This is a genomic window from Pseudomonas sp. LBUM1645 (assembly GCF_059716185.1).
On sequence record NZ_CP166811.1, the window covers coordinates 2204833 to 2317117 of the forward strand.

Annotated in this window: 112 protein-coding genes and 1 pseudogene (2 of these 113 running past the window's edge); 46 read left to right on the forward strand and 67 right to left on the reverse strand. The window is 59.3% G+C overall.

The genetic code is table 11. From position 1 onward, the window contains the following. From ACA079_RS09740 to ACA079_RS09760, 5 genes are all read right to left on the reverse strand, one after another. Window positions 1-118 carry the 5' portion of an FAD/NAD(P)-dependent oxidoreductase gene (locus ACA079_RS09740; protein ID WP_497703312.1) on the reverse strand. 1238 nt of this gene lie to the left of the window's left edge, so only the first 118 of its 1356 coding nucleotides appear in the window; its start codon is at window positions 116-118; its stop codon lies beyond the left edge, outside the window. 829 nt (window positions 119-947) lie between these two features. Further along, window positions 948-1238, reverse strand: coding sequence for a (2Fe-2S)-binding protein (locus ACA079_RS09745; protein WP_008148449.1), 291 nt, complete (start codon window positions 1236-1238; stop codon window positions 948-950). A gap of 7 nt (window positions 1239-1245) precedes the next feature. Continuing rightward, a complete protein-coding gene (locus tag ACA079_RS09750) occupies window positions 1246-2040 on the reverse strand; it encodes an ABC transporter permease (protein WP_056740278.1) in 795 nt (264 codons plus the stop codon). Window positions 2041-2046: 6 nt separating this feature from the next. After that, entirely contained in the window at window positions 2047-2916 is an 870-nt protein-coding gene (locus ACA079_RS09755) for an ABC transporter permease (protein WP_497703313.1), read from the reverse strand. Continuing rightward, complete coding sequence (locus ACA079_RS09760; protein WP_497703314.1) at window positions 2913-3932, reverse strand: ABC transporter ATP-binding protein; 1020 nt, start codon at window positions 3930-3932, stop codon at window positions 2913-2915. Before ACA079_RS09760 ends, ACA079_RS09755 begins: the two co-directional genes overlap by 4 nt. Before the next feature lie 244 nt (window positions 3933-4176). Between ACA079_RS09760 and ACA079_RS09765 the strand changes: the two genes are divergently transcribed. Continuing rightward, on the forward strand, window positions 4177-5013 hold the full coding sequence (locus ACA079_RS09765) for an IclR family transcriptional regulator (protein WP_008148459.1): 837 nt from the start codon (window positions 4177-4179) through the stop codon (window positions 5011-5013). Window positions 5014-5142: 129 nt separating this feature from the next. On the opposite strand, the gene ACA079_RS09770 is transcribed toward ACA079_RS09765, so the two are convergent. After that, window positions 5143-5895, reverse strand: coding sequence for an anti-sigma factor family protein (locus ACA079_RS09770; protein ID WP_497703315.1), 753 nt, complete (start codon window positions 5893-5895; stop codon window positions 5143-5145). Beyond that, a complete protein-coding gene (locus ACA079_RS09775; RefSeq protein ID WP_309674797.1) occupies window positions 5892-6398 on the reverse strand; it encodes an RNA polymerase sigma factor in 507 nt (168 codons plus the stop codon). The genes ACA079_RS09770 and ACA079_RS09775 overlap by 4 nt, the downstream gene beginning before the upstream one ends. A gap of 158 nt (window positions 6399-6556) precedes the next feature. Between ACA079_RS09775 and ACA079_RS09780 the strand changes: the two genes are divergently transcribed. Both ACA079_RS09780 and ACA079_RS09785 read left to right on the forward strand, forming a co-directional pair. Next, window positions 6557-7645 (forward strand): catalase family peroxidase, encoded by a 1089-nt coding sequence (locus tag ACA079_RS09780; protein WP_497703316.1) that lies wholly within the window; start codon window positions 6557-6559, stop codon window positions 7643-7645. Then, window positions 7642-8187, forward strand: coding sequence for a cytochrome b (locus ACA079_RS09785; protein WP_056740290.1), 546 nt, complete (start codon window positions 7642-7644; stop codon window positions 8185-8187). Before ACA079_RS09780 ends, ACA079_RS09785 begins: the two co-directional genes overlap by 4 nt. Window positions 8188-8305: 118 nt before the next feature. On the opposite strand, the gene ACA079_RS09790 is transcribed toward ACA079_RS09785, so the two are convergent. Further along, a complete protein-coding gene (locus ACA079_RS09790; protein WP_497703317.1) occupies window positions 8306-9523 on the reverse strand; it encodes an MFS transporter in 1218 nt (405 codons plus the stop codon). A 96-nt stretch (window positions 9524-9619) separates the two neighbouring features. Here ACA079_RS09790 and ACA079_RS09795 point away from each other — a divergent pair, with 96 nt between their 5' ends. Further along, window positions 9620-10066, forward strand: a complete 447-nt coding sequence (locus tag ACA079_RS09795; protein WP_497703318.1) for a winged helix-turn-helix transcriptional regulator — start codon at window positions 9620-9622, stop codon at window positions 10064-10066. 39 nt (window positions 10067-10105) lie between these two features. Here the strand turns inward: ACA079_RS09795 and ACA079_RS09800 are convergent, their stop codons facing one another. Both ACA079_RS09800 and ACA079_RS09805 read right to left on the reverse strand, forming a co-directional pair. Then, window positions 10106-11257 carry a M14 family metallopeptidase gene (locus tag ACA079_RS09800; protein WP_497703319.1) on the reverse strand — a complete coding sequence of 384 codons (1152 nt, stop codon included), beginning with the start codon at window positions 11255-11257 and terminating at the stop codon, window positions 10106-10108. 502 nt (window positions 11258-11759) lie between these two features. Continuing rightward, window positions 11760-12083, reverse strand: a complete 324-nt coding sequence (locus ACA079_RS09805; RefSeq protein WP_497703320.1) for a DUF6124 family protein — start codon at window positions 12081-12083, stop codon at window positions 11760-11762. A 129-nt stretch (window positions 12084-12212) separates the two neighbouring features. Here ACA079_RS09805 and ACA079_RS09810 point away from each other — a divergent pair, with 129 nt between their 5' ends. After that, a complete protein-coding gene (locus ACA079_RS09810) occupies window positions 12213-12863 on the forward strand; it encodes a LexA family protein (RefSeq protein WP_497703321.1) in 651 nt (216 codons plus the stop codon). Between the two features lie 39 nt (window positions 12864-12902). On the opposite strand, the gene ACA079_RS09815 is transcribed toward ACA079_RS09810, so the two are convergent. From ACA079_RS09815 to ACA079_RS09830, 4 genes are read right to left on the reverse strand one after another with little or no spacing between them, the layout of a single operon-like run. Continuing rightward, window positions 12903-14858: an acetyl/propionyl/methylcrotonyl-CoA carboxylase subunit alpha gene (locus ACA079_RS09815; protein ID WP_497703322.1), complete on the reverse strand. Its 1956-nt coding sequence runs from the start codon at window positions 14856-14858 to the stop codon at window positions 12903-12905. After that, window positions 14858-15673 carry a gamma-carboxygeranoyl-CoA hydratase gene (locus ACA079_RS09820; protein ID WP_134099249.1) on the reverse strand — a complete coding sequence of 272 codons (816 nt, stop codon included), beginning with the start codon at window positions 15671-15673 and terminating at the stop codon, window positions 14858-14860. Before ACA079_RS09820 ends, ACA079_RS09815 begins: the two co-directional genes overlap by 1 nt. A gap of 13 nt (window positions 15674-15686) precedes the next feature. After that, entirely contained in the window at window positions 15687-17294 is a 1608-nt protein-coding gene (locus tag ACA079_RS09825; RefSeq protein ID WP_497703323.1) for a carboxyl transferase domain-containing protein, read from the reverse strand. A gap of 12 nt (window positions 17295-17306) precedes the next feature. Beyond that, window positions 17307-18470, reverse strand: a complete 1164-nt coding sequence (locus ACA079_RS09830; protein WP_497703324.1) for an isovaleryl-CoA dehydrogenase — start codon at window positions 18468-18470, stop codon at window positions 17307-17309. 237 nt (window positions 18471-18707) lie between these two features. Between ACA079_RS09830 and ACA079_RS09835 the strand changes: the two genes are divergently transcribed. Then, window positions 18708-20405, forward strand: a complete 1698-nt coding sequence (locus ACA079_RS09835) for an AMP-binding protein (RefSeq protein WP_497703325.1) — start codon at window positions 18708-18710, stop codon at window positions 20403-20405. Window positions 20406-21023: 618 nt separating this feature from the next. Here ACA079_RS09835 and ACA079_RS09840 read toward each other — a convergent pair. The 3 genes from ACA079_RS09840 to ACA079_RS09850 form a co-directional block, all read right to left on the reverse strand. Next, the gene (locus tag ACA079_RS09840) at window positions 21024-21923 is read right to left on the reverse strand and encodes a hydroxymethylglutaryl-CoA lyase (protein ID WP_134421418.1); all 900 of its coding nucleotides are present in this window, start codon (window positions 21921-21923) and stop codon (window positions 21024-21026) included. Window positions 21924-22069: 146 nt separating this feature from the next. After that, window positions 22070-22471 (reverse strand): MerR family transcriptional regulator, encoded by a 402-nt coding sequence (locus tag ACA079_RS09845; RefSeq protein ID WP_497703326.1) that lies wholly within the window; start codon window positions 22469-22471, stop codon window positions 22070-22072. 205 nt (window positions 22472-22676) lie between these two features. Then, window positions 22677-23606, reverse strand: a complete 930-nt coding sequence (locus ACA079_RS09850) for a LysR family transcriptional regulator (protein WP_497703327.1) — start codon at window positions 23604-23606, stop codon at window positions 22677-22679. A 165-nt stretch (window positions 23607-23771) separates the two neighbouring features. Between ACA079_RS09850 and ACA079_RS09855 the strand changes: the two genes are divergently transcribed. After that, window positions 23772-25001, forward strand: a complete 1230-nt coding sequence (locus ACA079_RS09855; protein WP_415768159.1) for an acyl-CoA dehydrogenase — start codon at window positions 23772-23774, stop codon at window positions 24999-25001. Window positions 25002-25105: 104 nt separating this feature from the next. Here the strand turns inward: ACA079_RS09855 and ACA079_RS09860 are convergent, their stop codons facing one another. Next, window positions 25106-25912 carry a TatD family hydrolase gene (locus ACA079_RS09860; RefSeq protein ID WP_497703328.1) on the reverse strand — a complete coding sequence of 269 codons (807 nt, stop codon included), beginning with the start codon at window positions 25910-25912 and terminating at the stop codon, window positions 25106-25108. A gap of 236 nt (window positions 25913-26148) precedes the next feature. On the opposite strand from ACA079_RS09860, the gene ACA079_RS09865 reads away from it, so the two are divergent. From ACA079_RS09865 to ACA079_RS09875, 3 genes are all read left to right on the forward strand, one after another. Further along, a complete protein-coding gene (locus tag ACA079_RS09865; protein ID WP_497703329.1) occupies window positions 26149-27570 on the forward strand; it encodes an MltF family protein in 1422 nt (473 codons plus the stop codon). Window positions 27571-27673: 103 nt separating this feature from the next. Beyond that, the gene (locus tag ACA079_RS09870) at window positions 27674-28108 is read left to right on the forward strand and encodes a DoxX family protein (protein WP_095128917.1); all 435 of its coding nucleotides are present in this window, start codon (window positions 27674-27676) and stop codon (window positions 28106-28108) included. A 247-nt stretch (window positions 28109-28355) separates the two neighbouring features. Then, window positions 28356-28664 carry a hypothetical protein gene (locus ACA079_RS09875; protein ID WP_046056997.1) on the forward strand — a complete coding sequence of 103 codons (309 nt, stop codon included), beginning with the start codon at window positions 28356-28358 and terminating at the stop codon, window positions 28662-28664. Between the two features lie 18 nt (window positions 28665-28682). Here the strand turns inward: ACA079_RS09875 and greB are convergent, their stop codons facing one another. From greB to ACA079_RS09890, 3 genes are read right to left on the reverse strand one after another with little or no spacing between them, the layout of a single operon-like run. After that, on the reverse strand, window positions 28683-29180 hold the full coding sequence (greB, locus tag ACA079_RS09880) for a transcription elongation factor GreB (protein ID WP_033057207.1): 498 nt from the start codon (window positions 29178-29180) through the stop codon (window positions 28683-28685). 34 nt (window positions 29181-29214) lie between these two features. Then, window positions 29215-31719 carry an ABC transporter permease gene (locus ACA079_RS09885; protein ID WP_497703330.1) on the reverse strand — a complete coding sequence of 835 codons (2505 nt, stop codon included), beginning with the start codon at window positions 31717-31719 and terminating at the stop codon, window positions 29215-29217. Next, the gene (locus tag ACA079_RS09890) at window positions 31719-32402 is read right to left on the reverse strand and encodes an ABC transporter ATP-binding protein (protein ID WP_033057202.1); all 684 of its coding nucleotides are present in this window, start codon (window positions 32400-32402) and stop codon (window positions 31719-31721) included. The genes ACA079_RS09885 and ACA079_RS09890 overlap by 1 nt, the downstream gene beginning before the upstream one ends. Before the next feature lie 10 nt (window positions 32403-32412). On the opposite strand from ACA079_RS09890, the gene ACA079_RS09895 reads away from it, so the two are divergent. From ACA079_RS09895 to ACA079_RS09905, 3 genes are all read left to right on the forward strand, one after another. Beyond that, the gene (locus ACA079_RS09895; protein ID WP_309674568.1) at window positions 32413-33018 is read left to right on the forward strand and encodes an arylesterase; all 606 of its coding nucleotides are present in this window, start codon (window positions 32413-32415) and stop codon (window positions 33016-33018) included. A gap of 56 nt (window positions 33019-33074) precedes the next feature. Next, on the forward strand, window positions 33075-33368 hold the full coding sequence (locus ACA079_RS09900; RefSeq protein WP_003226812.1) for a hypothetical protein: 294 nt from the start codon (window positions 33075-33077) through the stop codon (window positions 33366-33368). Window positions 33369-33470: 102 nt separating this feature from the next. Next, on the forward strand, window positions 33471-34442 hold the full coding sequence (locus tag ACA079_RS09905) for a L,D-transpeptidase family protein (RefSeq protein WP_497703331.1): 972 nt from the start codon (window positions 33471-33473) through the stop codon (window positions 34440-34442). Between the two features lie 124 nt (window positions 34443-34566). On the opposite strand, the gene oprI is transcribed toward ACA079_RS09905, so the two are convergent. Continuing rightward, window positions 34567-34818, reverse strand: a complete 252-nt coding sequence (oprI, locus tag ACA079_RS09910; protein ID WP_002553018.1) for an outer membrane lipoprotei OprI — start codon at window positions 34816-34818, stop codon at window positions 34567-34569. A gap of 641 nt (window positions 34819-35459) precedes the next feature. Here oprI and ACA079_RS09915 point away from each other — a divergent pair. Continuing rightward, complete coding sequence (locus tag ACA079_RS09915) at window positions 35460-35747, forward strand: GNAT family N-acetyltransferase (RefSeq protein WP_008057026.1); 288 nt, start codon at window positions 35460-35462, stop codon at window positions 35745-35747. A 70-nt stretch (window positions 35748-35817) separates the two neighbouring features. On the opposite strand, the gene ACA079_RS09920 is transcribed toward ACA079_RS09915, so the two are convergent. Further along, window positions 35818-36894 (reverse strand): 3-deoxy-7-phosphoheptulonate synthase, encoded by a 1077-nt coding sequence (locus tag ACA079_RS09920; protein WP_497703332.1) that lies wholly within the window; start codon window positions 36892-36894, stop codon window positions 35818-35820. Between the two features lie 182 nt (window positions 36895-37076). Beyond that, window positions 37077-37520: a PilZ domain-containing protein gene (locus ACA079_RS09925; RefSeq protein WP_497703333.1), complete on the reverse strand. Its 444-nt coding sequence runs from the start codon at window positions 37518-37520 to the stop codon at window positions 37077-37079. Here ACA079_RS09925 and ACA079_RS09930 point away from each other — a divergent pair. The 5 genes from ACA079_RS09930 to cysB all read left to right on the forward strand — a co-directional run bounded on the left by ACA079_RS09930 (window position 37519) and on the right by cysB (window position 41474). After that, window positions 37519-37905: a thioredoxin family protein gene (locus ACA079_RS09930; RefSeq protein ID WP_497703334.1), complete on the forward strand. Its 387-nt coding sequence runs from the start codon at window positions 37519-37521 to the stop codon at window positions 37903-37905. The genes ACA079_RS09925 and ACA079_RS09930 overlap by 2 nt on opposite strands. Beyond that, entirely contained in the window at window positions 37902-38858 is a 957-nt protein-coding gene (locus ACA079_RS09935; protein ID WP_497703335.1) for a putative 2-dehydropantoate 2-reductase, read from the forward strand. The genes ACA079_RS09930 and ACA079_RS09935 overlap by 4 nt, the downstream gene beginning before the upstream one ends. 25 nt (window positions 38859-38883) lie before the next feature. Continuing rightward, window positions 38884-39789 carry a 5'-nucleotidase gene (locus ACA079_RS09940; RefSeq protein WP_008148545.1) on the forward strand — a complete coding sequence of 302 codons (906 nt, stop codon included), beginning with the start codon at window positions 38884-38886 and terminating at the stop codon, window positions 39787-39789. A gap of 94 nt (window positions 39790-39883) precedes the next feature. Then, a complete protein-coding gene (locus ACA079_RS09945; RefSeq protein ID WP_462042068.1) occupies window positions 39884-40387 on the forward strand; it encodes a universal stress protein in 504 nt (167 codons plus the stop codon). A gap of 112 nt (window positions 40388-40499) precedes the next feature. Further along, entirely contained in the window at window positions 40500-41474 is a 975-nt protein-coding gene (cysB, locus tag ACA079_RS09950; protein ID WP_008148549.1) for an HTH-type transcriptional regulator CysB, read from the forward strand. Between the two features lie 9 nt (window positions 41475-41483). Here cysB and ACA079_RS09955 read toward each other — a convergent pair whose 3' ends face one another. Together ACA079_RS09955 and ACA079_RS09960 are read right to left on the reverse strand one after the other, a co-directional pair. Beyond that, window positions 41484-41966, reverse strand: coding sequence for a GreA/GreB family elongation factor (locus ACA079_RS09955; protein ID WP_056740335.1), 483 nt, complete (start codon window positions 41964-41966; stop codon window positions 41484-41486). 14 nt (window positions 41967-41980) lie between these two features. Next, window positions 41981-42388, reverse strand: coding sequence for a hypothetical protein (locus ACA079_RS09960; RefSeq protein WP_497703336.1), 408 nt, complete (start codon window positions 42386-42388; stop codon window positions 41981-41983). 125 nt (window positions 42389-42513) lie between these two features. On the opposite strand from ACA079_RS09960, the gene earP reads away from it, so the two are divergent. Both earP and ACA079_RS09970 read left to right on the forward strand, forming a co-directional pair. Further along, window positions 42514-43671: an elongation factor P maturation arginine rhamnosyltransferase EarP gene (earP, locus tag ACA079_RS09965; RefSeq protein WP_497703337.1), complete on the forward strand. Its 1158-nt coding sequence runs from the start codon at window positions 42514-42516 to the stop codon at window positions 43669-43671. A gap of 48 nt (window positions 43672-43719) precedes the next feature. After that, the gene (locus tag ACA079_RS09970; RefSeq protein ID WP_007943632.1) at window positions 43720-44289 is read left to right on the forward strand and encodes an elongation factor P; all 570 of its coding nucleotides are present in this window, start codon (window positions 43720-43722) and stop codon (window positions 44287-44289) included. 162 nt (window positions 44290-44451) lie between these two features. Here the strand turns inward: ACA079_RS09970 and ACA079_RS09975 are convergent, their stop codons facing one another. From ACA079_RS09975 to ACA079_RS09990, 4 genes are all read right to left on the reverse strand, one after another. Beyond that, window positions 44452-45465: an alpha/beta hydrolase gene (locus ACA079_RS09975; RefSeq protein ID WP_497703338.1), complete on the reverse strand. Its 1014-nt coding sequence runs from the start codon at window positions 45463-45465 to the stop codon at window positions 44452-44454. A 33-nt stretch (window positions 45466-45498) separates the two neighbouring features. Then, entirely contained in the window at window positions 45499-45918 is a 420-nt protein-coding gene (locus tag ACA079_RS09980; protein ID WP_497703339.1) for an organic hydroperoxide resistance protein, read from the reverse strand. Window positions 45919-46262: 344 nt separating this feature from the next. Next, window positions 46263-46724, reverse strand: a complete 462-nt coding sequence (locus ACA079_RS09985; RefSeq protein ID WP_497704302.1) for a MarR family winged helix-turn-helix transcriptional regulator — start codon at window positions 46722-46724, stop codon at window positions 46263-46265. 69 nt (window positions 46725-46793) lie between these two features. Beyond that, on the reverse strand, window positions 46794-47750 hold the full coding sequence (locus tag ACA079_RS09990; RefSeq protein ID WP_497703340.1) for a LysR family transcriptional regulator: 957 nt from the start codon (window positions 47748-47750) through the stop codon (window positions 46794-46796). A 112-nt stretch (window positions 47751-47862) separates the two neighbouring features. On the opposite strand from ACA079_RS09990, the gene ACA079_RS09995 reads away from it, so the two are divergent. After that, a complete protein-coding gene (locus ACA079_RS09995) occupies window positions 47863-48612 on the forward strand; it encodes a sulfite exporter TauE/SafE family protein (protein WP_497703341.1) in 750 nt (249 codons plus the stop codon). Here the strand turns inward: ACA079_RS09995 and ACA079_RS10000 are convergent. Beyond that, a complete protein-coding gene (locus ACA079_RS10000; protein WP_497703342.1) occupies window positions 48602-49456 on the reverse strand; it encodes a LysR substrate-binding domain-containing protein in 855 nt (284 codons plus the stop codon). The two genes, ACA079_RS09995 and ACA079_RS10000, sit on opposite strands and share 11 nt — an antisense overlap. Window positions 49457-49551: 95 nt before the next feature. Between ACA079_RS10000 and ACA079_RS10005 the strand changes: the two genes are divergently transcribed. Both ACA079_RS10005 and ACA079_RS10010 read left to right on the forward strand, forming a co-directional pair. Continuing rightward, the gene (locus ACA079_RS10005) at window positions 49552-49767 is read left to right on the forward strand and encodes a DUF1127 domain-containing protein (RefSeq protein WP_008146193.1); all 216 of its coding nucleotides are present in this window, start codon (window positions 49552-49554) and stop codon (window positions 49765-49767) included. Window positions 49768-49831: 64 nt separating this feature from the next. Next, window positions 49832-51061: a winged helix-turn-helix domain-containing protein gene (locus tag ACA079_RS10010; protein WP_497703343.1), complete on the forward strand. Its 1230-nt coding sequence runs from the start codon at window positions 49832-49834 to the stop codon at window positions 51059-51061. Window positions 51062-51192: 131 nt separating this feature from the next. Here ACA079_RS10010 and ACA079_RS10015 read toward each other — a convergent pair whose 3' ends face one another. Further along, window positions 51193-52539, reverse strand: coding sequence for a class II 3-deoxy-7-phosphoheptulonate synthase (locus ACA079_RS10015; protein WP_056740344.1), 1347 nt, complete (start codon window positions 52537-52539; stop codon window positions 51193-51195). Between the two features lie 148 nt (window positions 52540-52687). Here ACA079_RS10015 and ACA079_RS10020 point away from each other — a divergent pair, with 148 nt between their 5' ends. Beyond that, window positions 52688-53443, forward strand: a complete 756-nt coding sequence (locus ACA079_RS10020; RefSeq protein ID WP_046047519.1) for a spermidine synthase — start codon at window positions 52688-52690, stop codon at window positions 53441-53443. A gap of 117 nt (window positions 53444-53560) precedes the next feature. Here ACA079_RS10020 and ACA079_RS10025 read toward each other — a convergent pair whose 3' ends face one another. Continuing rightward, a complete protein-coding gene (locus ACA079_RS10025; protein ID WP_497703344.1) occupies window positions 53561-54352 on the reverse strand; it encodes a crotonase/enoyl-CoA hydratase family protein in 792 nt (263 codons plus the stop codon). Window positions 54353-54774: 422 nt separating this feature from the next. Here ACA079_RS10025 and ACA079_RS10030 point away from each other — a divergent pair, with 422 nt between their 5' ends. Then, window positions 54775-56448: a DEAD/DEAH box helicase gene (locus ACA079_RS10030; RefSeq protein ID WP_008146183.1), complete on the forward strand. Its 1674-nt coding sequence runs from the start codon at window positions 54775-54777 to the stop codon at window positions 56446-56448. 91 nt (window positions 56449-56539) lie between these two features. Here the strand turns inward: ACA079_RS10030 and ACA079_RS10035 are convergent, their stop codons facing one another. The 9 genes from ACA079_RS10035 to minC all read right to left on the reverse strand — a co-directional run bounded on the left by ACA079_RS10035 (window position 56540) and on the right by minC (window position 65706). Then, window positions 56540-57877 carry an amidohydrolase gene (locus ACA079_RS10035; protein WP_497703345.1) on the reverse strand — a complete coding sequence of 446 codons (1338 nt, stop codon included), beginning with the start codon at window positions 57875-57877 and terminating at the stop codon, window positions 56540-56542. A gap of 65 nt (window positions 57878-57942) precedes the next feature. After that, window positions 57943-60096: a mechanosensitive ion channel domain-containing protein gene (locus ACA079_RS10040; protein WP_497703346.1), complete on the reverse strand. Its 2154-nt coding sequence runs from the start codon at window positions 60094-60096 to the stop codon at window positions 57943-57945. 77 nt (window positions 60097-60173) lie between these two features. Next, window positions 60174-60350, reverse strand: coding sequence for a hypothetical protein (locus ACA079_RS10045; RefSeq protein WP_415768188.1), 177 nt, complete (start codon window positions 60348-60350; stop codon window positions 60174-60176). 148 nt (window positions 60351-60498) lie between these two features. Then, window positions 60499-61788: a M18 family aminopeptidase gene (locus ACA079_RS10050; protein ID WP_046047516.1), complete on the reverse strand. Its 1290-nt coding sequence runs from the start codon at window positions 61786-61788 to the stop codon at window positions 60499-60501. Window positions 61789-61894: 106 nt separating this feature from the next. After that, the gene (locus ACA079_RS10055; protein WP_497703347.1) at window positions 61895-62737 is read right to left on the reverse strand and encodes a protein kinase family protein; all 843 of its coding nucleotides are present in this window, start codon (window positions 62735-62737) and stop codon (window positions 61895-61897) included. 148 nt (window positions 62738-62885) lie between these two features. Then, window positions 62886-63521 carry an RluA family pseudouridine synthase gene (locus ACA079_RS10060; RefSeq protein WP_008146175.1) on the reverse strand — a complete coding sequence of 212 codons (636 nt, stop codon included), beginning with the start codon at window positions 63519-63521 and terminating at the stop codon, window positions 62886-62888. A 179-nt stretch (window positions 63522-63700) separates the two neighbouring features. Next, window positions 63701-63955: a cell division topological specificity factor MinE gene (gene minE, locus ACA079_RS10065; protein ID WP_007898843.1), complete on the reverse strand. Its 255-nt coding sequence runs from the start codon at window positions 63953-63955 to the stop codon at window positions 63701-63703. After that, window positions 63955-64767 carry a septum site-determining protein MinD gene (gene minD / locus ACA079_RS10070; RefSeq protein ID WP_033057165.1) on the reverse strand — a complete coding sequence of 271 codons (813 nt, stop codon included), beginning with the start codon at window positions 64765-64767 and terminating at the stop codon, window positions 63955-63957. Before minD ends, minE begins: the two co-directional genes overlap by 1 nt. Before the next feature lie 201 nt (window positions 64768-64968). Beyond that, window positions 64969-65706 carry a septum site-determining protein MinC gene (minC, locus tag ACA079_RS10075; RefSeq protein ID WP_095129096.1) on the reverse strand — a complete coding sequence of 246 codons (738 nt, stop codon included), beginning with the start codon at window positions 65704-65706 and terminating at the stop codon, window positions 64969-64971. Window positions 65707-65824: 118 nt separating this feature from the next. On the opposite strand from minC, the gene ACA079_RS10080 reads away from it, so the two are divergent. Then, a complete protein-coding gene (locus ACA079_RS10080) occupies window positions 65825-66757 on the forward strand; it encodes a lipid A biosynthesis lauroyl acyltransferase (RefSeq protein ID WP_497703348.1) in 933 nt (310 codons plus the stop codon). 35 nt (window positions 66758-66792) lie between these two features. Further along, on the forward strand, window positions 66793-67965 hold the full coding sequence (locus tag ACA079_RS10085; RefSeq protein WP_497703349.1) for a patatin-like phospholipase family protein: 1173 nt from the start codon (window positions 66793-66795) through the stop codon (window positions 67963-67965). A 133-nt stretch (window positions 67966-68098) separates the two neighbouring features. Here ACA079_RS10085 and ACA079_RS10090 read toward each other — a convergent pair whose 3' ends face one another. The 8 genes from ACA079_RS10090 to puuE all read right to left on the reverse strand — a co-directional run bounded on the left by ACA079_RS10090 (window position 68099) and on the right by puuE (window position 76214). Further along, window positions 68099-68884 carry an outer membrane protein OmpK gene (locus tag ACA079_RS10090; protein WP_497455880.1) on the reverse strand — a complete coding sequence of 262 codons (786 nt, stop codon included), beginning with the start codon at window positions 68882-68884 and terminating at the stop codon, window positions 68099-68101. Between the two features lie 375 nt (window positions 68885-69259). After that, window positions 69260-70045 carry an outer membrane protein OmpK gene (locus ACA079_RS10095; protein WP_497703350.1) on the reverse strand — a complete coding sequence of 262 codons (786 nt, stop codon included), beginning with the start codon at window positions 70043-70045 and terminating at the stop codon, window positions 69260-69262. Between the two features lie 156 nt (window positions 70046-70201). Further along, complete coding sequence (locus ACA079_RS10100; protein ID WP_497703351.1) at window positions 70202-71560, reverse strand: nucleobase:cation symporter-2 family protein; 1359 nt, start codon at window positions 71558-71560, stop codon at window positions 70202-70204. A gap of 139 nt (window positions 71561-71699) precedes the next feature. Next, window positions 71700-73001, reverse strand: coding sequence for a urate hydroxylase PuuD (locus ACA079_RS10105; protein WP_497633729.1), 1302 nt, complete (start codon window positions 72999-73001; stop codon window positions 71700-71702). Window positions 73002-73051: 50 nt separating this feature from the next. Beyond that, window positions 73052-73555, reverse strand: coding sequence for an ureidoglycolate lyase (locus ACA079_RS10110; protein WP_007960046.1), 504 nt, complete (start codon window positions 73553-73555; stop codon window positions 73052-73054). 138 nt (window positions 73556-73693) lie between these two features. Next, complete coding sequence (gene alc / locus ACA079_RS10115) at window positions 73694-74689, reverse strand: allantoicase (protein ID WP_461960548.1); 996 nt, start codon at window positions 74687-74689, stop codon at window positions 73694-73696. A gap of 86 nt (window positions 74690-74775) precedes the next feature. Next, a complete protein-coding gene (gene uraD / locus ACA079_RS10120) occupies window positions 74776-75291 on the reverse strand; it encodes a 2-oxo-4-hydroxy-4-carboxy-5-ureidoimidazoline decarboxylase (RefSeq protein WP_415767075.1) in 516 nt (171 codons plus the stop codon). Next, window positions 75288-76214, reverse strand: coding sequence for an allantoinase PuuE (puuE, locus tag ACA079_RS10125; RefSeq protein ID WP_059404690.1), 927 nt, complete (start codon window positions 76212-76214; stop codon window positions 75288-75290). Before puuE ends, uraD begins: the two co-directional genes overlap by 4 nt. Before the next feature lie 433 nt (window positions 76215-76647). Between puuE and uraH the strand changes: the two genes are divergently transcribed. Beyond that, window positions 76648-77001 carry a hydroxyisourate hydrolase gene (gene uraH, locus ACA079_RS10130; protein WP_008146146.1) on the forward strand — a complete coding sequence of 118 codons (354 nt, stop codon included), beginning with the start codon at window positions 76648-76650 and terminating at the stop codon, window positions 76999-77001. A 177-nt stretch (window positions 77002-77178) separates the two neighbouring features. On the opposite strand, the gene ACA079_RS10135 is transcribed toward uraH, so the two are convergent. The 10 genes and pseudogenes from ACA079_RS10135 to ACA079_RS10180 form a co-directional block, all read right to left on the reverse strand. Further along, window positions 77179-77805: a LysE family translocator gene (locus ACA079_RS10135; RefSeq protein WP_008146144.1), complete on the reverse strand. Its 627-nt coding sequence runs from the start codon at window positions 77803-77805 to the stop codon at window positions 77179-77181. A 79-nt stretch (window positions 77806-77884) separates the two neighbouring features. Next, window positions 77885-79234, reverse strand: a complete 1350-nt coding sequence (locus ACA079_RS10140) for an NCS2 family permease (protein ID WP_059404688.1) — start codon at window positions 79232-79234, stop codon at window positions 77885-77887. A 482-nt stretch (window positions 79235-79716) separates the two neighbouring features. Next, the gene (locus ACA079_RS10145) at window positions 79717-80088 is read right to left on the reverse strand and encodes a glutathione S-transferase N-terminal domain-containing protein (protein ID WP_192410515.1); all 372 of its coding nucleotides are present in this window, start codon (window positions 80086-80088) and stop codon (window positions 79717-79719) included. Window positions 80089-80188: 100 nt separating this feature from the next. Beyond that, a complete protein-coding gene (gene folE / locus ACA079_RS10150) occupies window positions 80189-80734 on the reverse strand; it encodes a GTP cyclohydrolase I FolE (RefSeq protein ID WP_010456659.1) in 546 nt (181 codons plus the stop codon). 22 nt (window positions 80735-80756) lie between these two features. Beyond that, window positions 80757-81005, reverse strand: a pseudogene (locus ACA079_RS10155) (site-specific integrase); the annotation flags it as partial. Between the two features lie 88 nt (window positions 81006-81093). Continuing rightward, complete coding sequence (locus ACA079_RS10160) at window positions 81094-81768, reverse strand: polysaccharide lyase family 7 protein (protein ID WP_497703352.1); 675 nt, start codon at window positions 81766-81768, stop codon at window positions 81094-81096. A gap of 277 nt (window positions 81769-82045) precedes the next feature. Beyond that, complete coding sequence (locus ACA079_RS10165; protein WP_497703353.1) at window positions 82046-82780, reverse strand: XRE family transcriptional regulator; 735 nt, start codon at window positions 82778-82780, stop codon at window positions 82046-82048. Between the two features lie 69 nt (window positions 82781-82849). After that, window positions 82850-83407: a Smr/MutS family protein gene (locus ACA079_RS10170; RefSeq protein ID WP_056740389.1), complete on the reverse strand. Its 558-nt coding sequence runs from the start codon at window positions 83405-83407 to the stop codon at window positions 82850-82852. Window positions 83408-83482: 75 nt separating this feature from the next. After that, window positions 83483-83803, reverse strand: coding sequence for a hypothetical protein (locus ACA079_RS10175; protein ID WP_497272332.1), 321 nt, complete (start codon window positions 83801-83803; stop codon window positions 83483-83485). Window positions 83804-83934: 131 nt separating this feature from the next. Continuing rightward, a complete protein-coding gene (locus tag ACA079_RS10180; protein WP_497703354.1) occupies window positions 83935-84525 on the reverse strand; it encodes a cysteine hydrolase family protein in 591 nt (196 codons plus the stop codon). 237 nt (window positions 84526-84762) lie between these two features. On the opposite strand from ACA079_RS10180, the gene prmB reads away from it, so the two are divergent. Beyond that, window positions 84763-85671 carry a 50S ribosomal protein L3 N(5)-glutamine methyltransferase gene (prmB, locus tag ACA079_RS10185; RefSeq protein ID WP_129436943.1) on the forward strand — a complete coding sequence of 303 codons (909 nt, stop codon included), beginning with the start codon at window positions 84763-84765 and terminating at the stop codon, window positions 85669-85671. 104 nt (window positions 85672-85775) lie between these two features. Here prmB and ACA079_RS10190 read toward each other — a convergent pair whose 3' ends face one another. Next, complete coding sequence (locus tag ACA079_RS10190; RefSeq protein WP_497703355.1) at window positions 85776-86567, reverse strand: hypothetical protein; 792 nt, start codon at window positions 86565-86567, stop codon at window positions 85776-85778. A gap of 366 nt (window positions 86568-86933) precedes the next feature. Continuing rightward, window positions 86934-87932, reverse strand: coding sequence for an alpha/beta hydrolase (locus ACA079_RS10195; protein WP_415768208.1), 999 nt, complete (start codon window positions 87930-87932; stop codon window positions 86934-86936). 83 nt (window positions 87933-88015) lie between these two features. Here ACA079_RS10195 and aroC point away from each other — a divergent pair, with 83 nt between their 5' ends. The 5 genes from aroC to mtnC are packed head-to-tail and all read left to right on the forward strand — an operon-like array spanning window position 88016 to window position 92164. Continuing rightward, window positions 88016-89107: a chorismate synthase gene (gene aroC / locus ACA079_RS10200; protein ID WP_223528431.1), complete on the forward strand. Its 1092-nt coding sequence runs from the start codon at window positions 88016-88018 to the stop codon at window positions 89105-89107. A gap of 34 nt (window positions 89108-89141) precedes the next feature. After that, window positions 89142-90287 (forward strand): MFS transporter, encoded by a 1146-nt coding sequence (locus tag ACA079_RS10205; RefSeq protein WP_415768210.1) that lies wholly within the window; start codon window positions 89142-89144, stop codon window positions 90285-90287. After that, on the forward strand, window positions 90284-90910 hold the full coding sequence (locus tag ACA079_RS10210; RefSeq protein WP_223433590.1) for a methylthioribulose 1-phosphate dehydratase: 627 nt from the start codon (window positions 90284-90286) through the stop codon (window positions 90908-90910). The genes ACA079_RS10205 and ACA079_RS10210 overlap by 4 nt, the downstream gene beginning before the upstream one ends. Before the next feature lie 20 nt (window positions 90911-90930). Continuing rightward, the gene (locus ACA079_RS10215) at window positions 90931-91476 is read left to right on the forward strand and encodes a 1,2-dihydroxy-3-keto-5-methylthiopentene dioxygenase (RefSeq protein ID WP_497703356.1); all 546 of its coding nucleotides are present in this window, start codon (window positions 90931-90933) and stop codon (window positions 91474-91476) included. A gap of 4 nt (window positions 91477-91480) precedes the next feature. Beyond that, entirely contained in the window at window positions 91481-92164 is a 684-nt protein-coding gene (mtnC, locus tag ACA079_RS10220; protein WP_497703357.1) for an acireductone synthase, read from the forward strand. A gap of 267 nt (window positions 92165-92431) precedes the next feature. On the opposite strand, the gene ACA079_RS10225 is transcribed toward mtnC, so the two are convergent. Further along, window positions 92432-92710 carry a DUF3509 domain-containing protein gene (locus ACA079_RS10225; RefSeq protein ID WP_497272347.1) on the reverse strand — a complete coding sequence of 93 codons (279 nt, stop codon included), beginning with the start codon at window positions 92708-92710 and terminating at the stop codon, window positions 92432-92434. A 142-nt stretch (window positions 92711-92852) separates the two neighbouring features. On the opposite strand from ACA079_RS10225, the gene ACA079_RS10230 reads away from it, so the two are divergent. The 3 genes from ACA079_RS10230 (at window position 92853) to ACA079_RS10240 (ending at window position 95524) form a co-directional block, all read left to right on the forward strand. Then, a complete protein-coding gene (locus tag ACA079_RS10230) occupies window positions 92853-93059 on the forward strand; it encodes a hypothetical protein (RefSeq protein WP_497703358.1) in 207 nt (68 codons plus the stop codon). After that, window positions 93056-94894: a long-chain-acyl-CoA synthetase gene (locus tag ACA079_RS10235; RefSeq protein WP_497703359.1), complete on the forward strand. Its 1839-nt coding sequence runs from the start codon at window positions 93056-93058 to the stop codon at window positions 94892-94894. The genes ACA079_RS10230 and ACA079_RS10235 overlap by 4 nt, the downstream gene beginning before the upstream one ends. 111 nt (window positions 94895-95005) lie before the next feature. Next, on the forward strand, window positions 95006-95524 hold the full coding sequence (locus ACA079_RS10240) for an ankyrin repeat domain-containing protein (protein WP_497703360.1): 519 nt from the start codon (window positions 95006-95008) through the stop codon (window positions 95522-95524). A gap of 160 nt (window positions 95525-95684) precedes the next feature. Here ACA079_RS10240 and ACA079_RS10245 read toward each other — a convergent pair whose 3' ends face one another. Further along, window positions 95685-97025 (reverse strand): substrate-binding domain-containing protein, encoded by a 1341-nt coding sequence (locus tag ACA079_RS10245; RefSeq protein ID WP_497703361.1) that lies wholly within the window; start codon window positions 97023-97025, stop codon window positions 95685-95687. 152 nt (window positions 97026-97177) lie between these two features. Next, window positions 97178-97990 (reverse strand): exodeoxyribonuclease III, encoded by an 813-nt coding sequence (gene xthA / locus ACA079_RS10250; protein ID WP_095128964.1) that lies wholly within the window; start codon window positions 97988-97990, stop codon window positions 97178-97180. A gap of 297 nt (window positions 97991-98287) precedes the next feature. Here xthA and ACA079_RS10255 point away from each other — a divergent pair, with 297 nt between their 5' ends. The 7 genes from ACA079_RS10255 (at window position 98288) to ACA079_RS10285 (ending at window position 109560) form a co-directional block, all read left to right on the forward strand. Beyond that, window positions 98288-98938 (forward strand): GNAT family N-acetyltransferase, encoded by a 651-nt coding sequence (locus ACA079_RS10255; protein WP_046047485.1) that lies wholly within the window; start codon window positions 98288-98290, stop codon window positions 98936-98938. A gap of 65 nt (window positions 98939-99003) precedes the next feature. Beyond that, window positions 99004-100731 carry an autotransporter assembly complex protein TamA gene (locus tag ACA079_RS10260; protein ID WP_497703362.1) on the forward strand — a complete coding sequence of 576 codons (1728 nt, stop codon included), beginning with the start codon at window positions 99004-99006 and terminating at the stop codon, window positions 100729-100731. After that, entirely contained in the window at window positions 100728-104402 is a 3675-nt protein-coding gene (locus tag ACA079_RS10265) for a translocation/assembly module TamB domain-containing protein (protein WP_497703363.1), read from the forward strand. The genes ACA079_RS10260 and ACA079_RS10265 overlap by 4 nt, the downstream gene beginning before the upstream one ends. 213 nt (window positions 104403-104615) lie before the next feature. Beyond that, window positions 104616-105089, forward strand: coding sequence for a MarR family winged helix-turn-helix transcriptional regulator (locus tag ACA079_RS10270; protein WP_033057114.1), 474 nt, complete (start codon window positions 104616-104618; stop codon window positions 105087-105089). After that, window positions 105086-106555 (forward strand): efflux transporter outer membrane subunit, encoded by a 1470-nt coding sequence (locus ACA079_RS10275; RefSeq protein ID WP_497703364.1) that lies wholly within the window; start codon window positions 105086-105088, stop codon window positions 106553-106555. The genes ACA079_RS10270 and ACA079_RS10275 overlap by 4 nt, the downstream gene beginning before the upstream one ends. A 15-nt stretch (window positions 106556-106570) precedes the next feature. After that, a complete protein-coding gene (locus ACA079_RS10280; protein WP_497703365.1) occupies window positions 106571-107773 on the forward strand; it encodes an HlyD family secretion protein in 1203 nt (400 codons plus the stop codon). 257 nt (window positions 107774-108030) lie between these two features. Continuing rightward, on the forward strand, window positions 108031-109560 hold the full coding sequence (locus ACA079_RS10285; protein WP_497703366.1) for a DHA2 family efflux MFS transporter permease subunit: 1530 nt from the start codon (window positions 108031-108033) through the stop codon (window positions 109558-109560). A gap of 129 nt (window positions 109561-109689) precedes the next feature. On the opposite strand, the gene lpxH is transcribed toward ACA079_RS10285, so the two are convergent. After that, window positions 109690-110442 (reverse strand): UDP-2,3-diacylglucosamine diphosphatase, encoded by a 753-nt coding sequence (lpxH, locus tag ACA079_RS10290; protein WP_497703367.1) that lies wholly within the window; start codon window positions 110440-110442, stop codon window positions 109690-109692. Next, complete coding sequence (locus ACA079_RS10295; RefSeq protein WP_033057103.1) at window positions 110439-110942, reverse strand: peptidylprolyl isomerase; 504 nt, start codon at window positions 110940-110942, stop codon at window positions 110439-110441. The genes lpxH and ACA079_RS10295 overlap by 4 nt, the downstream gene beginning before the upstream one ends. A 260-nt stretch (window positions 110943-111202) precedes the next feature. On the opposite strand from ACA079_RS10295, the gene ACA079_RS10300 reads away from it, so the two are divergent. Continuing rightward, a protein-coding gene (locus ACA079_RS10300; protein WP_497703368.1) for a glutamine--tRNA ligase/YqeY domain fusion protein crosses the window boundary here: on the forward strand, window positions 111203-112285 show its 5' portion. The gene runs 615 nt beyond the window's last position; only the first 1083 of its 1698 coding nucleotides appear in the window; its start codon is at window positions 111203-111205; its stop codon lies beyond the right edge, outside the window.

Below are 112285 nucleotides of genomic sequence, written 5' to 3' on the forward strand. Positions count from 1 at the left end.
TCTGCCCGCCACCGCGTGCGGCTTCGTCCAGCAGGACCGGGCGAACGCCATGGGCGACCAATGTTTGCGCTGCACGAATCCCGGCGGGCCCCGCACCGATGATGACTACAGGATTCATACCCACCTCATGTGTGAACGCCGCTGAACCCCTGTGGGAGCGAGCTTGCTCGCGATGACGACGACACAGTCAACAGTTGTGGTAGCCGACAGACCGCTATCGCGAGCAAGCTCGCTCCCACAGTTGATGAGGGTTGTGCCCGGGTTTCGTGAACGCCTCTGACCCCCTGTGGGAGCGAGCTTGCTGGCGATGACGGCGGCACAGTCAACAGATGTGGTAGCCGACAGACCGCTATCGCGAGCAAGCTCACTCCCACAGTTGATGAGGGTTGCGACCGGGTTTCGTGACCGCCGCTGAACCCTTGTGGGAGCGAGCTGGCTCGCGATGACGGCGGCACAGTCAACAGATGTGGTGGCCGACAGACCGCTATCGCGAGCAAGCTCGCTCCCACAGTTGATGAGGGTTGCGCCCGGGTTTCGTGACCGCCGCTGAACCCTTATGGGAGCGAGCTTGCTCGCGATGACGGCGGCACAGTCAACAGATGTGGTGGCCGACAGACCGCTATCGCGAGCAAGCTCGCTCCCACAGTTGATGGGGGTTGCCCCCGGGTTTCGTGAACGCCGCTGAACCCCTGTGGGAGCGAGCTTGCTCGCGATGACGGCGGCACATTCAACAGATGTGGTGGCCGACAGACCGCTATCGCGAGCAAGCTCGCTCCCACAGTTGATGAGGGTTGCGCCCGGGTTTCGTGACCGCCGCTGAACCCCTGTGGGAGCGAGCTTGCTCGCGATGACGGCGGCACAGTCAACAGATGTGTTGGCCGACAGACCGCTATCGCGAGCAAGCTCGCTCCCACAGGGGATACGGTTTCTGCTGGTAGGAAAGGTGTTCATAGGGACCGTCCCGGTTCGCGGCTGATCTGCTGGCCGGCTTCGAGCAACGTCGAGCAGGCACGCACGCGCCGACCATCGCCCAGTCGTACCCAGCAGTCCTGACAGGCACCCATCATGCAAAACCCGGCGCGGGGTTCGGCGCTGAAGTCGCTGCCGCGCAAGTGTTCGCTGCAGGTCAGCACCGCCGTCAGCAAGGTGTCGCCGAGCAGGCCGGTGGCAGGTGTGCCGTCGAGGGTAAAGTCCAGGGCCGGGCGGTCGCCTTCGGCCAGTCGTTTCAGCAGAGCCATGGCGCCCTCATTGTTTGCCCACCAGAACCCGATCGAGGCCGTAGACCCGGTCGAGCAAAATCATCGTCAGCGCGGTCAGCGCAATCACCAGTGCCGACACCGCCGCCATCATCGGATCGATGGATTCGGTGGCGTACACGTACATCCGCACCGGCAAGGTTTGCGTGGCCGGCGAGGTGACGAAAATCGACAGCGTGACCTCATCAAAACTGTTGATGAACGCCAGCAGCCAGCCACCGGCGACCCCCGGCAGAATCATCGGCAAGGTGATTTCCCTGAACAGCGTGAAGCGCCCGGCACCAAGTGATTGCGCGGCGTGTTCAGCGCTGCGATCCAGGCCGATGGCCGACGCCAGCACCAGTCGCAACACGTACGGTGTGATCACCAGCACATGAGCGAAGATCAGCCAGGCGAAGCTGCCATTCACGCCCATCAGGGCAAACAAACGCAGCAACGCCACACCCAGTACCAAGTGCGGAATGATGATCGGCGACAGGAACAGACCGTTGAAAAAGTCGCGTCCGGGGAACTCGAAGCGCGTGATCGCCAGCGCCGCCGGCACCGCAATCAACGTCGCCAGACTGGCCGCGCAGAACGCGAGAATCAGGCTGTTGTAGAACGCATCGACAAAGTCAGCGCGCTCGAACACCGCGCGGAACCAGCGCAGGGAAAACTCTGTGGTCGGCAGGCTCAGGGTGTTTTCCGGGGTGAAGGCCACAAGGCAGACCACCACCAGCGGCGCCAGCATGAACAGCACCACCAGGGTATGGAACAGCAGCGCGAAAGGACCGTTCTTGGACATGACGAGTTATCCCAATGACTTCTTGTAGCGGCCTTCGATCATCCGGTTCCACGACAGCATGATCAGCAGGTTGAGCAACAGCAGGGCCACGGCGATGGCCGCGCCCATCGGCCAGTTGAGTTCCGACAGGTATTGGTCGTAGATCAGCGTGGCGACCATTTTTATCCGGCGTCCGCCGAGCAGGCCGGGGATGGCAAACGAACTGGCGGCCAGACCGAACACGATCAAGGTGCCGGAGAGCACACCGGGCATGATCTGCGGCAATACCACTTGGCGCATCACCGTGAAGTGGCTGGCACCGAGGGACATCGCGGCCTGCTCGGCGGCCGGGTCGAGTTTTTGCAGCGAGGTCCAGACCGGAATGATCATGAACGGCAGCATCACGTGGACCAGCGCAATCACCACCGCAAACGGCGTGTACAGCAGCTTCATCGGCGAGCCGCCGAAGGCTTGCAGGGTCTGGTTGACCAGGCCGTCGGCACCGAGCAACAGGCTCCAGCCGAAGGCGCGCACCACCACCGAAATCAGCAGCGGAGTGAGGATCAGAATCAGGAAAATCGAGCGCCACGGCGTGCCCATGCGGCTGAGGATGTAGGCCTCGGGCACGCCGATCACCACGCAGAGCAGGGTGGTCAGGGCGCTGATCCACATCGTGCGCAGAAAGATTTCGTAGAAGTACGGATCGCCCAGCAGGCTGCTGTAGTGATCGAGGGTGAAGGCGTCGCCGTTGATCCCCGAGCTGTAGTCGAAGACATTGAATGACAACACCAAGGTCAGCAGCAGCGGGATCACCAGCAGGCTGAGGTACAAGGCCAGGGCCGGTGCCGACAGCCAATAACCCTGGCGTCCCTGGCGAATGGCGACAAGCGTACTCATGCCGGCACCTCGTCGACACTCAGCACCCGCAGCAACGTCGCGTCCCAATCGAGGCCGACTGCCGTGCCTTCGGTCAGCGGTGCCGAACCGTCGTTGCGGCGCACCACACTGAGTTCGCCCAGGGTCGTCGACACGCTGTACAGCCATTGGCTGCCGAGAAAGAAGCGGCTGACGATGTTGCCCTGCAGACGGCCCTGCCCTTTGTCCCGAAGATCAATTTTTTCCGGACGCAAGCTGAGGGTCATATCGCCGCCACTGCTCACCTGGACGACGCCGGCACTGTCCCTTTCGCCGGGCAGCAGATTGGCCTTGCCGACGAACCCGGAAATGAACTCGGTGCGCGGGTGTTCGTAGAGGGTGTAGGGCGCGTCGATCTGGGTGATGCGTCCGGCCTGCATCACCACCACGCGGTCACTGATGGACAGCGCTTCGGACTGGTCATGGGTGACCATCAGCGTGGTGATCCCGACTTCGCGCTGGATGCGGCGGATCTCGAATTGCATCTCTTCGCGCAGGTTGGCGTCGAGGTTGGACAGCGGCTCATCAAGCAACAGCACTGGTGGTTCGATCACCAGGGCCCGAGCGAGGGCAACGCGTTGACGCTGGCCGCCGGAGAGTTCCCGTGGGTAACGCTCGGCGTGCTGGTTGAGGCGCACCAGTTTCAGTACCCGATCCACCCGCTGCTGCAACTCGGCACCGGGCACTTTGCGCATGCGCAGGCCGAAGGCGACGTTGTCTTTCACGGTCATGTGCGGGAACAGCGCGTAACTCTGGAACACCACGCCCAGACCACGGCTGGCGGGTTTGGCGTGGGTGATGTCGCGACCGTCCAGCACAATGCGTCCGCTGCTGACTTCAACGAAGCCGGCGATCATTTGCAGGGTGGTGGTTTTGCCGCATCCGGAGGGGCCGAGCAGCGAGACGAACTCGCCTTTCTCGACCGAGAGGTTGGTGGCAACGACGGCGTCGATCTCGCCGTAACGTTTGCCGAGTCCTTCAAGTTGCACAAAAGCCATAACTGCGCTCCACCTGAGATTGTTATGCGTCGCCCGAAGGCGCGCTTTTTTGTATGGGCAGATACGAAAAGGTCTTGCTGGGTGCGTTGGCGCTCGACTTCAGTCGGCTGCCGCTGTTGTTCGAATCGCCCCTGTCTGGACGCAGAGTAGGACGAAGAATAGGATGGGCTCAATGGCCTATTTCACTGAAGCGATGACTATTTTCAGTTTCATTCGGTGAGTAAATTAATAGTTGAGAAAACCCATGACAGATTCCATTGAGCGGAATGAAAGCAAAAGTGATGTCGGTGTTGGCGCGGTCTCCAGACTGTTTGCCGTGCTGCGCAGTCTGGGTGACACCGTCGAGGGCGGGGAGCGCGTGACGCAACTGGCCCAGCGCATCGGTTTGTCACAACCGACCACGCACCGATTGCTGCGCAGCCTGATGGATGAGGGCATGGTCGAGCAGGATGCGCGCAGCAAACGCTATCGCTTGAGTCTTGAGTTTTTTGCCCTGGCGGCCCGCGCCGGGAATACCGGAAACCTGCGTGAACTGGTGCGTCCGGCGTTGCTGCGGCTGTCGGCATCGTTGGGGGATTCGTTGTTTTTGTTGGCGCGCAGTGGTTTTGATGCGATCTGCCTCGATCGCAGTGAAGGGCCGTTTCCGATCCGCACGTTTACCGGTGACATCGGCGGGCGGGTGGCGCTGGGCGTGGGGCAGGGCAGCCTGGCGATTCTGGCGTTCCTGCCGGAAGAAGAGCGCGACACGGTGATTCACTACAACTTGCCGCGGCTCAAGGATTTCCACCTGTACGACGAGGTGTTCCTGCGCTCGGAAGTCGAGAACGTGCGCAAGCTTGGTTATGCCGGGCGCAACACCGGCGTGTTGCAGGGCATGGCCGGGGTGGCGGTGCCGATTCTGGATCGTGAAGGGCGGGCCGTGGCGGCGTTGAGTGTGGCCACCGTGAGTGATCGGCTGGGACCGGATCGCTTGCCGACGGTGGTCGAAATGCTCAAGCGCGAAGCGGCACTGATCGGGCCGCGGATCAATCCGTTCGACCCGTTGCTGCGTAGGCCTTCGCAGGTATTTGGGCAGGGCTGACCCCTATGTCGATCGTTCCCACGCTCCGCGTGGGAATGCAGCCCGGGACGCTCTGCGTCCCCCGCATTGGACGCGGAGCGTCCGGTGAGGCATTCCCACGCGGAGCGTGGGAACGATCAGTATCAGAGGTCAGAACTGGACGGTTTTCTTGAGCAACTGCGCCGCCGGCGTATCACTCGGGCTGACCATCGCATAGTTGTACCCGCCCCCCGACCAGTACTCGGCCTGCAACTCGCCATCGCTGCGACTGCCCCTCGGTAACAGGTAGTTTTTCGGACCCGGTGGGCGGACGTAGAAGCTGATCTTGTGCCCGCCCTGATCCTCGTAAACCACCATCGCCGCCGGCCCTTGCTCGGTGCTGAGCAAGCGTCCGCTGACCGGTTTGAAACCTGCGCCCGAGAGGTCAGGCAAGCGATTGGCCTGAGTGAAATAACGGTCGAGCCAACCCTGCATATCACCGTCGTCGCTGACTTTGTAGTCGGCCGGCAAGATGCCTTGCTGGGCAATCAGGCGATAGGCCTGCAGGGCATCGGTCATCGGCAGTTGAGCACTGATGAGCGTCATCTCCCGGGCTTGCCAACCGCTGAACCCGCCGACGCTGACCGCGATCAGCAACACGGCGGCGCTGGCCAGGTGACGGCGAGATTGTCGTTTCAGGCGTTGGCGAATCAGTGCCGGGTCGAGGTTCGGGTTGGCCGGTTGCTGCAGGGCGCCGCTCAATGCCGCGCGCAATTGCTGGGCGTCCTGCTGCCAGGCACGCACTTGGGCAGCCACTTCCGCGTTGCTGGCCAGAAAAGTCTCCACCAGACGTCGGTCGGCATCGCTGAGTTGCTGGTCGACGTAGGCGTGCAGGTCACGCTCGCTTGGGGGCAGGCTGATCATTTAAGTCTCCGCAGGGAAGGGCGGGTGATTTCGCCGTCGCTCAACTGGCGCAAGGCTTGGCGGGCACGGGACAGGCGGGACATCACGGTGCCGGTGGGGACGTCGAGAATCTCGGCGACCTCTTTATAACTCAAGCCTTCGACCGAGACCCAGAGCAGCAGGGCGCGCTGTTCAGTGGTGAGTTGATCGAAGGCTTTCAGGGTCGATTGGGCGATCACGGTGCGCTCCACCGACGGCTGTGTATCGTCACGCCCGGTAAAGAATTCGAGCATCCGCGCATAACGCCGGGAGCGCCGGTGAGCATCGAGAAACTGTCGATACAGAATCGAAAACAACCAGGCGCGCAAGTCGCCCTCGGGGCGTTTGTCGCCCCAACTCGACAGCGCGCGCTCAAGACAAGACTGCACCAGGTCGTCGGCGCTGCTGGGGTTGCGCGTCAACGACACGGCAAACCGGCGCAATCTGGGAATGATTTCTCGCAGTTGTTCGTCGATATCGTTCATGAAGTTCTGGCTAGTCACTACGCTGTGGACTAGAGAGACGCCCGGCATTGGAGGTTATTCCACGCCTGAAAAAATAAATATGGCGCAATGGAATAAACCACCACGGGGTTCGTCTGCTTGATCCTTCTCACTTGTGGCCGATGGCCCTGGAGTCATTCATGGTAGATCGCTCATCACCGCCCACCCGGCCACCCTTGAGTGCCGCGAGCCTGACATTACGTCTGGCCGGTATCGCTGTGGTGGTTGCCGCTCTGGCCGGGGCTTTTGCCTACGTCAACGGCACCTTTGACCCACAGCGCCTGACGCCGAAAAAGCTGATCAATGTGCTGGAGACCAACAACGGCGTGCACCCGGGTTTCCGGCGTAACCACTCCAAAGGCGTGTGCGTGATCGGGCATTTCGAGAGCAGCGGTGAGGCGCGCAGCTATTCCAGCGCTCAGGTGTTCAATGTAGCGCGGACCCCGGTGGTCGGGCGTTTCGCATTGCCGGCTGGCAATCCTTATGCGCCGGACAACAGCGTGCCGATCCGCAGCCTGGCCTTGCGATTCACCCAGGCCAACGGCCAGCAATGGCGCACCGGGATGAACAGCATGCCGGTGTTCCCGGTGGGCACGCCCGAGGCGTTCTACCAATTGCAACAAGCTCAGTCACCGGACCCAGCCACCGGCAAGCCGAACCCGGCTGCCGTGCCAGCGTTCTTCGGTTCGCATCCGGAAGCTGCACCGTTCCTGGCCTGGATCAAAACTGCCAAGCCGTCGGCCAGTTACGTGACGGAAACCTACAACAGCGTCAATGCGTTTTACCTGGTGAACGCGGCCGGGCAACGGCAAGCGGTGCGCTGGAGCATGGTGCCCGTCGCTCAGGATGCCGCGGGTGCTACGGCGCCTGAAGGGGGTGAATTCCTGGAGAAAGACCTGGTTCAGCGCATTTCCGCAGGGCCGCTGCGTTGGCAGCTGAACATCACACTGGCCAATCCCGGTGATCCGGTCAACGACGCCAGCAAGGCCTGGCCCGAGGGTCGCAAAGTGTTGAACGCCGGCACCCTGGTGCTCGAAAGCACCCAGCCGCAACTCAATGGCGAATGCCGGGACATCAACTACGACCCGCTGGTACTGCCCGCCGGTATAGAAGGTTCCGACGACCCATTGCTCGCCGCTCGTTCAGCGGGGTACGCCACTTCCTACTTGCGTCGTACCAGCGAAGTCAGCCAGTTGCCCGCCGCTAATAAACAGGAGTCTCGTCAATGAGCGCTCAACCGAACCACTTCGCGCCTTTAGCGCGATTGCTGCACTGGCTGATGGCGTTGATGATCATTGCCATGCTGTTTATCGGCGCGGGCATGGCCGCTTCGGTGTCCGAGCGTCATGAGTGGCTGATTCATCTGCACAAACCTTTGGGCGTCGCGATTCTGCTGTTGGTGATCGTGCGCCTGGCCGTGCGCTTTTCCACTCAACAGCCACCGCTGCCAGCGGATCTGCCGGGTTGGCAAGCACTGGCGGCGAAGGCTTCGCATGTCTTGTTGTATGCCTTGATGTTGATCCTGCCGCTGCTGGGCTGGGCGATGATTTCGGCGGCGGGGGATCCGGTGATGCTCAGCAGCTCATTGCAGTTACCGTCGATCGTACCGGCGAATGCGCAGGTGTTTGCGTTCCTGCGCAAGGCTCACGGGTATTTGGCGTATTTGCTGTTCCTGACGGTACTGCTGCATTTGGCGGCGGCGTTGTTTCACGGCTGGGTGCGCCGCGATGACGTGCTGGACAGCATGTTGCGGGGCAAGGATCGCGGCTGATTTAAAGGTTGGCACAACATTGTGGCGAGGGAGCTTGCTCCCGCTGGGCTGCGAAGCAGCCCCCATCAATTGCAACACAGTAGTGTCGGAAACCATGCGAATGCAGGTTTTGCGCCTGCTACGCAGCCGAGCGGGAGCAAGCTCCCTCGCCACAGGATTCAAGTGTCCGGGGGGCGAGTGTCTGCCACCAATAGATCAACGCCACAGCATTGATGCCTGCGCCCAGCAGGCATACGCCGAGCCACCCGGCCCACGCGTACATCGCCGTCGAACCGATCGACCCCAAGGCGCTGCCAATTGAATAGAACAGCATGTAGCCGGCGGTGAGTCGGCTTTGGGCTTCGGGGCGCACGCTGTAGATCATGCTCTGGCTGGTGACGTGCACGGCCTGCAAACCCAGATCCAGGGTAATCACGCCAAGCAGCAATGCCCACAATGAGGACTGGGTGAAGGCGATCGGCAGCCAGGAAACCAGCATCAACAAGAGTGACAAACCGCTGGTCCATTGTCCCAGGCCACGATCAGCCAGATGCCCGGCGCGAGCGGCGGCCAGTGCACCAGCGGCACCTGCCAGTCCGAATAATCCGATTTGTGTGTGGGACAACGACAGCGGCGGGGCGCTCAGCGGTAGCACCATGGGCGTCCACAACACCATGGCGCTGGCGAAGGTCAGTAGAGCGAGCACCGCCCGCTGGCGTAGCACCGGTTCTTCCTTGAACAGCGTGAATACCGAGCCCAGTAAGGCGCCGTAGGATCTGGCGGGTTGCGCATCTTCATGTTTGGGCAACACACGAAACAGCAGCAACGCCATCACCAGCGTCAAACCCGCGGACAACAGATAAATCGAACGCCAACCGGCGAGGTCAGCCATGCCGCCGGCCACTGTCCGGGCGAGCAGAATGCCGACGACGATGCCGCTGGTGACCACTCCGACCACACGCCCTCGCTGTTCCGGGATGGCCAATGTCGCGGCGTAGGCGACCAACACTTGGGTCACGACAGCCAATAACCCGGTCAATGTCATGCCGATCAGCAGCCAGATGTTGTCAGGCGCCAGTGCGATCGTGAGCAAGGCCAGCGCCGACAGCACAGTTTGCGTAACGATCAGGCGCCGGCGATTGAGCAGGTCACCTAGCGGCACCAGCAACACCAGGCCTGCGCCGTAACCGACTTGCGTCAGCGTGATGACGATGCCGATGGTTGCGGGGTCCATGGCGAAGGCCTCGGCCATGGCATCGAGCAGCGGTTGTGCGTAGTAAACATTGCCGACGGCCAGGCCGCAGGCGATGGCAAACAGCAGCACCACGGCGCCGCTCAATGGATGTTCAGGTTTCATGACGGGCTTCCTTTTGTGGTTTCAAAGTGAAACCAGTTGTACGGTAAGGAAGCTGGTTTTATATTGCAACTACATTTGATGGATGTGAGCGCGCTCATGGCTAAACGTACAAGCATGGAAAACGCCGAATGCCCGGTTGCCCGTTCCCTGGATGCCATTGGTGATTGGTGGTCGTTGCTGATCGTGCGCGATGCATTTGACGGCATACGCCGGTTCGGGGAGTTTCAGCGCAGTTTGAGCATGGCCAAGAATATTTTGTCTGCGCGGCTGCGCACCCTCGTGGCCCACGGCATTTTCGACCTGGTGCCGGCATCGGACGGCAGTGCGTATCAGGAATATGTGCTGACCGAAAAGGGCAAAGGCCTGTTCCCGTTGATCATCGGATTGCGCCAATGGGGCGAGGCGTTTTTCTATGAGGCAGGGGAGGCGCGCTCGCGGGTTGTCGACCGAGAGAACGGCCGACCGGTGCAGACGCTGGAATTACGTGCAGAGGATGGCCGCTTGCTGGGACCTGAGGATTGCGTGCGGATCGCTGCCGAGTGAGGCATGGCTGCATGCCGGGCATGCAGCCATCGAGCGTGATCAGCGCAAGGTATCGACCATGTCAGCCACGGTGGTCAGCACATCCTTGCCCAATTGCTTCGAGCGCTTGCCAGACCAGCCGGTCAGCGCATTCGGCGCATCGTTGTTGTCCTTGAAGGGCATTTCGAGGGTCAGCGACAGGCAGTCGAATTTCTCGCCGACGCTGTTGCACGCCAGGGTCATGTTGGCTTTACCCGGTTCGTCGCGGGTGTAGCCATGCTTGGTCTGGAAGTCCTTGGTCAGATGCTTCAGATGACTGCGGAAATGCTCTTCGAGTTTTTCGATCCGTGGCGTGTAACCCGGGTTGCCTTCGCAGCCGGCGGTGAACACGTAGGGGATTTCTTCATCGCCATGGATGTCGAGGAACAGGTCCACACCGTACTTTTCCATCTGCTGCTGAACGAACAGCACTTCCGGGCTGATTTCCTGGCTGGCGCTCTGCCAGGCGCGGTTCAGGTCCTGGCCCATGGCGTTGGTGCGCAGGTGACCGTGGAAAGCGCCGTCCGGGTTCATGTTCGGCACCAGGTACAGATCGGCGCTGGTCAGCAGTTTGTTCAATACCGGATCGTCGTGTTTTTCCAGGCGTTCGATCACACCTTCCATGAACCATTCGGCCATGTGTTCGCCGGGGTGTTGCTGGGCGATCATCCAGACCTTGCGTTGACCTTCGGCACCCGTGCCTTTACGCAGTAGCTGGATGTCTCGACCTTCGACGCTCTTGCCGGTGGCCAGCAGTTCGGTGCCGGCCTTGGTCAGCGCTTGCTCGATCAACCAGTCATGGCGACCGCGGCTGTAGGGTTCGAAGTAAGCAAACCAGGCGTGGGTGGCGGTGGCTTCAAGGCTGAAGCGCAGGCAGTCACCTTCGAAAATGGTCGGCACCCGGAACCAGTTCACGTGGTCGTAGGACGCCACCGCCTGATAACCATCCCAGGCTTTGTTATAGGAGGACTTGCTGGCATTGTTCAGACGAAACCAGTGTTCCTGACCGACATGCAGACCGCTGGCCTTGAAGTGGAACCATTGAAAGTGCTGGCTGCGGGTGTCTGGCTTGATGGCCAGCAGGGCTTGCAACGGATTGCTGATGTCCAGCACTTCAATGTTGCCACTGTCGAAGTTGGCACTGATGTCGAAAGAGGATTTAGCCACGGTCATAGTCGATTCCTGAATATGATTTTTATGGCTGCTACTTTACACGCTGGGAAGGGAAAAACCGGGGGAAATTCTGGGGTGAAGCGGGGGGCGTCCTCCTTGACGCCGACGAAGCTTAGAGACTGTGCGATTGATTCTCAAGCGCTATTTTTGATTAGTTTGGGCCAATGATGCCGGGCTTCTCTTGCCAACGGATATTCTTTTGATATCATCCGCGCCATTCGAATTTGCAACACCTAAAGACTTCATTAGCCTGAAGGTAAAGCCAGAATAACTGGCAAAAAAAAGACCCGGCAAAAAGCCGGGTCAAAAACCGTGATTAGCCTGATGAGGAGATAGTCCAGGAGACCGACCTAAGGTCACTTGGACAATCGACTGATCTCGCGACCAGCTGCATGCAATAATAATCATTCTCGTTTGCAAGTCAAATGTTTTTGTCTGCGCGATTGGAAAATTCTTTCCCGTCCTCCTCGCAAGCACCCGTGTCTCACCCGTTCTGATCACCCTACAGGGATCGATCCACCATCACCCTGGCCATGTCGATCATGTGCACCGCCGAAAGCGCCAGGTCCCGACTTGCGCCCTGCAAATTGCTGGCTGACTCGTACGCGATGGCGGCGGCACAACGTAGCAAATCCGTGGCATGGACCAGCGCCTCTTCGCAGCTGATGTTGCGGTTTACGTCAAAGAAACGTTCTTCGACCACTTCCTCTGAAACAGCTGGTTTCAAGTAATAGTCCAGCGCTCGTTGCGCGGCGGCAGAGCCTTTGGGCGAGGTGAGGGAAGTGTCGATTTGCATGTCATGCAGGTCGTTGCAGGGGATGGACATGGCGATGGCAAGCTCCGTGATAGATTCAGATCCGTGAACCAATCCTAGTACGTACTGTATTTATGACGAGAGATTAAATACTACAATTTGTGTTTTGACGGCCGGAGGCGCCCACGTATCGTGCCGCACATGGATAAATGGATTGAATTGGTCAAGGCCAAGATGAGTGAACTCAAAGTCACTCAAGACGAACTCGCAGATCGCCTCGGGATGTCCCAGGGCGGCGTCGGCCACTGGCTGAACAAACGCCGCGACCCTGGCGTCGTCAACATGAACCGTGTGTTGAAGGCGCTGGGCATGGACTTTCTTGAAGTGGTGCTGGTGATCCGCGAACCACTCATCCTGGAAGAGGAGGAGATGCCTCTGGCGCTGAAGTACAACCCGTACTTCCGCTACCCGGTCAGTGACTGGAAGGAGCCGGCGCAGCTGCGTGATGGTGAGGTGACGGTGTATCGCAAGGAGGAACGCTTCGAGCTGACCGACTACCACGCCCAGGGCCCGGCCTTCTGGCTGAGTGTGGTGGGCGATGCGATGACTGCGCCCACGGGTATCAGCGTTGCCGAGGGCATGATGATCCTGGTGGACCCGGCCATTGTGCCGGAACCCGGAAAGTTGGTGATTGCCCACTGGCCGGACAGTACCGAGGCGGTTTTCCGCAAACTGATAGAAGAGGGCGGGCAGCGTTACCTGGTCCCGCTCAATCCGACGTATCCGAAAGCCCTTTACACCGAAGAGTGCCGAATTATCGGCGTGGTGGTTCAGGCGACAGCCAGGTTCTAATCAGATCGGTCCTCGCAAGACGTAGGACCGATCTTCATTTCATGCTTCTTCAAACTCGACCAACGCACTGCCTTCACTGACCATCTCGCCTTCCTGGCAATACAGCGCCTTGATCACCCCAGCGTGTGGCGCACGAATGCTGTGCTCCATCTTCATCGCCTCCAGCACCACCAACTGCGCCCCGGCTTCGACCGTTTGCCCGGCTTCCACCAGTACCCGAACGATGCTGCCATTCATGGGGGCGGTCAGCCCGCCGTGATGGCTGTGGCTGGCTTCGACGGCACTGATCGGGTCGTAGGACTCGATGCGGCGCAATTCACCTTCCCATTGCAGATACACAACGTCGCCCCGGCGGATTGCCCGATGCTGGCGGCGCAGGCCGTTATGCTCGGTCAGCAGTTGCTCGCCCTTGAGCTGAGCGGTGTGGGTATCAGCATCGCCCAATGTCAGCGCGCGATCCTGGCCTTCACAACTCAAATGCAGGGTGATTTCTGTCGGCAGTCCGGCACGGAAACCATTGCTGTTGGCCCAAGGTGAAACCGGGTCATCGGCACGGGTCGTATTCGGCTGACTTTGGGCAAACGCCTGGGCGGCGGCTTGCCAGAATTCGTCACTGAGGTCCGAAGCGACTGGCAGCAGTTCTTCCTGATAACGCGGAATGAACCCGGTATCCAGTTCGGCCGCAGCAAACGCCGGATGGCCGACGATCCGGCGCAGGAAGTTGATGTTGGTCTTGAGCCCGCCAATGGCAAACTCATCGAGCATGCTCAGCAGCCGCAGTCGCGCCTGTTCACGATCCTCGCCCCAGGCAATCAGTTTGCCGAGCATCGGGTCGTAGAACGGTGAAATTTCATCGCCTTCTTCGACGCCACTGTCCACCCGCCGTCCCGGACCTTGCGCGGATTCACGATACAGCTCCAGTCGACCGGTCGCCGGCAGGAAATCATTGCCCGGGTCTTCGGCATACAATCGCACTTCGATGGCATGGCCGATCAGCGGAACCTCGGCCTGAGTCATCGGCAGCGCTTCGCCACGGGCGACACGAATCTGCCAGGCCACCAGGTCGAGGCCGGTGATGGCTTCGGTGACCGGGTGTTCGACCTGCAGGCGCGTGTTCATCTCCATAAAGAAGAACTCACCGCGAGAATCCAGCAGAAACTCCACGGTGCCGGCGCCGACGTAACCGATGGCCTGTGCCGAACGCACGGCGGCCTCACCCATGGCGCGACGCAGTTCCGGGCTCAAGCCTGGAGCGGGTGCTTCTTCAACAACTTTTTGGTGCCGACGCTGAATCGAGCAATCACGTTCGTTGAGGTACAGGCAGTTGCCATGTTGGTCGGCGAAAACCTGGATTTCCACATGGCGCGGTTTGAGCAGGTACTTCTCCACCAGCATCCGCGAATCGCCAAACGAGGATTTCGCTTCACGCTGGGCCGACGCCAAGGCTTCGGCCAACTGGCTGATATCCTCGACCACTTTCATGCCTTTGCCGCCACCGCCCGCGGTGGCCTTGAGCAGCACCGGATAACCGATGCGTTCGCAGGCGTCGCGGAAGGTGTCGAGGTCCTGAGCTTCTCCGTGATAGCCAGGCACCAGCGGCACGCCGGCCGTCTCCATCAACGCTTTGGCGGCGGATTTGCTGCCCATCGCATCGATGGCCGAGGCGGGCGGGCCGAGGAAAATCAGGCCAGCTTCTTCGATGGCGCGGGCGAACCCGGCGTTCTCGGAAAGGAAGCCATAACCCGGATGGATCGCCTGAGCGCCGCTGGCCTTGGCGGCGGCGATCAGTTTGTCGATTTGCAGGTAACTGTCAGCGGCTTTGCTGCCACCGAGGTCGACGCGGATATCCGCTTCGCGGCTGTGGCGGGCTTCACGGTCAGTGGCGCTATGAACGGCCACGGTGGTCAGGCCCAAAGCTTTGGCGGTGCGCATCACCCGGCAAGCGATTTCGCCGCGGTTGGCCACCAGCAGGGTGGTGAGAACAGGTGCGCTCATCAACGCGGCTCCTTGGTGGTGGTTTCGGCTTGCCAGCTCGGCGGACGTTTTTGCAGAAAGGCCCGCAGGCCTTCCTGACCTTCGGGGCTGACGCGGATGCGGGCGATGGCGTTTTCGGTGTAGCGGCGTAGTGCCGGGGTCAGCGCGCCGTGGCCGACTTCGCGCAGCAAGTCCTTGCTGGCGCGCATGGCGGCCGGGCTGTTGAGCAGCAGATTGTCGATCCACTGTTCGACTTTTTGCTCCAGCTCAGCGATCGGATAACTCTCCGACAACAAGCCGATTTCCCGCGCTCGTTGTCCGCCGAAACGCTCGGCAGTCAGCGCGTAGCGACGTGCCGCGCGTTCGCCGATGGCTTGCACCACAAACGGGCTGATCACCGCCGGGGCCAGGCCGATGCGCACTTCCGACAGGCAGAACTGCGCGTCATCGGCGCCAATCGCCATGTCGCAGCAACTGATCAGGCCCAGCGCACCACCGAATGCAGCGCCTTGCACCACCGCCAGCGTCGGGACTTTCAGCTTGGCGAGGTTGTACATCAACTCCGCCAGTTCCCGGGCGTCGTCGAGGTTGGTGTGGTAGTCGAGTTCGGCCGATTGCTGCATCCAGGCCAGATCCGCGCCGGCGCTGAAATGCTTGCCGCGTCCGCGCACCAGCAGAAACCGCAGGCTGGTGTCGCTCGACACTTTGTCCAGCGCGAGGATCAGTTCACGGATCATTTCGGCGTTGAACGCGTTGTTCTTTTCTTCACGGCTGAGCCACAGGGTGGCAAAACCACGCGGGTCGGTCAGCAGTTCGAGGGTGTTGAAGTCGCTCATGATTTTCTCCCGATCACATCCGGAACACGCCGAAGCGGCTCTGTTCGACAGGCGCATTCAGCGACGCCGACAAGGCCAGGGCCAATACATCGCGGGTTTGCGCCGGGTCAATGACACCGTCGTCCCACAACCGGGCGCTGGAGTAGTAGGGATGCCCCTGTTCTTCATACTGGTCGAGGATCGGTTGCTTGATCTCGGCTTCTTGCTCGGCACTGAAACCGTGGCCACTGCGTTCGGCCTGCTCGCGTTTCACCTGCACCAAAACACCCGCGGCCTGCTCGGCGCCCATCACGCCGATGCGTGCGTTCGGCCACATCCACAGGAAACGTGGATCGTAAGCCCGCCCACACATGCCGTAGTTACCGGCACCGAAACTGCCGCCGATGATCACAGTGAATTTCGGCACCTTGGCGCACGCCACGGCGGTCACCAGTTTGGCGCCGTGCTTGGCGATGCCGCCGGCCTCGTATTTCTGGCCGACCATGAAACCGGTGATGTTTTGCAGGAACAACAATGGAATGCCGCGCTGACAGGCCAGTTCGATGAAGTGCGCACCTTTCTGCGCGGCTTCGGCGAACAGAATGCCGTTGTTGGCGAGGATCGCGATCGGGTAACCGTGCAAGTGGGCAAAGCCGCACACCAGGGTCGTCCCGAACAGCGCTTTGAATTCGTCGAACACCGAACCGTCCACCAACCGCGCGATCACTTCGCGCACGTCGAACGGCTGCTTGGCATCCGCCGACACCACGCCATACAACTCGTCGCTGTTGTAGAGCGGGGCGATTGGCGTGCGCTGTTGCAGTTCACCGAGTTTGCGCCAGTTGAGGTTGGCGATGCTGCGTCGCGCAATGGCCAAGGCGTGTTCGTCGCTCTCGGCGTAGTGGTCGGCCACCCCGGAAATCTTGCAGTGCACATCGGCCCCGCCAAGGTCTTCGGCGCTGACCACTTCACCGGTCGCGGCTTTCACCAGTGGTGGGCCGGCGAGGAAAATCGTCGCTTGTTCACGCACCATGATTGCTTCGTCGGCCATGGCCGGCACGTACGCACCACCGGCGGTGCAGGAACCCATGACCACCGCAATTTGCGGGATGCCCATGGCGCTCATGTTGGCCTGGTTGAAGAAGATCCGTCCGAAGTGCTCACGGTCCGGGAACACTTCATCCTGACGTGGCAGGTTGGCGCCGCCCGAGTCCACCAGGTAGATGCACGGCAATCGGTTCTGCTGAGCGATGGTCTGCGCGCGCAGGTGTTTTTTCACGGTCAGCGGGTAATACGAACCACCTTTCACGGTGGCATCGTTGGCGACGATCATGCATTCGACGCCTTCCACACGGCCGATCCCGGCAATCACGCCAGCGGCCGGAACGTCTTCGCCATAAACCTCGTAGGCCGCCAATTGGCTGATCTCGAGAAACGGCGAACCCGGATCGAGCAGACGATTAATCCGTTCACGAGGCAGCAGTTTGCCCCGCGAGGTGTGGCGCTCTTGCGCCTTCGGGCCGCCACCTTGCTGCACTTTAGCGAGCAGGGTGTGCAGCGCGTCGACCTGTTTGAGCATCGCCGCGCTGTTGGCCGCGAACTCCGCCGAACGGGGGTTGAGCTGGGTATGCAGGATAGCCATGGACAGCTCCGTTTAGCGGGTTTCGTTGAACAGTTCGCGACCGATCAGCATGCGACGGATCTCACTGGTGCCGGCGCCGATTTCGTACAGCTTGGCGTCACGCAGCAGACGACCGGCCGGGAATTCGTTGATGTAGCCATTGCCACCGAGAATCTGGATCGCGTCGAGAGCCATTCGGGTCGCGCATTCGGCGCTGTAAAGGATCACACCGGCGGCATCCTTGCGGGCGGTTTCGCCGCGCTCGCACGCTTGCGCTACCGCATAAAGGTAGGCACGGCTGGCGTTGAGTTGGGTGTACATGTCGGCGACTTTGCCCTGGATCAGCTGGAATTCGCCGATGCTTTGGCCGAACTGCTTGCGGTCGTGGATGTACGGCACGATCAAGTCCATGCAGGCCTGCATAATCCCGGTAGGGCCGCCGGACAGGACAACGCGCTCGTAATCGAGGCCGCTCATCAGCACTTTCACGCCGCCGTTGAGCACGCCGAGGATGTTTTCTTCCGGCACTTCGACGTCGTCGAAAAACAGCTCGCAAGTGTTGGAACCGCGCATGCCGAGCTTGTCGAACTTGTTGCTGCGGGTGAAACCTTTGGAATCACGTTCTACGATGAACGCGGTGATGCCGTGGGGGCCTTTTTCCAGGTCGGTCTTGGCGTAGATCACATAGGTGTTGGCGTCCGGACCGTTGGTGATCCAGGTCTTGCTGCCGTTCAGGACGTAGTGATCGCCGCGTTTATCGGCGCGCAGTTTCATCGACACCACGTCAGAACCGGCATTCGGTTCGCTCATGGCCAGGGCGCCGATGTGTTCGCCGCTGATCAGCTTCGGCAGGTATTTGGTTTTCTGTTCGTGATTGCCGTTGCGGTTGATCTGGTTGACGCAGAGGTTGGAGTGCGCGCCGTAGGACAGGGCGACCGACGCCGAGCCACGGCTGATTTCTTCCATGATCACCACGTGCGCCAGGTAACCCAGGCCAGCGCCGCCGTACTCTTCCGGGACGGTCACGCCCAGCAGGCCCATGTCGCCGAATTTACGCCACAGGTCGGCGGGGAACAGGTTGTCGATGTCGATCTGAGCAGCGCGTGGGGCGATCTCTTTGGCGACGAAGGACTGAACCTGATCGCGCAGCATGTCGATGGTTTCACCGAGGGCAAAGTTCAGGGATGGGTAGCTCATGGGTCACCTTTTGGCTTTTTTGTAGGGTAGGGAGGGCCGTGATTTGGTTCTCACCTTTACGTTAACGTAAGCCTGTGACGAATGGCTGTCAATCACCCTTTACGTTAACGTCAACTTGAGCGACTCTGTAGGAGCAAAGCTTGCTCGCGATGAACGATAACGCGGTCCTACAGTTACACTTCAGTGTTCCTATCGCAGGCAAGCCTAGCTCCTACAATAAAGACAATAGGGGTCGTCATGGATCAACCCAGTGCAAGCCCGCAGCGCAGCTATACCCGTGGTTCCCAGGACAAAGCCTTGCTGGCGATGACCATCGGCCAGGCGTTCGATAACACCGTCGCGAAGTATCCGACCGGGGAGGCGCTGGTCGTGCGCCATCAACAGTTGCGCTACACCTGGCAGCAACTGGCCGAAGCCGTGGATTTACATGCCAAAGCCCTGTTGGCGCTGGGCTTGCAGACCGGTGACCGTCTCGGTATCTGGGCACCGAACTGCGCCCAATGGTGTATCAGCCAGTTCGCCAGCGCGAAAATCGGCGTGATTCTGGTCAACATCAACCCGGCCTACCGCAGTTCCGAACTTGAATACGTGTTGAAGCAGTCTGGTTGCCAATGGCTGGTCTGCGCCGGCGCCTTCAAGACCTCCGACTATCACGGGATGCTGCAAGGCCTCGTTCCCGAGCTGGCTGAGCACTCCATCGGAAAGTTGCAGAGCGAACGACTGCCGGAGCTGCGCGGTGTCATCAGCCTTGATGCTCAGCCGCCATCGGGTTTCCTGCCGTGGTCGCAATTGGCCGATCTCGCGGCGAGCGTGTCGGCAAAGCAGTTGAGCGAGCGTCAGGACAGTCTGCATTTCGACCAGGCGGTGAACATCCAGTACACCTCCGGCACCACCGGTTTCCCGAAGGGCGCGACCCTTAGTCACTACAACATTCTGAACAACGGTTACATGGTTGGCGAAAGCCTCGGTCTGACCGCGAGTGATCGTCTGGTCATCCCGGTGCCGCTGTATCACTGCTTCGGCATGGTCATGGGCAACCTCGGTTGCATGACCCACGGCAGCACCATGATTTACCCCAGCGATGCGTTCGATCCACTGCTTACCCTGACCACCGTCGCCGAAGAAAAGGCCACCGCGCTCTACGGCGTGCCAACCATGTTCATCGCCATGCTCGATCAGCCCAAGCGCGCTGAATTCGATCTGTCGAGCCTGCGCACCGGGATCATGGCCGGGGCGACCTGTCCGATCGAGGTCATGCGTCGGGTCATCAGTGAGATGCACATGAGCGAAGTGCAGATCGCCTACGGCATGACGGAAACAAGTCCGGTGTCGTTGCAGACCGGTCCGTCAGACGAACTGGAACTGCGCGTCACCACCGTCGGCCGAACTCAGCCGCAACTGGAAAGCAAGATCATCGACGAGGCGGGCAACCTGGTGCCGCGCGGCACTATCGGCGAGCTGTGCACCCGCGGCTACAGCGTGATGCTTGGTTATTGGAACAACCCGCAAGGCACCGCCGAAGCTATCGATCAGGCTGGCTGGATGCACACCGGTGATCTGGCGAGCATGAACGACGAAGGCTACGTATGCATTGCCGGACGTAACAAGGACATGATCATCCGCGGCGGTGAGAATGTTTACCCGCGGGAGTTGGAAGAGTTCTTCTTCACCCATCCGGCAGTCGCGGATGTGCAAGTAATCGGGATTCCGTGTTCGCGGTATGGCGAAGAAATTGTCGCCTGGATCAAATTCCATCCGGGCCACAGCGCTACCGAGCAGGAGCTGCAAGCCTGGTGCAAGGAGCGCATCGCGCACTTCAAGACACCGCGTTACTTTAAGTTCGTCGATGAGTTTCCGATGACCGTAACCGGGAAGATCCAGAAGTTTCGGATGCGCGAGATCAGTATCGAGGAGTTGAAGACCAATAACATCTGACGAAAATCCCATGTGGGAGCGAATTCGCTCCCACATGGGATGGCGCTGCAAATTACAAACGCCAGAAAGCACAAAGGGGAGCCGAAGCTCCCCTTTAATTTTGTCGTTGCGCGTGCTCTTTTTTTATTATTGAGGGGCGGTCTGTTGTTGTTTTTAGAAACCGTGACCCTTTACCGCTGTTTTTGTCGATCCCCATCCGGGATCAAGAGCAAACGTATTTTTTTGAGCGCTGATCTACTTTTTCGCTAAGCGATCCAACCAGTTCGGGAGCTACCTGAAGGTAGTTTTATTGTTCTCTGCCCGGTTGCGGGTTACTCCGAAAAGCACCCTGAAAAGCACATCCTCTCCAAAAAAATCTGTTAGCTGCGTCTCTGCCGTGTTGTTTTTGTTATGTCAGAGTCGTTACGTCTTATTTTTATTAGGTTTGCCGCTTTTTTTGTTCTTGTTATGCAGTAGAGATAGCAGAAGCCGTGCCAACTTTTAAAAAGCCTTTAAAATCAACATATTAAGTTTTTGTCGGGTTTTTCGTTCAGTCAAAACCCGACAATTTGTTTCCGTGTTACTCGCTTGTGCCCCACGTTTCAGACGCAGCGGTAACACCCGGACACATCCGCGCACTCACTGTGCGCTACGAGCCTTGGCCACGCGCGAACCGGTCGGTCGCCCCAGCACCGTGCAAATCTGCTGACCGGCCAGAATCAAGGCGTCCAGGTCGATACCGGTCTCGATACCCAGGCCATTGAGCAGGTAAACCACGTCTTCGGTAGCGACGTTACCGCTGGCGCCCTTGGCGTACGGGCAGCCGCCGAGGCCGGCGATGGAGCTGTCGAACACCGAGATGCCTTCCAGCAGACTGGCGTAGATGTTGGCCATGGCCTGGCCATAAGTGTCGTGGAAGTGCCCGGCCAGTTTTTCACGGGGTACGTCGGCCGACACCACCTCGAACATCTTGCGGGTCGCGCCAGCGGTGCCGGTGCCGATGGTGTCGCCCAGGGAAACTTCATAGCAGCCCATCGCGTAGAGCTCGCGAGCGACTCGAGCGACTTGTTCCGGCGCGACGTTACCTTCGTAAGGGCAGCCCAGCACACAGGACACGTAACCGCGCACGCTGACCCCGTGTTGCCTGGCGGCGTCCATGATCGGCACGAAACGTTCGAGGCTTTCGCTGATCGAGCAATTGATGTTGCGTTGGGAAAACGATTCCGACGCGGCGGCGAACACCGCGACTTCCTTGACCCCGGCCGCAATGGCGTCTTCAAACCCGCGCAGGTTGGGGGCGAGTGCACCATAAGTCACGCCAGGCTTACGCTGGATCTGCGCGAAGACGTCGGCGGAACCCGCCATTTGCGGTACCCATTTGGGTGAAACGAAACTGCCGACTTCTATATAGCCGAGACCGGCGGCGGTCAGCGCGTCGACCAGTTGCACCTTGTCCGCAACGCTGATGGGTTGGGCTTCGTTTTGCAGACCGTCGCGTGGGCCGACTTCGACCAGGCGTACGTGAGTGGGTAGGGACATGGGAGTTGACCTGTGCTGACTGTCTGAATGTTCAGAAAACCCTGTGGGAGCGAGCTTGCTCGCGATGAGGGCGTGACATTCAAATTGATGTTGGCTGACAGTCCGCCATCGCGAGCAAGCTCGCTCCCACAGGGGACTGCGTGTACCTACTGAACCACTTGCTGACTTTTGATTGTTTGTTCCAGCGCCTGGGTGCAACGCTCCTGCGCGGTGTCCAGTTCCAGCTTCATCTGTTCGATGTCGAGCATTTGCTGCTCGAGCTGTTCACGACGCTCAGCGATTTTGGTCAGCATGGTTTGCAGCTGTTTCTGATTGCCGCCGGTGGGGTCGTAGAGTTCGATCAGCTCGCGGCATTCGGCCAGGGAGAAACCAATGCGCTTGCCCCGCAGGATCAGCTTCAGGCTGACCTTGTCACGGGGCGAGTAGATGCGTTCCTGGCCGCGTCGCTCGGGGCTGAGCAGGCCTTGCTCTTCATAAAAACGAATGGCCCGGGTGGTGATGTCGAGCTCGCGGGCGAGGTCGGAAATGCTATAGGTCTGGCTGCTCATGGAAGCGCTCGAAAAAGGTCATGGCGCTAAGCTAATGGCAGGTTGACGTTTACGTCAAGGGGCATGGATCTTCGGTGTTCTTGCGGACCTCATCGCGAGCAAGCTCGCTCCCACAGGGATCCCTGCAATGCAAGGATATTGTGTTCACTGAATATCTACTGTGGGAGCGAGCTTGCTCGCGATGGGGGCACCTCGGTGCCCAGTCCTACACTTTATCGAGCTTCTTCTCATGTGCCGTCACTTGCTGGCACAACTCGATCATCTGCTCGCGCATCCAGCGGTTGGCCGGGTCCTGATCAGTGCTTTCGTGCCAGTAGAGGTGGGTTTCCACCGGCGGCACATCGTTGACCGGCAGGTTCACCGAGTACAGGTCATGGCGACGGGCGAAGCGTTCCGGCACGGTCATGACCATGTCGGTCTGCTGCAGCACTTGCGACGCCATCAAGTAGTGCTGGGAACGCAGGGCAATTTTGCGCTGGATGCCCATTTTGCCCAGGGCCAGGTCGACATGGCCCAGACCGCTGCGGCGGCTGGAGATATGGATGTGGGTCAGCGACAGGTAATCATCGAGGGTGAATTTCTCTTTGCCCGCCATCGGATGGCCTTTGCGCATGGCGCACACGTAACGGTCTTCCATCAACTTGACGTGGCGCACTTGCGGGTCGGTGTTGAGCGGCGCATCCACTGCAAAATCAAGCCGCCCGGCCGCCAGTTCCTTGGTGGTTTCGCGGCGCTTGGACAGAAAGCTTTCGATGATCACTGTCGGCGCCAGGCGACGCAGGCGCTGGAACAGTGCCGGCAGGATCACCGCTTCGGTGAGGTCGGTCATGCTGATGCGGTAGGTCTTGACTGCCTGCAACGGGTTGAAAATCCGGCTTTCCTGCACCGACACCCGCAGCAAGGAGAGGGCGTTACGCACCGGCCCGATAATGTTCTGCGCCATCGGCGTCGGGACCATGCCCTGAGCGGTACGCACGAACAACGGGTCGTTGAAGGTCTCGCGCAGACGGGCCAGAGCGTTCGAGACCGCCGGTTGAGTAATGCCGACAATCTGCCCGGCGCGGGTCAGGTTGGCTTCGGTGTAGATCGCGTCGAAGACGATGAAAAGGTTGAGGTCGACCTTGCTCAGATTCATTGCGCTGCACTCTTATTGTTGGGCTCTCGATCAGCCGATCATATATCGGTGATGAATGTTAATACACGCCGAGAATAGGCTAGGTAAATTTTCGTAGCTGTTCTAGCATCGATTGCATGACCTGAACAACTCCTCTGAACCCTCAGTTAAAAGGTAGAGCTGCCCATGGATTTCGCTTATTCGCCCAAGGTGCAAGAACTGCGTGAGCGCGTGACCGCGTTCATGGACACCTACGTTTATCCCGCCGAAGCGGTGTTCGAGCGCCAGGTCGCCGAGGGCGATCGCTGGCAGCCGACCGCAATCATGGAGGAGCTCAAACTCAAGGCCAAGGCTGAAGGTTTGTGGAATTTGTTTCTGCCAGAGTCCGAACTCGGCGCCGGCCTGACCAACCTCGAATACGCGCCGTTGGCCGAAATCATGGGTCGCTCGCTGCTGGGTCCCGAGCCGTTCAACTGCTCGGCGCCAGACACCGGCAACATGGAAGTGCTGGTGCGCTACGCCAATGAAGAACAGAAACAGCGCTGGCTCGAACCGCTGCTGCGCGGCGAGATCCGCTCGGCGTTCGCCATGACCGAACCGGACGTGGCCTCGTCCGACGCCACCAACATGGCCGCCCGCGCCGTGCGTGATGGCGACGAGTGGGTGATCAACGGCAAAAAATGGTGGACCTCAGGCGCTTGCGATCCACGCTGCAAGATTCTGATCTTCATGGGGCTGAGCGATCCCGACGCGCCGCGTCATGCGCAGCACTCGATGATTCTGGTGCCGGTGGATACCCCAGGCGTGAAAATCGTTCGTCCGCTGCCAGTGTTCGGTTACGACGACGCACCTCACGGCCACGCTGAAGTGCTGTTCGAAAACGTCCGTGTGCCGTACGAAAACGTCCTGTTGGGCGAAGGACGCGGCTTTGAAATCGCTCAGGGTCGCCTTGGCCCGGGTCGGATTCACCACTGCATGCGTTCAATCGGCATGGCCGAACGCGCATTGGAGCTGATGTGCAAACGGGCGGTAACCCGTACTGCGTTCGGTAAACCTTTGGCACGTCTGGGCGGCAACATCGACAAGATTGCCGATTCGCGGATGGAAATCGACATGGCGCGTCTGCTGACATTGAAAGCGGCGTACATGATGGACACCGTTGGCAACAAGATTGCGAAAAGCGAAATCGCTCAGATCAAGGTTGTCGCACCGAATGTGGCCTTGCGGGTGATCGACCGGGCGATCCAGATCCATGGCGGGGCAGGGGTGTCCAACGATTTCCCACTGGCCTACATGTATGCGATGCAGCGCACCCTGCGCCTGGCCGATGGCCCGGACGAAGTGCACCGCGCGGCGATCGGCAAGTTCGAGATCGGCAAGTACGTGCCTAAAGAAATGATGCGCAACAGTCACTAATAATGTGGGAGCGAGCTTGCTCGCGATAGCGGACGGACATTCAAAATTAATTTTGACTGTTAAACCGCTTTCGCGAGCAAGCTCGCTCCCACAGGTTCGGTTCGTCAGTCGACCATTGGCAACCCGTAGAATGCTCGCGCACACGCCGTGCTGTGAGCCGCCAGATCTTCCTCGCTCTCCCCACGATGCAACGCCACTTCCCGCAACACTTCGGTCAGATACGCCGGTTCGTTGCGACCATTCTTTGGCTTGGGTCGCAGACTGCGCGGTAACAGATACGGCGCATCGCTTTCCAGCATTAACCGTCCCCGCTTGATCTCTTTCACCAGCGGATGCAGGTGCGTGCCCCGGCGCTCGTCACAAATCCAGCCGGTGATGCCAATGTGCAAATCCAGATCGAGGTAGCTGAACAGCGCCTTCTTTTCGCCCGTGAAGCAATGCACCACGGCGGCCGGCAACTGATCACGGTAATCGCGAAGGATTTCCAGCAAGCGCTGACTGGCATCGCGCTCGTGGAGGAACACCGGCAATTGCAGCTCGACCGCCAACTCCAAGTGCTTTTCCAGGACTTTTTCCTGCTGCGGGCGCGGGGAGAAATCACGATTGAAATCCAGCCCGCATTCACCCACCGCCACGACGTTCGGCTCCTTGAGCAAACTGCGCAGCCGCTGGGCGCTGTCGGCGTTCCAGTCGCTGGCGCAGTGGGGATGAAGGCCAGCGGTGGCGAACAGCCGTTGAGCCGTTTCGTCCAGTTGCCGGCACAGTTCCAGCGCCTGTTCGCTGCCCTCGACGCTGGTGCCGGTGAGCACCAATTGGCAGACACCGGCAGCGTAGGCGCGGTCGAGTACAGCCTGGTGTTTGTCGGCAAAACTGGGGTTGGTCAGGTTGACGCCGATATCGATGAGTTGCATGGTGCTACCTCGGACCAAAGGCCGGAAAGCATATCAGAGCTGTAGATTTATAAGAAAAGCCAAGAACTACAACGAGTTATAGCTGTCTCTTGATGCCGCGAGACAGGTCAGGGTGGCTAAAGGTGCCATCACTGTGCCAGTCTTTCGCACTTTGCCAGCGCTCAAGGCGCTCTGTTTCTGTCGTTCGATTTCATGAAAATTCTTGAAATCGGCCCAGTATTCTTTCTGGAGAGTGGATGATACGTCCCTCGGTTTTGCTACTGCTGTGTTGTTCGTTGCTGCTGCCGATGCCGGCGGTTGCGCGTCTGGCCGGGCCGCTGCAAGCCGTGCCTTCGACCAAAGCGCGCGACTTGGCGGAAATCCGCAGCAGTCGCGTGCTGCGCGTGTTGGTCAACCAGAGCCGCAACAGCTCCGGCGAAGTCCAGGGCCAGGCCATCGGTGTTGAATACCACCGCTTGCGTGCCTTCGAGCAATACCTCAACGGTCACGCCCGTGACGGTCAGGAAATTACCCTCAAGATCATTCCCAAGGGCAAGGATCAACTGATCGGCGCTTTGCAGCGCGGCGAGGGTGATCTGGTCGCGCCGGGGGAACTGCTCGACCTGCAACCGGGCCACGCGGTCAGCACCACTGAACCGATTGCCAGCAACATCCCGTTGATATTGGTCGGGATCAAAGGCGAGCGACGTTACACCCGTCTCGAACAACTCTCCGGCAAAACCCTGGCGTTGCCCACCGGCAGTGCCGCCGGGGACGCGGTCAGTCAGATCAATCAAAAGCTCGCGTTGCTCAAGCTGCCACCGGTGATCATCGAGTGGGTTGATCCCAGTCTGGCGGTCGAGGATGTGCTGGAGATGGTCCAGGGCGGAATCTTTCACCTGACGATCGTCGAACAACCCATTGCCGAGCGCTGGGGCAAGATTCTGCCCAAATTGCGTTTCGATCGGCAGGTGCTCATCAGTGAACCGGGCGAAGAATTCTGGTTCGTGCGCCGCGACGCCTCAATGTTGCGGGCGAGCATTGATCGCTTCTTGACCGGTTACAAAAAACCATCGGATCAGGATGCGGCGTTCCTGCGGATCTATCGACGCCTGTATCAAGTGCACTATCCATTGGCCAAGGCTGATCGGCAGCGCCTCGAGAAACTTCGACCGGTGCTGCAGAAACACGCCGAAGCCCAAGGCATGGACTGGTTGAACCTTGCGGCCCTGGCGTTCAAGGAGTCGGCCTTGCAACCCAATGCCCGCAGTGGCAGCGGCCCTACCGGTCTGATGCAGATCACCCCGTCTGCCGCCCAGCGGGTGGGGGTCAACAACATTCAGAATCTCGACGCCAATGTGCAGGCCGGGGCCAAATACCTGGCGATGATTCGTCGCAAGTTCTTTGCCAGCCCCAAACTCAACGAGCGCGAGCGCATGGCGTTCGTGCTGGCGGCCTACAACATGGGGCCGGAGCGGGTTCAGGGCATGCGCGCCGAGGCTCGTCGGCGCGGTTTGAATCCCAATCAGTGGTTCTTCCAGGTCGAACGCATCGCCATGGAGCAGGTGGGAATGGGTGCCGTCAGCTATGTTAATAGCGTGAACAAGTATTACCTGGCGTTCGATCGGGAGCGGGAGTCGTTGGAGCCCCAGGGGCAGAAAGTTGCCTCACGCAAATAATCGAATAAACTGATTGTTATGGCGCATTAATTGCGCTTTTAACATGATATTTACTGATTAATATAGCGGCCAACCAACACACACTGACTACGGATGACACAGCATGAGCACACTGATCAACAAGGTACTGTTTACCCGCGCTGGCTACGGCCTGACTGTCTTGCGGATCTTCGTCGGCATCATCTTCGCTGCCCACGGCTCGCAGAAGCTTTTCGGGGCGTTCGGTGGTTACGGCCTGGCGGGCACCGCGCAGTACATGGAAAGCATCGGCCTGGCGCCGGGTTACCTGATGGCGACGCTGGCCGGTGGTACTGAGTTCTTTGCCGGTCTGGCCTTGATCATCGGCCTGCTGGTTCGCCCGGCAGCCCTGGGCCTGACCTTCCTTTCGCTGGTGGCAATCTTCTCGGTGCACCTCCCTAACGGTCTGTTCATGGCCAACAACGGTTATGAATTCGCCCTGGCACTGCTCGGTGGCAGCATCGCGGTGCTGATCGAAGGCGCCGGCAAGCTCTCGGCGGACCGCGCTATCGCTGGCTGACCGCTCTGGCTCAATGAAAAGGCCCGCATTGCGCGGGCCTTTTTTGTACTCGTCATTCTTGACACTGTCCGGTCAGCTTCTCTAGGATGCTGCCCATGCGCCGATTTAAACAGCTACTTGCGGGGCGCCAGGTGACTCATTCAGTTGCCGATAGAAGCTTGAAACAGGCTTCGAAATACCGCTAAAGCGCTGGTTCGGTGTTGCCTCTCACCTGCCATGCAGACTTTTGAGGCCGAGACACGACACAATGAATGCACTAAGCCCCGTTATACGCCCCGCGCCGATCACGGCACACCTGACCCAGCGCAATCCAAAAATCCTGCTTGGCGGCAAACATCAGCCGACACTCTTGCGTTATCTCGATGGCTGGCCACGTCGCACCGGTGGGCCTGCGGCCTTCCTGATCCAGTTTGTCGAAGAGGGTGAATCGCTGGCTCGATTTGCCAGCGACAGTTTCGATCTGGCGGTGATTCAATCGCCCAGCCTCGAGGACGCCCCCGAAGTGATCAAGCAATTGACTCGCGTTGCCCGACAGGGGCTGATTACTCGCCGTTGAGGCTTCGAACGCTGCGGTTCAAAGATATTCGATCGCGACGATATACACGCACTGCTCACCGGTTGGTGTCTGGACCCGAACCTCGGCGTCCAGCGCCTTGCCGATCAGGGCGCGCGCCAACGGCGAATCGATGCTGATCAGGCCCAGTTTCAAATCCAGTTCATCCGGCCCGACGATACGGTAGCGCGACTCTTTGCCGTCCTCGTCTTCAATCGTGACCCAGGCGCCAAAATAGACTTTGTTCGGATCGCTCGGTTTTTCGCTGACGACTTTGAGCGCTTCCAGCCGCTTGGTGAGAAAGCGCACGCGACTGTCGATCTCGCGCAGCATCTTTTTGCCGTAGGTGTATTCGGCGTTTTCCGAGCGATCGCCCTGTGCCGCGGCCTCGCTGACTGACTGTGTCACCTGCGGCCGCCGAACATGCCAGAGCTCATGAAACTCGGCCCGCATCCGCGCTTCACCTTCGGGGGTGATCAGCGCGGTGCCAGCGGTGCGGGGAGGGCGATAACGGCTCATGGCAACTTCTTGTGGTAGAGAGAGCTTGAGTCTATCAACCCTCGCGCAAGACTGTCAGGGGGCTGGCGTTCAACGCGCGACGTGTGCCGAACACGCCAGCACCCCCGATCAGCACCGCGCCGATCAGTGGCAATACCAGCAACCACGGATGCGGGTGCCACGGGAGGTCGAAGGCGTAGCGGTAGAGCACCAGACTCACCAGTTCCGAACCCAGCGCTGCCAACAATCCGCTGACCGCCCCCAGCAAACCGAACTCGATCCGCCGGGCCTTGACCAACAATTGCCGCTCGGCCCCCAGCGCTCGCAACAAGGCGCCTTGGCGAATGCGTTCATCGAGCGTCGCCTGCAAGCCTGAAAACAACACCGCCATCCCCGCCGCCAACACGAACAACAGCACGTATTCCACCGCCAGGGTGACTTGGGCGAGGATGCTGCGCAGCTGTTCGAGCAAGGCTTCGACTTGCAAGATGGTCACCGCCGGAAACGCCCGGGACAGATCCACGATCTGCTGATCATGACCGGCCCCCAGATAAAAACTGGTCAGGTAGGTCGCAGGCAGATCCTTCAGTGTGCCGGGCTGGAAGATCATGAAGAAGTTAGGCTGGAAGTTGTCCCAGTTGATCTCCCGCAGGCTGGTGACTTTTGCTTCGCGATTGACGCCGCCCACGGTAAACACCATGTGATCGCCGAGCTTGAGCTTCAGGCTTTCGGCGACTTTGCCTTCTACCGATACGCCGGGAATTTCGTCCGGCGTCTGTTCGGCCCACCAGTTGCCCGCCGTGAGTTTGTTGCCCGCCGGCAAATCCGCCGCCCAGGTCAGGCTCAGGTCACGCTGGATCGCTCGATCACCGGCCGAATCCTTGCTGACGATTTCCTGTACCGGCTCGCCGTTGACGCTGATCAGCCGTCCAGGTACCACCGGGTACAGCGGCGCCGATTGCGCCGACAGTTTGATCAGGCGATCGATGAACGCCTGTTTGTCCGCCGGCAGAATGTTCAGTGCGAAATAGTTGGGCGCGTTTTTCGGAAGCTGGTTCTGCCAGGTGTCCAGCAACTCGCCGCGCAGCAATGCGATCAGCGCCATGGACAGCAGAATCAAACCGAACGCCAGGGATTGTCCGGCTGCCGCCAGCGGATGACGCAGCAATTGGCCCAGTCCGAGGCGCCATGGCAAAGAGGCGCGCGCCAGCATTCGGCGCAGACTCTTCAGAAGCAGCAACAGCAAGCCTCCAAGCACCAATGCCGCGATCACACCGCCACCGAGCAGGGCGAAGGTCAATACCAGGTCCAGGCTCAGACGCCACATGATCAGCCCGAGAGCGCCCAATGCCGCGCCGTAGACCATCCAGGTGCTGGAGGGAATCGGCAGCATGTCCCGACGCAGTACCCGCAATGGCGGAACCCGGCCCAGTGCCGCCAGTGGCGGCAAGGCAAAACCGGCCAGCGCGACCAACCCGGTGCCGATCCCGGCGATGGCAGGAAAAAGACCGCCCGGTGGAACGTCGGTCGGTAATAAATCATGCAGCAGCGCGAACAGTCCCAGTTGTGCGAACCAGCCGATGAGGGCACCGCTGATACTGGCGAGCAGACCGAGCACCGTCAGCTGCAAACTGAACAGCACCATGGTTTCCCGCCGGGACAGCCCCAGGCAACGCAGCAATGCACTGGCATCGAATCGGCGGGTGGCGAAGCGCGTCGCCGACAGCGCCACCGCTACACCCGACAACAGAACCGCCACCAGACTGGCCATGTTCAAGTAACGCTCGGCCTTGCCCAAGGCACCGCCGATCTGTCGGTTGCCATCGCGGGCATCCTGCAAACGCTGGTTGGCGGCCAGGCCGGGTTTGATCAATTGACGATAGGTTTCCAGCGCCTCGGCTTTACCACGCCAGAGTTCGCGGTAACTGACCCGGCTACCGGGTTGCACCACGCCGGTCGCGGCGAGGTCGCTGAGGTTGATCAGCACACGCGGCGTCAGGCTGTAGAAATTGCCGGCGCGGTCCGGTTCGTAGGTCAGCACTCGCGCCAGTTTGAGGGTTCGCATGCCAACGTCGATGCTGTCGCCGATCTTCAGGTCCAGCGCAGTCAACAGTCGCGCTTCGACCCAGGCTTCACCGGGTTTCGGTCCGCCACCGGGTTCTTCCGGAGCGAAGGGCGCTGGGGCACTTTTCAGTTCACCGCGCAGTGGGTAGACGTCGTCGGCAGCCTTGATGCTGGACAACTGAATGCCATTGTCAGTGGCGATGACGCTGGAAAACTCCACCACTTGAGCGTGTTCGAGGCCCAGCTCCATGCCGCTTCTGATCTGTTCGGGCCGTGCCGGAGAGCTGCCTTCCAGCAACAGGTCGGCACCGAGAAACTCGGTGGCGCGCAGCATCATGGCGCCGTTCAGGCGGGCGCCAAAGTAACCAATGGCGGTACTCGCCGCCACGGCCACCAGCAAGGCAAAGAACAACACGCGCAACTCACCGGCGCGGGCGTCGCGCAGCAGTTGGCGGATGGCAAGACTGAACAGGCGCAACAGCGGCAGGCGTGCCATCAAGGCTCCAGAGGGGCGACCAGCAGGCCGGCTTCAAGGCGGATCAGGCGTCGGCAGCGATGTGCCAGGCGTTCGTCGTGGGTTACCAGCACCAGGGTTGTGCCGCGTTCCTGGTTGAGTTCGAACAGCAAATCGCTGATGCGCTCGCCGGTGTGGCTGTCGAGGTTGCCGGTGGGTTCGTCGGCGAACAGCACATCGGGTTCGGCGGCAAACGCACGGGCAATCGCCACGCGTTGCTGCTCGCCACCCGAAAGCTGGCGTGGCGAATGGGTCAGCCGCTGGCCCAGGCCAACCCGTTGCAGCAGCTCGGTGGCGCGTTCACGGGCGTCTTTGCGGCCATCGAGCTCCAGCGGCAACATGACGTTCTCCAAGGCATTGAGACTGTCGAGCAGCTGAAAGGACTGAAACACAAAACCGACGTGCTCGGCGCGGATGCGGGCGCGCTGGTCTTCATCGAGATTGCTCAGGGCTTGCCCGGCGAGGGTGACATCGCCGCTGCTCGGCAGGTCGAGGCCCGCGAGCAAGCCGAGGAGGGTGGACTTGCCGGAACCGGAGGCGCCAACGATGGCCAGGCTGTCGCCCTTGTTCAGTTCCAGGCTGAGTTCGTGCAGGATAGTCAGTTCACCTTCCGCGCTGGGAACCACTTTGCTGAGGTTCTTCGCGGTGAGAATGCTTGCGCCCATGGAGAATCCGATGCGTGTGTGGTTTTTGAGTGCTGGCCTGGCCTTGATGTGCATGGCCCAGAACGCAGCGGCGGGTACAGTCCTGATCGTTGGCGATAGTATCAGCGCGGGTTTCGGGCTGGATACCCGGTTGGGGTGGGTGTCATTGCTCGAGCAACGGCTCAAGCGCGAAGGTTTCGACGATAAGGTGGTCAATGCGTCCATCAGTGGTGACACCAGCGCCGGAGGCCAGGCGCGCCTGCCTGCGCTGCTTGCAGAGCATAAGCCTGAGTTGGTAATCCTCGAGTTGGGCGGCAACGATGGCCTGCGCGGATTGCTGCCAACGCAATTGCAACAAAACCTTGCAGCAATGATCGACAGCTCCCGCGCGAGTGGCGCCAAGGTGCTGCTGCTCGGCATGCAATTGCCACCCAACTACGGTGTTCGTTATACCGAGGCCTTCGCGAAGGTCTACAGCACGCTGGCCGAAGAGAAAAAGATCCCGCTGGTGCCGTTTTTTCTCGACGGCGTGGGCGGTCATCCCGACTTGATGCAAGCTGACGGCTTGCACCCGGCTGCCGGGGCTCAGGACAAGTTGCTGGAAAATGTCTGGCCTACACTGAAACCGCTGCTTTGACGCTTTTCTAGCGGCGGTGTTTCGGCTAAGGTGGCGCCCCCGATTTGGAGCCCCCGATGCCGCGTCCTGCCTGGTCACTTTTTGCCTACCAACTGATCGAGCCTGACGAACAGCTGGATCTGTTCGCCTGCCAGGAAGTGCGGGTACATCTGGTGACCCGTCAACTGGAGTTGGGCGGCTCGGCGGACCGGACCTTGTGCGGCAGCCTGTTGCCAGCACAACCGCGCTGGTCGAGCGTCGATCGCCGTGTGTTCCAGGACCAGCGCCTGTGTTCTCTATGCCGGGCCATTCTGGAATCGCAAAAACGCGGCACATCGCCGATCTGGCCGGAACTGCGTTTCGAGCTTTAGAACCCGATAGATTGCTTGCTATCGGTCAACTCCCCGATTTTCCAGATGCCGGTGTACAATCCCGTTTTTATACCCTTGTCGATCATGCGAAGGATTTTCCGGATGTTGCCGCGCTTTCCTGCCGTCACCCGCTACCTGTCTCTCGCCGCCCTCTGTGTGGCGGGTCCCGTAGCAGCATTGGAGCTGCCCCTGCCACCGCCCGGTGAAGACATCATCGGTCAGGTCCAGGTGATCAAGGCCAAGTACGAAGATACCTTCGCCGACCTTGGCACCACCTACGATCTGGGCTATTCGGAAATGGTCGCGGCCAACCCTGGCGTCGATCCATGGCTGCCGGGCGCTGGCACCGAAGTGGTGCTGCCGACGCGTTTCATCCTGCCGCCGGGCCCGCGTGAAGGTATCGTCATCAACCTGGCCGAGTACCGCCTCTATTACTTCCCGAAAGGCCGGAACGTGGTGTACACCTTCCCGCTGGGTATCGGCCGTGAAGGCTGGGGCTCGCCGATTGCCCATACCAGCATCACCGCCAAGACGCCGAACCCGACCTGGACCCCTCCAGCGTCGATCAAGGCCGAGCACGCCGCCGATGGCGATCCATTGCCGAACGTGGTGCCGGCCGGCCCGGACAACCCGCTGGGGCCGTTCAAGTTCACGCTGGGCACGCCGGGCTACCTGATCCACGGTTCGAACAAGAAGTTCGGCATCGGCATGCGCACCAGCCACGGTTGCTTCCGCATGTTCAACAACAACGTGCTGGAAATGGCGAGCATGGTGCCGGTAGGCACGTCGGTGCGCATTATCAGCGACCCGTACAAGTTCGGTGTCAGTGGCGGCAAGGTGTATCTGGAAGCGCACACGCCGCTGGACGACAAGGGCAACCCTTCTGTGGTCGACAAACACACCGCGGTGATCAACGCGATGCTCAAGCGTGAGGACATCACCAACAACCTGCGCATGAACTGGGATGTGGTCCGCGACGTGGTTGCCGCCGAAGATGGTCTGCCGGTGGAAATCGGAGTGCCGAATTCCGCTGCGGCGATGGTGACGAATGCGCCGATCGACCCGTTGCAGTAATGCTTGAAAGGAACCCGCCGATGCTGACCGCATCGGCGGGTTTTTTATTGCCTGTACGAAATAGCGGGCAATAAAAAAGCCGACCCAAAAAATGGGTCGGCTTGATAACAATCCCGAAGGATTATTACTTGCGGCTAGCTTTGTCCAGCATGCGCAGAGCACGCTCGTTAGCTTCGTCAGCAGTCTGTTGTGCTTTTTGAGCAGCAGCCAGAGCTTCATCAGCTTTACGGTAAGCTTCGTCTGCACGAGCCTGGGAGCGAGCTGCTGCGTCTTCAGTAGCGGTCAGACGTGCTTCGGTTTCTTTCGATACGCTGCTGCAACCGGTAGCCAGAACTGCGGCCAGAGCCAGAGCAGAGAATTTCAGAACGTTGTTCATCGTGTTCCCCTTCAAGGACTTTCTATTAAGTTAGCTGTCTCCTCAGATTGAGGAAATAGCCGGCGTACATACTACCCATTACTTGTCGTAAGTAAACTGACGTAAAGCAAGAAGCCAAAAAAATTGTAGGCGTTGATTCTTTTTCGAGCAACTTTTAACTGCATTGTTTAAAAAATATCCAGCTGGGAGGCCCGCGCTGAGCGAGCCGCCGAAGAAAAGTTCCGAGCGCTCACAGCTCTTTTCCGAGTCTTGGCTAAAGTCTGTCTAGATGGATTCGTCCACACTTTTGTTCGGATTTTGCGTGGCGCCTCTCATATCTTTCTCCATGTTCAGGTGACTTTAACAAAGGGCGCTCGTCTTAAGTCTCAACATCCGGCAATGTTCAGGCTGTCGACCTTCAGATATCTTGGTCGAGCCGTCTCTGCGTAACCCGGAGCAGCACCCCCGCCCCCAGCGTGATGACGAGCGTACCTTGAGCATTTCTGCCTAAAGGTGCCTACTATTTGATACGTGCTCGGTTGCGCGAGATGGGTGCAGTTCTTCTCGGTGTCCATTCAGGCACGGGGTGGCGTAGATGTTCCTTCGCCGGAAAAACATCGGTAAGGTAGGGGTCAGAAATTTCAGACCCGCGAGGAGTAGTGATGAGCGAGGCGTTGTCCATCCACCATGACCAGGCTGGTCATCAGTTCGAGACCAATGTGGACGGTCATCGTGCCTACCTGACCTATATGGATCTGGGGAAACAGACCCTGGATATCTATCGCACCTTTGTGCCCAACGCACTGCGTGGTCGCGGCATTGCGGCAGCCTTGACCGAGAAGGCGTTGGAGTACGCTGAAGAAATGGGTTACACCGTCATTCCATCGTGTTCCTACGTGGAACGCTACATGGAGCGCCACCAGCGGCATGCAGCCAAGCTGAGCCAGTAACCTTTCAAAGAATCGAACACAAAAAAAACGCCGGGTTAAGCCCGGCGTTTTTTTGTGCGGCGAAAAGTGATCAGCTGCGATCGCGTTTCGGCAGCACGTCCTTGAGCTTGGCATGCATGCTGCGCAAGGTGTTTTCGGTGGCGGTCCAGTCGATGCAGGCATCGGTGATCGACACGCCGTATTGCAGGTCGGCGAGGTCTTTCGGGATCGACTGGCAGCCCCAGTTCAAGTGACTTTCGACCATCAGGCCGATGATCGACTGGTTGCCTTCGAGGATCTGGTTGGCGACGTTCTCCATCACCAGCGGTTGCAGGGCCGGGTCCTTGTTGGAGTTGGCGTGGCTGCAATCGACCATGATGTTCGGCTTGATCTTCGCTTTGTTCAGCGCTTGCTCGCAGAGCGCGACGCTGACCGAATCGTAGTTCGGCTTGCCGTTGCCACCGCGCAGTACCACGTGACCGTAGGCATTGCCCTTGGTGGTGACGATCGACACGCCACCTTCCTGGTTGATACCCAGGAAACGGTGAGGGCTGGAAACCGATTGCAAGGCGTTGATAGCGACCGTCAGGCCGCCGTCGGTGCCGTTCTTGAAGCCGACTGCCGAGGACAGGCCGGAGGCCATTTCACGGTGAGTCTGGGATTCGGTCGTGCGCGCACCGATGGCCGACCAGCTGATCAGGTCCTGCAGGTACTGCGGGGAGATCGGGTCGAGGGCTTCAGTTGCGGTCGGCAGGCCCATTTCGGCCAGGTCCAGCAGCAATTTGCGACCGATGTGCAGACCGTCCTGAATCTTGAAGGAGTCGTCCAGGTACGGATCGTTGATCAAACCTTTCCAGCCGACGGTGGTGCGTGGCTTCTCGAAATACACGCGCATGACCAGATACAGGGTATCGGACACTTCGGCCGCAAGCGCCTTCAGGCGCTCGGCGTATTCGTGGGCAGCCTTGATGTCGTGGATCGAGCAAGGCCCGATGACAACAAACAGGCGGTGGTCGGTGCCATCAAGAATGTTGCGAATGACTTCGCGACCCTTGGTGACGGTGCGCAGGGCAGCGTCGCTCAGAGGGATATCACGCTTGAGCTGATCGGGAGTGATCAGCGTCTCGTTGGAGGCGACGTTTAGGTCGTTGATCGGTAAATCAGCCATCGTTTACTCGTCAGGTCACGGGTGCCGGCCGCCAGCGAACCCGCGCGGCGGAGCACAGCAAATTAAGCGCGTCGGGGAGCAGAACCTTAGCGCGTTACACCGTGGCTCGACAATGGGCAGACACCGGTTTAAGGGGCATTCTCAATTAGTTTCCGCGGGGAAACCCATTGAAGATGCCCCTCCTAATCCAGCACAACCTGTGCAAATGCCCTGCGAACCGTCTCGTGGGAGAACTCGTCGGCATGCTCCTGGACCCATTCGAGGGCCAGGGCCTGAGTTTCCTGCAGGCCGTCATGCGCGTCATGCAGGCGGCAGTAACGTTCGATCTGGCACACCTGCTCACCCATCCGGGCACTGAACATCATCTGTTCGTCAACAAAGGCAATGCCTACCAGATAGCCGCGCTTTCGTCGCAGGCACCAGGCTACATAGCCCAGAAAACGAAGGTCGGGGTTCAAGGTCGGCATGCGTATTTCCAGCGCCGTACCGTGGCGCCACGCCCGGTGATAATTGCAAGCCATGCCCCCGAGGCTGATAGTGTGCAGCTGTTGCCGTGAAATACACTCAGGTTTGAGCAACGTTAATTCGACGGGCACATCGTCAGGGTGAGGAATAAAACGTCCCATGAACACGGACTCCATGTGTCGGCCATCTGACATTGTTCCACCCAGTATAGTGGTCGAATTGGAACTGACTGATTTCGACGCCGACCAACGGCTGCTGGCGATGAGCGGTGTGTCGCTGGTCATTTTTACCAGCGTCGGCTGCGCCAGTTGCCGTTTTGCCCGCGAACAGTTGCCACGACTCGATCTGGAAGTCGATCGACTGTGCTGGATCGATGCCGGGAACAATGGCGGGGTGGTCGAGCGTTATCAGGTTTTTTATTTGCCGGCGCTGTTTCTGGTGCGCGACGGTGAATTTTTCGGGGCACTAAAATCGCGCCTGACCGGCACCGAGCTCAATGCAGCCGTGGGTCAGGCGTTGAGTCGAATTGCAGAGGAGTTGCCATGATGGGGGCAGTGATCAAACCGACAATCGGTATTATCGGAACCGGCGCGATCGGCGGTTTCTACGGGTTGATGCTGGCGCGTGCCGGTTTCGATGTGCATTTTCTGTTGCGCAGTGAGTTCTCAGCGGTGGCCGAGCGCGGGTTGCAGCTCGACAGTGCGGCGCACGGCGCGCTGACGTTGAATCCGGTTCAGGCGTATTCGAGTGCCGAAGATATGCCGCCCTGTGACTGGTTGCTGGTGGGCGCGAAAACCACCAGTAACGCGCAGCTGGCACCGACGATCATTCAAGCCGCCGCCCCCGATGCGAAAGTGCTGCTGATGCAAAATGGCCTGGACGTTGAAGACAGTCTGCGAGCGTTGCTCCCCGATTCGCTGCACGTGCTCGGTGGGCTCTGCTATATCTGCGTCCATCGCGACGGACCGGGCGTCATCACCCATCAGGCGCTCGGTGCGGTGAATGTTGGCTATCACAGCGGCCCTGCAGTCGATGAGCAGGCGCGCATGGCGATTGTCGAGAAGGGCGCCGCTCTGTTCCGCGCCGCCGGCATCGACTCTCAGGCCATGCCGAACCTGCATCAGGCGCGCTGGCAAAAACTGGTCTGGAATATCCCTTACAACGGTTTGTCGGTTTTGCTCGGGGCAAGCACCACGCCGTTGATGGCCGATGCCGACAGTCGGGAACTGATCAAGGCTCTGATGGCGGAAGTGGTTCAGGGAGCAATCGCCTGTGGTCACGACGTACCGGCGGGCTATGCCGATCATCTGTTCATGGTGACCGAGAAAATGCCGGACTACTGGCCGAGCATGTACCACGATTTTCTGCACAAACGACCGCTTGAGCTGGATGCGATTTACGCCCGGCCACTGGCGGCAGCCAAGGCCGCAGGGTGCGAGTTGCCGCGAATCGAAGCCTTGTATCGCAGTTTGAGTTTTATCGATCGACGAAACACTTGAGTCGATCATCCTGAGGGGGAAGGGCATGGCAAAGACTATCGACGACAAACTGGTGCTGGCGATTTCTTCGCGTGCGCTGTTCGACCTGAGCGAAAGCCACAAGGTCTATCTGTCGAGCGGCGTCGAAGCCTATCGGCAATATCAGATCGAACACGAAGACGAAATCCTCGAGCCCGGTGATGCATTTCCGTTGGTACAAAAACTCCTCAACTTGAACACCAGCCTTGGCCGCGCCCGGGTCGAGGTGATCCTGGTGTCGCGCAACAGTGCCGACACCGGCCTGCGGGTTTTCAATTCGATCCACCACTATGGCCTGGCGATTTCCCGCGCGGCGTTTGTCGGCGGGCGCAGTCCTTATCCTTACCTCAAGGCGTTTGGCTGCGATCTGTTTCTCTCGACGCATGCCGAGGACGTGCGCAGTGCACTGGATGCCGGGTTCGCCGCAGCGACCATTCTGTCGGGTGGCGCCAGCCGTGCGGCCAGTGATGAATTGCGCATTGCCTTCGATGGTGACGCGGTGCTGTTTTCCGACGAATCGGAGCGCGTCTATCAGTCCGGTGGTCTGGAAGCGTTTCAGGCCAGCGAGCGTGAAGCTGCCCGCGAGCCTTTGCGCGGTGGGCCGTTCAAAGGCTTCCTCGCCGCCCTCAATCTGTTGCAGCGCGAGTTTCCGGAAGACGCCTGTCCGATCCGCACCGCGCTGGTGACCGCGCGATCGGCGCCCGCCCATGAGCGGGTGATCCGTACCTTGCGCGAATGGGACATTCGTCTGGACGAGTCGCTGTTTCTCGGCGGCCTGACCAAGTCGGCGTTTCTTGAAGCCTTTGCCGCCGACGTGTTTTTCGACGATCAGGCCGGTCATTGCGAGTTGGCCCGCGAGGTCGTCGCCACCGGCCACGTGCCGCACGGCATAAGCAACGAGCAAAAGGTTTAAGCCCACCGTTCAACGCGTTACGCGAAACGTCGTACTCGCCAAGGCACTGCTAAGCTGAATCAATCTCCGCCATGTTGGCACTCAAGGAGGTCATATGATTCATTCGATGCTGTATGCCACTGACCTCGGCCTGTACGCACCTTTGGTGATGCAGCATGCCTTGGCGCTGGCGCGCACATTCAATGCCGATCTCTACGTGGTGCACGCCGTTGAACCGATGGGGCTGTTCGCCGAATCGGTGCTTCAGAGTTACCTCGATGAGCAAGCATTGAACGAGTTTCACAGTCAGGGCCTGAATACGGTGATTGCCAATATCGAGCAGCGGGTACTCGACAGCTTTCGTGAAGAACTGGGGGGCGAAGGGGAGCAGGACCTGGAACGAATTAAAGCGGTGCGGGTGCTTCAGGGCGACCCGTCGCAGGTGATTCTCGACCAGGCGCAGAAACTCTCCGTGGATTTGTTGATCGTAGGTAGTCATAGCCATGGTGCTGGCGCGGAAACACCTTTGGGCCGGACTGCGGCGCGGGTGCTGCAACTGTCTCGGGTACCGGTGTATCTGGTGCCGCTGGTGGAACGTCGTCGCCAAGGTGATCGCTAGAACACGAATAGTGGCAATCTGATAAAAAGTTCTAGATTTATTCTTCAAACCATTAATATAGTTATATACCGTCGCTGATGCCCGTGGCGTCTACCTGCTTTGAGGGATTCATATGAAGCTTCAACAATTGCGCTACATCTGGGAAGTGGCGCACCACGACCTCAACGTTTCCGCTACAGCCCAAAGCCTTTACACGTCGCAACCGGGCATCAGTAAGCAGATCCGTCTGCTGGAAGACGAATTGGGGGTTGAGGTTTTCGCTCGCAGCGGCAAGCACCTGACCCGCGTCACCCCGGCCGGCGAGCGAATTATCACCACCGCCGGCGAGATCCTGCGCAAGGTTGAAAGCATCAAGCAGATTGCCCAGGAATTCTCCAACGAGAAGAAAGGCACCCTGTCGATCGCCACGACGCACACCCAGGCGCGTTATGCGTTGCCACCGGTGATCAGCAATTTCATCAAGCAATACCCGGACGTTGCCCTGCACATGCACCAGGGTTCGCCGATGCAGATCGCCGAAATGGCCGCTGACGGCACCGTCGATTTCGCCATTGCCACCGAAGCGCTGGAGCTGTTCGGTGATCTGGTGATGATGCCGTGCTATCGCTGGAACCGCTGCGTGGTCGTGCCTCAGGGCCACCCGCTGACCAAGCTGTCGAAGCTGACCCTGGAAGCCCTGGCCGAATACCCAATCGTGACGTACGTGTTCGGTTTCACCGGCCGTTCGAAACTCGACGAAGCGTTCAGCCATCGCGGCCTGACACCGAAAGTGGTGTTCACCGCTGCCGACGCCGACGTGATCAAGACTTACGTTCGTCTGGGTCTGGGCGTGGGCATCGTGGCGAAAATGGCGGTCGATGCCAAACTCGATAGCGACCTGGTCATGCTTGATGCCAGCGACTTGTTCGAATCCAGCATTACTAAAATCGGTTTCCGTCGCGGCACGTTCCTGCGTGGCTTCATGTGCGACTTCATCGAGAAGTTCGCCCCGCACCTGACCCGCGAAGTCATGGCCAAGGCCATTCAGTGCCACAACAAGCAGGAACTGGAAGAGCTGTTCGACGGCGTCGAACTGCCGGTGCATTAATCTCCCTTTCTATACCACCTCGGTGACAGAAAACTGTTGCCGAGCACCCGCCACCAGAATCTCCACCTCGTCCCCTTCGAACTTGCCCAGCAGACTCTTGCCCAGCGGTGAGCGAGGGGTGATGACGGTAATCCATTGCCCCACCAGGTCGACCTTCAAGCCCGCCGCGTCGGGGGCCAGAAACAACCATTGCTCACGACCCTTTTCATCTTCCAGACCGAGCAGGGCGCCGACTTCGATGCCTCGCTGATCGTCATAAGGGCGCAGTGTCAGGTTCTGGCAAAGCGTCAGTGACTGCCTGATTTCCTCCACCCGTTTGGCCTGCCCGGCTGCCAGATAAGACGCCTCCAGACCGAGCGTGTCGTACTTGTTCTCGGCGATGTTTTCTTCGTGGGTCGCGGTTTCATAAGCGGTTTGTGCGGCACGCTCGGCGATGTCGAGGTCGATCCGCAGCTTGTCGAGAATCAGTTGGTGGACGGTCGGCTTGTGCATAGAGAGCTTCTTGATCAATCGCAGAATTGCTGGACGTTGGCGCGGCTTTTTTCGCTCGGTGCAGTCTGGTCCTGTTGCAACCAGAACTGGCATTTGGGGTTCGATAAATTGCGGTTGTTGCTGCGCGCCTGATCAAGTCTTTGCTGCTGCTCGTTCTTGCGCAGGTTCTCTTCGTACTGTTCGAACAACGGGCTCTGCGGCGGAATGTCCGGCACCGGTTGCACCATCGGTGGTTTGGCCAGTTGCTCGACCGCTGCTGCTACGGGCGCCAGCTGCTCACTGAACAACAGTCGGGAGGCAAGCCAGCACGTCAGCGCGATCGCGATAAACCCCAGCCACATACCCAAGGCAATGCTGCCGGTCAGTTGCAAGGCGTTGAGCTGGATCGGCAACGGGCGGCGCGGGTTGGGACGGTAGGGCATGGCTGCCTCCTGGCGGGTGGTCGCGGGCAAGTGGGGGATTGTCGCATGAAGATTAATCGCCGTCGGCTCTTCTGCACGGGGTAATTTATGAGGACAATCGGCGCCTTTGCCAACGGGAGCCTGGAATGCCTGAAATGCCTCAAGTAAAAAACTGCTGGCGCTGGGATATTTTCTGCACGGTAGTCGACAACTTTGGCGACATCGGCGTGACCTGGCGTCTGGCCCGACAACTGGTGGCCGAACATTCGGTGACGGTGCGTCTGTGGGTCGATGATCTGCGGGCCTTCGAGCGCTTGTGCCCGGACATTGACATCAACGCCTCACAGCAATGGCAGCAGGGCGTCGAAGTGCGTCAGTGGACGGCCGACTGGCAGCCGACTGAAGCCGCTGATGTAGTGATCGCCGCGTTCGCCTGCCAATTGCCGAGTGCTTACATGGAGGCCATGGCCGAGCGGGAAAAACCGCCGCTGTGGATGAATCTCGACTATCTGAGTGCCGAGGACTGGATCGTCGGCTGCCACGGCTTGCCGTCGGTGAAATACAAGAGCGTACAAAAATTCTTCTTCTTTCCGGGGTTTCAGAAGGGCACCGGTGGCTTGCTGCGTGAAAGCGGATTGCTTGAGCGTCGTCAGCAGTTTCAGCAAAACCCCGAGGCTCAGAAAGAATTCCTGCAAGGTTTAGGGATTGATCGCGCGCAAGGTGCGCAGTTGATCTCGCTGTTTGCCTACGAAAATAACGGGCTGGCCAGCTGGCTCGATGCGATGGCTGCCGACTCGACGCCCACTCATCTGCTTGTGCCCGAAGGTCGGATTCTTGGGGATGTCGAACGTTGGCTCGGTGTCGACGGTCTGGTGGCCGGCGCGGTGCATGTGCGCGGTGAATTGACCGTGCAAGTGCTGCCGTTCGTCCGACAGGATCAATACGATCACCTGCTCTGGTGCTGTGATTTCAATGCCGTGCGCGGTGAAGATTCCTTTGTCCGCGCCCAATGGGCGGGCCGGCCGCTGCTCTGGCACATCTATCGGCAGGACGAAGATATCCACCTGGACAAGCTCGACGCCTTCCTCGCTCTGTACACCAAAGGCCTGTCGGAGCCTGCCCGCGAGGCGATCAGCGGTCTTTGGCGGGCGTGGAATGCAGGTGACAATATGACCGGGCACTGGCAATCGACCCGAAAACACTGGCCAGAACTGCAAAAACACGCCGAAGCGTGGTGTCTGGAACAGGCTTTGCAGGCAGATCTTGCCGCGGCGCTGGTACAGTTTTATGTAAATTGGATATGATACGCGGCCTAGATTTTTGTAAATCCCATCCAAATTCGGATATTCGCAATGAAAACTGGTAAAGAACTGAAACCCGGTACCGTGATCCGTCTCGAAAACGATCCTTGGCTGGTTCAGAAAGCTGAATTCACCAAGTCTGGTCGTAACAGCGCGATCATGAAGACCAAGCTGAAAAACCTGCTGACCGGTTACAAGACCGAGATCGTTTACAGCGCCGACGACAAGCTGGACGACGTAATCCTCGACCGCAAAGAAGCGACCCTGTCCTTCATCAGCGGCGACACCTACACGTTCATGGACACCACCGACTACACCATGTACGAGCTCAACGCTGAAGACATCGAAGCCGTTCTGCCTTTCGTTGAAGAAGGCATGACCGATGTTTGCGAAGCGATCTTCTTCGAAGAGCGTCTGGTTTCCGTAGAACTGCCGACCACCATCGTGCGTCAGGTTGACTACACCGAAGGTTCCGCTCGCGGCGACACTTCCGGCAAGGTGATGAAGCCTGCCAAACTGAAGAACGGTACCGAGCTGTCGGTTGCTGACTTCATCGAAATCGGCGACATGATCGAGATCGATACCCGCGAAGGCGGTTCCTACAAAGGCCGTGCTAAATAAGCACTGCTTCAGGAATTAAAAAGCCCGACCATTGAGTCGGGCTTTTTTGTGGCCGAGATCAAGATCAAAAGATCGCAGCCTCGTTTCACTCGACAGCTCCTACAGGGGAATACAAAACCCATGTAGGAGCTGTCGAGTGAAACGAGGCTGCGATCTCTTGCTTTATTTCAGGTGTTGCTTGAGTTCTTCGGACGCCTGCAACATTGCCGAGCGCACCGCTGGCACCTGGCTCACCACGTTGAGTAACCCGTAGTCGTGGATCAAGCCGTTGTAGCGCACGGAGGTGACCGGCACCCCAGCCTCGTCGAGTTTGCGGGCGTAGGCTTCGCCCTCGTCGCGCAACACGTCGGCGCCGGCGGTCTGCACCAGGGCAGGTGGCAGGCCTTTGAGTTGTGCAGTGGTCGCCCGCAGCGGCGAGGCGTAGATCTCGTTACGCTGTTTGGCGTCGGTGGTGTAGTTGTCCCAGAACCACTTCATCATGTTTTTGGTGAGGAAGTGCCCCTCGGCAAACTGGTTGTAGGACGCCGTTTCGAAGCTGGCGTCAGTCACCGGCCACAGCAGCACCTGGAACTTGATCGCCGGCGTGCCCTTGTCTTTGGCCATCAGCGCAACCACTGCCGCCATGTTGCCGCCGACGCTGTTACCGGCCACGGCCAGACGTTTGCCATCAACGTTGATCTCTTTACCGTGCTCGGCCACCCATTTGGTTGCGGCGTAAGCCTGGTTGATCGCCACCGGGTAATGCGCTTCCGGCGAAGGCGTGTAATTGACGAACACCGCCACCGCCCCCGAACCGCTAACCAAGTCCCGAACCAGGCGTTCGTGGGTCGGGAAATCCCCCAGCACCCAGCCACCGCCGTGGAAGAACATGAACACTGGCAACTCACCTTTGACCCCGGCCGGCCGGACGATGGTCAGCTTGAGCGGTTGGTCGTCGACTTGAATGGTCTTCTCGCTGACATCGGCTTTTGGCAGCGTCAGTTTCACCCCGGCCTGCGCGCCGACCAGCACGGCACGGGCATCTTTAGGGGTGAGTTGTTCCATCGGTTTGCCGGTGCCGGCGTTCAGAACGTCGAGGAACGCCTGGGTATTGTGTTCAACACCATCACCTGCGAACGCGCTGTGGATGGACAGGGCGAGAAGGGTACCGGTCAAGACTTTGCTGAAGGTGTTCATGTTCGTTTCCTGTTCGGGCCTTGGAATTAGCGGTTAGACGTTAACGTGCAGGCGCACATCGACGTTGCCACGGGTTGCATTGGAGTACGGGCAGACCTGGTGTGCAGCATCGACCAGGCTTTGTGCATCGGCTTGTTCAAGACCTGGCAAGCTGATGTGCAGGTCGATGTCCAGGCCGAAACCGCCAGGGATCTGGCCGATGCCGACATGGGCGGTGATCGAAGCGTCGTCCGGGATTTTGCGTTTGGTCTGGCTGGCAACGAATTTCAGCGCGCCGATGAAGCAGGCGGAGTAACCGGCTGCGAACAGTTGCTCAGGGTTGGTCGCTGCACCGCCGGCACCACCGAGTTCTTTGGGTGTGGCGAGTTTGACGTCGAGGATGTTGTCGCTGGAAACCGCACGACCGTCACGGCCACCGGTGGAAGTTGCGATAGCGGTGTAGAGAGTTTGCATGGTGTGAGCCTCGTTCGGGTTTGGGTGTTTTGCGCTAAATATTTGCACGCTAAGTAAGTGCGAGCAAAATGTAGCGCTCTGATATTTAGTGCGCAAGATAAATTTTGAAAAAAGTTTTGGCTTGGGAGAGGGCGCTGATTAGATGTGTTGAGCTAGAGCTGTTGAGGCAGGATTTTCAGCGAGGATTTTTTTACGGAGGAAACGAGACAGGAAGGCACACCACAAAACAAATGTGGGAGCGAGCTTGCTCGCGATAGCGATCTGACATTCAACATTGATGTTGACTGATTCACCGCTATCGCGAGCAAACTCGCTCCCACAGGGGATTTGTGATGGTTTGGAGATCAGAGGCTGTCTTGCAGATTGCTGCGCAGCTCTTGAAGTTCGTTTTGCAGCTTCTGCAGATGCTCCAGCGTCTGCCCACTGGCGGCGAGGATGCACTGCGGAATGTCACGGGCCTTGTCCCGCAGCGCACGACCTTTTTCGGTCAGCTCGACAATCACCACCCGTTCGTCTTCGCGACTACGGGTGCGACTGAGCAGGCCTTCGACTTCCAGGCGTTTCAGCAGCGGTGTCATTGAGCCAGGATCGGTCAGAAGTTGCGTGCTGATTTCGCCCACGGTCAAGCCATCCTTTTGCCACAACACCATCATCGCCAGGTATTGCGGATAGGTCAGGCCCAGCGCTTGCAAAAGCGGCTTATAGACCTTGGTCATCAGCAGCGAAGTGGAATGCAGGGCGAAGCAGATCTGGTTGTCCAGCAGCAGCTCTTGGCAGTTATCCGGGGTGTTGCGCTCGGTGGTCATTTCGAAGCCTTGATCAGTGATCGTCATAAATCTAGCGGGCGAATCTTTAATGCACCAGACAATTCTAGCCTAGTGCCGGTCGAGGGTACTTTGCAGCGCCAGATCCCACGGCGGGATCGGGCTGAAGCGGGTTTTCAGGTATTCCAGCAACAAGCGACTGCGGGGATTGGGTTGTTGCTCAAGGCGCAAGGCATAAATGCCGGTCGTTTCCGGTGGTGGCAGGCCGTGTTCGCAGAACAGCGGAAGCAGTTCACCGCGTAACAGGTATTCGCTGGTCAACCAGGTGGGCAAGTGCGCAATACCCAACCCGGCCAACGCGCCGCAGACCAGCGCTTCGGCATTGTTGGCACTCATGCGGATGCGCGTCGGGCGGTGCAAGTGCATCTGCCCGTCCCGCTCGAAACGCCAGGCAAACGGCGGGGCCAGGCCATCCCAGTCGAGGCCGTCGTGTTCAATCAGTTGCGTCGGATCGGTCGGCACACCACGCCGTTGCAAATAGTCGGGGCTAGCGCAGGCAATGCGCACCATGCTCGCCAGCGGTGTGGCCACCAGCCGGGTATCGGCCATTTGCCCGGCGCGCAGCACCAGATCGACCTTGCCCAGATTCAAACCCTGCATGTCGACGAAACTGTCGATCAGGTGCAACTGCACATCTAGGCCGGGGTAGAGCATCAGAAAGTCGGCAATCACCGGCGCCAGATGCCGCCGTCCGAACGCTGCCGGTGCATCGATCCGAATCAAGCCTTCCGGTGCGCTGCTCAAGGATACCGCCTCAGCCCTGGCCAGCCGCAGTTCAGCCACGATCCGCCGCGCACGCTCGGCAAACGCCAAACCCGCCGGGGTAGCGCGCACGGCGTGGGTGCTGCGAATGAACAACTGGCTGCCGACGGCGTTTTCCAGACTGTCGATGCGCCTCGCCACCGCCGAAGGGGTCAGCGGGTGGCGGCGGGACGCGGCAGAAAAACTGCCGGTTTCCAGCACGTCGAGGAACAGACCCAGTTGTTCGGTCAATTGATTGGGGTTCATGGTGTTGTCAGCGCTTGTGCGAAGTTGGCACAGCCATTGTGCGTTGCTGTGCGTTTCCCCGCCAGCGCTGACTGCGTAGGATGAAGAGCCTGACGTGAAGGGAAAATCGCCTGTGATTGAGTTTTTGATGTACCTGGTGTTTGGCGTCGCCCTGGGAACCCTCGGTGGGTTGTTCGGCATTGGCGGTGGTTTGATTGCGATCCCGCTGCTGGGCGTGTTGTTCGGCCTCGATCAGCAGATTGCCCAGGGCACGGCGCTGGTCATGGTGGTGCCCAACGTGATGCTGGCGCTGTGGCGTTATCACCAGCGTAATCGCATTGAATTGCGCCACGCGTTGCCATTGGCTTCCATGGGCTTCTGTTTTGCCTGGATCGGTTCGATCTGGGCGGTGGGCATCGATGCGCAAACCATGCGCGTCGGATTTGTCGCGTTCCTGATTGCCCTGTCGGCCTACAACCTGGTGCGAATGTTCTGCGCCAACGCGCCAGCATCTGCGCAGATGAATTATTCATGGCCATGGCTGGGCGTACTTGGCGCCGCCTCCGGCACCATGGGCGGGTTGTTTGGCGTGGGCGGGGCGGTGGTGGCAACGCCGGTGCTGACCAGTCTGTTCGGCACCAGTCAGGTGGTTGCGCAGGGTTTGTCGCTGGCGCTGGCGTTGCCGAGTACGGGTGTCACGCTGGTGACTTACGCGGTGCACCATCAGGTGGACTGGATGATCGGCTTGCCCTTGGCGGTCGGCGGTCTGATGAGCATCAGCTGGGGCGTGAGAATCGCCCACGCACTGCCGGAGCGACTGCTGCGCGGGTTGTTCTGTGGTTTCCTGGTGCTCTGCGCGGTGATGCTCGCCCTTAAAGTTTGAAGCCTTCGACGATGTGTTCGGCCAGGCACTCGGTGATCGGCGACGGGTTGTGCAGATTGCGCACCAGCATGATGCTGGCCTCGGGCAGAATCGGCAGGTCTTCGGCTTCACCGAGAATGCGCATGTCGGGCGTGATCAGGCTTTCGAGTTGCGCGGTGACGGCCAGTCCGGCGCTGACCACCGCCATGATCGCCGACAGGCTGTCGCTGTTGTACGCCACGCGGTAATCGCGCCCCATGGCGTCCAGCGCATTGCAGGCCCACAAGCGGCAGAAACAATCACTGTTGAACATCGCCAGTGGCAGCGGTGTTTGCTCATGGGCGCTGAAACATTGCGCCTCGGCCCAGACAAAATGCTCCTTGCGCAATAATTGGCCGATCTCGTTTCCTGGCTCGCGCGTGACGATGGACAAGTCCAGGTCCTGGCGCATCAGCAATTGTTTTGATGATTCGCAGTGCACTTCGATCTGGATCAGCGGATACGTCTGGGCAAATCGCCGCAGAATCCCCGGCAAAAAACGCATCACGTAATCGTCCGGCGTGCCGATGCGCACCATGCCGACCATGTGCGGCTCGCGCAACGTGTTGAACACCTCGCTGTGCAGTTTCAGAATTCGCCGGGCATAACCCAGCAGCACCTGGCCCTCAGCCGTCAGCCGCACCTGCCGTCCGTCGCGCTGGAACAATTGACGCTGCAACACATCCTCTTCCAGCCGCTTCATCTGCATGCTCACGGCAGACTGAGTGCGATTGACCAACTCGCCAGCCCGGGTAAAACCGCCCTGGTCGGCGATGGCGACAAAGGTGCGCAGCACTTCGGTGTCGATACTTGGGAAGGCGGACATTGATCAATCTCCGAGATGTGTTACATCAGAAACATTCGTTGGATTGATCTTAGTCCCGGCGCGACACTTGAGCCATCCAAACGGAGGGCAACAAGATGAAAGGTCAAAAAGGTTATGTCGACGTAGAAAAACACTCGGTGCACCTGATCTCTGATTTGCTGCACAAATTCAATCGCTGGTACGAACTGCACCGTGAACGTGAAATGTTGGCGGGCATGAGTGATGAAGCGTTAAAGGACATCGGGCTCAGTCGTGCGGATGTCGAGCACGAAACCATCCGCCCATTCTGGGATGACCCGATGCACAAATGAGTCATACACAACTACACAAACCGTCTCCCGGTGAGGTAGGTTGCGAGCAGACAAGGAGATGCTCATGCGCGCAACACTGTCCTTTTCCATCAAACAGGCTCGGCGTCTGGCGCTGGCCGCCCAAGGATTCAACGGGCGCCAGCCGCCAGCGGCGATCAAACCGGTTCAGCTCAATCGCCTGATTGAACGGCTGGGCATTCTGCAGATCGATTCGGTCAATGCGTTGGTGCGTTCGCACTACCTTCCCTTGTTTTCCCGCCTCGGCAATTACTCATCCGACTTGCTCGACCAGGCTGCCTGGAGTTCGGGCCGGCGACGTACGCTCTTCGAATATTGGGGGCATGAAGCCTCGTTGCTGCCCTTATCGATGTACCCGTTGATGCGCTGGCGCATGCTGCGCGCGACTCGTGGTGAAGATATCTACCAGCAACTGGCACGCTTCGGTCGGGAGCAGCAGGACACGATTCGCCGGGTGCTGGCCTCGGTTCAGGAGTTGGGCGCGCTGGGGGCCGGAAGCCTGTCGACCCGTCAGGAAAGGGCAGGGCCCTGGTGGGACTGGAGCGCGGAAAAGCATGCGCTGGAATGGTTGTTCGCCGCCGGTGAAGTGACCGTGGCCGGGCGGCGCGGGTTCGAGCGGCTTTATGATCTGCCGGAGCGGGTGATTCCTTCGGCGATTCTTGCGCAGCCGCTGCTGAGTGAGGCCGAGGCCCAGCGCGGCCTGTTACTGCATGCCGTGACAGCGTTGGGCGTCGGAACAGAAAAAGACCTGCGAGATTACTTTCGCCTGAGTCCCGGTGATGCCCGTCCGCGCTTGGCGGAATTGGTAGAGGCGGGTGAATTGCTGAGCTGTGAAGTCCAGGGCTGGCGGCAACCGGCCTATTGTCTGCCGGAGCCGAAAGTGCCGCGCAAGGTCGAGGCCAGCGCCTTGCTTTCACCCTTCGACTCACTGATCTGGGAGCGCAGCCGCACCGAGCGCCTGTTCGATTTTCGCTACCGGCTGGAGATTTATACGCCGCAGGACAAGCGGGTCTACGGCTATTACGTGTTGCCGTTTTTACACAATGAACGTATTGCCGCGCGCGTGGACCTGCGCGCCGAGCGGGCGTCGGGCAGGCTGGCGGTGCACGCTGTGCATGAGGAAGAGCCGGGGCTGGATGACGAGGGGATGCTGGCGTTGGCGGTCAATCTGCGGCGAATGGCGGATTGGTTGGGGCTTGAGCGGGTTCAATTGAATTGCCCACGGGCGAGTGCGGCGCGGTTGAGGGTTGCATTGGCGCAGTTCAGTGGTGATTGAGCTGACGCCATCGTCGGAACGCCGCCCGGAGCAAGCTCGCTCCCCTGTAGGAGCTGCCGAAGGCTGCGATCTTTTGGCGGTCTGGAATCAAAACAAGATCAAAAGATCGCAGCCTTCGGCAGCTCCTACACTCAGCGCCGAACCTGCTTCAACGTCTCGGCAATAAGAAACGCCAACTCCAGCGACTGATCGGCATTCATCCGAGGGTCGCAATGGGTGTGGTACCGATCCGACAACCCGTCTTCGGTAATCGGTCGCGCACCGCCAATGCACTCGGTGACATTCTGCCCGGTCATCTCGATGTGGATGCCGCCGGCATACGTGCCTTCCGCTTCATGAACCTGGAAGAACTGCTTCACTTCGCCGAGGATCTGCGCAAAGTCGCGGGTCTTGTAGCCGCTACTGGCCTTGATGGTGTTGCCGTGCATCGGGTCGGAACTCCACAGCACTTGCTTGCCTTCACGCTGCACGGCACGGATCAGCTGCGGCAAATGATCGCCGACCTTGTTTGCACCCATCCGCGCAATCAGGTTCAGACGACCCGGATCGTTGTCCGGGTTGAGCACGTCGATCAGGCGAATCAGGTCTTCGGGGTTCATGCTCGGGCCGACTTTGACCCCGATCGGGTTGTTCACACCACGCAGGAATTCGACGTGAGCGCCGTCGAGCTGACGGGTGCGGTCGCCGATCCACAGCATGTGCGCCGAGCAATCGTAGTAATCGTTGGTCAGGCTGTCGCGACGCACGAAGGCTTCTTCGTAGTTCAGCAGCAGGGCTTCGTGGGCGGTGAAGAAACTGGTTTCGCGCAGTTGCGGCGAGCTGTCCATGCCGCAGGCGCGCATGAAGGCCAGGGTTTCGTCGATGCGATCGGCCAAGTGGCTGTATTTTTCCGCCAGCGCCGAGTTGGCGATAAAGTCCAGGTTCCACTTGTGCACCTGATGCAGGTCGGCAAAACCGCCCTGGGCGAAGGCGCGTAGCAGGTTCAGGGTGGCGGTGGACTGGTGATAGGACTGGAGCAAGCGCTCCGGGTCTGGCACGCGGCTTTTTTCGTCGAAACCGATGCCGTTGACGATGTCGCCACGGTAGGCCGGCAGGGTCACGCCGTCGATGGTTTCGTCGTTGGCCGAACGCGGTTTGGCGAACTGCCCGGCCATACGCCCGACCTTGACCACCGGGCAGCCGGCGGCGAAGGTCATGACGATCGCCATTTGCAGCAGGACTTTAAAGGTGTCGCGGATTTTCGCGGCGGAGAACTCGGCGAAGCTTTCGGCGCAGTCGCCGCCCTGCAGCAGAAACGCGCGGCCCTGGGTCACCTCGGCAAACTGACGGCGCAACTCCCGGGCTTCACCGGCAAACACCAGCGGCGGATAACTGGCCAGCGTTTGCTCGACGTGCAGCAAATGCGCTGCGTCGGGGTATTGGGGTTGTTGCTGGATCGGCAGGGCGCGCCAGCTGTCAGGGCTCCAGGGTTGGCTCATCACGGTCTCTAGTGTTTTCGCTCGGACTGTCATGTTATCAGCAATTAGTGCGTGACCTGTTCCCGTCGCTTCGCGGACAATCGCGCCTTTGCCGCTTCAACCCTGCGGTTTATTACGTTGCCGGGCCCGGTAACGATCAGGAGACGAAATGACTGAGGAGCGCGTCGAGCATCTGCTCGCCGAGGTACAGGATGAGTTCGGCGTGATTCGCGTGCTGGAAGTGGCCGATTACCGTTTTCTCGAGTTCGGTGATGCCATCGAGCAGAGCTGCGTGTTCACGGCTGACCCGAGCTGGCTCGAATACGATTACACCCGGGCGATGCTGATTGGCGCGTTGTGCCACGAGCAGCCGGAAAGCGCGCTGTTCCTCGGCCTCGGTGCTGGCACCCTGACCCAGGCCTGCCTCAAGTTCCTGCCGCTGGAAGACGTCGAAGCCATTGAACTGCGCCCCGACGTACCGCGTCTGGCCATTGAATACCTTGGGCTGGATGACGATCCGCGGCTGTATATCCGGGTGGGCGATGCGCTGGAACTGCTCGATACCGCCGAGCCGGCGGATCTGATTTTCGTCGACCTCTATACCGATGTCGGGCCGGGTGTCGGGCATCTGGCGTGGAATTTCCTGGAAAACTGTCAGAAACGCCTGAATCCGGGTGGCTGGCTGGTGATCAATCAGTGGGCCACCGATGATGGCAAACCGTTGGGCGCCGCCTTGTTTCGCGGGCTCTATCACCGACATTACTGGGAACTGCCGGTGAAGGAGGGCAACGTGATTTTGCTCGTGCCTTCGGAACTGGATCAGGAACTGGACATGGACGGCTTGATCGCCCGCGCCGAAGGGCTGGCGCCGCGTTTGGGGTATTCGTTGCAGTCGTTGATCAAGGCAATCCGCCCCGCGACCTAAGTTGTCGTCTGCAATGGCCCCATCGCGAGCAAGCTCGCTCCCACAGTGATTTGCGTCGTACACGAAACCTGTGGGAGCGAGCTTGCTCGCGATGAGGCCCTCAAAGTCAACACAAAACTAAAGCCCTTTAAAGACCCCCGGCCGCTTCTCGATCATCGACCGCACGCCTTCCTTGGCATCCTCACTCGCCAGCAACTTCTTCACCATCGGCGGCAACGCCTGCGCCGCCACTGTTTCCCCTTCATAACGTGCCTGCCTCGCAGACATCAACGTCGCCTGAACCCCAAGCGGCGCCTGCCGGGCAATCCGCTCAGCCAACTCAATCGCCCGTGGCAGCAGATCCTCGCTGGCCATGACTTCCTGGACCAATCCCAGGTGCAACGCCTCATGGGCATCGAATTCATCACCGGTCAGCAGCCAGCGCATGGCATTGCCCCAGCCAGCGACCTGATGCAGGCGCAACGTGGCGCCGCCGAACGGGAAGATCCCGCGTTGCACTTCTTTCTGGGCGAAACGGGTGTTGCTGGCGCACAGGTTGATATCGGCGGCCAGCATCAATTCGATCCCGATGGTCAGGCAGTAGCCTTGCGCGGCGACAATCACCGGTTTGCTGACTCTGGGGCCGGCGAATACACCCCACGGATCGCAGCCGCCGGGCGGTGCCTGCCAGCCTTCGGCCAGGGCCGCACTGGCACTGACCAGATCCAGCCCAGCGGTGAAATGCTCTCCATGGCCAAACACCACCGCCACCCGCGCCTCGCTGTCGGCCTCGAACTCGCCATAGGCCAGGCTCAGTTCGTTGAGCAGGTCGAGATCGAAGGCATTGCGTTTGGCCACCCGATCCAGGCCGATCATCAGGACATGACCGTGCCGTTCACGGCTCACACGACTGGAGCAGGGCTGATTCATGGTGCATTTCCTCGGGCGGGGAAGGGGGTGTCAGACAAGAGGTCTGCGTCACAAGGGTGAACCGTTTTAGCGCGATCGTCAGCAGGGCTGGGCCTTGGAAAAATAGACCGTTGCCCGATTATCCGCAAAGCGTGTGACAGAACGCTGTACACGGCAGTTTTCCGACAAATAAAGCTCCCTTTTTGAGCGAATTCCGGTATAGTGCGCGCCGGCCTTTAACCGGGCCGCGTTTAGGTAGCGCAATTCCCCGAAGTCAGCTTCGGCTGCACGTCCGCACAGCGGACTCTCCCTTGACGAATCTTTTTCATTCATTCGTTTTCGCAAATCCCCGCCGACAAAGCAGCCAGGGCGACTCTTGAGTCTTACACGGCATGCGCAGCTTTGGAGCATGGGTCTTTGCGGATGCACTTAGAGGCAGACCCATGACCCAGGAAACCGGCGGCTTCGCCGCTTTTAATCTTAATCCGAATATTCTTGCAGCCGTCATCGCGACTGGCTACGAAGAACCTTCGGCTATTCAGCAGCAATCGATCCCGATCATCATGGCCGGTCACGACATGATTGGTCAGGCGCAAACCGGTACGGGTAAAACCGCTGCGTTCGCCCTGCCGATCCTGCATCGCATCGATCCTGCTAAGCGCGAGCCGCAAGCCCTGATCCTGGCGCCAACCCGTGAGTTGGCGCTGCAAGTAGCAACCGCTTTCGAAACCTACGCCAAGCAAATGCCGGGCGTTACCGTTGTGGCCGTTTACGGCGGCGCCCCTATGGGTCCACAACTGAAAGCAATCCGTAATGGCGCACAGATCGTTGTCGCCACTCCGGGCCGTCTGTGCGACCACCTGCGTCGCGACGAAAAAGTTCTGTCGACCGTGAACCACCTGGTTCTCGACGAAGCTGACGAAATGCTCAAACTGGGTTTCATGGACGACCTCGAAGTTATCTTCAAGGCCTTGCCTCCAACCCGTCAGACCGTATTGTTCTCGGCCACCTTGCCGCAGTCGATCCGTGCCATTGCCGAACGCCATCTGCGCGATCCGCAACACGTGAAGATCCAGACCAAGACTCAGACCGTTACCGCGATCGAACAGGCTCACCTGTTGGTTCACGCTGACCAGAAGACCTCGGCTGTATTGAGCCTGCTGGAAGTTGAAGACTTCGATGCCCTGATCATGTTCGTGCGCACCAAGCAAGCGACCCTGGACCTGGCCAGTGCCCTGGAAGCCAAAGGCTACAAAGCCGCTGCGCTGAACGGTGACATTGCTCAGAACCAACGTGAGCGCGTGATCGAATCCCTCAAGGATGGCCGTCTGGACATCGTTGTGGCGACCGACGTTGCTGCTCGTGGCCTGGACGTTCCGCGTATCACTCACGTGTTCAACGTTGATATGCCGTACGACCCGGAATCCTACGTTCACCGTATCGGCCGTACTGGCCGTGCCGGTCGCGAAGGTCGTGCACTGCTGCTGGTGACTCCACGTGAGCGCCGCATGCTGCAAGTGATCGAGCGTGTAACCGGTCAGAAAGTTGCCGAAGTTCGCCTGCCGGACGCTCAGGCTGTTCTCGATGCTCGCATCAAGAAACTGACCAACAGCCTGTCGCCGCTGGTGGCTGATGCCGAATCGACCCACGGTGATCTGCTGGATCGCCTGACTGCCGACATCGGTTGCACCCCTCGTGCACTGGCCGCTGCTCTGCTGCGCAAGGCAACCAACGCTCAAGCGTTGACCCTGGCTGCCATCGAGAAAGAACGTCCACTGGTGCCGAACAACGCACCGCGTGGCGATCGTCCAGAGCGTACCGGTGATCGTCCGGACCGTGGTGATCGTGAGCGTCGTGCTCCGGTTCCATTGGCCGAAGGTCGTGCTCGTTGCCGTACCGCGCTGGGTGCGCGTGATGGTATCGCTGCCAAGAACCTGCTGGGCGCTATCCTCAATGAGGGTGGTCTGGCTCGCGAAGCAATCGGTCGCATCCAGGTGCGTGACAGCTTCAGCCTCGTTGAGCTGCCGGAAGATGGTCTGGAGCGTCTGCTGACCAAGCTGAAGGACACTCGCGTTGCTGGTAAGCAGTTGAAGCTGCGTCGCTATCGCGAAGATTGATCCGCTCTCGGGCTGATTGATCGAACATAAAAAATCCCCGACTGGTTCGGGGATTTTTTTTGTCTGCGTTTTAGTAGGCCAGGTTTCTGACTCAGGGTTTGGCGTTGGCGTAGAGATAGTCCGTGGCCAATGACGCCAACGTTCGTACGCCCACGACTAACGCCGCCTCATCGACGAAGAACCCCGGATTATGGTTCGGTGCAGCCTTGCTCATGTCCTGATCTTTGGGTGTGACGCCCAAAAATACAAACAGCCCTGGCGCCTCTTTGGCGTAGAAGGAAAAATCTTCCGCCCCACCCACCAATGGCCCTTGCACCACGTCGTCTTTGGCCGCCCAGCGCAAGGTCGGCAGCATTTTCTCGGTCAGCGCCGGGTTGTTGATCGTCGGGTCATACTTCTCGATGATCGTCACTTCAGCTTTGGCACCGCCGCTTTCGGCGATTTTCTCGACGGTCTGGCGTACATCTGCGTGCAGCTTCTGGCGGATGGCGTAGTCGTAGGAACGGATGGTGCCACTCATGTCCACGGACTCGGGAATGATGTTGTAACGGGTGCCGCCATTGATCGTGCCGATGCTGACCACCGACGGATAAGACGAGATGTCTGTCCGGCGGCTGACTACGGTTTGCAGTCCGACGATGGTTTGCGCGCCGACGGTGATCGGGTCGATGCCGTCCCACGGGCGCCCGGCGTGGGTCTGCTTGCCGAGAATTTTAATGCGCAGATCATCGGAGCTGGCCAGGGTCGGGCCAGGTCGATAGGCGATCCGGCCGGCGGGGATGCCGGCCCAGACGTGCAGGCCGAAGACCGCGTCCGGTTTCGGCGATTTCATCACACCTTCCTCAATCATCATTTTTGCACCCCAGGTGTTTTTGCCATCGGGGATAAAATCGCTTGGACCTTCTTCTGCCGGTTGGAAATAGAACACCACCGTGCCGGGCAAGGTGTCGCGCATGCCGGTAAGAATTTTCGCGGTACTGAGCAGGATGGCGGTATGAGCGTCGTGGCCGCAGGCGTGCATCACGTCGACTTCTTTACCGAGGTAGGTACCTTTGGCTTTCGAGGCGAAAGGCAGGTCCGAGACTTCCTTGACCGGCAGCGCATCCATGTCGGCGCGCAATGCTACGGTCGGTCCGGGCAGAGCGCCTTTGAGGATGGCGACGACGCCTGTGCGGGCTACGCCGGTTTTCACTTCCAGGCCCATGGCGCGGAGTTGTTTGGCGACCATTTCCGACGTGCGTTTTTCGGTGTTGCCCAGTTCCGGATGGGCGTGGATATCGCGGCGGGTTTCCAGCAGTTCGGGTTCCAGGGCTTTGGCCTGTTCGGCGATGTGCGTGCGGGCGCCTTCCAGTGTGTCGGCGCTGGCGTGGCCGGCCAGTGCGCCGAACAAGGTCAGCAAACATGTTTGTGCAATGCGGGTCAGCTGCATCGGTACTCTCCATGACTATTGTTTTTTGGCTTCAGTGCCTATGACTTGAGCGCCGCAGTTAAGTGCTATTCCTGCGCTTGGCCGCCACCCGCCGTGATTACTTGCACGCTCATGCGTGGTGTCGCCAGGTCGAGCCCGGCTTCGTCCAGGTGTCGCTTGAGTGACAGGTTGAACGCTCGGGACACTTCCCATTGCTTGATCGGTGCGGTCTTGAATCGGGCACGAAGAATCGCGTTGCCTGACTCGAAACTCTCGACACCCTGAATTTCCAGTGGCGACCAGATGTTGCGCCGTTGCAGTGGGTCGGTGCGCATCTTCTGGCCGACGTCGCGCATCAGTTTGATCGCGTTATCGATGTCCATGTTGGAGGGTATCGCCACCCGGAAGATCGCGTAGCCGAATTCCCGGGAGTAGTTCTTGATGCTTTTGATTTCGCTGAATGGAATGGTGTGGACGATACCGTCGATGTCCCGCAGGCGCACGGTACGAATGGTCAGCCCTTCGACGGTGCCCAGGTGGCCGCCGACGTCGACGTAGTCGTCAATGGCCAACGAGTCTTCGATAATGATGAACAGCCCGGTGATCAGGTCCGCCACCAGCGACTGTGCACCGAAACCGATGGCCAGGCCGATCACGCCGGCACCGGCCAGCAAGGGCGTGACGTTCATGCCCATGTTCGCCAGGGCGACGATCAGCGCAATGATGAAAATCGCCACGAACAACACGTTGCGGATCAACGGCATCATTGTCTGCGCGCGGGCATTTGCCAGGCCTTTGCGCGAGCGGGTGAGGGCGTGGTGCACGGCGGTGTCACTGAGAATCCAGATCAGCCAGGCAAAAATCAGCGTGCCGCCGAGGCTGAACAGTTTGACGCTGACTTCATGGCCTTCGCCTTCGGTGAAGCGGATCAGCGACATGCCCCAGACTCGCAGTCCGAGTTCGATGAACGCCAGCCACACCAGCAAATGAGCGAGTGTGTAGAAGAAGCTTTTCAGGCGCTCCGAATACAGCGCATGACGTTTCACGCTGCGCTGTGGTTTGAGTGAATGGCGGCGCACCAAGCCGTTGATGACCATGCACAACACCAGCAGCACGGTGCAGATCAGCGACTGACGCAGCGCGGTGCTGGTATCGCCGGCCGAGACGAACGTGGCGAACAGCGAAATCCCCACCAGCACCAGCGCCGGCATGTACCAGAAGGTGCCGAGAATCTCGATCGTGTCACTGAGGGCGCGGCGAGTCAGGCGCCGGGACAGCGGTTGGTTGCGGATCAAGTGGGCGATGGGGCGACGGAACCGCAGGATGAACAGCCCTGTGAACAACGCCGCCAGTACGTTGGCCACCGTCGCGGCGGTGTGCGCCAGATGACTGCCAAGGCTTTCGACCAGTCGCGGATCGCTCAGGGCTTCACCGAAGGCGGCGAAACTGCCGATCAGCCATAGCGGCCGAAAGGCTTGATGCCGCAGGATGTACAGGGCGCGGTGGCGGTGTGGGCCGTCGAGCACCGAAAAGGCGATCACGCAGATCGCCGAAAAACAGGTGCCGACCACCAGCGCATAGGCCAAGACCATGGCCAGGCTTTTGCCCAGTGACGAGGGCAGGGCGTAGCTCATGTAGACCGTCATCACCAATGCAATCAGCCACGGCCCGAGTTTGCGCAGGGCGAAGCGCAACATGTCCAGGGCCTTGGGGTGTTGCGGCAGTTCTTCGGTCAGGCCGAAGCGCATGCGTACTCGGTGGCCAAGCCAGATCAACGCGGCGGCGAGCAAACTCCAGACCATCAGGATCATGGCAAAGGCAAAGATGATCGGCAGCCATTCATTGGCCGGCAGCACCAGCGCTGTCAGTTCATCCTCAGCCAGTTTGAACTCTTCGGACCAGCGAGTGAGAGGGCTGTCCGCGCCTGAAAACTGTTTTTCGAAGCTGGCCAGGGTGCCACCGATCAGTCCCAGGACGCCTACTTCGGTGACCGGCTGGGCCTTTTTGGTGGCGTCGCGCAGCTTCTTCAAATCCGCCAGCAATTTGGTGCGTTGCTGATCGTTCTCCAGCGACTTGATGACTTCGTCCAGGGATTGCCCCAAGGGCTCTTGCGCCTCTGGCTGTTTTGCCGAGCTGTTGAGCAGGCTGGGCAAGCCGACCGCCTGGGCGGGCGCCATCGGCAGCAGCGTCATGAGGCAGACAAGGAATAAACACGGCAGGGCAAAAAGACGAGCGAGCACTAGGCGGTCAACCTCGGGATGAGCGGATCGACCGAGTGTACGAGCCCGTCAAAATCAATGCGAGCCAGGGTGAGGATTTATTCGTTGAGTTTGGCGAGGATCTTGAAAATCACGGTGGCGAGGATCATCAACATGCCGATCCACATCGCGAATACGCCGACGTTTTTGTCGCGAAAATTGAAGCCGATTGCCAGCATGACCATCCCGGAAAGAATCGGGATCAGCATGGCGTGAAACGAAGACAACGAGATCATGAGCGACTGCCTTGTCGAAATGGGTATTGAAAGTGTAGGAGCTGTCGAGTGAAACGAGGCTGCGATCTTTTGACTGTGCTATTTAAAAACAAGATCAAAAGATCGCAGCCTCGTTTCTCTCGACAGCTCCTACCAGCTCCTACACGGATTACGGCAGCTCGCGGCAGGCGTAAAACGCGCTCAGCACTTTGACCAGGTGCGCCAGATCATGACTGCCGCACAGTTCACGGATCGAGTGCATGGCGAAGGTTGGCAGGCCGATATCCACGGTGCGCACGCCCAGGTGGCTGGCGGTGATCGGGCCGATGGTCGAGCCGCAACCCATGTCGCTGCGCACCACGAAGCTCTGTACCGGCACTTCTTCGGCCATGCACAGGTGGCGGAAGAACCCGGCGGTTTCGCTGTTGGTGGCGTAGCGCTGGTTGCTGTTGACCTTGATCACCGGGCCGGCGTTGAGTTTAGGGCCGTGATTGGCATCGTGCTTGTCGGCGTAGTTGGGGTGCACGCCGTGGGCGTTGTCAGCCGAGACCAGCAGGGATTTCTGAATGGTGCGCACGAACTCATCGCCTTCAGGCAGCAGGCGACGCAGCGTCTGCTCCAGCATCGGGCCGTCGGCGCCGCAGGCCGAGCAGGAACCGACTTCTTCGTGATCGTTGCAGACCAGCACGCAGGTTTCGTCGGTTTCGGTGGTCAGCAAGGCTTGCAGGCCGGCATAGCACGACAGCAGGTTGTCGAGGCGCGCCCCGGCAATGAAGTCGCCATGCAGGCCGATGACCGCAGCACTTTGGGTGTCGTAGAAGCTCAGCTCATAGTCAAGCACCACGTCGGCGTTCAAGCCGTGTTCGCGGGCGAGTTGATCAGTGAGCACGGCGCGGAAGTCCACGCGCTCGTCACCGGCAAATTGCGCAAGGATTGGCGGCAGTTCGGTCTGGGCGTTGATCGCCCAGCCCATGTTGGCTTCACGGTTCAGGTGAATGGCCAGGTTCGGGATGATGGCGATCGGCGCCTTGAAGTCGACCAGCTGGCTCTCGACCTTGCCGTCACGGCGGAAGGTCACGCGGCCGGCCAGGGACAGGTCGCGGTCGAACCATGGCGCCAGTAGTGCGCCGCCATAGACTTCGACACCCAGCTGCCAGAAGCCCTGACGTTGCAGTTCCGGCTGGGGTTTGACCCGCAGGCACGGGCTGTCGGTGTGCGCGCCAACCAGGCGAATGCCGCCGTGCAGGGGCGAATGACGGCCCATCTTGAACGCGACGATCGACGAGTCGTTACGGGTGACGTAGTAACGACCGTTGGCTTCGGTGGTCCATGGCTCGCGCTCGTCAAGGCGTTGATAGCCCGCCGCTTCCAGGCGCTGAACAAGGCTGGCGGTGGCATGGAATGGGGTAGGGGAGGCCTTGAGGAAATCGATCAGGCCTTGGTTCAACTCTTCGCGCATAAGTAGCTCCAGACAGCAATGGCGCAAGTTTAACGTATTGGCTCACGGCATTGCAGAGACAATGCCGTTCGACGTACGCCAGCTGCCGATTGGCGAAGAGGATGAGTCAACCGGTGATCAGATTGCCATTGAGGAACACTTCGCGACGTTGCTTGCGGCCCACATATTCATGTTTGCTCGCGAGGTACACCTCGTTGAATTTTTCCTTCGAGATACCCGGGATCTGTCGAATGTAGTCGTCCACCAGTCGGTCATAGGCGGCTTCGGTGATGAGCTTGTAGATGTCCCGGCGATAGAAGAAGCCCAGTTGAAAACCGAGGGTTTCGCTTTGATGGTTTGTCTGCCCGGCAAAGCAGTTTTCAAAGTCGATGGCTTTGAGCGGAGTCTGTGGTGTTTCCGGGATCATGATGTTGCCAGCCCAGAAATCCATGTGTGTGATGTTCTTCCGCGACAAGGAACTCAGCAATTCGAAGGCGTCGAGAATGAATGTTTCGACGTTTTCCGGGTTGCGTTTAAGCCATTGCACGCCGTCGATATGATCGTCGAGCAGGCGCGTGATAATGAAATATTCCTGGGTCAGCCCCAGTCGGTCCTTGGTGTAGCCGAACCCTTGCAGCGGCGACATTTGTACGCCACGGCGCTGCGCTTCGAGCGTATTGATCAACTCTTCCAGCGGCCAGTCGAATCGACCATTGCGCTGCGGTTTGCCAAAGGTCACGCGCACTTTTGCTTTCAAGGTATCCAGCGGCTGGACCTTGGCAAACAGTGGCGTATCGCCGGAGGTCAGCGGCGCACTCGCTCGGGCGAGCTTGTGGGCGCGTCGTTTGTGTATGAGTTGTTCAAGCGCCTGTTGTGCTTCGGCTGAGGGCTGCTCGCTAAGGTGCAACGTGGTGTTGAAGAGGCAGAAGGTGAAGGGGTAGTCGTCTTGGAATGTCTTGTTGCTGAGCACGAGGGCTTCCTGCCTACTATCAAAGTGCCGGCATTTTACGTTTCATTACAAATTCATGACAATATTTTCACGCCATTTTCACGTCGATTTGTAACAAGAAATAAAAAACGCCCTTCAATGGAAGGGCGTTTTTTGGTTCGGCGGTTGCTTAAAAAGGAGCAGGGCACTCGAAGCGCAAGCGTTCGCCGCTTTGCGGGTGAGTGAAGCTCAGCATGCTCGCGTGCAAACATAGTCGTGGCCAAGCGGCCAGTGCTTGCTCGTGGGCATACAGCCCGTCACCCAGCAATGGGTGGCCGATGGAAAGCATGTGCACGCGCAACTGATGGGAGCGGCCGGTGATCGGCGTCAATTCGACACGACACCAATCGCCGCACCGCTCCAGTACGCGCCAGAAGGTCAGGGCATGTTTGCCGAATTCATGGTCCACCACATGGCGTGGCTTGGTCGGCGGGTCGTAGCGCAAGGGCAGATCGATGCTGCCACTGTCCAGTTCCGGTTGTCCCCAGCACAGGGCGGTGTAGGCCTTTTCGGTTTCGCGGTCGTGAAATTGCCGAGACAGCTCGCGATGCGTGTCCGGATCACGGGCCAACAGAATAATGCCGGAGGTTTCCCAGTCCAGGCGATGGACTATTCGTGCTTCCGGGTAACCGTTTTCCTGCAGGCGGGTAATCAGGCAGTCCTTGTTGTCGTCGGCCCGGCCAGGGACGGAGAGCAGCAGGGTCGGTTTGTTCACCACCAGTACGGCGGCGTCCTGATGGATGATGCGGATGTTGGACAGCGGCATTCAAACAGCCTCGTAACAAACGCCAACGGCGGCTCAGAACCTTCATTGTCCCGTGTAGGAGCTGCCGCAGGCTGCGATCTTTTGATTCTGCTTTTAAAACAAAATCAAAAGATCGCAGCCTGCGGCAGCTCCTACAGGGGCTCAAAGGTTCTGAGCCGCCGTGGCTCCTGTCTGATCGACTAGCGGTCAGGCAGGGTGATATTGAGTTCCAGAATCGAGCAGCTGCCCTGGTTTTCCAGAGCGACGTGCACGTCATCGGACCCGATATTGACGTACTTGCGGATGACCTCGACCAATTCCTTCTGCAAGGCTGGCAGGTAGTCCGGTGTACTGCGTTGGCCGCGTTCGTGCGCCACGATGATCTGCAGACGCTCTTTCGCTACCGACGCGGTGCTGACCTTTTTGCTGGCACGAAAGAAGTCAAAAAGATTCATTATCTACCTCCAAACAGGCGCTCGAAGAATCCCTTCTTCGTTACATCGAGAAAACGATGCTCCACGGTTTTGCCCAGCAGACGATCGACCGCATCGCTGTATGCCTGACCGGCATCGCTCTGGTCGTCGAGAATCACGGGCACGCCCGAGTTGGAAGCTTTGAGTACCGCTTGGGATTCCGGAATGACACCCAGCAGGGCGACCGCCAGAATCTCTTTGACGTCTTCGACGCCGAGCATCTCGCCGTCACTGACTCGTTGCGGGTTGTAGCGGGTCAGCAGCAGGTGTTCCTTGATCGGCTCTTCGCCCTTTTCAGCGCGGCGCGATTTGCTGGCCAGCAGGCCGAGCATGCGGTCCGAGTCACGAACCGAGGACACTTCCGGGTTGGTCACGATAATCGCTTCATCAGCGAAGTACATGGCCAGGTGGGCACCTTTCTCGATGCCGGCCGGGGAGTCGCAGACCACATATTCGAAGTCTTCTTTCAGCGCCATCAACACTTTTTCCACGCCTTCCACGGTCAGCGCGTCTTTGTCGCGGGTCTGACTGGCGGCCAGTACGTAGAGGTTTTCCAGGCGTTTGTCTTTGATCAGGGCTTGTTGCAGGTTGGCTTCGCCGTTTACCACGTTGACGAAGTCATACACCACGCGGCGCTCGCAACCCATGATCAGGTCGAGGTTACGCAAACCGACGTCGAAGTCGACGATAACTGTTTTGTGACCGCGCAGTGCGAGGCCGGTACCGATAGCAGCACTGGTGGTGGTCTTACCCACACCACCCTTGCCGGATGTAACCACGAGAATCTTGGCCAAGGTGTTTCACCCCTAAGGAAAAAGGACATTTAGCCCCTGAAAAACATCTCTAGAAAAACTACTGCAGTCGGACAGCCTTGGCTGGAATTCGGTCCAGAACGGCGCTTACCTCGGGTAAACACTGCCTATGGCCTTTTTCCTACTTCGTTTGAGCCGTTTTCGCTACGTTTTAGAGATGTTTGGAAAATGCGGCAGTATCCGTTAAAGCCGAATGATGTTCAACACATCGCCCGACAGGCTGACCTGTACGCCCGCGCCCCACAAAGGGTCGCGACGCAGATCCTCCGAAACCTTGTAGTGGCCTGCGATGGAAACCAGTTCAGCGCTCATTTGCTGACAGAAAATCCTGGCTTTCGTGTCGCCTTTGACGCCGGCCAACACTCGACCACGCATCGGGCCGTATACATGGATGTTCCCGTCGGCGAGAAGTTCCGCCCCCGGGCTGACCGACGAGATCACCACCAGATCGCAGCCCTGGGCATAAATCTGCTGGCCACCACGTACTGGCGACGTGATGATTTTTGTTGGCTTGATAGTCGGCTCCGGTGGTTTTTCCGGTTTTTTCTTGACTTGACCTTCGAGCGGGTCCAACGGACGCTCACGGGCGCCGGACGGTGGCAGCACCGGCAGGTCGACCGCGATGGCCGCGGCGATGTCTTCAATGCGGCTGGCACGGATCGCCAGGGTGCGCAGGCCATGCTGGCGGCAGACGCGCATCAGGCCCGGCAGATCGACCGCGCCTTCGCTGGCCGGGAGTTTGTCCAGGGCCAGCACCAGTGGCGCGTTACTGAAGAAGTTAGGCGCCTGGGCAACCTTGGCGGCCAGTTGACGATCGAGGTTCTCGAGGTCGTTACGGGCCAGCTCCAGCACCGTAATGGCGAGCATGCTGCCCTTCAGCTGGAACACGGGATCTTGGTCTAGCGGTTCGGTTTGGCTCATGGTCGGCATACAACGACTTGTCACTAAAAGTGCCGAGACTTATAACGAGAACGCCCGCGAGCCGCAAGCCGGGTCGAACGATGTAGAATGCGCGGCCATTGTCTTTCCGGAACCTTTAATGGATCGCCCGCGTTTTCGAACAGCATTTCTATCTCCACGTTTCTGGCCGCTGTGGTGTGGCTTGGGGCTGTTGTGGCTGATTGTCCAGTTGCCGTATCCGGCGTTGCTGTCGATCGGTCGCGCCCTGGGTGCATTGATGTATCGAGTAGCGGGCGACAGACGGCGCATTGCCAAGCGCAATCTCGAACTGTGTTTCCCTGAAAAAACCGCTGCCGAGCGCAAGCGCCTGCTCAAGGAAAACTTCGCCTCCACGGGCATCGCGTTTTTCGAAATGGCCATGAGCTGGTGGTGGTCGCGCGAGCGCCTGGCGAAACTGGCCCATGTCGAAGGGCTGGAGCATCTGAAAAAAGCCCAGCGCGACGGCAAAGGCGTGATCCTGATGGCCGTTCATTTCACCACGCTGGAAATCGGCGCGGCGTTGCTCGGCCAGCAGCACACCATTGATGGCATGTACCGCGAACACAAGAATCCATTGTTCGACTACGTCCAGCGCCTGGGGCGCGAGCGGCACAACGTCGATTCGCTGGCGGTGGAGCGTGACGACGTGCGCGGCATGCTCAAACTGCTGCGGGCCGGCCGGGCAATCTGGTACGCACCGGATCAGGACTATGGCGCCAAGCAAAGTATCTTCGTGCCGCTGTTCGGGATTCAGGCCGCGACCGTCACCGCCACCAGCAAGTTTGCACGGTTGGGCAAGGCACTGGTGGTGCCGTTCACTCAGGAGCGTCTGGCGGACGGCAGCGGTTATCGTCTGGTGATTCATGCACCGCTCGAGGGTTTCCCCGGCGAAACTGAAGAGGCCGATTGCCTGCGGATCAACCAATGGGTCGAAGGCGTCTTGCGCGAATGTCCGCAGCAATACCTCTGGGCTCATCGCCGCTTCAAGAGCCGTCCCCCGGGTGAGCCGAAGCTGTACGCAAAACGCGGTTGAACCACCGATCCCTATAAGCACCATGGAGTGTTGCGATGAGTCCTGCTGAACCGGTTACAGGGTTGATTCTTTCCGGCGGTGGGGCTCGGGCGGCTTATCAGGTCGGTGTGCTGGCGGCGATTGCCGAATTGTTGCCGGTCGGTGCGAGCAATCCGTTTCCGGTGATCGTCGGCACCTCGGCTGGCGCAATCAACGCGGTGAGCCTCGCCAGTGGGGCGATGGATTTTCGGGGTGCGATTCAACGTCTGACAGCCTTCTGGCAGGGCTTTCGCAGTCATCTGGTGTTGCGCAGTGACTGGCCGGGCGTGATCCACCAGGCCAGCCGTTTTGTCAGCCACAGTTTGCTCGGGATTGGCGCTCAGGTGCCGGTGGCCTTGCTCAACAGTTCGCCGCTGCGCGGATTGCTCGACGACAAACTGCAGATGAGCGGGATTGCCGAGGCCATTGCACAGAAGCAGTTGCAGGCGGTTGCGGTGACCGCGTTCGGCTACGAGTCCGGTCAGGCGGTGACCTTTTATCAGGGCGGCGGCACCATCAATGCCTGGTTGCGCCATCGGCGAATCGGCGTCCCCACTCAATTGACCGTCGATCACTTGCTGGCCAGTTCCGCCATTCCGTTGTTGTTTGCGCCAGTGAAAATCGGTGAAGAGTATTTCGGCGACGGCGCGGTACGTCAGTCGGCACCGATCAGCCCGGCGCTGCACCTAGGCGCCAGCCGGGTGCTGGTGGTGGGCGTCAGCGGCAACCCCCGCGGCGTCGACCCGGAACAACCGCTGCAACGCGCCTACACCGGCCAGCAGCCGAGCCTGGCGCAGATCGGTGGGCACATGCTCAACAGCACGTTCATTGACAGCCTGGAAAGCGACATCGAGTTGCTGCAGCGGCTCAATCAGTTCAGTCATCTGCTGCCCGATGGCACGCCGACGCGCGCGCTGGGTGTAGCGCCGGTAGATGTGCTGGTAATTTCGCCGAGTCAGCCGATCGATGAGATTGCGGCGCGGCATCGGCAGGAATTGCCGGCGGCGCTGCGCTTGTTTCTGCGTGGACCGGGGGCGACCAAGACGAGCGGGGCGGGGGTGCTGAGTTATCTGCTGTTCGAGGCGGGGTACTGCAGCGAATTGATTGATTTGGGGCGGCGGGATGCGTTGGCCAAGCGGGGGGAGTTGTGCCGGTTTTTGGGGTTGGCGGAGCCTGTTGTTTCGGCTTGAGATCGGCGGTGCGGCCATCGCGAGCAAGCTCGCTCCCACATTCGATCTCCTGTGAACACATTAATTGTGATCACCACTGATCAACTGTGGGAGCGAGCTTGCTCGCGATGGCGTCCTTACAGACGCCGCCGAATCAGAAGTGAACCTTGACCAGGAAGCTGGTTACGCTCTGATCGGTTTTGAAGCCCTGACTGTCTTCAATACCGTACTTGTTTTTCCAGTAGTCATACTCGACGCCGACGTACAACTGCTTTTCGCCAAGGTTCAGCGCCTTGCCCAAGTCGTATTTGACCTGTGGATTGAAGTGCAGGTTGGCGTGGTATTCGCCTTTTTTGTTGACGTCGTTGTCGACTACCCAGTCCATGAAACCATCGATCAGGATGTTCGAATCGCCCACCGGGATGGTGTAGGACCAGACCGGAGTGACCTGCCAGATATTGTCACCTGGGCGGTCGCCTTCGGTGTGACGGTTGTAGAAGTTCAGCTGGAAGTAATCGAAGCCCGGAATCGCCAGGTCAAAAGCAGGACCGATCAGGTAGGACTCGGTATCGTCTTCACCGAACTCGTAAGTCATGGCCAGCAGTACATCTTTGATCGGGCCGAATTCGAGTTTCTGATCGAAGATCTTGCCGAACGAAAGGCGCGGGCTGATTTCACCGTAGTAGGTGTTCTCACCGGCGAAGGAATCTTCCTTGCCGTTGTAGAAAATCTTGTCGACGAACATGAAGTTGTCGCCGTACTTCCAGCCGTCGGCGTGTTCGAAGGTCACCGTCTGCTGAATGCGCGGGTTGACCTGGAAGTCCTTGCCATACAGGTAGGTCAGGCTGTTGTTCTGCCATTGCAGCAAGTCGCCAGCCATTGCCTGGCCCCCGGCCAGCAACGATCCCGCCAGCATCAGGCTAGTGCACGTACGTTTCATTCGGTTGCTCCCAAAAAGTAGGTGGTTCCACGTTATTTTTCTAAGGTCGACGCTCTGGTGTGGCGCCTTTTTCTTTAGCTGTAAAAAATCATCCAATCGGTCAGCTTCAGTGCTGTTAGCAAGAGCTGAGCCAAGGCTTTTGAAAAGCCAAAAAACTCCCGCTCGGCTGCTCAAGAGCAGTCGATTGAGAGTGGTTTTGGGGTGCCTTGGTACCGTCCAGTGCCGGGATAAGTTGGCTTTCTGGTCAGGAATTAAATCCGGGCTTTTTTTTAAAGCGGATTCGGGCGGCCGCGGAGAATACTGACTCCTTGGCCAGGTCTCAAGTGCCCCGCAACAGCGCACCGACGACAGGTTTGGGGCACGGTTGCGGATCATCTAGAAATGCACCTTCACCAGCAGGCTGGTGGTGTTCTCATTAGTGTCGAAGTTGCCGTTGTTTTCGATGCCGTACTTGTCTTTCCAGTAGCTGTATTCGACGCCGACGTACACCTGTTTCTCCCGCCAGCCCAAGGCCTTACCCAGGTCGTACTTGATCTGCGGATTGAAGTGCAGGTTGGCGTGGTAGGTGCCCTGTGAGTTCTGGTCGTTATCCACGACCCAATCGATGTAGCCGTCGATCAACAGGTTCGAGTTGCCCAACGGCAGGGTGTAGGACCAGGCCGGCGTGATCTGCCAGACATCGTCGCCGGGACGCGAGCCTTCGGTCTGGCGATAGTAGAAGTTCAAGGTGAAAAAGTTGAAGCCGGGAACCGCGAGGTCGAAACCGGGGCCGATCAGATAGGCCTCGGTGTCGTCCTCGCCATTCTCGTAGGTCATGGCCAGCAACACGTCCTTGATCGGGCCGAATTCGAAACGGCGGTCGAGGATTTTGCCGAAAGACAGGCGCGGACTGAACTCGCCGTAATAGGCGTGAACGCCTTTGTTCCGGTCTTTCTCGCCGTTGTAGTAAGTGCTGTCGACGAACAGGAAGTTGTCGCCGTACTTCCAGCGGTCGGCGTGCTCAAAGGTTATCGTCTGCTGGATCGACGGGTTGACCGCGAAATCCTTGCCATACAGATAGCTCAGGCTGTTGGTCTGCCACAGCAGCAGATCGCCGGCCATGGCCTGACTGGCGGCCAATAGACCACCGCCTAACAGCATGTTTGTCTGTGTCCGAATCATCTATTGCTCCCTCTTGTTTTTATTGTTCGTGGCGAGGGGATTTATCCCCGTTCGGCTGCGAAGCAGCCGTAAAACAGGCGAATGCGGTTTGCTTGAGAGAATGCCGGGGCCGCTTCGCGACCCAACGGGGATAAATCCCCTCGCCACAGAGTTCGATCAGTGCGGGTGAGCGTGGCAGTCGTTGATGGCCGCGCGTTCGGCGCCGCCGAGGATGTTGAACAGCAGGTTCAGCGACAAAGCACTCAACGTCGCCATGGCAATACCGCTGTGAGTGATGGGACTCATCCACATCGGAAGGTGGGCGAAGAACTCCGGACGGACCACCGGGATCAGCCCCATGCCGATGCTCACCGCCACCAGCAATTGGTTGCGACGGTCACCGATGTCGGCTTCCTGAAGAATCTTGATGCCGGTGGCGGCGACCATGCCGAACATCGCAATCGCTGCGCCGCCCAGTACGGCAGGTGGAATCGAGGCCACCAGAAACGCCGCTTTCGGCAACAAACTCAACACCACCAGCAAACCACCGGCAACGATGGTGACCGAACGGCAACGCACGCCGGTCATCTGCACCAGGCCGATGTTCTGCGCGAAAGAGGAGTGGGTGAAGGTGTTGAAGAAACCGGCGAAGAACGAAGCGCCGGCATCACACAACAAGCCGCGACGGAGCATTCGTGGGCAGACGTCCTGGCCGGTGATTTTGCCCAGCGCCAGGAACATCCCGGTGGACTCGACGAAGATGATCACCACCACCAGGCACATGGAAAGGATCGGTGCGAGTTCGAATTTCGGCATGCCGAAATGCAACGGGGTCACGAATTGCAGCCACGGCGCCTGGGCCATGCCGCTCAGGTCGACCATGCCGATCAGGCCGCAGAGTACGTAACCCAGGCACATGCCGATCAGCACGGAAATGTTGACCCAGAAACCGTGCATGAAGCGGTGGACCAGCAGAATGGTGGCCAGCACCAGCGCGGCGATGGCCAGGTAAATCGGTGAGCCGAATTGAGCAGCGCCAGCACCGCCGCCGGCCCAGTTGACGGCCACGGGGAACAGCGACAAACCGATCGAGGTGATGACGGTGCCGGTCACCAGAGGCGGGAAGAAGCGTACGACTTTGGACATGAATGGCGCGATGATCATGCCGAAGAACCCGGCGGCGATGGTTGCGCCGAAGATCCCTTGCAGACCGATGCCCGGCATACCGGCCATGGCGACCATGCTGCCGACAGCGGCGAAACTGGCGCCCATCATCACCGGCATACGGATGCCCATGGGGCCGATGCCCAGCGACTGCACGATGGTAGCGATCCCGGCTACCAGCAGGTCGGCATTGATCAGGAAGGCGATTTCTTCACGACTCAGGCCAGCGGCCTGTCCGATGATCAGCGGCACCGCGATGGCTCCGCCGTACATCAGCAGAACGTGTTGCAGGCCGACCAGGATCAGTTGCAAAAGGGGTAAACGCTGAATGGCGGGTGCGTCGGGGATGCGCGCTTTGGATAGCTCGGACATGCAACACCTCGGATCTTTTTTATTCTTGTGATTTTTTGCATCAGGTTGACCGCAGTGCGGCCAATCGCGAGCAAGCTCGCTCCCACAGGTTCTGCGTAATCCCTGTGGGAGCGAGCTTGCTCGCGATACTTTTCAACGGTTAGTTGGTTGGAGCTCCCTGAACAATCCACGCACCGATCAGGTCACGTTCCTGCTGGGTCATCTGGGTGATGTTGCCCAGTGGCATGATCTGGCTGGTGACGGCTTGCGCCTGGATGCGTGCAGCGTTCTGACGGATCTGCTCGGGGGTATCGAACATCACGCCAGCCGGTGCAGCACTGAACAGCGGGCTGGTTGGTTTGGCCGAGTGGCAAACCGCGCAACGTTCCTGAATCACGCTGTGAACCTTGTCGAAACCGGGGCCGGCGTTGGACGCCTGAGCCGGTGCAGCGGCAGGTGCAGCAGGTTTCGCCGCTTCAGGTTTGGCACCACCACCGAGGGCGGTTTCCGGCAACGGCTGGTACTCGATGGTGCCAGGCGCCTTGGCCACTTCAGGGGCGCTGGGCATCTGCGCCGGGCCAGTCACGTAAGCCAGACAGATCATGCCCACTGCCGCAACGGGCAAGGTCCAGGCAAATTTGTGGCTGTCATGACGGGTGTTGAAGTAGTGACGCACCAACACCGCCAGCACCGCTATCCCGGCCAGGATCAGCCAGTTGTATTGGCTGCCGTAAGTGCTCGGGAAGTGGTTGCTGATCATGATGAACAGCACCGGCAGGGTGAAGTAGTTGTTGTGACGCGAACGCAGCAAGCCTTTGGCCGGCAGTGCCGGATCCGGCGTGCGGTTTTCGGCAATCGCGGCAACCAGTGCGCGCTGGGCCGGCATGATGATGCGGAACACGTTGCCGACCATGATGGTGCCGATGATCGCGCCGACGTGCAGGTACGCACCACGACCGCTGAACACTTTGCTGAAGCCGTAAGCGGCGCCAATGATCAGCACGAACAGGATGAAGCCGAGCAGGGCAGGGCGTTTGCCCAGGGCCGAGTCGCAGAGGAAGGAGTAGACGAACCAGCCGACGAACAACGAGGCAATGCCCAGTGCGACCCCTTCAGGACCGGTCAGGCTGCTGCCGGGTGCCAGCAGGTACAGCGTCGGGTTGGAGTAGAACACCACGCACAGCAGCGCGATCCCCGACAGCCAGGTGAAATAGGCTTCCCATTTGAACCAGTGCAGGTTGTCCGGCATGGTCGGTGGAGCCAGTTTGTATTTTTCCAGGTGATAGATACCGCCGCCATGGATCGCCCACAAATCGCCCGCCAAACCACTTTTCGGGTTGACCCGATTGAGGTTGTTTTCCAGCCAGACGAAATAGAACGACGCACCGATCCAGGCCACGCCAGTAATCATGTGAACCCAGCGCACGCTCAGGTTCAGCCATTCCAACAGATGTGCTTCCACAGTCTTTACCTCTCGCCTGTCACTCTGTTGTCGAGTGATCAGACCTTCTCTTATTGGTGGGGGGCGAGGATCAAACGCTCATCCTCTTTGAAAAAATGCTCATCGCAGTTATTGCCTGTGCCACTGCGATCAACCACCAGGAAGTCATCCCGCTTTTCGATCGTCAGCACCGGATGGTGCCAAACGCCGCGATGGTAATTAATGCCCTGCCTGCCGTTGGTGACGAAGGCGCGGACCAAGCCTGATACAGGTTCATCGCCAAGTGGCGCGACCACGATCAGAAAGGGGTTGCCGAGCAGCGGAATGAAAGCCTGGCTGCCCAGCGGGTGACGCTCCAGCATGCTGACGGTCAGCGGCATGTCCTGCGCGTCGGCGCGGAAGATGCTGATGATCGCGTTGTCCTCTGGCGTGGCGGTTTCCACCGTCGCCAGTTTATGGAAGCGCATGGTCGAACCGTTGTTGATCATGAAGTGATCGCTGCCGTCGGTTTCGATCACGTCACCGAAAGGGGCGAAGGCTTCTTTGGTCAGCGGTTCAATCGTCAATGTGCGCATGCTGGTCTTCTTACCTAAATTCGTTTTTGGTTCACTGCGTTCCCTGTAGGAGCTGGCGAAGCCTGCGATCTTTTGATCTTGCCTTAAAAAACAAAGATCAAAAGATCGCAGCCTGCGGCAGCTCCTACGGTCTCAGCATTACTTCGCGACCTTGCCCAGGACGCGCAGGCGGCTCACACCACCATCCGGGAACACGTTCAGGCGGATATGGGTGATCGGGCCCAGCGCCTTGATCTGCTCGGCGAAGGTGTGTTCGGCGTGCATTTCCAGTTTCTGCGCCGGCAGCAATTCGCGCCAGAACAGCGATTGGGTTTCGATCTGGCTGTCGGTACCGCCCTTCACGAACGCGCCCTGGATCGAGCAGGTGTCCGGGTAGTTGCCCTTGAAGTGCAGGGTGTCGACGATGACTTTCTCGATTTCGCCGGCATGACCCAGCGCGACGATGACCCAGTCATTGCCTGGCGTGCGACGACGTGCGGTTTCCCAGCCGTCGCCCATGTTGATGCCACGGCCCGGGTTGAGGATGTTGCTCATGCGGCCGAAGTGTTCGTCGGAGCAGGCGAGGGCGCGGCCACCGTTCAGGGCTGCTGCCAGATCAACTTGCTCGTTGTCGCCCACAGCGGACCAGTCGCGGAACGGAACACCGTAAACACGCAGACGGGCCACACCACCATCCGGGTAGATGTTGAAACGCAGGTGGCTGAAAGCCTGGTCGTTGTTGATTTCGTGGTAGTGGTGGCTGTTGCCTTGCAGCTCGACGGCGGACAGCACTTCAGTCCACTGGGTGTTGTCGTCCGGCTCGCCCGAGGCCAGGAAGCACGCTTCCAGAGAGGCCGACGGCGGGAAGTTGCCGGTGAAGAATGAAGTGTCGATGTCCACGCCTTTGATCGAACCCGGTACGCCCAGGCGGATCACGGCGCTGTCGTAGCCTTCGAAGCGCTTGCGGCGCGACTCCCAGCCGTCCATCCACTTGCCGTTGTCATCGAACACGCCCTCCTTCCACACAGCCGGGGTCGGCTGGAACAGGCGGTTGGCATCAGCGAACCAGTCATCGGTGACCGAGATGATTTTGGTGCCCAAACGGGCGTCGGCCAGGTTGACGAACTTCTCGAAAGGTACGGCGTAAGCTTTCATTCTTCTTGTCTGCCTTTAATTAGTTGGCTTGGGATGCTTGCAGTGCCCTGGGTGTCTTCGCGTTTTAAACACTCGGGCAAGGCTCGCTATAGGGTCAGTAATCGGAACAGGGCGATCTTGTTGATCTCCGCCAGCGCGCACTTGAACTCGGTGTCTTCCGGGTTGTGAATACGCGTTTCGAACGCCGCGAGGATCTGATGCCGGTTGCTGCCTTTTACCGCCATGATGAAGGGAAACTTGAACTTGGCTTTGTAGGCGTCGTTCAGCTCGGTGAAGCGTTGAAACTCTTCGGCCGTGCATTGGTGAATACCGGCGCCAGCCTGTTCATTGGTGCTGGCTTCGGTCAGTTGGCCCTGGACGGCGGCTTTGCCGGCCAGGTCCGGGTGAGCGTTGATCAGTGCCAATTGGCTTTCGTGATCGGCGCTCAACAGGATGTCGCTCATGCGTTGGTGCAGGGTTTCGATCTCGTCGATTGATGCGTCCTGGCCCAGGTCGAAGGCCTTTTCGGCCACCCATGGCGAATGTTCGTAGATGTCGGCGAAGGCAGCGACAAACGCGTCGCGGCTCAGGGTCGAGGGCTTCAGGGTTTGGAAGTGGCTCATTTCGCGGCCCCTTGGTACGGGTGGGTTTCGTGCCAGTGGCGAGCGATGTCGACGCGACGGCTGAACCACACCTGTTCATGACTTTTAGCGTATTCGATAAAGCGTTTGAGCGAGGCCAGACGCGCCGGACGGCCGATCAGACGGCAGTGCAGGCCGATCGACAACATCTTCGGTGCTTCGGCGCCTTCGGCATACAGCACGTCGAATGCGTCTTTGAGGTATTCAAAAAAGTCGTCGCCCTTGTTGAAACCCTGGACCTGGGTGAAGCGCATGTCGTTGGTGTCCAGCGTGTACGGAATCACCAGGTGCGGCTTGCCGGTCGGGTTGTTCGGTTCCCAGTAGGGCAGGTCGTCGTCGTAGGTGTCGCAGTCGTAGAGGAAACCGCCTTCTTCCATTACCAGTCGGCGAGTGTTCGGACCGGTGCGACCGGTGTACCAACCCAGTGGGCGCTCGCCGGTGATTTCGGTGAGGACGCGGATCGCTTCGAGCATGTGCTCGCGTTCCTGCGCTTCGTCCATGTACTGGTAGTCGATCCAGCGGTAGCCGTGACTGCAAATCTCGTGGCCGGCATCGACCATCGCGCGGATCACGTCCGGGTGGCGCTGGGCGGCCATGGCCACGGCGAAGATGGTCAGCGGAATGTCGAATTCCTTGAACAGTTTCAGAATCCGCCAGACGCCGGCGCGGCTGCCATACTCGTAAAGGGATTCCATGCTCATGTTGCGCGCGCCTTGCAGCGGCTGCGCCGAGACCATTTCCGAAAGGAAGGCTTCGGATTCTTTATCGCCGTGCAGGATATTGCGCTCGCCGCCTTCTTCGTAATTGAGCACGAAGGACAAGGCGATGCGGGCATTGCCCGGCCAGTGTGGGTGAGGAGGGTTACTGCCGTAACCGATCAGGTCGCGTGGGTAGTCAGCGCTCACTGCAGTCTTCCTTCTTATTCGTTCGACTTGTTCAAGGTCAGGGTTGTGTGGCGGCCTGGCGGTTTGTTGACAGGCTGGCGTCACAGCGATGGGCTGATTGTATACAACTTTATATCCACTTTGTAAGCCTGTTTTTTTGCATTTTTCACTGACGGTCATCTTCACATGTTATTGCAAGAAACCTGCCTGATTGGTCAGCTAATGGATAGAAGGTCCTTTGATCCTATGGTTCGGTGGCAGATTCGCCGGGAATACCTGCATGACGTGAATAGCAGCAAAAATCTCGTTTTTATTGTGTACAATTTTTTTGAAAAGTGTCTTAATCAGTCGCTCGCCGCAGCGTTTCGTGCTCCGAATCGGTGCGGTCTCCTTTTCAACTGACTTCGGGAGGCGCGAGGTCTGACTGCTCCACGCAGGCAGGCGCGCAGAATCAATGGGACGTTTGACTACTCACGTTTTAGACGCTGCACATGGTTGTCCGGGCAGCTCGATCAAGGTCGAGTTGTATCGCGTAGAAGGTTCGCAGCTGGAATTGGTCGCCACTGCGATAACCAACAGCGACGGCCGGGTCGATGCACCGCTGCTGCAAGGCGATGACTACCGTTCCGGGGTCTATCAGGTTCAGTTTCATGCGGGCGATTACTACCGCGCCCGTGGCGTTCAGCTACCGGAGCCGGCGTTCCTGGATGTGGTGGTGCTGCGTTTTGGCATCTCTGCGGAACAGGATCACTACCACGTGCCGTTGCTGATTTCGCCGTACAGCTATTCGACCTACAGAGGAAGCTAGGACTTTCCCCCCAAAAATCCTGCGCATATAGCTTCTTTGGTCTTTTGCCCGCTCACACTGCGGGCTTTTTTTTGCCTGTAGAAAGTCAAAAGATCGCAGCCTTCGGCAGCTCCTACATGGAAACGCATTCCCCCCTGTAGGAGCTGTCGAGTGCAACGAGGCTGCGATCTTTTGCCCTTAGCGGCTCAACAACGACGCAGCACCGGCACCACTGAACAACCCCGCACTCACCCGGTTAAACCAGCTCTGCCCCTTGCCGCTGCGCAGATACCGCGCCGCACCATGGGCACCCAGCCCATAAGCCAACTTGCACAGCAAATCCAGCACGGTCCAGGTCGCAATCATCACCAGCAACTGCGGCAGGAATGGCTGCTCGGCACTAAGGAACTGCGGGAGGAAAGCGGCGAAGAACAGAATGTCTTTCGGGTTGCTGGCGCCCAACATGAACGCGCGCCCGAACAGTGCGCGAAAGCGTGGAACCGGCGCAGCCTGGGGCACTTCAGCGCCGTGGGAGGGCTGACGCGATTGCTGCCAGCTCTGCCAGGCCAGATAGAACAGGTACAGCGCCCCGACGATCTTCAGGGCGCTGAACAACTGTTCCGATGCCAGCAGCAAGGCGCCCAAACCCAGCGCCGACGCACTGAGCAAGCAGATCGACGCAATCACGCCACCCAGGAACGCCGGGTAAGAACGACGCAAACCGTAATTCAGACTGTTGCTGATCATCAGCAAAGACAGTGGCCCCGGGATCAGGATTACCACCAGCGCAGCGCCGCTGAACAGCAGCCAGGTTTCCAGACTCATCACTTTCCTCCATTTGCACAAAAGCCTCACCCGACGGGGTGAGGCTGTTTTGAAACACTGTTTTTGAAACGTAGACGGCTTACAAGAAAATGAACTTGGCGATGAAGATCGCGCAGAGCACCCACAGGCTGACGGAAATTTCCTTGTGCTTACCGGTGAAGGCCTTCAGCACTACATAGGTGATAAAGCCCAGCGCGATGCCGTCGGCGACCGAGAAAGTCAGAGGCATCATGATCGCGGTAACGATCGCCGGAATGCTGTCGGTCGCTTCGTCCCATTCGATGTGCTTCATGCCGCCCATCATCAGCATTGCCACATAAATCAGCGCACCGGCGGTTGCATAAGCGGGGATCATGCCAGCCAGCGGTGCGAAAAACATTGCGGCAATAAATAGCACACCTACGGTCACAGCGGTAAGACCAGTCCGACCACCCGCCGCTACACCGGCGGCACTTTCCACGTAGCTGGTAACCGGCGGGACACCGACCATCGCCCCGAATACGCTGGAAGCACTGTCGGCTTTCATGGCGCGGGAAAGGTTTTCGATCCTGCCGTCAGCGTTCACCAGGTTGGCGCGCTGGGCGACGCCCATCAGGGTGCCGGCGGTGTCGAACATGTGCACAAAGAGGAAGGCCAGCACCACGCTGATCATGCTGACGTTAAACACGCCGGCGATGTTCATCGCCATCCAGGTCGGCGCCAGGCTCGGCGGGGCCGACATGATGCCCTCGTAGTGCACCAGCCCAAGACCCCAACCCGCGAGGGTCACGGTGATGATGCTGATGAGGATCGCGCCAAACACTTTGTGATAACTGAGTACAGCGATCATCAGGAAGCAGATGGCGGCCAGCAGCGGACCAGGTTCACGCAGGGAACCAAGCTTGATCAGGGTGGCCGGGCTGTCGACGACGATACCGGCGGTTTTCAAGCCGATCAGCCCGAGGAACAAGCCCACGCCGGCGCCCATGGCGAAGCGCAGACTCACCGGAATGCTGTTGAGCAGCCATTCGCGAATCCGCGAGAACGTCAGGATCATGAACAACACACCGGAAACGAACACCGCGCCAAGGGCGGTTTCCCAGTTGTAGCCCATGGTGCCGACCACGGTGTAGGTGAAGAAGGCGTTCAGGCCCATACCTGGCGCCAGGCCGACCGGCCAGTTGGCGTACAGGCCCATCAACAGACATCCCAGTGCGGCGGCGATGCAAGTGGCGACGAACGCGGCACCGTGATCGATCCCGGCGTCGGCCATGATGTTGGGGTTAACGAAGATGATGTAGGCCATGGTGATGAAGGTTGTCAGACCGGCAATCAGCTCGGTCTTCACCGTGGTGCCATGCAAGGTGAGTTTGAAGATGCGCTCCAGCCAGCCATTGCGTAACGGCGGCGAGAGTTCCAGCGTCGGGGCTTCGGATTTGCGGCTTTCCACAGCGAGTACTCCTCAAGAGTTTTATTGTTATTTCCAGGGCCGGACCCATGAGGGTGGCAGCGACCCTTTGAGGTGCTTGCGAATTTGTTGACCGCTTGGTCAGGAACTCGCACGAAGTGGATTATGCTTTTGTATACAAATAAAGCAAATAATGTTTTTGATTTTGTAGACGAAAAGTTTGTTGATCGGGATATATCGGCTATAGACGATCATTCCCGGCACGGCAGGACGAAGGGCTGAAAAGACTGGCAGCGGTGCTGCGTCAGGCCCAGGCAGCGAAAGCAGCCTGAGGGTAGAAACAAATAAACCGGCTCGAGGGCCGGTTTATTTTGGTCTGGATTTTGTGGCGCCTGGGCCGGCCTCTTCGCGAGCAAGCTCGCTCCCACAGGGGATCAGTGTTGACCACAGATTTCCGTCACCCCACAAACCACTGTGGGAGCGAGCTTGCTCGCGATGAGGCCATCAGCCCCAGCACAAAACCATCAGGCAGCAGCAAACCGCTTGTCCAGATAATCGATGATCACCTTGGACTCGTACATCCAGGTCGTCTGGCCATTCTCTTCGATGCGCAGGCACGGCACCTTGATCTTGCCGCCCTGTTCCAGCAGGGCCTGGCGATCCTGTTCGTTGTTCTTCGCGTCGCGCAGCGCCACCGGCACGTTCAAGCGGCGCAAGGTGCGGCGGGTTTTCACGCAGAACGGGCAGGCGTGGAACTGATACAGGGTCAGGTCCTTGGCAGCCGTGTTGACCTGAGCCTGAACCTCGGCAGGGCGCTGTTTTTTGCCCGGACGGGTGATGAAGTCGATGAAGATGATCAGTTGGCCAAGGCCGACACGAAGCGCTTTAACGAACACGGTATAAGCCTCACAGGGGCAAACAGAAGGCGCGCAGCTTACCTGATTTTCACAGGCGAAAAAAAACCGGCGATGAATGCCGGTTTTCTTCTGCTGCGAATTACTTGATCAGGCTGAGAAACTCGCTGCGGGTGGCCGCGTTTTCGCGGAACTCACCCAGCATCACCGACGTGATCATCGACGAATTCTGTTTCTCCACACCGCGCATCATCATGCACATGTGCTTGGCCTCGATCACCACTGCAACGCCCAGGGCGCCGGTGACTTGCTGGACCGCATCGGCGATCTGGCGGCTGAGGTTTTCCTGGATCTGCAGGCGGCGGGCGTACATATCGACGATCCGCGCGACTTTCGAGAGGCCCAATACCTTGCCGCTAGGGATGTAGGCGACGTGAGCCTTGCCGATAAACGGCAGCAGGTGGTGTTCGCACAACGAGTAGAGCTCGATGTCCTTCACCAGCACCATTTCGCTGTTGTCGGAGCTGAACAAGGCACCGTTGGTGACCTCTTCCAGTGTCTGTTCATAACCGCGGCAGAGGTACTGCATGGCTTTGGCGGCACGTTTTGGCGTGTCGAGCAGGCCCTCGCGGGAGACGTCCTCGCCCAATTGGCCGAGAATCGCGGTGTAGTTCTGTTCCAGTGTCACAGAGGCTGATTCCATACGGGTTTCAGAGGGGTACTGTTTCTGTCTGTACCAATTGTGTACCAATCAAGCTCTTTTCAATCTTCCCGAGCTCACCCCAGTCGGTGCTGGCGTTGATCCATCGGGTGTGGGTCGATAGCAACATCTGAACGCTATGACCGAGCTGAGTGGCAATAATCGCAGGGTTCATCCCCGACATGAGGCACATGGTAGCGTATGTGTGCCGGCAGTTGTATTGCCGGCGGGCGCGAATCCCCAAATCGGTCATTTCGGGTTTGGGCATCCCGCTACACCCTGTCGCCAAGGTGCAGCAGTGATGCTTCCCTGAAACCTGTTTTGCTCATCAGGCCGAGCAGGTCGTATCAGACGTGAGTGATCGACAGATCGCTGATGATGCAGACAGAACCGTCTAGCGGGTCGGTGGTGTCGGAGTAATCGATCTGGTTGTACACGCCGCCGTGAAAGGCGAGTGTTTTCGTGTCCCAGGTATTGTCGAGGCGCATGATCGCGGAAGTGGATTTGACGCCGTTACAACTTGCCGATACAGAGACGGCGCCGCTCGAATTGGCGTGAATGTTGATTTTGAAAAGTGCACCGAGCGGCACGTTCTCCAAAATCGTCGAGTTGACCGGATCGTCCTGGAGGTAACTGGTTCGGAACCCCATGGTGATTTTTCCTTTGTTCCAGAACACCTTTACCGGAGGTCGCTCTGAATCCTTCACATGGATCTGGCCGATCACGACTTTCTGTAGCGAGTTGACCTTCGTCAGCCGCATTTCTTGTCGGTTCCAGTGGTCCGCAGCGCTGGAGAACAGCCAGTAACCTGGCTCCTTCCACTCGCAGCGGGTTCGTAGTGTGCTCTTGCTCGAGGCTCCAAGTGTCGGCGCCGTCATCTGCAGCGAACCATCGTCAAGCATTGAGATGACGTCGGGGCATTCGATCAGTGCGCGCCAGCCGATGAGCTCAAGCGCAATCGGGTTGGTGTCGGAGATTGGAAGCGGGGTAGCGATGGTGAAGTTGCTGATGTCTACAGTCATGGTTTTTGCCTCAGTCCATTGATGTCGCTTTTTGCTCTGGTGAGCCTTGCGTTTGATGCAGGCCTACATCCCACTGCCCACTCAGTGAATGGGCAGAAGTGATGCCTGGCAGCTTCCGATCGATTTTCCGTTGGCTTGAATGCAAATATGGGTGTTCCCATATTTTGAGTCAATGGGTATTCCCATATTTTATTCCGCGACTATATTTCAGGTGCAAAAAAAAACCCGCGCTTGGCGGGCTTCTTTTGGATGGGGCGTCGAATCACCGCAACTCAGTTCACCGCGAATACATGGCCCACCAAAAGACATGACCCAGGATCGCAATCTGCTGCTCCTGGATCTCGGCGAAGGTGTAGTCCTCGTCCGGATGCTCGTCACGGTTGAAGCTGCGCAGGCGGATACCACTGGGCAGTCGGTAGAGCTGTTTCACGCGGAGCTGGCCGTTGTGGTTGATCGCGTACATGTCGCCGTCGACGATGTCGCCCAGCGAGTTCTTTCCGACGTTCATGCCAACGGTAGCGCCGTCGCGTAGTACCGGGAGCATGCTGTTTCCGCTCACCACCACGCACTTGGCGTTGTTGAACTGCACGTTGTTGTGACGCAGGTCTTTCTTGAAGAAGCGCAGCCTGGCGCTGTCGTTTTCTGCGATCACGAAACGGCCTGAACCGGCCGCCAGCTCAACTTCACGCAGGAAGGGGACATAAACCTCGTCGTCATCCAGGGGCGTGCTGTCGTCCCAAGGCTGGATGTCTGACATTGAAACGCTTGGAGGGGGTCGATTCAACGGAGCAGCATCGGACACGCCTTTAAGCATGTCACCGACACCTTCAGCCAGCCACATCGGTGAAACGCCACACGCTGAAGCGATCTGGGCAGCAAAGGCTGTTGCCTTCGATTTCCCGCGCTCTAGGTCGGAGATTGAGGTTTGCGTCAGGCCTGCGCGCTCGGCAAGCTCGGTCTGATTAAGCTTGGCGTGTTGGCGGGCTGCTTTGAGTCGTTCTTTAAATTCCATCTGCGGAGTATTACGGGAGCTCCCATATCATTGCAAATCGTTATGCCGATAATTTGCCAGGTGACCGCTTTATTCGTCGCGACCTTCCATCATGGTCCGTTTGAGCATCACGTAAACCGCTCCGGCGCCGCCGTGTTTCGCTTGGCACGAGGTGAAGCCGAGCACTTGTGAATGTTGGCGCAGCCAGGTGTTGACGTGGCTTTTGATCATCGGCCGCTTACCGTCCAGACGCACAGCCTTGCCGTGGGTGACGCGCACGCAGCGGATTTCGAATTTGGTCGCTTCGGCCAGAAACGCCCAGAGGGTTTCCCGAGCCTTTTCCACGTTCATGCCATGCAGGTCAAGGCTGCCTTCGAACGGGATCTGTCCGATCTTGAGCTTGCGCATCTGGCTTTCCTGAACACCGTCACGCGCCCACATCAGCTCGTCTTCCGGGCCAACATCGATGACGAACTGATCGGACAGCCCGTCAACGGTGGTGGCATCAGTGCGTACGGTAGCGGCTTGTCGCAACTTGGCGATTTGTGCGCGGTCAGCTTTGGGTTTGCCGGTTTCGGCGCGATCGTGTTTGATCGGCTTGACGCCTTGGATCGCGCTTTTGAACAGGGAAAAATCGTCGTCTTGCATGTCAGCCTCCGCGAAGGGCGGCCAGTTTACCCAACTCGAGGCGAATGGGGCGCGAGAAAACGCGCAACGCTCGGCTCAGTCGTGCTTTTTCATCAAATGCGGGGAGATGTTCAGCGCTTGCGACTGCCGCGAGCGGCGACGGCAGCGACGCCACAGCCACACGCCGATGTACAGCACGAACAGGCCAATCGCCAGAATCACTGCCGAACCGACCCGGTTGGTATTCAACTCGCCCAGGGCGGGTGCGTGGCCGAGCAGGCTGGCTATGCCTGCCATCGCCAGCAACACACCGCACATCGACAGCAAGGCGGCAAATGCCGCGCCGATTCGAAAACGCCAGTTGCGTTGGCCTTTGGGCCGCAAGCGGCGAGCGTCAAAACCATCGGATAACTTCATTCCGACCTTCCTCAATGGGTATCGGCCCTTCGACCGGGAGTTGACCGGGATGTTCCTGAGGCTAAGACAATTACAGCAAATGATAGGCTTTTGCGGATGAGCGGCGGCATGGACCGCTCATCGAGCGCTGATCAAATCAGAGCCTGGGTCAGGGCGAGGGTGGCAAAGTTGTCCGCCATGATCGCCATTTCGGTCTGCTGAATGTGCTCTGCGCTCAATACGCCGCCCTTGTAAGGCAGGTCGCGTGTCGCGCAGGCGTCTTCCACCAGCGTGCAACGAAAGCCCAGGTTCTTCGCGGCGCGCACCGTGGTGCTGACGCTGGAGTGGCTCATGAAACCGCATACGATCAAGTCCAGCGAACCGAGATTCTGCAGGCGTTCCAGCAGTTCGGTGCCGTGGAACGCACTCGGTAGCAATTTACCGATGATGGTTTCGTCGCCCTGTGGTTCCAGCCCGGGGATGAACTCACCACGCTCACCTTGTGGATCGAACAGCCCACCGACGGTGCCGAGGTGGCGGACATGGACGATCGGCCGGCCGGCTGCACGGGCAGCGGCCACCAGTTGCTTGATGTTCGCGACGGCAGCATCCATGCCGCTCAGGGCCAACGGGCCGCTGAGATATTCTTTCTGGGCATCGATGATGACAAGGGTCGCATGGCTCAGAACGGCTGCTGCATAACCGCGGCCGCTGAGTTGAAACATCGTTTTTGGAACGGACATTCTGGGGCTCCTTCGGGTGGGGCTTTTGCGACATTGTCCTCTGGCTGAGCGCTTCTGTGAATCGCTACCATCGTAGGTGCCGTCTTTGCTGGCTCGCAGCCTTGTCAATAGGCCCGTTTTGTTCAATAGCCGACCGAATAAATAGAATAGTCCTACATTCGCCCCGGTAGTTTTCCCGCGTCGTCGAGACGCGTTTTGGCTGTTAGAATCGCCAGTCGTTTTTTTTGGAGTTTGCCCGTGATCACTTCCCGACTTCGTACCCTGCGTGACCATATCCGTTGGGCCGTCAGCCGCTTCCATGGGGAGGATCTGTTTTTCGGCCATGGGACCGACAACGCCTGGGACGAAGCGCGTCAGTTGGTGTTGGGTGCCTTGCACTTGCCGTGGGAAATCGCCGACAGCTACCTCGACTGCAATCTTGAAGAAGACGAGCTGGTCAAGCTGCAACGCATGCTCAAGCGCCGTATCGAAGAACGCATTCCTACCGCCTACCTGTTGGGTGAAGCGTGGTTTTGCGGCATGTCGTTCATTGTCGATGAGCGCGTATTGATCCCGCGTTCGCCGATTGGCGAGCTGATCGAAAAACGTTTTGAGCCGTGGCTGGGCGCCGAGCCTGCGCGGATTCTCGACCTGTGCACCGGTTCGGGCTGCATCGGTATCGCCTGTGCCTACGAGTTCCAGAACGCCGAAGTGGTACTGGCCGATCTGTCGTTCGAAGCGCTGGAAGTGGCCAACCAGAACATCGAGCGCCATGGCGTCGATGAGCGGGTGTACACGGTTCAGGGCGATGGATTTGATGGTTTGCCGGGTCAGCGTTTCGACCTGATCGTGTCGAACCCGCCTTACGTCGATGCGGAAGATTTCGCCGACATGCCGGACGAATACCAGCACGAACCGGAGCTGGGCCTGGCTTGCGGTGATGATGGTTTGAACCTGGTGCGTCGCATGCTCGCCGAAGCGGCGGATCACCTGACCGAGAAGGGCTTGCTGATTGTCGAAGTGGGCAACAGCCAGGTTCACGTCGACGCGCTGTACCCGGAAGTCGACTTCGCCTGGCTCGATTTCGAGCGCGGTGGGCATGGCGTGTTCATGCTGACGGCGGAACAGTGCCGTGATCATCAGGCGCTGTTCGCTTCCCGCGTCTGACTCTTACAAGCAAAAGATCGCAGCCTGCGGCAGCTCCTACACAGGTGTACACATAACCCTGTAGGAGCTGCCGCAGGCTGCGATCTTTTTGGGTTCGACACCGATTACCGGTGCGTGGCAATCCAGATCAACAACCCCGCCTGAAACACCGCAAACGCCACCAGACAGGTAATGGTAAAGCGCAGTCCGGCGTCTTCGCGCTTGTACTTGCTGACCTTTTCTTCGTGTTTCTTGAGTTTGACTTCCTGCTCGGCGAGATTTTGCTCGGCTTGCTGGAGCATCTGCGCCGCCTCAAGAATTTCCACGACCTGCAGTTTTTCCGTACTCCAGTCACCCAACAGGTCGCCGACCTGCACTTCTTTGACGCTGCCCTTCAAATGCTGGGCGTCGGCGTAGATCACATCGAAACCATGCATCCGCAAAAAGTGATCGCGGCGCAGGCGAGTGTCTTCGTTCAGTGCATCCTTGTTGTTCAGGTCGGTGCCGTCGACGGTGTAGCCGGGCCATCTCTTTTTCGCCCAGGTAATGCCCTGAGCGGCCATGTAGCGACCGATGCCACGGTTCATCGGTTCGATCTGCAAACCGCTGTCAGGCCCGAAATGCACGCGCTTGGTGGCGTGATCGACCCACACGTCCAGATGATTCTGTTCCTTGCGCACGCGCTGGCTGGGCAGCGCAATGCTCATGCGCATCAGGCTGTGTTCCTTGTTGTTGCGCTCGGCATAACCGAACTCAACAAAGCGCAGCGGCCGTCCACCGGTGTTGCGGTCGGTTTGCAATGGCGCCAGACGGAGCATTTTGTGGTGCTCGGCGTGGACGTCCGCCCACGGCAGCTCGACCACTGGTGGTGCGTCTTTTTCAGCAGTGGTGTCGGGTGAAGTCTGGGTATCAGTCATAACGGCGAGATCCTGTCCAAGCTCTGCTTGCCGCCAGTCATAGCGCTGGCGACAAAGGCTTATCGGCCGTTTTTTTCAGGACTGGAGGGCTAGGGGGCGTTCTCAACCAGTTTTCACGCCGCGCCGGGTCTGCTGTTGTGCAGGGCAAGGCGCGAGAAGCGTGGTTTGGTCATTCCAAATAAGCTTCGAGCAACGCAGCCCTGCACAACAGCAGGCCCGGCCCTTCGGGTTGTGCCTTAAAGCGGGCCAGCCTGCGTTGCAGGCCTTGGAAAGGGAAAAACCATTACCAGCGGCCTGCGCCTTGCCTGGCCCGCTTTAAGGCGACAACGCGGCGTGAAAACTAGTTGAGAGCGCCCCCTACACCGCTTAACTGGTGCGAAGTCCGTCAATAAACCCGAGGATTCGCGTGCCGAGTTCGGCCGCCAGAGGCAATTGCGGATCTTTGTAAGAGGCCAATTGCCGTTTTACATCGTTGGGCACGATGCGCATCACGTGGTTCATGCCTTCGATCAGCGCGAGCTCGGCGTCCGGTTTGGCGGCCTTCAACAGCTTGGCGTCACCGACGCCGACCTGGATGTCATTGCTGCCCTGGATGATCAGCGCCGGCATCTTCAACTTGGCAAACGCCGCCGCCGGGTCCTGGCGGAACAATGAAATCAGATACGGCTGCACGCTCGGGCGGAAAATCACCTGCAGCTGCGGCGGCACGTTGTCGTCGGTGTGGCCGGCCTTGAGGCTGTCGAGCAGTTCATTGCTGCGCAGCATCAACGGTGGCGGCAGGCGATTGCTCAATTGTTGGCGCAGCACTTGATCGATCGGCCGGGCGCTGCCGGACATGGAGATGACCGCGGCGGCATCCAGGCTCGGCGCCGCGAGGCTGGCGATCAAGGCGCCTTCGCTGTGGCCCAGCAGGATCAGTTGGCCAAAGCGCGGGTCTGATTTGAGCTTGTGGCCCCAGGCCTCGGCGTCGGCCACATAGGCTTCCACCGACAGATTGCGCTCGTCCGGGGTCGCCGCAAGACTCGCCGCCACGCCGCGTTTGTCATAACGCACGCTGGCGATGTTGTGTTTGGCCAGTACCCAAGCAAGACGCTTGAGGCTGTCGTTGCGTCCGCCGTCGGGGTTGTTTCCGTCACGATCCGTAGGACCGGAGCCGGAAATGATCAGGACAACCGGTACCGGCGTGTCGGACTTGGGCAGCAATAACGAGCCGAAAAGCTCGCCGGTGCCGGTGTCCAACGTGATCGGGCGTTGCAGGACAGTGGCCTGTACAAAGCCGGTAAACAGGGTAAGGCTCAAGGCTATAACTCGCAGCATCATCACGCCATCATGAACAAGATGCCGGTTGGACTCGCAGGCACCCATAAGGTTCGAGGATGAACTAGTTGGGTAGCCTGCGTATACTGGCGCGCATTACGTATTTGGTTCGAATTCACGGAGCGTCCTGCATGTCCGGCAATACCTACGGCAAGCTGTTCACTGTCACCACCGCGGGCGAAAGCCATGGTCCGGCGTTGGTCGCCATTGTCGACGGCTGCCCGCCGGGCCTGGAGATCTCTCTGGAGGATCTGCAGCGTGACCTGGATCGCCGCAAACCCGGCACCAGCCGCCACACCACCCAGCGCCAGGAAGCCGACGAAGTCGAAATCCTCTCCGGCGTGTTCGAAGGGCGCACCACCGGTTGCGCCATCGGCCTGCTGATCCGCAACACCGACCAGAAGTCCAAGGACTACTCGGCGATCAAGGACCTGTTCCGCCCGGCCCACGCCGACTACACCTATCACCACAAATACGGCGAGCGCGATTACCGTGGCGGCGGTCGCAGTTCTGCCCGTGAAACGGCCATGCGCGTGGCCGCCGGTGCGATCGCGAAAAAATACCTGGCCACTCAGGGCATCGTCATTCGTGGCTACATGAGCCAACTCGGCCCGATCGAAATCCCGTTCAAGACCTGGGATTCGGTGGAAGAGAACGCTTTCTTCAGCCCTGATCCGGACAAGGTCCCGGAACTGGAAGCCTATATGGACCAGTTGCGCCGCGACCAGGATTCGGTTGGCGCGAAGATCACCGTAGTCGCTGAAGGCGTAATGCCGGGCCTTGGCGAGCCTATCTTCGATCGCCTTGACGCCGAATTGGCCCATGCGCTGATGAGCATCAACGCGGTCAAAGGCGTGGAAATCGGCGCCGGTTTCGCCAGCGTTGCCCAGCGTGGCACCGAACACCGCGATGAAATGACCCCGCAAGGTTTCCTCAGCAACAACGCGGGCGGCATTTTGGGTGGCATTTCGTCGGGTCAGCCGATCGTCGCGCACCTCGCGCTCAAGCCAACCTCGAGCATCACCACGCCGGGCCGTTCCATCGACATCCATGGCAACCCGGTGGAAGTCGTCACCAAGGGTCGTCATGACCCGTGCGTCGGCATCCGCGCTACACCGATCGCCGAAGCGATGATGGCCATCGTGCTGATGGATCACCTGTTGCGTCATCGTGGGCAGAACCTGGACGTGCGCGTGAGCACGCCGGTGCTGGGTCAGCTTTAATGGCTGACCTCACAGCCGCTGCGGTCTGACGACGGTGGCGGCGCTCCCGTACTGGCGGCTCTCCAGTTTCTATCTGTTCTATTTCGCCTTGCTCGGTTCGACAGCGCCGTTTCTGGCGCTGTACTTCGATCACCTGGGCTTTTCCAGCGCGCGCATCGGCGAGCTGGTGGCGATCCCGATGCTGATGCGCTGCGTGGCGCCGAACATCTGGGGCTGGCTCGGTGATTACACCGGCCGACGCCTGGCCATCGTGCGCTTCGGTGCGGTCTGCACGCTGCTGACGTTTTCGCTGATTTTCGTCAGTAAAACCTATGCCTGGCTGGCGATGGTCATGGCGTTACACGCGTTCTTCTGGCACGCGGTGTTGCCGCAGTTCGAAGTCATCACGTTGGCGCACTTGCAGGGTCAGACTAACCGTTACAGTCAGATCCGCCTGTGGGGTTCCATCGGCTTTATCATCACCGTGGTCGCGCTTGGTCGGTTGTTCGAGTGGTTGAGCCTGGATATCTATCCGGTGGCGCTGGTGCTGATCATGGCCGGGATCGTGGTCAGCAGTTTGTGGGTGCCGAACGCCCAACCGGCTCAGGGCAATCGAATTGCGGGAGATGGGTTTCTCAAGCAATTGCGCAATCCCGGGGTGCTGGCGTTTTACGGTTGCGTGGCGCTGATGCAGATGAGCCACGGTCCTTATTACACCTTTCTGACCTTGCACCTGGAGCGACTCGGGTACAGCCGTGGGCTGATCGGCGTGCTCTGGGCGGTCGGTGTGGTCGCCGAAGTCTTGATGTTTCTGGCCATGAGCAAGATCCTCGCGCGTTTCTCTGTGCGACGGGTGCTGCTGGCGAGTTTTCTGCTGGCGGCGTTGCGTTGGTTGTTGCTCGGTTCGTTCGCTGAATTTCTTTGGGTGCTGTTGTTTGCCCAGGTACTGCACGCGGCGACATTCGGCAGCTTTCACGCGGCTGCCATCCAGTTCGTGCAACGTAGCTTCGGCGCGCGCCAACAAGGGCAGGGCCAAGCGTTGTATGCCGCACTGGCCGGTACCGGTGGCGCACTGGGCGCGTTGTATTCCGGCTACAGCTGGAATGCCCTCGGCCCCGCATTGACCTTTAGTATTGCCAGCCTCGCAGCCTTCGCGGCAGCCGTTATCATTGCCACACGTATGCAAGAGGACAGGCCATGAGCCTCACCCGTGAGCACCTCGCCCAGGAAATCATCGATGCCGGGCGATTTCTGTATGGCCGCGGCTGGTCGCCGGCCACCAGCAGCAACTACTCGACGCGCCTGTCGCCGACTGAAGCGCTGCTGACGGTGTCCGGCAAGCACAAAGGCCAACTCGGCCCCGACGATGTGCTGGCTACCGATCTGTCCGGCAACAGCCTGGAACCGGGCAAAAAACCGTCCGCCGAAACCCTGCTGCACACCCAACTCTACAACTGGCGCCCGGAAATCGGCGCGGTGCTGCACACGCATTCGGTGAACGCCACGGTGCTGTCGCGCCTGACGCCGCAAGATTTCATCGAGTTCGAAGACTACGAACTGCAAAAAGCCTTCAGTGGTGTGTCGACCCACGAATCCCGGGTACGTGTGCCGATTTTCGACAACGATCAAGACATTGCGCGCCTTGCCGCCAAGGTGCAGCCTTGGCTTGAAGCGCATCCCGATTGCGTCGGCTACCTGATCCGCGGCCACGGTCTCTACACCTGGGGCGCGCGCATGAGCGATGCGCTGCGGCAGATCGAAGCCTTTGAATTTTTGTTCGAGTGCGAGTTGAAGATGCGCTCGGTCTCGAACCATAAAGCATGAACCGTTAAGGAGTTGCCCTGATGAGCAGCCTGTCCGTTTACCACGTCTCAAGCCCTGACTTGCCTAACAAGGTGCTGACGCATTTCGAAGACATCGCCTCGACCCTGGCCGAGCAGGGCGTGCGTTTCGACCGTTGGCAAGCCGCGGCGAAAATCCAGCCTGGCGCCAGCCAGGAAGAAGTGATCGCCGCGTACCAGGAGCAAATCGACAAGCTGATGACCGAACGCGGTTACATCACCGTCGATGTGATCAGCCTTAACAGCGATCACCCGCAAAAAGCCGAATTGCGCGCCAAGTTTCTCGACGAACATCGCCATGGCGAAGACGAAGTACGATTTTTCGTCGCTGGTCGTGGGCTGTTCACCCTGCACATCGACGATTACATCTACGCGGTGCTTTGTGAGAAAAACGACCTGATCACGGTGCCGGCCGGCACCCCGCACTGGTTCGACATGGGCGAACATCCGCACTTTATTGCGATCCGACTGTTCAACAACCCTGAAGGGTGGGTGGCCAACTTCACCGGCGATGACATCGCCAGTCGCTTCCCGCGCCTTGAGGACTGAGGCGATGCCGATCAAAGCAATTCTCACCGACATCGAAGGCACTACGAGCGCGGTGAGTTTTGTGTTCGACGTGCTGTTTCCCTACGCCGCCAAGCACCTGCCGGAGTTTGTTCGCCAACACGCCGAGCGTGCGGATGTTGCCGAGCAACTGGGTGCCGTTCGCCGGGATGCCAACGAGCCGAACGCCGACGTCGAGCGGGTCATCGACATTCTTCTGGGCTGGATCGCCGAAGACCGCAAAGCCACGCCGCTGAAAGCGTTGCAAGGCATGGTCTGGGAGCAGGGTTATCAGGCCGGGGAGTTGAAAGGCCACGTTTACCCGGACGCCGTTGAAGCGCTCAAACGCTGGCATCAGGACGGCTTCAAACTGTTTGTTTATTCGTCCGGTTCGATCCAGGCTCAAAAGCTGATCTTTGGCTGCTCGGAAGCGGGGGATCTGTCACCACTGTTCAGTGGCTATTTCGACACCACCTCGGGGCCCAAGCGTGAAGCGAAGTCCTACGAGCGCATTACCCAGGCCATTGGCCTGGACGCTTCGCAGATCCTGTTTCTGTCCGACATCGTCGAGGAACTGGACGCGGCGCGCACGGCGGGAATGGCGACGTGCGGGCTGGCCCGAGAGGGCGGGGAGTTGGCGGGGCATGTGACGGTGAACAGCTTTGAACGGATCAACCCATCTACCCTGTAACCACATAACCCTGTAGGAGCTGAGCTTGCTCGCGATGGCGGTGGATCAGGCGACATTAATGTTGACTGATCCACCGCCATCGCGAGCAAGCTCAGCTCCTACAGGAATCAGGAATCAGGAATCAGGAATCAGGAATCAGGAATCAGGAATCAGGAATCAGGAATCAGGAATCAGGGATCAGGGATCAGGGATTACGTACCGTCAGAAACAACTCAGGCCGTGAAGCGAAAGCTCTCACGGCCTGTTTGTTTACAGCATTGGAACGGTTTACACCGAGTGATACGTCGGCAGGGCAAACCGTTGCTGGCTTTGCAGCATGGAAATCTGCGGCAGTTCGCTGGCCTGTTCGGCGATGTCACGGCGAATGGCACTGATCACCCAGGACAGCTGATCTCCCGCATGCAATTGCTGGTAGGAAATCGAGCGTTTGAAGACTTTGCCGTCGGTGCTGCTCAAGGTCAGCAGAATGCCGCCGTCCGGACGTGGCTGGGTGTTCACTTCGAAGTTGGAGAACAGGGACGAAAATTTTTCTTGGATCAGGTTCATGTCTATCAGCTCCGTTAGCTCTTGAATGGCAAGCATGCAGAGGTAGTTGCAGTGATTGTGCCAGCACCTGATTTTTTAAAAGTCCTTATATATCAATTGGTTAGTTTTTCAGTGTTTTTGCACTTTCGTGCAATCTGCATGAATGGCCATCGTGCATCCTGCATTTTGCGTGGTCGACATCGATTCGATGGAACCAATTGCCCGGCGCAAGCTCACGATTTCAAATGCCGCAGACGTGGATACAAATCATTTCAAAAACCGCGTGTACAGCTCAGGAACCGCTGACGTATTTTCGGCCTCAATCAACGCCGCCCGAACAATAAAAAAGATCGACCGGGAGCAACCATGAGCCGCACGCCGCACGACACGATTACCTGGGGCATGATGCTCCGCAAGCTGCCTTCCATTGCCAAAGCCATTCCTCGCGTGGTGAAGGGCATGAAAGCCGCCAACGTCAAGGACCCGACCCAACCGTGCGGCCTGGGCTGGAGCTTCGAGCAAGCGACGTTGCGCAATCCCGATGGTCCGGCATTGCTGCAGGGCGAGGTGGCGCTGACGTATGCGCAGGTCAACCAATGGGCCAATCGCATTGCCCATCATCTGATTGCCCAAGGCATCCGCAAGGGCGATGTGGTGGCGGTGTTTATCGAGAATCGCCCGGAACTGCTGGTGACGATTCTGGCGGTGGCCAAGGTCGGCGCGATTAGTGCCTTGCTCAATACCTCGCAAACCCGCGATACCCTGGCTCACAGCCTGAACCTGGTGGCACCCGCGGCGATCATCGTCGGAGAAGAGCTGATCCCGGCGTTTTCGGCGGTGCGCGAACGGGTGTCGATCGACGCGGCGCGCACCTGGTTCGTCGCTGATCGAGACACCTTCACCCATCCGGGCATTGCGCCCGACGGGTTCATCAACCTGATGACCGCCAGTGCCGACAGCTCCAGCGCCAACCCCGCCAGCAGTCAGCAGGTATTTTTCGACGACCCTTGTTTCTATATCTACACCTCTGGCACCACCGGCTTGCCCAAGGCCGGGGTGTTCAAACACGGACGCTGGATGCGCAGCTCCGCAAGTTTCGGGCTGATCGCTCTGGATATGCGCCCGGAGGATGTCGTCTATTGCACCTTGCCGCTCTATCACGCCACCGGGTTGTGCGTGTGCTGGGGTTCGGCGATCAGTGGCGCCTCGGGCTTTGCGATTCGCCGCAAGTTCAGCGCCAGTCAATTCTGGAACGATGTGCGCAAGTACCGCGCGACCACCCTCGGTTACGTCGGCGAATTGTGCCGCTACCTCGTGGATCAACCGCCCAGCGCCGACGACAGCCAGCACAGCGTGACGAAGATGATCGGCAATGGCCTGCGCCCCGGCGCGTGGCGCGAGTTCAAGACACGTTTTGCGGTGAATCACATCTGCGAGCTCTACGCCGCCAGCGACGGCAACATCGGTTTCACCAACATCCTCAACTTTGATAACACCGTCGGTTTTTCCCTGATGTCATGGGAGTTGGCGGCGTATGACCACGACAGCGGTGCGCCGATTCGGGATGCCAAGGGCTTCATGCGCAAAGTCGCGAAAGGCGAGCAGGGGCTGTTGCTGGCGAAAATCGACGACAAGGCGCCGCTCGACGGTTACACCGATCCGCAGAAGACCGAAAAGGTTGTGCTGCACGACGTGTTCGAGAAGGGCGACCGTTACTTCAATACCGGTGACCTGCTGCGCAACATCGGTTTCGGTCATGCACAGTTTGTTGACCGGCTGGGAGATACCTTCCGCTGGAAGGGCGAAAACGTCTCGACCACCGAGGTCGAGAACATCCTTTTGCAACACCCGACTATTTCCGAAGCCGTGGCCTATGGCGTGGAAATCCGCAACACCAACGGGCGTGCGGGGATGGCGGCGATTACGCCAGCGGAGTCCCTGGCGACCCTGGATTTCAGTGAACTGCTGGCTTTCGCTCGGGAGCAAATGCCCGCTTATGCGGTGCCTTTGTTTCTGCGAGTGAAAGTGAAAATGGAGACCACCGGCACCTTCAAATACCAGAAGACCCGCCTCAAGGACGAAGCCTTCGACCCCGGTAGAACCGGCGATGATCCGATCTATGCCTGGCTGCCGGGGACCCAGACTTACGTGCAGGTCACTCCGCAGTTGCTGGCGGATATTCACGGCGGCGCTTTTCGTTATTGAATGCAGCGCTATTGAATGTGGCTATGGCCTTCCATGAGAAAAAAGAAGTGACAGCCTCGGGGCTGCTCGGGAAACTGTCGGCTTTGCGAATAACCGAACGTGGAGTGCCCAATGACAGACCAAAGCCGCCAGATGACCCCCGAAGAAGCCGCTGAATTTGCCGAACAGGTATTCAACAAAGCGCGCGAGGGCGATGCGGCCATGATGGCTGCGCTGTTGACCAAGGGCCTGCCGCCGAATCTGCGTAACCACAAGGGCGACACCTTGCTGATGCTGGCCGCGTACCACGGCCATGTGGAGACGGTAAAAGTCCTGCTCGAACACAAGGCCGACCCGGAAATCCGCAACGACAACGGCCAGAGCCCGATTGCCGGCGCGGCGTTCAAGGGTGACCTGGCGGTGGTCAAGGCACTGGTTGAAGGCGGCGCGCAAGTGGAAGGTTCGTCCTTCGACGGTCGCACGGCGCTGATGATGGCGGCGATGTTCAATCGCGTTGAAATCGTCGACTACCTGATCAGCAAAGGCGCCGACCCGAAAGCCAAGGATGCCAATGGCGTCTCTGCGCTGGATGCCGCCAAGACCATGGGCGCGGTGGACACCACGGCGCAGCTTGAGAAATTGCTCGGCTGATTCCCGCTCTTTGTGGCGAGGGAGCTTGCTCCCGCTTGAGTGCGCAGCACTCACAAATATCGGCATAGCTACCAGATTTTTGGGGCCGCTACGCAGCCCAGCGGGAGCAAGCTCCCTCGCCACAGGTTTGTCATACACTCAAGTCTCGAGCCGAAGTCTCTCAATACACCCACACCTCAACCCGTCGATTCTTGATTCGCCCCTCATCCGCGCTATTGGCCGCCACTGGCATTTCGGCGCCAAAACCACGAATCTCGCGAAACACCACACCGCTTTTCACCAGTTCCCGCCGCACCGCCATGGCGCGCAGTTTCGACAGCAGATCGGCGCGCGCCGGATCACTCTTGGCGTCGCCAAAACCCACCAGCGTTACCTGCCGATTGGTTTTCTCGCGCTGCTTTATATAGTCGAGCACACGCGACAGGTCCTGCCGGGCCTTGTTGTCCAGCGTCGCACTGCCTTCTTCGAAACGAAAATTCACCGTCAGTCGCTGGGCGTGACGGCTGAGCGCTTGATAACCCTCCGGCATTAACGCATTCGGTGTGACGGTCATGGCCTGGACGGTCTGGGCGATAAAACCATTGGCCGCGACAATCGCCTGACCCTTGCTGCTTTGGGCGAACGCCACCAGTGCGTCAGCCCAGGGATTTTTCCCGTTGGGCGGCAGGTAAAAGAACAGCCGGCGCGACAGCGGATAGTCTTCCGTGGCAATCAGGCTGTTGAGCGGCAACATGGCTTGGGATTGGCCGTCGGCAATCGCCACGGCTTTGGCCTGACGCACGTAAGGCAGGCCGATGAAGCCAATACCTTGCGGGTCGAGGCTGACCGCGTCGGACAATTGCTCGCTGGATTCGAACCGTTTCGCAGCGCTGCTCAGCGTTTTCCCACGACGGCTGAGGACCAATTCCTTGAACGTGTCATAGGTGCCCGATTGGTCATCCCGCGCATAAAGATGAATCGTCCCACCGGTGCCGCCGAGTTCTTCCCAGGTTTTTGCCTCGCCGCTGAAGATTCGCGCCAGTTGTTCGGTGTTCAGTTCACTCAGCGGATTTTGCGGATGAACAATGATCGCCAGACCATCGATGGCGATGACTTGCTCGGCGCCGGCGCTTTTAAAGTCGCCCAAGCGTGCAAGGTCTGTCCGTTCGCTGTCCTTGATCGGGCGGGAGGAAGCAGCGAGGTCGGCGGTGGCGGTTTTCAGGGCGGTGAAGCCGGTGCTGGAGCCGTGGGCCGCGATGTCCACCGCGACCCGGCGGCCCTGAGCGGTTTCGCCGATGACGCGCAGTTCGTTGGCTTTGTCCGGGGCCTCGCTGTGAACCTTGAGCAGGCCCTGTTCGCGCATTAACCCCTCAACCAGCGCCGGGCCCAATGCCGCACCAATGGTGTTGGAACCCTGGATGCGCAACACCGGGCCAGACTCGGGCGTCGGCAAATCACCAGCCGAAGCGGTCAGCGGCAGCCAGGCGCACAGCATCAACAGGAACAACACGCGCAGCGTCATGCCAGCACCTTATAAGCCAAAGGAAGTGCCGGGAGAATAAGTCAGTAAGGTTTCTGAAAGATGACAGATCAAAAGATCGCAGCGTACCGCAGCTCCTACAATGGGTCGGAGTACACCCTGTAGGAGCTGCGGAACGCTGCGATCTTTTGCTTTTAGCTCAATTCAAGCCAGATCGGCGCGTGATCCGACGGTTTTTCCATCCCGCGCAATTCGTAATCCACACCCGCATCCTTCACGCGTGGCAACAACCCGTGGGAAGCCATGATCAAGTCAATCCGCAGCCCACGCTTGGGCTCATCCTCAAAACCGCGGCTACGGTAGTCAAACCAGCTGAAACGGTCGGCCACCTCCGGGTTCAAGTGACGGAAGCTGTCCACCAGGCCCCAGTTCTTCAAACGGGCCATCCACTCGCGTTCTTCCGGCAGGAAGCTGCATTTGCCGGTTTTCAGCCAGCGTTTCATGTTGTCCGGGCCGATACCGATGTCGCAGTCTTCCGGGGAAATGTTCACGTCGCCCATTACTACCACGGGCTGATCGTTGCTGAACTGGCTTTCCAGCAATTGCTGCAGATCGCTGTAAAAGCGTTCCTTGGCCGGGAACTTGGTCGGGTGATCGCGGCTTTCGCCCTGTGGGAAATAGCCGTTCATGATGGTCACCGGCACGCCATTGGCGTCGGCGAACGTGCCCCAGATGAAGCGGCGCTGAGCGTCTTCTTCATCGGTGGCGAAACCTTTGTGCAGCGCGATAGGTTCCTGACGCGAGAGCAGGGCCACGCCGTAATGACCTTTTTGACCGTGGAAATACACGTGATAGCCCAGCGCCTGAACCTCGGCCAGCGGGAATTGGTCGTCGTGAACCTTGGTTTCCTGCAGTCCGATCACGTCTGGCTGATGCTTTTCGATCAGCGCCGCCAGCTGATGGGGGCGAGCGCGCAGCCCGTTGATGTTGAAGGAGACGATCTTCATGGTCGGCAGTCCTAGCAAAAGGGCGATGCTAGCTGACATGTAGGAATGGGGCCAGTGTGGGGTGAGGGGATTCGTGTGTGGCGGTAGGTCTTGTGTCGACAATAAGGACGCCATCGCGAGCAAGCTCGCTCCCACAGGTAATGAGTCTGGTCTATACCTTTGTGGGAGCGACCCTGCTCGCGAAGACGGCATAAGCACCCATGCTGATTTGGATCAGCAAGGAACTGTGCCGCTGCTTATAGGCTCGTACCAATAAGAGCGCAGTCATCTGACCTGTGCCAGGGGAGAAATACCGTTATGCCCGAAACCTCGACCGTCATCGCCGACATTCACATGCTCGACAGCGGCTATTCCCGCGAAGCACGTTCGCTGTTGTACCAGGCTTACCGGCATGAGCCGACGTTCGGCTACCTGTTCGAAGCGGAACGTCCCGGTTATGAACAGCGGGTCCGCGCCACCGTGCGCGAGTTGGTCAAACAACATTTTCTTCAGGACTTGCCGGCCATCGGCCTGCTGGTCAACGACCGGTTGATCGGCATCGCGCTGATCGCGCCGCCGCAACGTCGCCTGGGCATCACTGAAAGTTGGGCCTGGCGTCTGCGCATGGTGCTCAGCACCGGGTTTCGCTGCACCCGACGTTATCTCGAGTATCACGATGCCGTGATGGCTTGCGTGCCGTCTGACTCGGTGCACCTGCTGCCATTGCTGGGAGTTCATCCGCAATTCCAGGGCAAGCACTTTGGCGAACAATTGCTGCAAGCGGTGCATAACTGGTGCGCAGTGGATGAACACTCCGAGGGCGTAATCCTCGATACTGGGAATCCTCGTTATCTGGAGTTCTATAAGCGTCAGGGCTATGAGGAAATCGGTGAGGTCGCCGTAGGACCGATTCGCGAACACGTGTTTTTCCACGCCAATCCGCAGGTGTTACAAACAGCAACGGCATAAAGGTAGAACTTTCAGCGCACGCCAGGCTCTATCACGCTCCCAAGCTCGTGATAGCATCCGCGCCTATGAAGTTTCCAGGAAGAATTACCAGCGGCGTGCTGATGCTGATTACCAGCTGCGCGGCGCTGGCGCAAAGTGAATTGGATGTTCGGATCAAACCGTCCAACGATGAACTGAAAGCCAATATAGAGGGCTATATCGGCAGCCTCGGCGATCGTGACGAGGAGGCCTTGCTGCGCTTCAGTCGTGGCGCCGAAGAACAGGCACGCAAGGCCGCGCAGGCTTTGGGTTACTACCAACCGCAGATCGACTCGGATGTGAAGGGCGGCAAGACGCCGCGCCTGGTGCTGAACATCGATCCCGGCGAGCCGGTGCATTTGCGCAACGTCACTATTCGCATCGACGGCCCGGCCGCCACCCTCAAATCCTTTCGTGTACCCAAAAGCGATTCGCTGAAAACCGGCGCAGTGCTCAACCATGGCCATTACGAAGACGCCAAGCGCCTGATTCAGAATCAGGCCTCGCGCTATGGCTTCTTCAGTGGTTATTTCAGCAGCCAGAAATTATCGGTCGACCCGCGAGCCGGCGTCGCCGACATCGAACTGATCTACAACAGCGGCCCGCGTTATTCATTGGGCAAGGTCAGTTTTGAAGGTGACACGCCGTTCGACGAAGACCTGCTGCGGCGCATGGTGCCATTCAAGACGGGCGCGCCTTATGACTCCGAACTGATCGCCGAGCTTAATCAGGCGATGCAATCGAGCGGCTATTTCGAAAGCGTGCGGGTGGATGCGGCGCCGACGGCGTCCAAGAACGACGTGATCCCGGTGGACGTCAAACTCGAAACCCGCAAACCACGGACTATGGGCCTGGGGCTGGGTTATTCCACCGACGTCGGCCCACGGATCAAGGCCAACTGGACCCGGCACTGGGTCAACCCTCAGGGGCACAGCTATGGCTGGGAGACCGAAGTCTCGGCGCCCCGGCAGAACGTCGGTGTGTTCTACGACATTCCCCTGGACCCGCCACTGACCGACAAGCTGCGGTTCGCCGGTGGCTATCAGAACGAAGAAATTGCCGACAAGGACTCCCTCAGCAAACTGCTGACCATCGGCCCCGAGTGGCACAGCAAGCTGCCCAGCGGTTGGCAGCGAGTGGTGTCGCTCAAGTGGCAGCGCGAGGAATACAGGCTCGGTGACGACTCGGGGCTCAGCACGTTGCTGATGCCTGGCGTCAGCTATTCCTACCTGAAAAGTGATAACCGCATTGACCCGCACAACGGCTATCGCCTGGAATTCGAGACCAAAGTGGCCAAGGAAGGTTTGGGCTCCGACACCAACTTGCTTTATGGCACCGCGTTGGTGAAAGGCTTGACCACGGTCTTCGACAAACACCGCTTCCTCGGTCGGGTGCAGGTTGGCGGCAGCGCCACCAATGGCTACAAATCGGTGCCGCCGTCGCTGCGCTTCTTCGCCGGTGGCGATCAGAGCGTGCGCGGCTACGACTACCAGAGCTTGTCCCCGGAAAACTCCGAGGGCGACCGCATCGGTGGCCGTTATATGGTCGCTGGCAGTGTCGAGTATCAGTACTCCATCGCCGAAAAATGGCGGGTCGCGACCTTCATCGACCAAGGCAACTCCTTCAACACCCTCGAACTGCCGGACCTCAAGACCGGCGTCGGTATCGGCGTGCGATGGGTTTCGCCGGTAGGGCCGATACGCCTCGACCTGGCCCATGCGATGGACGACGACGGCGGCATTCGACTGCACTTTTCCATGGGGCCTGAGCTGTGAATCGTGGTTTGAAAATAACGCTGCTGGCGATTCTGGCGCTGCTGATGCTGGTCGTCCTGACCGTGGCCACAGTGCTGGGCACGGCGACGGGCAGTCGTTGGGCGCTGGGGTTTGTGCCAGGTTTGACCGTCGAGAATTTCCAGGGGCGGTTGGGCGGACAGTGGAGTGCCGACCATGTGCTGTGGCAGCAGGACAGCAGCCGCGTCGAGCTGAACAAGGTGATTTTCGCCTGGTCGCCGCTGTGCCTGACGCGCATGACCCTGTGCATCGAGCAATTGAAGGCCGATCAGGTCAGCCTGCAATTTCCGCCCGGCACCGATGAAGACACCAGCGGCGATATCGAGTTGCCGGATCTGAAGTTGCCCTTGGCCATCGAGTTGGGCGACGTCCAGGTTGGCAGCCTGATGTTCAACGGCAGCGAAGAACTCAAGGGCCTGCAACTGGCGGCGCATTGGACGGCCAACGGTTTGCAGATCGATTCCGTTCAGTTGCAAAGGGATGACCTGAGTCTGAATCTTTCAGGCCTGCTGCAACCCAGCGGTAACTGGCCGCTCAAGGCCGAAGGCAAACTGACCCTGCCAGCCCCCGGCACCGGGCCTTGGACGCTGGCCCTGAAGGTCGACGGCGATCTGCTGAAAACCCTGAACCTGAAAGCCGGCAGCAGTGGTTACCTCAACGGGCAATTGACCGGTGAACTGCAGCCGCTTGCGGAAAACCTGCCGGCCAAGGTGCGGATCACCGCTGACGGCTTCAAGGCCAGCGCCGATCTGCCGGACACGCTGCAACTCAACCAACTGGAACTCACCGGCGACGGCGACCTGAAAAACGGTTACCAGTTGCTCGGCAAAGCCACGTTGCCCGCAGAACTTGGTCCGGTCGCGTTGTTGCTGCAAGGCAAGGTCGACGCCAACGGCGCTCAGATCGCCGGGTTGGACCTCACGGCCAACGACAAGCAAAGCCTAAAACTCACCGGCAACCTCGACTGGAGCAAAGGCCTGAGTGCCGATGCAAAAATCGATTGGCTGGATTTCCCGTGGCATCGCCTCTATCCGCTGATCGACGAGCCAGAAGTGGCGTTGCGCAGCTTCAACGGTGAAGTCTCCTACACCGACGGCAAATACCTCGGCAGCTTCAAAGCCGCACTCGACGGCCCGGCCGGGGCGTTCAGCCTGACCAGCCCGTTCAGCGGCGACCTGACGAAAATCTACCTGCAACAAATTCAACTCGAAGCCGGGCAGGGCAAGGCCGAAGGGCACCTGAACCTGCAATTCGCCGACGGCATTGCCTGGGACACGGCGCTGGACCTGTCGGCGATCAACCCGGCGTACTGGGTGGCGGAGTTGCCGGGCATCCTGGCCGGACCGTTGCGCAGCAAAGGCGAGATGAAGAATGAAAAACTCAGCCTGACCGCCGACCTGGATTTGAAAGGCAAACTGCGCGGCCAACCGGCAGTGATCCAGGCCAAAGCCGATGGCGGTGGTGAACAATGGAACCTCAACGCGCTGCAAATTCGCCTCGGCGACAACAGCATCAACGGCAAGGGCAGCTTGCAACAGAAGCTCGCCGGCCAGATCGATATCAAGCTGCCGCGCCTGGCCCAGCTGTGGCCGCAACTGCGCGGCCAGCTCAATGGTCGCGTCGATGTCGCCGGGACGCTCAAGGCCCCGCAAGGCAAGCTCGGGCTGCAAGGCACGCAACTGGCGTTCGAAGACAATCGACTGCAAAGCCTGAATCTGGACGCCACTCTCGACAGCGCGCAACGCGCGAAAATCGACCTCAAGGGCAGCGGCATTCAGGCCGGTGAGACGTCACTGGGGACGCTGACCGCCAGCGGCCAGGGCGATATCAAAAACCAGAAACTCACCCTCGACCTGCAAGGGCCGAAGCTGAAACTCGCGCTCGGCCTCGACGGCAATCTGGACAAAGGCAATTGGCGCGGGCGTCTGGCCAGCGGCGATATCCAGGCCGGGGGGCAGGACTGGAAGCTGCAAGGTCCGGCGAAGCTTGAACGGCTGGCGGACGGCAAGATCAATTTTGGCGCCCATTGCTGGGCGTCCGGCCCGGCCAGCCTGTGCGGTGAGGATCAGCGCCTGATGCCTGAGCCGAAGCTGCGTTATCACCTCAAACAATTCCCGATCGACAGCCTGGCGCAGTGGTTGCCCAAGGATTTCGCCTGGAAAGGACGACTCAACGCCGACCTGCAACTGGACCTGCCGGCCAGCGGCCCGAACGGCCAGATCAGCGTCGATGCCAGCGGCGGCACGTTGCGCATCAAGGAGAAGGACCAGTGGCTGGACTTCCCGTACCAGACTCTGAAACTGAACAGCAAACTCACGCCCAAGCGCATCGACACTGACCTCAATTTCGTCGGTGGCAAGCTCGGTGAGCTTATGCTCCAGGCGCAGATCAATCCGTTACCGAAGGACAAACCACTGACCGGCTCATTCCGTTTGAATGGACTGGACCTGTCGGTAGCGCGGCCGTTTGTGCCGATGGTCGAGAAACTGACCGGTCGTTTGAATGGCAGCGGCACGCTTGCAGGTACGCTGCTGGCACCTCAGGTCAACGGCAATCTGCTGCTCAGCGACGGCGAGATTTCCGGGCCTGAACTGCCGATGGACCTCGAAGCGCTGCAACTTCAAGCCGTGATCGCTGGCGAAACCGTGCAATTGAACGGCGGCTGGAAAAGTGGCAAGACCGGGCAGGGCACCTTGAGCGGCAACATCGCCTGGGGTCAGGCGCTGGTGGTGGATCTGGCGCTCAAAGGCACGCAATTACCCGTCACCGTCGAGCCGTATGCCAAGTTGGAAATGGCGCCGGACCTGAAGATTTCGGTGAAGGACGACAAACTGGCGATCGTCGGCAAGGTGCTGGTGCCGAAAGGCGAGATCACCGTGCGCGAGTTGCCGCCATCGACGGTCAAGGTGTCCGATGACACGGTGATCGTCGGCCAGCAGACCGAAGAGGGTAAACCCCCGATGGCCATGGCGATGGACATCGATGTGGTGGTCGGTCAGGACAAACTCAGCTTTGCCGGGTTTGGCCTGACCGCCAACCTGCAAGGTCATGTGCACATCGGCGACAACATGGACACCCGCGGCGAGCTGTGGCTCAACGATGGGCGATACCGTGCCTACGGTCAGCGATTGACCGTGCGCCGGGCGCGTTTGCTGTTTGCCGGCCCGATCGATCAGCCGTATCTGGACATCGAAGCGATTCGCCAGACCGACGACGTGATCGCCGGCATTCGCCTGAGCGGTAGCGCCGAACAGCCGACCACACAGATCTTCTCCGAGCCGGCGATGAGTCAGGAGCAGGCGTTGTCCTATCTGGTGCTGGGGCGTCCGCTGAGCACCAGCGGTGAGGACAACAACATGCTGGCTCAAGCGGCCCTCGGGTTGGGCTTGATGGGCAGTTCGGGGGTGACCAGCGGGTTGGCCAAGAACCTGGGCATTCAGGACTTCCAGCTCGATACCCAGGGCAGCGGCAACGCCACCAGCGTGGTGGCCAGCGGCAATATCTCCGAGAAGCTCAGCCTGCGTTATGGCGTTGGCGTGTTCGAGCCGGCCAACACCATTGCGTTGCGTTACAAGCTGAGCAAGAAGGTCTACCTCGAAGCAGCGGGCGGCGTGGCCAGTTCGCTGGATATCTTCTACAAGCGGGATTTTTAGTCCTTTCAAGATCAAAAGATCGCAGGCTTCGCCAGCTCCTACAGGTGTACACAAAACCCTGTAGGAGCTGGCGAAGCCTGCGATCTTTTTGCTTTTGCAGCCCGCCATTTATCAACTAAATAGCAAGCAACCTAACTATTACGTTGACATTCGCTGCCTAGGCAGTAACATCTCGACATACATTCTCTGCCTAGGCAGCTAATTGGTGGCTAGATGAAACATTTCACCCCAGACGAATTCCACACTTGCCATCTCGGACTCCTGCTCGGGCGCGCCGCGTTGCTCAAGGACCGGATCATCGACACGCACATGGAACCCCACGGCATCACCGCCGCGCAGTTCAAAGTGCTGATCATCATGGCCCAGTTCGGCGTCGATACCCCGGCCGAGCTGTGCCGTCACCTGTCGCTGGACAGCGGTTCGATGACCCGCATGCTCGATCGTCTGGAACAGAAAGGCTTCCTCGCCCGCCAACGTTCCGAGGCGGATCGCCGTCAGGTTCAGTTGGTGCTGACCGAACAAGGCCAGCAGTTGACTGACCGCCTGCCGGAGATCGGCGCCGACGCCATGAATGAACTGGCCGGCGCGATCACCCCAGAGGAGTTGAAAACCCTCGAACAGATCCTGAAGAAAATTTTGGTAGCGGCCGGTGACTCGATCACCCTGCTGCGGGTAGGTGACAAATGAGCAGCAAAACCCTGCGTACCGGCCTGAGCCTGGTGCTGGCGGCCATGACCCTGGCCGGTTGCGCCAGCTACAGCGGCCTGACGACCGAGGGCAAAAGCCTCGATGCGAAAAACCTTATGGCCGGGCAATCCCTCAGCGGCGTGACCCTGTCGCCCGCGGCCTGGCCGAAAAGCGACTGGTGGAAAAGCCTCGGCGACCCACAGCTCGACGGCTTGATCCGCGAAGCCCTGCACGACAGCCCCGACATGCAAATCGCCGACGCCCGCGCCCACCAGGCCAGCGCTGCCGCCTATGCCGCCGACGCCGCGCGCATGCCGACCCTCGATGCCAGCGCCGGTATCAGTCGTTCACGCCTGGCCAAGGATCAGGATCCGCGCGGGCAGGGCGACGCCTACGCCACCGTGCGCAACATCAGTGCCAGTTTCAATTACAACTTCGACCTCTGGGGCGGTCAGCGTGATGCCTGGGAAGCCGCACTGGGCCAGGCCCGTGCTGCCGAAGTCGATCAACAAGCCGCTCAGCTGACCTTGTCCGCCGACGTCGCTCGCGCCTACAGCGATCTGGGGCAGGCGCACATTGTCTATGACCTGGCCAGTGAGGACCTCAAGCGCACCAAACAAATGCTCGATCTGAGCCAGCGTCGCCTGAGTTCCGGGATCGACAGTCAATACCAGTTCCAGCAGACCGAAAGCCTGGAAGCCACCTCCGAAGCCAGCCTGATCGACGCTGAAAAACGCCTGCAAAGCGCGAAAATCGCCTTGGCTGTGCTGCTCGGCAAAGGACCGGATCGCGGCAATGAAATCGCCCGGCCGAAAATCCTCCAGGCCAGCGCCGTGGCGTTGCCATCAGTATTGCCCGCCGAGTTGCTCGGTCGTCGTCCCGACCTGGTGGCCGCCCGCTGGCGGGTTGAGGCCGCGAGCAAGAACATCGCCGCCGGCAAGACCCAGTTCTATCCCAACTTGAACTTGAGCGCTGCGGCGGGTGCCGAATCCTTACTGGGCGATGCGATGTTCGGTTCGGCCAGTCGTTTCTTCAATATTGCGCCAACGATCTCGGTGCCAATTTTCGACGGCGGCCGCCTGCGCGCCGACCTCGATTCCCGCGACGCCGATTACGACCTCGCCGTGGCGCAGTACAACAAAAGCCTGGTGAAAGCCCTGGGTGATGTCAGCGACACCATCAACCAGTTACGCGATATCGGCCGGCAAATCGGGGCGCAGCAACATGCCACCGACATTGCCCAGGATTCTTACAACACCGTGGTCCAGCGGTACGGTTCCGGCATCGGAAACTACCTGGACGTGCTCAGCATCGAGCAGCAATTGCTCCAGGTCCAGCGTCAGCTGGCCAACCTGAATGCCGAGCAGATCGACCTGTCGATCCAACTGATGCAGGCGCTGGGCGGCGGCTTCCAGGGCGAAACCCTGACCGCAGCCAACGCAACCCCAGCCACGCAGCACAACTAATTCAAGGTATTTGTCATGGCCACTGCCGATACAACCCAATCCCCTGACAACACTCAAGACACCAGCAATCCGCGCAAACGCAAAATCATGCTGGTGGTGCTCGCTATCGTGGTGATCCTCGCCGGTATCGGCGTCTGGGGTTATCACGAATTCTACGGGCGCTGGAACGAAAGCACCGACGACGCCTATGTGAACGGCAACGTGGTGGAAATCACTCCGCTGGTCACCGGCACCGTGGTCAGCATTGGCGCCGACGACGGCGATCTGGTTCACGAAGGTCAGGTGCTGATCAACTTCGACCCGAACGACGCCGAAGTCGGTCTGCAAAGTGCCCAGGCCAATCTGGCCCGCACCGTGCGTCAGGTTCGCGGCTTGTACAGCAACGTCGACGGCATGAAAGCCCAGGTCAACGCCCAACAAGCTGAAGTGCAGAAGGCTCAGGACAACTTCAATCGCCGGAAAAACCTCGCCGCTGGCGGCGCGATTTCCCAGGAAGAACTGTCCCATGCTCGCGACGACCTGACCTCGGCGCAAAACGCCCTGGCCAACGCCAAACAGCAACTGAAAACCACCAGCGCGCTGGTTGATGACACCGTGGTGTCGTCGCACCCGGACGTGATGTCCGCTGCCGCGCAATTGCGTCAGGCGTACTTGAACAACTCCCGCAGCACCTTGATCGCGCCGGTCACCGGTTATGTCGCCAAACGCTCCGTGCAACTGGGCCAACGTGTCCAGCCGGGCACCGCATTGATGGCGGTGATTCCGCTGGATCAGCTGTGGATCGACGCCAACTTCAAGGAAACCCAGCTGCGTGACATGCGCATCGGTCAGCCAGTGGACATTGAAGCCGACCTGTACGGCAGCGACGTGAAGTTCAGCGGCACCATCGACAGCCTCGGCGCCGGCACCGGCAGCGCGTTTGCCTTGCTGCCCGCGCAGAACGCCACCGGTAACTGGATCAAGATCGTCCAGCGGGTGCCGGTGCGGATTCACATCAATGCCGAAGAACTGGCCAAGCACCCGTTGCGGGTCGGCCTGTCGACTCAGGTCGATGTGAACCTGCGTGACCAGAGCGGCCCGGTGCTGGCGCAACAGCCGCCGCAAAAGGCCTCGTTCAGCACCAACGTCTATGACCGTCAGTTGGCCGAGGCCGACGCGATGATCACTCAATTGATCCACGACAACAGCGCTGCGGTCAGCAAAACCGTTCAACGCTGACACCGACCCAGTGGGAGCGAGCCTTTGTGGTGAGGGAGCCTCTTTGGTGAGAGAGCTTTTGTGGCGAGGGGATTTAGCGAAACGTCGCACCGCCCCGTTGGGTCGCGAAGCGGCCCCAAAAGCTTTGCGACTGCTTCGCAGCCGAACGGGGATAAATCCCCTCGCCACAAAAGCTCCCTCACTACAAAGGCTCGCTCCCACAAGGTCAGCTGCGTCAGTAACAGGCGCTGCGCCAATCAGGTTTCAAAGGATTCGCGATGAGCAATAACGCCTCTTTCACGCCGCCCAGCCTGGTGCTCAGCACCATCGGCCTGTCGCTGGCGACCTTCATGCAAGTGCTCGACACCACCATCGCCAACGTCGCGCTGCCGACGATTTCCGGCAACCTCGGCGTGAGTTCGGAGCAGGGCACTTGGGTGATTACCTCGTTCGCCGTGAGCAACGCCATCGCGCTGCCGCTGACCGGTTGGCTCAGCCGGCGCTTCGGTGAGGTGAAGCTGTTTCTCTGGGCGACGGTTCTGTTCGTGCTGGCTTCGTTCCTGTGCGGTATCTCGACCTCGATGCCGGAGTTGATCGGCTTTCGGGTGCTTCAAGGTCTGGTGGCAGGTCCGTTGTACCCGATGACTCAAACGCTGCTGATTGCCGTCTATCCGCCCGCCAGGCGTGGCATGGCCCTGGCGTTGCTGGCGATGGTCACGGTGGTGGCGCCGATTGCCGGTCCCATCCTCGGCGGCTGGATTACCGACAGTTATAGCTGGCCGTGGATCTTCTTTATCAACGTGCCGATCGGTGTTTTTGCGGTGATGGTGGTGCGCCAGCAACTCAAGGCGCGGCCGGTGGAAACCAGCTATCAGCCGATGGATTACGTCGGTTTGATCACCCTGATCATTGGCGTCGGCGCATTGCAGGTGATCCTCGACAAGGGCAACGACCTGGATTGGTTCGAGTCGAACTTCATCCTCATCGGCGCGGCCATTTCGGTGATTGCGCTGGCGGTGTTCGTGATCTGGGAAATGACTGACAAACACCCGGTGGTCAATTTGCGGCTGTTCGCTTACCGCAACTTCCGCATCGGCACGATTGTGTTGGTGCTGGGTTACGCCGGGTTCTTCGGGATCAACCTGATCCTGCCGCAATGGCTGCAAACCCAGATGGGTTACACGGCGACGTGGGCGGGGCTGGCGGTGGCGCCGATCGGTATTTTGCCGGTGTTGATGTCGCCGTTTGTCGGCAAATACGCACACAAATTCGACCTGCGGCTGCTGGCCGGCCTGGCGTTCCTGGCGATTGGCCTGAGCTGCTTCATGCGTGCCGGGTTTACCAACGAAGTGGACTTCCAGCACATCGCCTTGGTGCAGCTGTTCATGGGGATTGGTGTGGCGCTGTTCTTCATGCCGACCTTGAGCATCCTGATGTCGGACCTGCCACCGAGCCAGATCGCCGACGGCGCGGGCCTGGCGACGTTCCTGCGGACCTTGGGCGGCAGTTTTGCTGCGTCGCTGACGACCTGGATCTGGATTCGCCGAGCGGATCAGCACCACGCCTATATGAGCGAAAGCATCAGCACCTATGAGCCGGCGACCCGCGAGGCGCTGAACAGCCTGGGCGGGGCGAGCAATCCGGCGTATGCGCAATTGGATCATGTGCTGACCAGTCAGGCGTACATGCTCTCCACCGTGGATTACTTCACGTTGCTGGGGTGGGCATTCATGGGTTTGATTGTGCTGGTGTGGCTGGCGAAACCGCCGTTTGCAGCGAAGGCGGGGCCGGCGGCCTCCGGTCACTAAGGCCAGAAGCACGCGGTCAATGTGGGAGCGAGCTTGCTCGCGATGGCGGATTAACATTCAACATCTTTGTTGATTGATTTACCGCTATCGCGAGCAAGCTCGCTCCCACAAGGGTTTTGTGTTCGGTAGTCAGTTTGCGGGGGCTGCCAGCTGTGGCGGCGGGGCGAAGTCGAACGGCGCCAACGCAAACCCATTCTCATCCACCTGCAACGCCCACCCCTGACGATCCCAATCCCCCAACACAATCCGCTTGGCCGCCTGCTCGCCAATCTGCAACTTGTGAATAGCCGGCCGATGGGTATGCCCATGGATCAAGGTCTTCACGCCAAAGGCCTGCATGATCCGCGGCACTTCTTCCGGCGTGACATCAACGATGTCATTCGCCTTCATCCGCGTCTGCGCACGGCTTTCACTGCGCAGCTTGCGCGCCAGTTTATGGCGAGTGCGCAAAGGCAAATGCCGCAGGATGAACAGGGTGATCGGATTACGCAGATAGCGACGCAGCTTCATATAAGCCTCGTCGCGGGTGCAGAGGCTGTCGCCGTGCATCAACAGCACCGGCTCACCGTAAAACTGCACGACACTCGGGTCTTTCAACAACGTGCAGCCGGCCTGTTTGCAGAAGGCCTGGCCGAGCATGAAGTCGCGATTGCCGTGCATCAGAAAAATGGCCGTGCCGCTGTCGCTAAGATCGCGCAGGGCCTGGCAGATGGAACGCTGGAACGGCGTCATGGCATCGTCGCCAATCCACGCCTCGAAAAAGTCGCCCAGAATGTACAACGCACTCGCCGAGCGGGCGCGTCCGGCGAGCAAATCCAGAAACGCCCGGCTGATGTCCGGGCGCTCCTCTTCCAGATGCAAGTCTGAAATCAGCAGTATCACTCAATGATCTCGGCTTTCTCGATGATCACGTCTTCTGCTGGTACGTCCTGGTGGCCGGACTTCATGGTGGTGGAAACACCTTTGATCTTGTCGACCACGTCGGTGCCTGCAACGACTTTGGCGAACACGGCGTAGCCCCAGCCCTGAGTGGTCTTGGCGCTGTGGTTCAGGAAGCTGTTGTCAGCCACGTTGATGAAGAACTGGGCAGAAGCCGAATGCGGCTCCATGGTGCGGGCCATGGCAACGGTGTATTTCTCGTTCGGCAGGCCGTTGTCGGCTTCGTTCTGGATGCTTGGGCGCTTGTCTTTCTTTTCTTTCATGCCTGGCTCGAAACCGCCGCCCTGGATCATGAAGTTACCGATGACGCGGTGGAAAACGGTGTTTTCGTAGTGACCGGCTTTGACGTACTCGATGAAGTTGGCCACGGTGATCGGGGCTTTTTCAGCGTTCAGTTCCAGGACGATGTCGCCATGGTTGGTGGTCAGTTTGACTTGGGTCATGATCGGTACTCTTTCTGGGAATTCGTGGGTTTCGGGGCATTGAAGCCCTCAACCGGTCCGGCCAATTTTGGCCAAGATGCGCAGTTTAGCGTGCCAAGCGCGAATTTCGAGGCTGTTTTTCATTTGCATCCGATTAAATGCAGCCGTTTTTTGCCCTGCGCTGTCAGCGACTTGACGGCATCGGCTATGATAAGCCCCTTTGTTTTAACAGCCGCTTTGATTTGGCCAACTGGCCGCGCACTTGTACGTTCAAGGATCCTATGAGCAAGCCCACTGTCGACCCTACCTCGAATTCCAAGACCGGCCCTGCCGTGCCGGTCAATTTCCTGCGCCCGATCATCCAGGCGGACCTGGACTCGGGTAAGCACACGCAGATCGTCACCCGTTTCCCGCCTGAGCCCAACGGCTACCTGCACATCGGTCACGCCAAGTCGATTTGCGTGAACTTCGGCCTGGCCCAGGAATTTGGCGGCGTCACGCACCTGCGTTTCGACGACACCAACCCGGCCAAGGAAGACCAGGAATACATCGACGCGATCGAAAGCGACGTCAAATGGCTGGGCTTCGAATGGTCCGGTGAAGTGCGCTACGCCTCGCAGTATTTCGACCAGTTGCACGACTGGGCCGTTGAACTGATCAAGGCCGGCAAGGCCTACGTCGATGACCTGAGCCCTGAACAGGCCAAGGAATACCGTGGCAGCCTGACCGAACCGGGCAAGAACAGCCCGTTCCGCGATCGCTCCGTGGAAGAGAACCTGGACTGGTTCGCCCGCATGAAGGCCGGTGAATTCAAGGACGGTGCACGCGTGTTGCGGGCCAAGATCGACATGGCCTCGCCGAACATGAACCTGCGCGACCCGATCATGTATCGCATCCGCCACGCTCACCACCACCAGACCGGTGACAAGTGGTGCATCTACCCGAACTACGACTTCACCCACGGTCAGTCGGACGCCATCGAAGGCATCACCCACTCGATCTGCACCCTGGAGTTCGAAAGCCATCGCCCGCTGTACGAGTGGTTCCTCGAGAACCTGCCCGTGCCGGCGCAACCGCGTCAGTACGAATTCAGCCGTCTGAACCTGAACTACACGATCACCAGCAAGCGCAAGCTCAAGCAACTGGTCGATGAAAAGCACGTTCATGGCTGGGACGATCCGCGCATGTCTACGCTGTCCGGCTTCCGCCGCCGTGGTTACACGCCGAAATCGATCCGCAACTTCTGCGAAATGATCGGCACCAACCGTTCCGACGGTGTGGTCGACTTCGGCATGCTGGAATTCAGCATCCGTGACGACCTCGACCACAGCGCCCCGCGTGCCATGTGCGTGCTGCGTCCGCTG

Bases quoted from the DNA above. Each gene is read 5' to 3' on its own strand.
- ACA079_RS09745 (WP_008148449.1), bottom strand. From the start codon at position 1,238: ATGGCTCTGCTGAAACGACTGGCCGAAGGCGACCGCCCGGCCCTGGAC.
- ACA079_RS09750 (WP_056740278.1), bottom strand. From the start codon at position 2,040: ATGTCCAAGAACGGTCCTTTCGCGCTGCTGTTCCATACCCTGGTGGTG.
- ACA079_RS09755 (WP_497703313.1), bottom strand. From the start codon at position 2,916: ATGAGTACGCTTGTCGCCATTCGCCAGGGACGCCAGGGTTATTGGCTG.
- ACA079_RS09760 (WP_497703314.1), bottom strand. From the start codon at position 3,932: ATGGCTTTTGTGCAACTTGAAGGACTCGGCAAACGTTACGGCGAGATC.
- ACA079_RS09765 (WP_008148459.1), top strand. From the start codon at position 4,177: ATGACAGATTCCATTGAGCGGAATGAAAGCAAAAGTGATGTCGGTGTT.
- ACA079_RS09770 (WP_497703315.1), bottom strand. From the start codon at position 5,895: ATGATCAGCCTGCCCCCAAGCGAGCGTGACCTGCACGCCTACGTCGAC.
- ACA079_RS09775 (WP_309674797.1), bottom strand. From the start codon at position 6,398: ATGAACGATATCGACGAACAACTGCGAGAAATCATTCCCAGATTGCGC.
- ACA079_RS09780 (WP_497703316.1), top strand. From the start codon at position 6,557: ATGGTAGATCGCTCATCACCGCCCACCCGGCCACCCTTGAGTGCCGCG.
- ACA079_RS09785 (WP_056740290.1), top strand. From the start codon at position 7,642: ATGAGCGCTCAACCGAACCACTTCGCGCCTTTAGCGCGATTGCTGCAC.
- ACA079_RS09790 (WP_497703317.1), bottom strand. From the start codon at position 9,523: ATGAAACCTGAACATCCATTGAGCGGCGCCGTGGTGCTGCTGTTTGCC.
- ACA079_RS09795 (WP_497703318.1), top strand. From the start codon at position 9,620: ATGGCTAAACGTACAAGCATGGAAAACGCCGAATGCCCGGTTGCCCGT.
- ACA079_RS09800 (WP_497703319.1), bottom strand. From the start codon at position 11,257: ATGACCGTGGCTAAATCCTCTTTCGACATCAGTGCCAACTTCGACAGT.
- ACA079_RS09805 (WP_497703320.1), bottom strand. From the start codon at position 12,083: ATGTCCATCCCCTGCAACGACCTGCATGACATGCAAATCGACACTTCC.
- ACA079_RS09810 (WP_497703321.1), top strand. From the start codon at position 12,213: ATGGATAAATGGATTGAATTGGTCAAGGCCAAGATGAGTGAACTCAAA.
- ACA079_RS09815 (WP_497703322.1), bottom strand. From the start codon at position 14,858: ATGAGCGCACCTGTTCTCACCACCCTGCTGGTGGCCAACCGCGGCGAA.
- ACA079_RS09820 (WP_134099249.1), bottom strand. From the start codon at position 15,673: ATGAGCGACTTCAACACCCTCGAACTGCTGACCGACCCGCGTGGTTTT.
- ACA079_RS09825 (WP_497703323.1), bottom strand. From the start codon at position 17,294: ATGGCTATCCTGCATACCCAGCTCAACCCCCGTTCGGCGGAGTTCGCG.
- ACA079_RS09830 (WP_497703324.1), bottom strand. From the start codon at position 18,470: ATGAGCTACCCATCCCTGAACTTTGCCCTCGGTGAAACCATCGACATG.
- ACA079_RS09835 (WP_497703325.1), top strand. From the start codon at position 18,708: ATGGATCAACCCAGTGCAAGCCCGCAGCGCAGCTATACCCGTGGTTCC.
- ACA079_RS09840 (WP_134421418.1), bottom strand. From the start codon at position 21,923: ATGTCCCTACCCACTCACGTACGCCTGGTCGAAGTCGGCCCACGCGAC.
- ACA079_RS09845 (WP_497703326.1), bottom strand. From the start codon at position 22,471: ATGAGCAGCCAGACCTATAGCATTTCCGACCTCGCCCGCGAGCTCGAC.
- ACA079_RS09850 (WP_497703327.1), bottom strand. From the start codon at position 23,606: ATGAATCTGAGCAAGGTCGACCTCAACCTTTTCATCGTCTTCGACGCG.
- ACA079_RS09855 (WP_415768159.1), top strand. From the start codon at position 23,772: ATGGATTTCGCTTATTCGCCCAAGGTGCAAGAACTGCGTGAGCGCGTG.
- ACA079_RS09860 (WP_497703328.1), bottom strand. From the start codon at position 25,912: ATGCAACTCATCGATATCGGCGTCAACCTGACCAACCCCAGTTTTGCC.
- ACA079_RS09865 (WP_497703329.1), top strand. From the start codon at position 26,149: ATGATACGTCCCTCGGTTTTGCTACTGCTGTGTTGTTCGTTGCTGCTG.
- ACA079_RS09870 (WP_095128917.1), top strand. From the start codon at position 27,674: ATGAGCACACTGATCAACAAGGTACTGTTTACCCGCGCTGGCTACGGC.
- ACA079_RS09875 (WP_046056997.1), top strand. From the start codon at position 28,356: ATGAATGCACTAAGCCCCGTTATACGCCCCGCGCCGATCACGGCACAC.
- greB (WP_033057207.1), bottom strand. From the start codon at position 29,180: ATGAGCCGTTATCGCCCTCCCCGCACCGCTGGCACCGCGCTGATCACC.
- ACA079_RS09885 (WP_497703330.1), bottom strand. From the start codon at position 31,719: ATGGCACGCCTGCCGCTGTTGCGCCTGTTCAGTCTTGCCATCCGCCAA.
- ACA079_RS09890 (WP_033057202.1), bottom strand. From the start codon at position 32,402: ATGGGCGCAAGCATTCTCACCGCGAAGAACCTCAGCAAAGTGGTTCCC.
- ACA079_RS09895 (WP_309674568.1), top strand. From the start codon at position 32,413: ATGCGTGTGTGGTTTTTGAGTGCTGGCCTGGCCTTGATGTGCATGGCC.
- ACA079_RS09900 (WP_003226812.1), top strand. From the start codon at position 33,075: ATGCCGCGTCCTGCCTGGTCACTTTTTGCCTACCAACTGATCGAGCCT.
- ACA079_RS09905 (WP_497703331.1), top strand. From the start codon at position 33,471: ATGTTGCCGCGCTTTCCTGCCGTCACCCGCTACCTGTCTCTCGCCGCC.
- oprI (WP_002553018.1), bottom strand. From the start codon at position 34,818: ATGAACAACGTTCTGAAATTCTCTGCTCTGGCTCTGGCCGCAGTTCTG.
- ACA079_RS09915 (WP_008057026.1), top strand. From the start codon at position 35,460: ATGAGCGAGGCGTTGTCCATCCACCATGACCAGGCTGGTCATCAGTTC.
- ACA079_RS09920 (WP_497703332.1), bottom strand. From the start codon at position 36,894: ATGGCTGATTTACCGATCAACGACCTAAACGTCGCCTCCAACGAGACG.
- ACA079_RS09930 (WP_497703334.1), top strand. From the start codon at position 37,519: ATGAACACGGACTCCATGTGTCGGCCATCTGACATTGTTCCACCCAGT.
- ACA079_RS09925 (WP_497703333.1), bottom strand. From the start codon at position 37,520: ATGGGACGTTTTATTCCTCACCCTGACGATGTGCCCGTCGAATTAACG.
- ACA079_RS09935 (WP_497703335.1), top strand. From the start codon at position 37,902: ATGATGGGGGCAGTGATCAAACCGACAATCGGTATTATCGGAACCGGC.
- ACA079_RS09940 (WP_008148545.1), top strand. From the start codon at position 38,884: ATGGCAAAGACTATCGACGACAAACTGGTGCTGGCGATTTCTTCGCGT.
- ACA079_RS09945 (WP_462042068.1), top strand. From the start codon at position 39,884: ATGATTCATTCGATGCTGTATGCCACTGACCTCGGCCTGTACGCACCT.
- cysB (WP_008148549.1), top strand. From the start codon at position 40,500: ATGAAGCTTCAACAATTGCGCTACATCTGGGAAGTGGCGCACCACGAC.
- ACA079_RS09955 (WP_056740335.1), bottom strand. From the start codon at position 41,966: ATGCACAAGCCGACCGTCCACCAACTGATTCTCGACAAGCTGCGGATC.
- ACA079_RS09960 (WP_497703336.1), bottom strand. From the start codon at position 42,388: ATGCCCTACCGTCCCAACCCGCGCCGCCCGTTGCCGATCCAGCTCAAC.
- earP (WP_497703337.1), top strand. From the start codon at position 42,514: ATGCCTGAAATGCCTCAAGTAAAAAACTGCTGGCGCTGGGATATTTTC.
- ACA079_RS09970 (WP_007943632.1), top strand. From the start codon at position 43,720: ATGAAAACTGGTAAAGAACTGAAACCCGGTACCGTGATCCGTCTCGAA.
- ACA079_RS09975 (WP_497703338.1), bottom strand. From the start codon at position 45,465: ATGAACACCTTCAGCAAAGTCTTGACCGGTACCCTTCTCGCCCTGTCC.
- ACA079_RS09980 (WP_497703339.1), bottom strand. From the start codon at position 45,918: ATGCAAACTCTCTACACCGCTATCGCAACTTCCACCGGTGGCCGTGAC.
- ACA079_RS09985 (WP_497704302.1), bottom strand. From the start codon at position 46,724: ATGACCACCGAGCGCAACACCCCGGATAACTGCCAAGAGCTGCTGCTG.
- ACA079_RS09990 (WP_497703340.1), bottom strand. From the start codon at position 47,750: ATGAACCCCAATCAATTGACCGAACAACTGGGTCTGTTCCTCGACGTG.
- ACA079_RS10000 (WP_497703342.1), bottom strand. From the start codon at position 49,456: ATGTCCGCCTTCCCAAGTATCGACACCGAAGTGCTGCGCACCTTTGTC.
- ACA079_RS10005 (WP_008146193.1), top strand. From the start codon at position 49,552: ATGAAAGGTCAAAAAGGTTATGTCGACGTAGAAAAACACTCGGTGCAC.
- ACA079_RS10010 (WP_497703343.1), top strand. From the start codon at position 49,832: ATGCGCGCAACACTGTCCTTTTCCATCAAACAGGCTCGGCGTCTGGCG.
- ACA079_RS10015 (WP_056740344.1), bottom strand. From the start codon at position 52,539: ATGAGCCAACCCTGGAGCCCTGACAGCTGGCGCGCCCTGCCGATCCAG.
- ACA079_RS10020 (WP_046047519.1), top strand. From the start codon at position 52,688: ATGACTGAGGAGCGCGTCGAGCATCTGCTCGCCGAGGTACAGGATGAG.
- ACA079_RS10025 (WP_497703344.1), bottom strand. From the start codon at position 54,352: ATGAATCAGCCCTGCTCCAGTCGTGTGAGCCGTGAACGGCACGGTCAT.
- ACA079_RS10030 (WP_008146183.1), top strand. From the start codon at position 54,775: ATGACCCAGGAAACCGGCGGCTTCGCCGCTTTTAATCTTAATCCGAAT.
- ACA079_RS10035 (WP_497703345.1), bottom strand. From the start codon at position 57,877: ATGCAGCTGACCCGCATTGCACAAACATGTTTGCTGACCTTGTTCGGC.
- ACA079_RS10045 (WP_415768188.1), bottom strand. From the start codon at position 60,350: ATGATCTCGTTGTCTTCGTTTCACGCCATGCTGATCCCGATTCTTTCC.
- ACA079_RS10050 (WP_046047516.1), bottom strand. From the start codon at position 61,788: ATGCGCGAAGAGTTGAACCAAGGCCTGATCGATTTCCTCAAGGCCTCC.
- ACA079_RS10060 (WP_008146175.1), bottom strand. From the start codon at position 63,521: ATGCCGCTGTCCAACATCCGCATCATCCATCAGGACGCCGCCGTACTG.
- minE (WP_007898843.1), bottom strand. From the start codon at position 63,955: ATGAATCTTTTTGACTTCTTTCGTGCCAGCAAAAAGGTCAGCACCGCG.
- minC (WP_095129096.1), bottom strand. From the start codon at position 65,706: ATGAGCCAAACCGAACCGCTAGACCAAGATCCCGTGTTCCAGCTGAAG.
- ACA079_RS10080 (WP_497703348.1), top strand. From the start codon at position 65,825: ATGGATCGCCCGCGTTTTCGAACAGCATTTCTATCTCCACGTTTCTGG.
- ACA079_RS10085 (WP_497703349.1), top strand. From the start codon at position 66,793: ATGAGTCCTGCTGAACCGGTTACAGGGTTGATTCTTTCCGGCGGTGGG.
- ACA079_RS10090 (WP_497455880.1), bottom strand. From the start codon at position 68,884: ATGAAACGTACGTGCACTAGCCTGATGCTGGCGGGATCGTTGCTGGCC.
- ACA079_RS10095 (WP_497703350.1), bottom strand. From the start codon at position 70,045: ATGATTCGGACACAGACAAACATGCTGTTAGGCGGTGGTCTATTGGCC.
- ACA079_RS10100 (WP_497703351.1), bottom strand. From the start codon at position 71,560: ATGTCCGAGCTATCCAAAGCGCGCATCCCCGACGCACCCGCCATTCAG.
- ACA079_RS10110 (WP_007960046.1), bottom strand. From the start codon at position 73,555: ATGCGCACATTGACGATTGAACCGCTGACCAAAGAAGCCTTCGCCCCT.
- alc (WP_461960548.1), bottom strand. From the start codon at position 74,689: ATGAAAGCTTACGCCGTACCTTTCGAGAAGTTCGTCAACCTGGCCGAC.
- uraD (WP_415767075.1), bottom strand. From the start codon at position 75,291: ATGAGCCACTTCCAAACCCTGAAGCCCTCGACCCTGAGCCGCGACGCG.
- uraH (WP_008146146.1), top strand. From the start codon at position 76,648: ATGGGACGTTTGACTACTCACGTTTTAGACGCTGCACATGGTTGTCCG.
- ACA079_RS10135 (WP_008146144.1), bottom strand. From the start codon at position 77,805: ATGAGTCTGGAAACCTGGCTGCTGTTCAGCGGCGCTGCGCTGGTGGTA.
- ACA079_RS10160 (WP_497703352.1), bottom strand. From the start codon at position 81,768: ATGACTGTAGACATCAGCAACTTCACCATCGCTACCCCGCTTCCAATC.
- ACA079_RS10165 (WP_497703353.1), bottom strand. From the start codon at position 82,780: ATGGAATTTAAAGAACGACTCAAAGCAGCCCGCCAACACGCCAAGCTT.
- ACA079_RS10170 (WP_056740389.1), bottom strand. From the start codon at position 83,407: ATGCAAGACGACGATTTTTCCCTGTTCAAAAGCGCGATCCAAGGCGTC.
- ACA079_RS10175 (WP_497272332.1), bottom strand. From the start codon at position 83,803: ATGAAGTTATCCGATGGTTTTGACGCTCGCCGCTTGCGGCCCAAAGGC.
- ACA079_RS10180 (WP_497703354.1), bottom strand. From the start codon at position 84,525: ATGTCCGTTCCAAAAACGATGTTTCAACTCAGCGGCCGCGGTTATGCA.
- ACA079_RS10190 (WP_497703355.1), bottom strand. From the start codon at position 86,567: ATGACTGATACCCAGACTTCACCCGACACCACTGCTGAAAAAGACGCA.
- ACA079_RS10195 (WP_415768208.1), bottom strand. From the start codon at position 87,932: ATGGGTGCCTGCGAGTCCAACCGGCATCTTGTTCATGATGGCGTGATG.
- aroC (WP_223528431.1), top strand. From the start codon at position 88,016: ATGTCCGGCAATACCTACGGCAAGCTGTTCACTGTCACCACCGCGGGC.
- ACA079_RS10210 (WP_223433590.1), top strand. From the start codon at position 90,284: ATGAGCCTCACCCGTGAGCACCTCGCCCAGGAAATCATCGATGCCGGG.
- ACA079_RS10215 (WP_497703356.1), top strand. From the start codon at position 90,931: ATGAGCAGCCTGTCCGTTTACCACGTCTCAAGCCCTGACTTGCCTAAC.
- mtnC (WP_497703357.1), top strand. From the start codon at position 91,481: ATGCCGATCAAAGCAATTCTCACCGACATCGAAGGCACTACGAGCGCG.
- ACA079_RS10225 (WP_497272347.1), bottom strand. From the start codon at position 92,710: ATGAACCTGATCCAAGAAAAATTTTCGTCCCTGTTCTCCAACTTCGAA.
- ACA079_RS10230 (WP_497703358.1), top strand. From the start codon at position 92,853: ATGGCCATCGTGCATCCTGCATTTTGCGTGGTCGACATCGATTCGATG.
- ACA079_RS10235 (WP_497703359.1), top strand. From the start codon at position 93,056: ATGAGCCGCACGCCGCACGACACGATTACCTGGGGCATGATGCTCCGC.
- ACA079_RS10240 (WP_497703360.1), top strand. From the start codon at position 95,006: ATGACAGACCAAAGCCGCCAGATGACCCCCGAAGAAGCCGCTGAATTT.
- ACA079_RS10245 (WP_497703361.1), bottom strand. From the start codon at position 97,025: ATGACGCTGCGCGTGTTGTTCCTGTTGATGCTGTGCGCCTGGCTGCCG.
- xthA (WP_095128964.1), bottom strand. From the start codon at position 97,990: ATGAAGATCGTCTCCTTCAACATCAACGGGCTGCGCGCTCGCCCCCAT.
- ACA079_RS10255 (WP_046047485.1), top strand. From the start codon at position 98,288: ATGCCCGAAACCTCGACCGTCATCGCCGACATTCACATGCTCGACAGC.
- ACA079_RS10260 (WP_497703362.1), top strand. From the start codon at position 99,004: ATGAAGTTTCCAGGAAGAATTACCAGCGGCGTGCTGATGCTGATTACC.
- ACA079_RS10270 (WP_033057114.1), top strand. From the start codon at position 104,616: ATGAAACATTTCACCCCAGACGAATTCCACACTTGCCATCTCGGACTC.
- ACA079_RS10275 (WP_497703364.1), top strand. From the start codon at position 105,086: ATGAGCAGCAAAACCCTGCGTACCGGCCTGAGCCTGGTGCTGGCGGCC.
- ACA079_RS10280 (WP_497703365.1), top strand. From the start codon at position 106,571: ATGGCCACTGCCGATACAACCCAATCCCCTGACAACACTCAAGACACC.
- ACA079_RS10285 (WP_497703366.1), top strand. From the start codon at position 108,031: ATGAGCAATAACGCCTCTTTCACGCCGCCCAGCCTGGTGCTCAGCACC.
- ACA079_RS10295 (WP_033057103.1), bottom strand. From the start codon at position 110,942: ATGACCCAAGTCAAACTGACCACCAACCATGGCGACATCGTCCTGGAA.